The following is a 103,508-nucleotide window of genomic DNA, read 5'->3' on the forward strand; positions in this document are numbered from 1 at the left end:
TCGCTGCCAAGGGCCGTGGATGACGCCAGCCGGCGCACGCTGCCGCCGGTGGCTTCCGCCGGCGCCTTCAGCCGGTTTTCGGTGGAAATGACATCGGCGAATTCCGGTGCGTTGACCGGGCCGACATGGGCGAGCGCCGTCAGGTCGCCATTGGCGACCTGGTAGAGGCCGATCTCGCTGGTCTCGACGCTGCCGAGGAAGACGCCGGGTTCGGATTTATCGAGCTTGACGGTCAGTGTCTTGCCGGACGGGGTGATGATCTGGGAGGGGCCCGGATCGTCGGCCATCGTCTGGCGGCGGATTTCCAGCACCATGCCGCGGCCGTCGGCGGTCAGCCGCTCCTCCTCGAGCTCGGGCTCCTTCATCAGCCAGTGCGCAATGCGCCGGTAGAGCTGGACATGCGGGCCGCCGCCCTCGAAGCCGCGCGCCCACAGCCAGCCCTGGTCGGACAGAAGCATGCCGACGCGGCCTTCGCCCTTGCGGTCGAGCAACAGCAGGGGCCGGTTGTCGGCGCCCTTCATCACCACTTCGCCTTCGGGGTTCTGCACGCCGATGGTGCGGAACCAGCGGCTCCAGTGCGGCGGCTCGGTGGCCGAACCGTCGAGCCCGCGTGTCACCGGGTGGCGCTGGCCGAGTTCGGTGATGCGCGGATAGAAGGCCTTGTCGACCACCTCGCCGGTCGGCATCGCCGGCAGGGCCGCCATCAGCGGCGTGCGCGCGATCGAGCTCTCGCCGGCATATTCGGGGCCGGCCGCAATCAGCAGCGCGCCGCCTTTTTCGACATATTCGGAGATGTAGTCGTAATAGAGGATCGGCAGCACGTCGCGGTGCTGGTAGCGATCGAAGATGATGAGGTCGAAATCCTTGATCTTCTCGACGAACAGCTCGCGGGTCGGGAAGGCGATCAGCGACAATTCGTTGATCGGCGTGCCGTCCTGTTTTTCCGGCGGCCGCAGGATGGTGAAGTGGACGAGATCGACCGAGGCGTCGGATTTCAACAGGTTGCGCCATGTGCGCTCACCGGCGTGCGGCTCGCCGGAGACGAGCAGAACACGCAGGTTTTCGCGGATACCGTCGATGAGCGCGATGGCGCGGTTGTTGGTGTCGGTCAGTTCTCCGGGCTCACGATCGATGGCGAGCTCGACGATGTTGCGGCCGGCGCCCGGTATGGTCACCTGCAGCGGCATGGCCTGGCCGACGGTGGCATGCTCGACCGCGACCTGTTCGCCATTGACCGAGACGCGCACATCGACCGGACCAGTCTCGTTTTCGGTCGAGATGACGCGGTAGGTCATGTCGAGCGGCTTGCCGACAAGGCCAAAGCGCGGCGCATTTTCGAAGCGGATACGGCGATCCTTTTCGTGGTCGTTGCCGGTGATCAAGGCATGCAGCGGGGCGTTGAAATCGGGCGCGCCCGGGGGCGCGTCATGGACCTCGCCATCGGTGATCATGATGGCGCCGCCGATGCGTGACGGCGGCACGTCGCGGAAAGCGCCCTCGAGCGCACCGAACAGCCGTGTCTCGGTGCGCTCCTCGGCAGCCTCGGATTTGCCGGCCTCGACGACGCGCACGTCGAACTGCTTGAAGCGGCCAAGACGCTGCTGCAGCCGGGCCAGCGCCTCGTCGGTCTGCTTGGTGCGGTCGCCGATATCCTGGCTTTGGCTGCGGTCGACAATCAGCGCGACGACGCTTTTCAGCGGCTCGCGCTCCTCGTTGAGAAACACCGGGTTGAACAAGGCGGCGGCGAGCGCCACCAGAGCAATGAAGCGGAAGACCGAGCCGCGCTGGCGAAACCACAGGCCGACCAGCGCCAGCAGCGCCAACGGCACCAGCGCCAAGGCCAGCAAGGGCCAGGAGATCAGCGGTTCGAAGGAGATCGACCAGTTCATCATGACTTACTGCCCCAGCCGTTCGAGCAGTATGGGCACGTGCACCTGGTCGGATTTGTAGTTGCCGGTCAGCATGTACATCATAATGTTGACGCCGGCGCGCAGTGCGTAGATGCGCTGCATCGGGTCCGCCGGCACGGTCGGCAGCAAAGGATCGCCATTCTCGTCAACCGCCCAGGCGCCGGCGAAATCATTGGCGGTGATCATGATCGGCGAAACGCCGTCGCCGGTGCGCACCGGCCGGTTCTCGGCGTTGCTGGCGTCGAGCGATGCCTCGACCCACAGCGGGCTGCCGGCGAAGCGGCCGGGAAATTCGGGCAGGATGAAGAAGGATTTGGTCAGCACGTGATCGGACGGCACCGGCTCCAGCGGCGGCACGTTGAGGTTGCCGAGGATGTCGCGCAGCCGCTCCGTCGCCGGGCTGGTCGAATCGGCGCCGATGCCGTTGGCGAACTGGTCGCGCGTGTCGAACAGCACCGTGCCGCCTTGCTGCATATAGGCGTCGATGCGGGCGATCGCGGCCTGGCTCGGCATCGGCGCGGCCGGATCGATCGGCCAGTAGATCAGCGGATAGAATGACAGCTCGTCCTTCGAGATATCGACGCCGGCCGGCGCGCCCGGTTCGAGTGCCGTCTTCTCGACCAGGAAGCGGGTCAGGCCCTCGAGCCCGGCGCGGCTGATCGAATCGTCGCCCGGTACGCCAGTCAGCACATAGGCGATGCGGGTCTTCGAAATCGCCTCTATTGCCACCTCGTCGCCCGGCTTGGCGTCGTCGGCGCGGGCAAGATCGGCATGGCCGAACAAGGCACCGAGCGCAATCAGGACTGCTGCTGTGGTAGCCACGGCGCCGGCACGGCGCGGCCGGCGTGAAAACAGGCCGCCCATCCAGAACACCGCCAGCGTATCGAGCAGCATCAGCGCCAGGGCAGCCGCGACCAGTGCGCCCTTCAAATTGCGCGATTCGTCAAAGGCATACTGGATCGATGTGACGGGAACAGTGATTTGCGGGCGTGCCAGCGGGGCCAGCGTGCTGTCGGCTTCAAGCAGATTGTGGGCGAAGACGCCCGTCTCAGAGCCATAGAGGCCGGGCGGGTTTTCGAAGGTCACCGGCAGTGCGCCGGGCCCCGGCACCAGCGGCCGCGCGTCCGGCGTCGGCGGCACCAACGTGCCGTCGGCTGCTATCATGCGGTAGGGCGCCAGCGAGGTGGCGGCGGCTTCGGCATTGGCGATCGCCGCGCCCTGGTTGCGTGACAGCTGCACGATACGGCGCAGCATCTCGACGAAGCTGCCCGAGATCGGCAGGTTCGACCAGGTCGCTTCGGGCGTGACGTGGAACAGCACCAGCGTGCCCTTGCCTTTCTTCAGTCCGGTGACCAGCGGCGTGCCGTCGGCAAGGGCCGCCCAGGTGCGCTCGACAATGTCGGGCGTCGGCTCGGCCAGCACCTGCCTGGTGACGGTGACTTCGGTCGGCGGAGCAAGATCGGCGAACGGGCCGGCCTTGGGGAATTCGGTGACCGGCTGCGGGGACGTCCATGACAGCGCGCCGCCGAGCGAACGCTCGCCGGTGCGCAGGCGGACCGGCAGCAGGTCGTCGTCATTGCCGGCGGCGGCCAGCCGCGAACCGGCGAAACGCACCAGCGTGCCGCCATTGTCGACCCAGTCGACCAGTCTCTGCCGGACCTGTGCCGGAATGGTGCCGATGTCGGCCATGATGATCATTGCCGGCTTCTGGTCGAGGATCTGCGGGATGGCGTCGGCGAGGTCGGCGCTGGAGGGTTCGACGAGATCGGCGAAGGGCTGCAGCGCGCGCCTGATGTAGTAGAGCGGCGACAACAGCGGTTGCGCCTGGTCAGCCTCGGCCTGCGACAGCAGCCCGACGCGGCGGCGCTTGGAGCTTTCGTCGAGGACGCGCACCGCGCCGGCCTGGCGCTCGCCGTCGAGCGCGATCGAGGCGAAGTCGTTGCGCAGCTCGAACGGCACCGCCATGGTGCCGGTGGCGGTGGTTTCGCCGGGGGAAAAGGTCAGCGTCGCATCGGCGATGCGGCGGCCCTTGTCGTCGAAGGCGCCGGCGGTGACCTGCGCCGGGGCAGGGTCGCCCGGCGCGCGAATGGCAGTTAGCGCAAAGCCGTCGACCTGGTTGTCGGCGGCGGTCAGGCCGGTCAGCGACAGCCTGTCGGCGGTTGCCCAAACGACACGGGCGGCATTTTTCGACAGAAGCGTGTTGAAGGCGGCCTCGTCGCCTTTTGCCGCCAGGCCGTCGGCAAGCACGGCGACGCTGGCGCCGGGCAAGCTCTCCAGCACGCCGGCGACGCGGGCATAGACGGCGGGCCGGTCGGTCGGGATCGGCCGCGGCTTGGCTGCGCGCAGCCGGTCGAGGGCTGCGGCGGCATCGAACGGGCCAACCTCCGCATTGGCTTTTTCGGCGGTGAAGGCGATGACGACCGGCACGCCGTTGGAGCCGGCATCTTTGATCAGCCGCTCGGCGGTGGCGACGCGCTTGCCCCAGTCGGCGGCACTGGCCCAGTCATTGTCGATGACGAGCGCAAGCGCCGCACCCTCGGCCGGCAACTTTTCGCGCGGGTTGAAGACTGGGTCGGCCAAGGCGGCGACGATGAGCGCCGCCATCAGCAGCCTGAGCAGCGTCAGCCACCACGGGCTCTGCTGCGGCGTCTCTTCGCGCTTCAGCACGCGTGCCAGGATCTTCAGCGGCGGGAAGATTTCGGTCTGCGGCTTGGGCGGCGTCAGCCTGAGCAGCCACCAGATCACCGGCAGCGCCAGCAGGCCCCACAGCACCATGGGGGCGCCAAAGGAGAGCGGCAGCCAGCTCATGCGACGGCCTTTCCGAGGGAGGGGCCATCAGCGGTCATCGCCATGTGCAGGCGCACCAACGCATCGGAAGCCAGCCGATCGGTGTGGTTGACGGTAAAGCTCCAGCCGAGCCGCTTGCACCAGGCGGCCAGTTCGTGGCGGCGGGCGGTGTAGAGCAGGCGATACTCGTCACCCAGCATCTCGGCGCGGCCGGCTGTCAGCTTGTCGCCGGTCTCGGGATCGGTGAATTCGGTGCGGCCGGCATAGGGAAAGGTTTCCTCGGCCGGGTCGGCGACCTCGATCAGATGCGCGCGCACGCCGTGGCGGGCGAGCACGTCGAGCCACGCCATCGTCTCCTCGACGGGATCGAGGAAATCGCTGACGACAACGATGTCGCAGAAGCGCCTGATATCGGACAGGTCGGGTTTTGCCGGCAAATCGCCGGCATGCATCAGCTGAGCGGCAATGCGCTCGGCGCCGTTGCGGGCGGTGAACGGATCGGTGAGGCCGGGCCAGGCGATGCGCTCGCCGCTGCGCGACAACAGCTCGGCCATGGCCAGCGCCAGCACCAGCGCGCGCGATTGCTTGGAAACGCTGGCGCCGGTCGACTTGTAGAGCATCGACGGCGAGGGGTCGGCCCACAGCCAGACCGTATGGGCGGCTTCCCATTCGCGATCGCGCACATAGGTGTGGTCGTCGCGGGCCGAGCGCCGCCAGTCGATGCGTGAGGCATCGCCTTCGACATAGGGCCGGAACTGCCAGAAATTCTCGCCGATGCCGCGCTTGCGGCGGCCATGCCAGCCGGCGATCACCGTGTTGACGATGCGCCGTGCCTCGACCAGCAGGTCGGGAACCAGCGAGGCCCGCAACCGGCCACGGGCGAGCGCGTCGCGCGTCGCTGCCGGTGCTTGGAGCTCGCCAATACGCGCCATCAGATACCTTTGGCCAGTTTCGCCACCACGTCGCGCACGCTGGTGCCTTCGGCGCGAGCAGCAAAGGTCAGCGCCATGCGATGCTGCAGCACCGGCTCGGCCAGCGCACGTACATCGTCGATCGAGGGCGCCAGCCGTCCATCGTAGAGCGCGCGCGCCCTTGTGCACAGCATCAGCGCCTGGCTGGCGCGCGGGCCGGGGCCCCAGGCGACATGCTTGTCGGTCTCGGCATTGCCCTGGCCGGGACGCGCCGAGCGCACCAGCGTGAGGATCGCCTCGACGACGCTTTCGGACACCGGCATGCGGCGGATCAGCGTCTGGATTTCCTTCAGCCGCACCGGCTGCAGCACGTTCTGGGCCTTGGCGTCCTCAATGCCGGTGGTCTCCAGCAGGATGCGGCGCTCGGCTTCGATTTCGGGATAGAGGATGTCGACCTGCATCAGGAAGCGGTCGAGCTGGGCCTCGGGCAGCGGATAGGTGCCTTCCTGCTCCAGCGGGTTCTGCGTTGCCAGCACGTGGAAGGGCGCCGGCAGATCGTAGCGGGCGCCGGCAATGGTGACGTGGTATTCCTGCATCGCCTGCAGCAGCGCCGACTGGGTGCGCGGCGAGGCGCGGTTGATCTCGTCGGCCATCAGAAGCTGGGCGAAGATCGGCCCGGAGATGAAGCGGAAGGAGCGCTTGCCGATCTCATCCTGCTCCATCACTTCGGAGCCAAGGATATCGGACGGCATCAGATCGGGGGTGAACTGGATACGGCGCGAATCGAGGCCGAGCACGATGCCCAGCGTCTCGACCAGCTTGGTCTTGGCGAGGCCCGGCACGCCGACCAGCAGCGCATGGCCGCCGGCCAGCAACGCCACCAGCGTGCGCTCGACGACGCTCTCCTGGCCGAAGATGACCCGGCCGACCCCGTCACGAATTTTGGAAATATCCGCCAGCGCCTTCTCGGCCTCGGCGATCATGTCCTTTTCGCTGATCGGGCTTTCCTTGACCATCACGCTCATGCCGCATCGATCCTCGTGGTTGGAAATACCAGCCTGCAGCATACCATGACTGCCGCGATTCGGCCTCGCCCAGCGTCTGCATTTGAACTTAAATCACAGACTTAGGCTGACAAGCGGAACAACAGTGACTATTTCGTGACCATGACGGGACCCTTGGAACATCGTGAAGAAAGCCTGACGACCGCCACCGAAGCGCGCGGTCTCGAGGCGCTGATCTCGCGCGCCGCCCGCGCCGGCAAGGGCGCAGCACCTGTCGAGCGCTGGAATCCCGACTTCTGCGGCGATCTCGACATGGAGATCAAGGCCGACGGCACCTGGTTCTATCTGGGCACGCCGATCGGGCGAATGCCGCTGGTGCAGCTTTTTTCCTCGGTGCTGCGCAAGGACGAGGACGGCAAGACCTATCTGGTGACGCCGGTGGAGCGAGTCGGCATCCGCGTCGCCGATGCGCCCTTCATCGCCGTCGAGATGGATGTTTCGGGCGACGGTGACGCGCGGATCATCACCTTCCGCACCAATGTCGGCGATGTCGTCGAGGCCGGGCCGGAGCGGCCGCTGCGCTTCGTCGACGAGAACGAGACCGGCGGCCTGAAGCCCTATGTGCTGGTGCGCGGCCGCCTGGAGGCGCTGGTGGCACGGCCGGTGATGTATGAGCTGGTCGGGCATGGCGAGGAGGTCGAGATCGGCGGCAAGACGATGTTTGCCGTGCGCTCGAAGGGCGCGGTGTTCCCGATCATGCCGGCGGACCAGTTGAAGCGGCTGAGCGCGTGATGGACCAGGTGTCGCCGGCGCCGTTTTCATCAGCGGATTTTCGCGCGCGCTTCGCCGCGCAGCCGGATGCGCATGCCAGTGACGACTATGGCGATCATCGCTTCAACCCCGGCCATCCGCGCCTCAACCAGGGCAAGGCGCTGCGCAATGCGGCCGTGTTGATCCCGGTGGTCGATCATGAGGGCGATGCGACGGTTCTTTTGACCAAGCGGGCCGAAAAGCTGCGCAACCATTCGGGGCAGGTGGCCTTTCCCGGCGGCACCATAGACCCGACCGATGCCAGTCCGGAGGCGGCGGCGCTGCGCGAGACCTTCGAGGAGATCGGCCTTGCCCCGGATCGCATCGAGATCATCGGCCGCATGCCTGACTATGTCGCCGGCAGCGGCTACCGCATCGCACCGGTGCTGGGCATCGTGCGGCCAGGGTTCCAGCTGGCGCTCAACGCCGACGAGGTCGATGCCGCCTTCGAAGTGCCGCTGCGCTTCCTGATGGACCCGGCCAACCACAAGCGCGACAGCCGCATGTGGAACGATCTCGAATGGTTCTTCTACGACATGCCTTATGGCGACCGGCGCATCTGGGGCGTCACCGCCGGCATCATCCGTACGCTGTATGAAAGGCTCTATGCGTGAGTGTCTCGATCGCGGGCAGGGCCGACTGGCTCACCGACAAGCATCTGCAGCGCCTGCTGGCCGCACTGACCGGGGGCGGCGAAGAGGCGCGTGTCGCGGGCGGTGCGGTGCGCAACACGCTGATGGGCCAGCCGGTCGCCGACATCGACATCGCCACCACGTGTTTGCCGCAGGAGACCATCCGTCGCGCCGAGGCGGAAGGCTTCAAGGCGGTGCCGACCGGCATCGAGCATGGCACGATCACGGTTGTCGCCGGCGGCAAGCCCTATGAGACCACCACCTTGCGCGCCGACATCGAGACCGACGGGCGGCGCGCCAAGGTGTCGTTCGGGCGCGACTGGAAGCTCGACGCCGAGCGGCGCGACTTCACCATCAACGCGCTCTATGCCGAGGCCGATGGCAGGGTTGTCGACTTGGTCGGCGGCATCGCCGACATCGAAGCACGCCGGCTGCGCTTCATCGGCGATGCGGAAGCGCGCATCCGCGAGGATTACCTGCGTATCCTGCGCTTCTTCCGCTTCTTCGCCTGGTATGGCGATGGCCGACCGGATGCCGAGGGGCTGAAGGCCTGCGCCCGTCTGAAGGAAGGGCTGGCCCAGCTTTCGGCCGAGCGCATCTGGTCGGAACTGAAGAAGCTTCTGTCGGCACCCGATCCCTCGCGGGCGCTGCTCTGGATGCGGCAGGCCAGCGTCCTGACCGCCGCACTGCCGGAAAGCGAGAAATGGGGCATCGACGCCATCCATGGGCTGACCAAGGCCGAGAACGACCTCGGCTGGACGGCTGATCCACTGTTAAGGTTGGAGGCGATCGTGCCACCGGATGCGGCGCGCATGAAGACGCTCGCCGAGCGGCTCAAATTTTCGACTGCTGAAGCGGATCGCCTGCGCCACTGGGCGCTTGCCACCGCCGTCGAGCCGAAGACGACCGAGGGCGAACTGGCGAAAAGGCTCTATCGCGGCGACCGGCAGGGGTTTGTCGACCGTCTGCGGCTGTCGCTTGCGGCAGCCAGGGTGCGCGCTGTCGAGGACAATGAGGCGCTGCTCGAAGCCGGTGGCTTTTCGCGCCTGCTTGCCTTCGCCATCAAATGGGAGAAGCCGTTGTTTCCGCTGAAAGGGGCCGATCTAACCGCGCTCGGCGCAACTCCAGGGCCGAAACTTGGTGAAATCCTTAGGAATCTCGAGGCGGAATGGGTCGAAGCGGGATTCATGCCTGATCGCGGCGCGTTGCTTGAACGCGCCGCGGAAGCGCTTGAAACTTAAAGCGCGGCCTGGTGCCGCATCGAATCCGTCAGGCCGGGATCGATCCCCCGCACTCGAAGCCAGACTGCGCGGTGCCGTTCACTTGATCGATACGGGAGCCAGGGCGCGCGAAAGGCTCGCCTCGCCCTTGCCATAGACCGAGGGGCTATAGCCGATCAGCGTGTCGGTACGGGCCGTATTGAGCAACTGGTTGGTGACCTGGGTCGGCGTTGCCTTGGTGAATTTGCTGCCCACGATCGCGGCGTAACCGGAAATGATCGGCGCGGCGAAGGAGGTGCCGTAAAGGCCTGTCTTGTCCCCCGCGACCCCTACGACCAGGAAATGGCTCTGCACAAGCGGATTGGAGCCGGCGGTGTTGGAGTACCAGGCCATCCCGGTCGGGTTTGACGTCGTACCGTTCCCGTTGAGCGCGCCGACGAAAATCGCGGACGTCTTTCCGATCAAAGCGAGGTCGAGATAGTCCTGCTGGCCGCCGGTGATACCGCCCACGGCAACCGAGTCGTTGCCCGCGGCCTTCGAAACCACCGCCGTTCCCTTGGTGGCATAGGAGATGATGGAGGCTTCCTCGGCACTCCATCCGATCTGGTTCGAGCTGTAGCCCGCTTTGGCGTACATGCCATAGCTCAGATTGAGCACGTTCAGGCCAGGCGCCAGCGTGACCGATGAACTCGTGGAGAAGTCTTTCGACCTTATGGTGGCCAGGGTTGCAATCATGCTGGCTTCCTCGCGGGTCCATTCGCCGTGTCGCTGGTTCTGCACCCCGATGCCAAAGTTGCCATTGAACCGCGATGTGCTGGAGAAGTCGTCGACGATCGTAATCGTGACGCCTTTTCCCCTGTAGCCCGCACGCCAGGCGGCGCCGACATCGGGGCTCATCCAGCTTTGCACAGTCTGCGATGGGGTTGTCGGGAGAGTAGCGCTCAGGCAGATGGAAGCGTTTGATTGACCGCCGACGCAGAGCGCCCCCAGCGGATCGGGCCCCGCAGCCTCTTGCGCCGCCGCCATCGAGGCCGGCAGGAGGGCGAGAGCCGTGGCGATACCGAACTTCCAACGATTGTTTGACATGTTCTTACCCCGGTTCAAACAAGAGATAGGCCGCGCCACCGCGACTTTCCGGCAGCTGCGTGACATTTGATGCACGCCCCCTCGCGATCAGAAGGTAACACGGTAGTTCAGCCAGAGATGCTGCCTCTCCGGTTTAGCGTTAACCAGATATTTCAAGGTTTCCTCAGGCGCCATCTCGCCGGCGGCGAGCCGGCAATTGACGCTGTAGGTGCCCAAATCGCCATAATCGGCCTGGCAGGACTTTTCGGTGAGGTTGCCGCCGATGGTCGTGGTGAGCGACAGGGAAAGAGTGCTGTTGGCACTCGGATGCATCTGAGTGAGGAAACCAAACTTGAGGCTGGGCTCGATCCGATACTTCTCGCCCTCTTCTCCGGTCCCAAATCCCCAAAGGATGCCGGTATCCTCCGTGATCTGTGTCAGCAGGTCCACGTGCATATCGACCCAGCTTGCCCGGTACCATTGGTTGAACGATAGCCGGTTTCCGTTCTGCAGTTCATAACCGCCGTCGCCGAGCCCTCTCGCGCGGTCACTGAGCGGCGAGCCCTGATGGATGTCGACCAGCGATGTGGTCATTTCCTGGGCAATCGCCGGAGACACGCCAAGGAGCGCGCACAACAGGAGCGCGGTCGTGCGGAAACTCACCCGATTGCCGGACTTTTCGCGCATGCGCGAAACACCTCGCCCCACTGTTTCGGACCAGTGCCTGGTGGCGACGGGCTCCTCTTGCAGCCCACTGTAGCCCGGATTGTCGGCCTGACAGTCGCACGGGCTCAGTTACCGCGAGGTTTATTTTAGCTGAGGCAAATGTAATTTTTGGACCCCGCAGGTCCACATTGCCCGCTATGGCTTGAAAATCGCCATAGCGGTTTTTGCGATCAAACGTTCACCGGGATCGTGGCCAACAACGAAATTGGTTTGCCGTTGCCAGCAAGTGCCGAGGCCGGGCAGACCCTAAGCCGCGTCGCGGGTCTTCTCTATGCGCGAGCGGATCGCTTCGATCATCGTCTCGCGGATGACCGCCTCGCCATGCGTCTCGCGCATGTGCTCGACGGCCCGGCGCATCACCTCGGCTTCCTCGTCGGCACGCGTGTGCCAGTCACAGCCTGGCACGAGCGACCCACAATGAAATTCCTTCATGGGATTTCTCCTCTTCCTCCGTGAAGCCCGAGGCTCCGACACTTTTTTGGCTCATGGTTCAGTTCCAGGGTTGGATCTTTTGACCGCGAGCAGGGCTGAACAACATAACACGAAAGCGGCGGTCTGGTTGCATCAAAGCACCGTGCGCCTTGCGCTCACCCGAAGTTTACGGCCAGCGAACCTCGGGCGGCAGGCTGGAGAGGATGGACGCGACATTGCCGCCAGTCTTCAGTCCGAAGATGGTGCCGCGATCGTGAAGCAGGTTGAATTCGACATAGCGGCCGCGGCGAATGAGCTGTTCGTCGCGATCGCCGTCGGTCCAGTTCTCGTTGAAATTGGCGCGCACGAGGTGGCCGTAGACGACGAGAAAAGAGCGGCCGACATCCTGGACGAAGTGGAAATCGGCATTCCAGCCGCCTCTGTCCTCGCCCGAATGCAGCCAGTCGAAAAAGATACCGCCGGTGCCACGCGGCTCGTTGCGGTGCGACAGATAGAAGTACTCGTCGCACCAGGCCTTGTATTTCGGGTAGTCGGCAACCGCGGCGTTCTTCTCGCAGGCGAATTGCATGGCGCGGTGGAAGGCGACCGTGTCGGGGTCGTCCTGGGTGCGGCGGCGGTCGAGCACCGGCGTCAGATCGGCACCGCCGCCGAACCATTGGCTAGATGTGACGACCATGCGCGTGTTCATGTGCACGGCCGGAACGTTGGGGTTCCAGGGATGCGCGATCAGCGAAATGCCAGATGCCCAGAAGCGCGGATCTTCCTCGGCGCCGAGCATCTGCTTCCTGAATTCGGGTGAGAACTCGCCATGGACGGTCGAGGTGTGGACGCCGACCTTCTCGAAGACGCGGCCGTGCATCATCGACATGGTGCCGCCGCCACCCTTGCCCGCGTCACGTTCCCATGGCGTCTTTTCGAAACGGCCCGGCGACCACGAGGCCAGCGGCCCGCCAAGGTCCTGCTCGATCTGCTCGAAGGTGGCGCAGATGCGTTCGCGCAGCGCCTCAAACCATAGGCGCGCCTTCATCTTCTTCTGTTCGATGTCGGCGGGCAGGCCTGCCGGTATTTCGGGTCGTTCCAAGTGCCGTCTCCGGTTGGGGCGGCGAGTCCTACAAATGACTCGTCTTTTGCCGGCGCGATCCCTAATCTCTTAGGGGCAAGGGTCAAGTGTCATTAAGGTGCAAGGGAGTTGTTTCGTGCGCACCCCGGCAAGACCGCCGCTGGATGGCCTCAAGAAAAGGCTCGACCAAAGCCGGGCCGAACGCGCGCGCATGCCGCGCGACGGTTTCCTGCGCGAGACTTTCGTGCTGCCGCGCTCCGATGCGCGGCTCAAGGCCAAGGAATGGTTCGAGCGCTTTCCCAAGCAGGCCTACTGGACCGAGATCGAAAGCTGGTTCGAGCGACCGGGTGACCTGATCGAGTTCACCATCAGGCGGTTGCCGGTGGCGGATTAGGATTTCCTCGCCCCGTTTACGGGGAGAGGATGCCGGCAGGCAGGTGAGGGGCGGCGCGGACCTCTCAATGTTGGCGCCGCCCCTCATCCGCCTTCACTGCGTTCAGGCACCTTCTCCCCGTGAACGGGGAGAAGGAAGAGCAACCAGCCGCCTCGCCCCTGTGCCTTCCCTCGCTAGCCGGTCGCCCTTGTTCCTCAATGGGCATTTGTCGATGGACATGCAGCCGCAGCCGATGCAGTCGGTCAGCCCGTCGCGCAGTTTCTTCAGCTGGGCGATCTTGTGGTCGAGCCCGTCGCGCCAGGCGGTCGACAGCAGGTTCCAGTCATCGCGCGTCGGCGTGCGGCCTTCGGGCAGCGATGCCAGCGCCGTGCCGATTTCGGCCAGCGAGATACCGACCTCTTGCGCCACCTTGATGATCGCCACGCGCCGCAGCACGTCGCGGCCGTAGCGGCGCTGGTTGCCCGACGTGCGGTGGCTGCGGATCAGGCCGCGGGCCTCATAGAAATGCAGCGCCGACACCGCCACCCCACTGCGCATGGCCACCTGGCCGACCGTCAACTCCGTAACCGGTGCCACTCCTGATTTTCCGCCTTCGATTTTTCTGCTTGACCTCAAGTTAAGTTGAGCTTGTAGCGAAGAAATGTTGATTGGGCAAATGCAGGAGAAGGCGATGTGCGCCTGGGTGAGAATGAGTGGAGAAAGCACTGTCGTCGGCGACGGCAAGCACGGTGTTATGGATGGGACGCGGATCCTATCCGAGCTGCCGGATGGCTTCGCCCGCCACCATGGCGACGGAAAGCGCGACGTTGATGCTGCGCGCCGCGCCCTGCATGGGGATGGTCAGCCGCGCATCCGCCGCCTGATGGACAGGATCCGGAACGCCTGCGGATTCGCGGCCGAACAGAAGGATGTCGCCCTCGGCGAAGGTGAAGCCGGTGTAAGCGGTGGTGGCTTTGGTCGACAGCAGCACCAACCGGCGCGCGCCAGTTTTGCGCCAGTCCTCGAAGGCGTGCCAGTCGACATGCAGGGTCAGGGCAGCCATTTCGAGGTAGTCCATGCCGGCTCGCTTGAGCGCTTTGTCGGAGAGCGGAAAGCCGGCCGGTTCGATGATGTCGACGCCGAGCCCGAGGCAAGCGGCGAAGCGCAGGATTGTCCCTGTGTTGCCGGCGATATCCGGCTGGTAGAGCGCGATGCGGAGACGACAGTTCATTTCCGCGTCCTTCTAATAAGTGGCAGATCGGCCACAGCGGGCTCGCGGTTTTGGAAATTGCTGGACCTGCGGGTAGCCATTTTCTGCGAAGTCGGGTATACGGCCAGCATTGTCAACCCGAACCGATGGAGGGGAAATTCATGATGACCATGCACATCCAGCGCCCCTCTCGTGGGCTTACCTGCCTGCTGGCGGTTTCGGTACGACGATTCTCCTGACTCTCTAAGACTTGATCGCACTGATTCCCGCCGAAACGATTTTTCGGCTCTCGAAGGAATCCTGCGATGTTTTTCAAAAAGTCAAAAGGGCTGAACGCCCCACCTGAACCTGCCCGGACCGATGCTTATCGTGTCCGGACCGACGCAATGCGTGTCTCTGGCCGAACGCCGGCGGACGAGATTGCTTCGCCTTTTTATCTCGATTTTCACACGGAGGACGGATCGATGTTCGATCCCTACAGAATACCCGGCTCAAGGAGCCTGCATATCCACCGACTGCCGACCTGGGCGCTGCTGATCGGCGACACCTATTCGTCGGCGGTTCACGCCGAAGTCCGCCGCCGGCCGCATCGCGGCATGCTGCCGGATGTCGATTTCTCGTGCGCGGTTCCCGACCCGAGCCGGCCGTCGCTGGTGCGCCGGATCATCCGTTTGATCCGACCCGGCCCGAAAATCCGGATCGTGAACAGTGCGCCGTCAGGATCGTCAAGCACAGCTGTCGGCGAAAAGCCCGCGAGCCCCTATATTGCGCGAAGCAGGGCCGACGGTCCGGGTGATTCCGGACCGTCGGCCCCCGACGCCAAGGGGTCCGAAGACTTCGTACGCTCCCGTGCCGCATAAGCGGAAAACAGATTTCATGAGCATGACCTATGTTGTTGTTTAGCTGGTTTGAAAGACGGCTCGATCCGTTCCCCGCGGCGGAACCGGTCGAGCCGCCCAAGACGCTGGTTGCCTTCTGCGTGCATTATACGCGCGGCGCGTGGCCCTATATCCTTCTCGACGCGGTGCTGGTGACGGCCATCGCGATCGCGGAAGTGTGGATGTTCGGCTTCCTCGGCCGCATCGTCGACTGGCTGTCGGGGCAGAATCGCGAAACCTTCCTGCAGACGGAAGCCTGGAAGCTCGCCGGCATGGCCTTCATCGTGCTGTTCGCGCTGCCGGGCACGGTGTGGCTGCATTCGCTGCTCAACCAGCAGACGCTGATGGGCAACTATCCCATGCGCATCCGCTGGCAGGTGCACCGCTATTTGCTCAAGCAGTCGATGAGCTTCTACCAGGACGAGTTCGCCGGCCGCATCGCCACCAAGCTGATGCAGACGGCGCTCGCCGTGCGCGAATGCGTCATCAAGCTGATCGATGTCCTGAACTACGTCATCGTCTATTTCCTTGGCATGCTGGTCATCGTCGGTTCGGCCGACTGGCGGCTGGCGGCGCCGCTCGGCGTCTGGCTGGTCGGCTACATCCTGCTGCTGCGCTATTTCATCCCGAAGCTGGGCAAGGTCGGCGAGGAGCAGGCCAATGCGCGCTCGACCATGACCGGCCGCGTCGTCGACAGCTACTCCAACATCCAGACGGTCAAGCTGTTCAGCCACGCACGCCGCGAAGCGTCGTTTGCGCGCGAAGGCATGGCCGGCTTCCTGCAGACGGTCTACCGGTCGATGCGGCTGGTGACGGTGCTTTTCGGCCTGCTCTACATCATGAATTCGCTGCTGCTGTTCTCGGTCACGGCGATGGCGCTGTGGCTGTGGCTCGGCCAGTCGGTGACGATCGGTGCGGTCGCCGTGGTCATCGGGCTGGTGCTCAGGCTGTGGGGCATGTCGCAATGGATCATGTGGGAAATGTCTGGGCTGTTCGAGAATATCGGCACGGTGCAGGACGGCATCGCCTCGATCTCGCTGCCACGCCTGGTCGAGGACCGGCCGGGGGCGAAGGACATCGCCGTTTCCAGGGGTGAGATACGCTTCGAGGACATCCGCTTCCACTATGGCAAGCAGAAAGGGGTGATCGAGAACCTGTCGCTGGCGGTGAGGCCAGGCGAAAAGGTCGGGATCGTCGGCCGCTCCGGCGCCGGCAAGTCGACGCTGGTCAATCTCCTGCTGCGTTTCTACGACCTGGAGAGCGGAAAGATCCTGATCGACGGCCAGGAAATCGCCGACGTCACGCAGGATTCGCTGCGCGCCCAGATCGGCATGGTCACGCAGGACACCTCGCTGCTGCATCGTTCGGTGCGCGAGAACATCCTCTATGGCCGGCCCGACGCCTCGGAAGAGCTGCTTGTCGAGGCAGCGGGGCGCGCCGAGGCGCTGGACTTCATATCGGGGCTTTCGGACGCCAAAGACCGCAAGGGCTTCGATGCCCATGTCGGCGACCGCGGCGTCAAATTGTCCGGCGGCCAGCGGCAACGCATCGCCATTGCTCGCGTTATGTTGAAGGACGCACCGATACTTATCCTTGACGAAGCGACCTCGGCGCTTGATTCCGAAGCCGAGGCGGCGATCCAGGAGAATCTCTACAAGCTCATGCAAGGCAAGACCGTCATCGCCATCGCGCACCGGCTGTCGACCATCGCGGCGATGGACAGGCTGGTGGTGATGGACAAGGGCCGTGTCATCGAAGAAGGTTCGCACGAGGAACTCGTCGCCAAGGGCGGGCTCTACGCGCAGCTCTGGCAGCGCCAGTCGGGCGGGTTCCTGCTTGAGGACGGTCCCGCCGACGCCGCCAATGACGCACTTGCAAAGGGGCAAGCCGCAGAATGATGGCCGCCGCATGATGACAGCCGTCTATCGCTGGTTCGAGAACTGGGTCTATCCGTTCAGGGAGCCGGCGAATCTTCGGCCACCGACCAGCGTCGGCGGCTTTCTCTGGCACTATGTCGGCCAGGCGAAGTTCGCCTTCTTCGCCATGCTGGTCATCGGCGGCATCGCGCCGCTGGTCGAGGCTGGCCTGTTCTACTTTGTCGGGCGGCTGGTCGACATTCTCGACCAGCTTCCCGCCGAGCGCAGCTGGCACGCTTTGTGGAATGCCGCCGGCTCCGAACTGGTGTTCATGATCGCGGTGGTGCTCGTCATCCGCACCATCGTCGTCGGCCTGTCTGCCCTGGTCGACGAACAGACGATCACGCCGGGCTTCTACAATCTGGTGCGCTGGCAGGCGCACCGGCATGTCTCGCGCCAGTCCTACGCCTTCTTCCAGAACGATTTTGCCGGCCGCATCGCCACCAAGGTCTGGCAGGCGGGCCAGGCGACCGGCGACCTGATGGAAAGCTTCATCGAGGTCGTCTGGTTCATGGTCGTCTACACGGTGACGACGCTGGCGCTGGTCGCCGGGCTGGATCTGCGTCTGGCAGTGCTGGTGGTGATCTGGATTTCCGCCTTCGGCTGGCTGGCCAAGCTCTATCTGCCGGCAATCCGCAAGCATGCCGAGGAGACCGCCGAGGCCGGCTCGATGATCACCGGCCGCATCGTCGATTCCTATTCCAACGTGCAGACGCTGAAACTGTTCTCGGCCGACGGCGACGACCGCTACATCAAGAACGGCTTCGACATCTATCTCGACGCGCTGCGCCCGTTCACCCGGCGGCTGACCGGCGTGCGCATGGCGCTGACGACGCTGTCGGGCATCATGATCACGGCGATCGGCTGTTTTGCCGTCTATCTCTGGGTCGAGGGCTCGATCACCGTCGGCGCTGTCGCCTTCACGCTGTCGCTGGTGCTGCGGCTCAACATGCTGCTCGGCCGGCTGATGATGCAGCTCAACAGCATCTTGCGGAATCTCGGCGTGCTGGAAAATTCCAAAGCGCTGATCTCGCAGCCGCTCGGCCTGGTCGATGCACCCGACGCCAAGGAGCTCGTGGTGGCCGGCGGACGCATCGCGGTGAAAAACGTCGAGTTCCATTACGGCAAAGGGTTCGGCGTGCTCAACGGCATCGACCTTGTCGTGCGGCCGGGCGAGAAGGTCGGACTGGTCGGACCGTCGGGCGCCGGCAAGACGACGCTCGCCAATCTGATCCTGCGCCTCTACGATCTGGAAGGCGGGTCCATCACCATCGATGGTCAGAACGTCTCCAAAGTCACGCAGAATTCGCTGCGCGCCAATATCGGCGTGGTCAGCCAGGATACGGCCTTGTTCCACCGTTCGCTGCGCGACAACATCAAGCTCGGCATGCCTGACGCGACCGACGCCGAGGTGATCGCGGCGGCGAAAAAGGCCGAGGCGCACGAGTTCATCCTTGGCTTGCGCGACAACAGGGACCGCGCCGGCTACGAGGCCTTTGTCGGCGAGCGCGGCGTCAAGTTGTCGGGCGGCCAGCGCCAACGCGTGGCGATCGCCCGCGTCTTCCTCAAGGACGCGCCGGTTCTGATCCTCGACGAGGCGACCTCGGCGCTCGATTCCGACATCGAGGCGGCGATCCAGGAGAATCTGACGCGGCTGATGGAAAACAAGACGGTCATCGCCATCGCCCACCGGCTGTCGACGATCGCAGCACTTGACCGGCTGGTGGTGCTCGACGGCGGTCGCATCGTCGAGCAAGGCACGCATGACCAGCTGGTGGCGCTCGACGGGCTTTACGCGCGGCTGTGGAAGCGGCAGTCCGGCGGTTTTCTTTATCACGAGGACAGCGTGCTCGAAGAGACACGCCCGGCGGAGTAGCTCCATGGGTAGGTCGCCAGGGGTTAACCCAGAGGTCAGCTATGTGCTCAAGCGGCTGCGGCCAACCACGCCGGCCTTCGACGCGCTGAAGGAAGAAAGCCGGCTGGAAGGCTACTGGATGCTGGTGCGCCTCGCGGATGGCTGGGCAGGCGGCCGCAACAAGTTCCTGAAGCGCGGCGAGGCGCTCTACGGAGCCTGGCATGGAAGGGAACTCGCCGGCGTATGCGGGCTGAACATCGATCCCTATTTCGAAGGCAGGGACCACGGCCGGGTCCGGCACCTGTTCGTCAGGGTGCGCCACCGTCGCACCGGCCTTGGCCGGATGCTGGTCGAGACCGTTATCGACAGGGCACGTCACCATTTCGCTGTGCTGAACACGCGCGCGCCGCAAGAAGCCTTCGGCTTCTATGAACGGCTTGGCTTTCAGCACGTGGCAGGCGAAGACTTCGTCACACACCGTATGATTTTTGGGAAAGGAGGCTGAAATGTCGCTGCGTCCGCCATCGCATCTCGCCAGCGCCTCGGCTGCCGAAGCCGCCTTCGACGCGCTCGGCCATGAAATTTTGGCGGAGAAGGCGGCCGCACTCGGCCGCGCCGGTCAGCGGGTGGAGGAAACGCTGGCCAGACTGCGCGACAATGCCGACGAGCAACTGCGTCCCCGGCTTCTCAAGGAGGCCGCCGAGGCGGTGCACGGCTACTTCATCCAGCGCGAACTGTGCGGCTTGCGAAAGCATGACGCCGTCATCCGCGAATACAACATCCCGAAGGCGGTTCTGGCCAGGCTCGGCGCGAAATAGCTCTTTTGTTTGACCATGATCTCCAGCGAAAACCGGTTCCCACTTTTCGGGATCATGGTCACTCCAGCCATTCGGTGATGAAACTGCCGTTCTCGTGGATGTCAGTCGTTTCCAGCGGACCCGGGCCGAGATTGGTGAATTTGTGCGGCGTGTTGGCTGGAACGATCAGGATCTGGCCGGCGGACGCCTCGATCTCCTGGTCGCCGACGGTGAACAGGCTGGTGCCCTGGCGGATGATGAAAATCTCCGCGTAGGGATGCGTGTGCAGCCGCGGACCGCCGCCGACGTCAGGCAGATAGTTGAAGATCAGGCAGGAGTTGGACCCGTAGGCGCCGCATTGCAGTTCGCCCTTCCGGCCGTCGGAGCGCACAGCCCATGTATCGCGGTCTATGACGTGTGCCATGATCAGCTAACCCTTCGCCGGTAGCCAGGGATTGAACAGTTTCACGCCGGTGCCTTCAAAATCCTTCGTGTTGCGGGTCACAACCGTCAAATTGTTGACCAGCGCGGTGGCGGCAATATAGGCGTCCCGATCAGGCCGAGGGTCCGGCACGTGGAGCGGTGCGCAGCGCAGCGCTACGGCAAGGTCGACGGGCAGTATACGCTCTGCGATTTCGGCGACCAATCCGTCGATCCAAGCGCGCAGGACGGCCGCTTTTTTCACGTCCTTTCGCGCGGCTCCCAGCGCGCCGATCTGAGCTTCGAGAATACTGACGGCTGAAACATAAAGTTCGGTGGGATTTTTGCTCTGTGCCCAAGTGCGAACGTTCGGCTCGCATCGATCTCTTCGCCTGAGTTCGGAGATGACATTCGTATCGAGCAGATACATCAGTCGAACTCGGGAGGGCGCAGGGACAAGCTCTTGAGTTCGGGGATGTCGAAATCAAAATCCGCTTCGGGCCGATCGTCCGCCAGAACATCCGCAAGGCTTCTGAATTTTTCCGGCCTGCCGCCGCTCTTCAGCTTCTCGTATTCCTCCATTGACATCAGCACATGGGAAGGCTTGCCGCGGTCGGTGATGATAACCGGTCCGTTCCTGGCAGCCCGCTTGGCAAGCGCCGTGTCCTGGTTGAATTCACGGCTCGACATGATGGTGACCGTCTTCGTCGAGATGTTCATTTCAGCACCTCCATCCGGAAGATGTAGACATATTGCTACATTTAGCCAAGCCCGTCAAATTCATCGCTGTGCGGAACGCCCGCGACAATCTGCCCTTGTGCCTTGACCCGTCTGGACAAAAACGGGCTTCACGCATAAACCGAAGTCCAAATGCCGGAGGAATTCGCAAGCCTGTTCGCCATGCGCTGTCGGGTTGGCGTAATTGAGCGGGGAACAAGGCTCAGCCACCGGCACGGAAGAGGCGAAAGGATCAGGCACCCGTGAGCGCAACCGACACCCAAGATCCCAACCGTCGTGATTTTCTCTACGTCGCCACCGGCATGGCCGCAGTGGTCGGCGCGGGTGCCTTCGCATGGCCGTTCATCGACCAGATGCGTCCCGACGCCTCGACGCTGGCGCTCGCCTCCGTCGAGGTCGACGTCGCCTCGCTGACGCCGGGCATGTCGCTGATCGTCAAGTGGCGCGGCAAGCCGGTCGTGGTGCGCAACCGCACCGAACAGGAAATGAAGGACGGCGAGGCGGTCAAGCTGGCCGATCTCAAGGATCCAATCGCGCGCAACGCCAATCTGCCGGCCGACGCACCGGCGACCGACGCCAACCGCACCACGCCCGGCAAGGAAGCCTGGATGGTGATGGTTCAGGTCTGCACGCATCTCGGCTGCATTCCGCTTGGCCAGGAAGGCGATTTCGGCGGCTGGTTCTGCCCGTGCCACGGTTCGCAATACGACACGGCCGGCCGCATCCGCAAAGGCCCGGCGCCCGAGAACATGGCGGTTCCGGTATTCAAGTTCATTTCCGATACCAAGATCCTTATCGGTTGAGGCAGGGGATATTTCGATGAGCGAGGGACACTCGACCTATACGCCCAAGACCGGTATCGAGCGCTGGTTCGACGCCCGCATGCCGCTGCCGCGGCTGATCTATGACAGCTTCGTCGCCTATCCGGTGCCGCGCAACCTCAACTATGCGTGGACCTTCGGCGGCATCCTGTCGATCATGCTGGTGGCGCAGATCCTGACCGGCATCGTGCTGGCCATGCACTACACGGCCGACACCAATCTCGCCTTCGGCTCGGTCGAGAAGATCATGCGCGACGTGAATTCGGGCTGGCTGCTGCGCTACATGCATTCGAACGGCGCCTCGTTCTTCTTCGTTGCCGTCTACATCCACATCTTCCGTGGCCTTTATTACGGCTCCTACAAGGCGCCGCGCGAGCTGCTGTGGATCCTCGGCTGCATCATCTATCTCTTGATGATGGCGACCGGCTTCATGGGCTACGTGCTGCCATGGGGGCAGATGAGCTTCTGGGGCGCCACCGTCATCACCGGCTTCTTCAGCGCCATTCCGCTGGTCGGCGACTGGATCCAGCAGCTGCTGCTCGGCGGCTTTGCCGTCGACAATCCGACGCTGAACCGCTTCTTTGCCCTGCATTACCTGCTGCCGTTCATGATTGCCGGCGTCGTCGTTCTGCACATCTGGGCGCTGCATGTCGTCGGTCAGTCGAACCCGACCGGCATCGAGATCAAGTCGAAGACCGACACCGTCGCCTTCACCCCCTACGCGACCATCAAGGACGCGTTCGGCATGATCGTGTTCCTGTTCTTCTTCGCCTATTTCGTCTTCTACCTGCCGAACTATCTCGGCCACCCCGACAACTACATCGTCGCCAACCCGCTGAAGACGCCGGCTCATATCGTGCCCGAATGGTACTTCCTGCCGTTCTACGCGATCCTGCGCGCCATCACCTTCAATGTCGGGCCGATCAACTCCAAGCTCGGCGGCGTGCTGTGCATGTTCGGCGCCATCGTCATGCTGTTCCTGGTGCCGTGGCTCGACACCTCGAAGGTGCGCTCGGCGGTCTATCGGCCCTGGTACAAGCTGTTCTTCTGGCTGTTCGTGGCCGATGCCATCCTGCTTGGCTGGCTGGGCTCGCAGCCGGCCGAAGGCAGCTATGTATTCATGGCGCAGATGGCGACGCTGGTCTACTTCGCCTTCTTCCTGATCGCGCTGCCGGTGCTCGGCCTCATCGAGACGCCGCGTAGGCTGCCGAACTCGATCACCGAGGCGGTGCTCGAGAAGAACAAGGGCGGCGGCGGACATCCGACAGGCGCCACGGCCGCGCCAGAGACCAAGGGCTGAGCGGTAGAGAATCTAAGGGGATTTGGCATGAAAAAGATTCTCACCTCGCTGGCGCTGCTCGGCCTTGTGGCCGCCGGCATTGGGGCAGCAGGCACTTGGGCGATCGCCGCCGAAGAGGCACACAATGCGGCCGCGCCGACACATTTCCCGATCGACGAGCCGAAGGAAATGAGCTGGAGCTTCACCGGCCCGTTCGGCACCTATGACAAGGCGCAGCTGCAGCGCGGCCTGAAGGTCTACAAGGAAGTCTGCTCGGCCTGCCATTCGATGAACCTGGTGGCGTTCCGCACGCTGTCGGACCTCGGCTATTCCGATGCCCAGATCAAGACGCTGTCGGCCGAGTACACCATCCATGACGGTCCCAACGACGCCGGCGACATGTTCGACCGTCCCGGCAAGCCGTCCGACCATTTCCCGGCACCCTTCGCCAATGACGAAGCGGCTGCTGCCTCCAACGGTGGCGCCGCTCCGCCCGACATGTCGCTGCTGGCCAAGGCACGCGGCGTCGAGCGCGGCTTTCCGCAATTCGTCTTCGACATCTTCACCCAGTATGACGCGGGTGGTCCCGACTATATCCACTCGCTGCTGACCGGTTATGACGAGACACCGCCCGCCGGCATGGTCATCCCGGAAGGCACCCACTACAACCCGTACTTCATGTCGGGCGTGTCGCTGAAAATGCCGAAGCCGCTGTCTGACGGCCAGGTGACCTATGATGACGGCGCGCCGCAGACGGTCGACCAGTATTCCCGCGACGTTGCGACCTTCCTGATGTGGGCGGCCGAGCCGCACATGGAAGACCGCAAGAAGACCGGTTTTCGCGTGCTGGTGTTCCTGCTTTTGTTCGGTGCGCTGGTCTATCTCACCAAGCGCAAGGTGTGGGAAGGCGTGGCGCATTAAGCCACACAGCCAAGTGATCACAAAAGGGCGCCGAGAGGCGCCCTTTTGCATTTCCAAAAGCCGGTCGTGTCACATGGCCGTCACCGCATCCGGCGATCCTGTGCTGCTCTCATCAAAGGATCGCACCCATGAAAAGATATGCATCGCTCGCGGCAGGCCTGCTGCTGCTCATCGTCGGCTCGGCCGCGCAAGCGGAAGACGCCCAGCCCTTCGTCACCAACAAGGATATCGACCTGACGATGATCCTGCCGCCGCCGCCGGCAAATGATTCGGCGCAGACCAAGGCCGAACTCGGCGAGGTGCTGACGCTGCAGGTGACACGCACGCCGGAGATGGTAGCCAGCGCCGTCGCCGACGCCGACGAGAATGTCTGGCGCTTTGCCAACGTCATGGGGCCGAAGTTCAACAAGGAGACGCTGCCGAAATTCAGCGCCTTCTTCGATCGCGTGGTGGCCACCGAAGGCGCCGTCGTCGATCCGGCCAAGGATGTATGGAAGCGCCCGCGTCCGCACCAGCTTAGCGACCTCGTCAAGCCGGTGGTCAAGCTGTCGAGCTCCGGTTCCTGGCCGTCCGGACACGCCACCGTCGGCACCATGATGGGCATCATCCTGTCCGACATGGTCCCGGAAAAGCGCGCCGAGATCATGGCGCGTGCGGCTGAATACGCCCACAATCGAGAGGTCGGCGGTATCCACTATGCGTCCGACGTCGAGATGGGCAAGATTTCCGGCAGCGTCATTGCCGCGGTCCTGCTCAATCGGGACGACTTCAAGGCCGAATATGAAGCGGCCAGGGCTGAGCTTCGTTCCGATCTCGGTATGTAATCTTCGTCAGTCGGATTAGACGAGAGAGGGGCGCTTCGGGCGCCCCTTTTTTGTTTATGGCCAGCTCGGAAAATAGTCCGTTGGCACGGCGACAACAGGTTGATATTCGACTAGATCAGAATGACGTTTAGTTGAATCGTCATCCTGATCTATCTCTTTGTTGAAGCATGATCTCTGGACAAACGGAAACCGTTTGTCCGAGAAAACCGGTTCCCACTTTTCGGGATCATGCTCTAGCGGCGGCGAACGACTGCCCCGGCATGGTGTTTGGAATTCGATGATGCGACTCAGCGACTGTCACAACTTTTCCGATTTCCGCCGCATGGCGCAACGGCGGCTACCGGGGCCGATCTTCAACTACATCGATGGCGCGGCGGACGATGAGGTCACCTATCGCCGCAACACCGAGAGCTTCGAGACCTGCGACCTGGTTCCCAACGTGCTGCGCGGAGTGAGCGAGGTCGACATGTCGGTGACGGTCATGGGCCAGAAGCTGGCGATGCCGTTCTATTGCTCGCCGACCGCCTTGCAGCGCCTGTTCCATCATCAGGGCGAGCGCGCTGTCGCCAAGGCCGCAGCCAAATATGGCACCATGTTCGGCGTCTCCTCGCTTGGCACCGTCAGCCTCGAGGAGGCGCGCAAGATCAGCAGCAGCCCACAGGTCTATCAGTTCTATTTCCACCGGGATCGCGGCCTCAACCGGGCGATGATGCAGCGGGCAAAGGCGGTTGGCGTCGAGGTGATGATGCTGACCGTCGACAGCATCACCGGGGGAAACCGCGAGCGCGACAAACGCACCGGCTTTGCCATTCCCTTCAAGCTCAACCTGGCCGGAATGCTGCAGTTCGCGCTCAAGCCGGCCTGGGCGATCAACTATTTCACCCATGAGGGATTCAAGCTGCCGCAGCTCGACGAGCATGTCGACATGGGCGGCGGCACGATGTCGATCAGCCGCTACTTCACCGAGATGCTCGACCCGTCGATGACATGGGACGACGTCGCCGAGATGGTCAAGCTCTGGTCGGGTCCGTTCTGCCTCAAGGGCGTCATGTCGGTGGAGGATGCCAGACGCGCCGTCGACATCGGCTGCAGCGGCATTGTGCTGTCGAACCATGGCGGCCGGCAACTGGACGGCTCGCGGGCGGCGTTCGACCAGCTTGCCGAGATCGTCGATGCGGTCGGTGACAGAATAGACGTCATCATGGATGGCGGCGTGCAGCGCGGCACGCATGTGCTGAAGGCGCTGTCGCTCGGCGCCAAGGCCGTCGGCGTCGGCCGCTACTATTTGTTCCCGCTCGCGGCTGCCGGCCAGCCCGGCGTCGAACGGGCGCTTGAGCAGATGCGGGTCGAGATCGAACGCGGCATGAAGCTGATGGGCTGCAGTTCGATCGAACAATTGTCGCGCAACAACCTCCGTTTCAGGTAATCTCGAACCATGAAATCCTCCCTGGAAGACACGCTGCTTGCCGCGATCCGCACCATTCCGGACTATCCCAAGCCCGGCATCCTGTTTCGCGACATCACCACGCTGCTCGGCAATGCGCGCGCGTTTCGCCGCGCCATCGACGAGCTTGTGCATCCCTATGCCGGCCAGAAGATCGACAAGATCGCCGGCATCGAGGCGCGCGGTTTCATCCTTGGCGGCGCCGTCGCCCATCAGCTCTCGGCCGGTTTCGTGCCGATCCGCAAGAAGGGCAAGCTGCCTTTCGAAACGGTGCGAGTCGCCTACAGCCTGGAATACGGGCTGGACGAGATGGAGATGCACAAGGACGGCGTTGCTCCGGGCGAGAAGGTGATCCTGGTCGACGATCTGATCGCCACCGGCGGCACCGCGGAAGCGGCGGTCAAGCTGCTGCGCCAGATCGGCGCCGACATCCTCGCCGCCTGCTTCGTCATCGACCTGCCGGATCTCGGCGGCCGCGAGAAGCTTGAAGCGCTTGGGGTGCCGGTCCGGACGTTGATTGGGTTTGAGGGGCATTGAGCCTACTCCCTTCTCCCCTTGTTGGAGAAGGTGGCCGAGCGAAGCTCCGTCGGATGAGGGGTGTTCCAGCGAACACCAACGCCTCATTTCTTCCAATACCCCTCAACCGTCTCGGCGCTGCGCGCCGATCCACCTTCTCCCACAAGGGGAGAAGGGAAAGTGGCGCTACTCCGTCTTCACCAGCACGGCGCTCTCGAACTCCAGCACCTTGTCGCCAGTCGAATCGGAAGCCTCACATCGCAGCGCCAGCAGCCGCCAGCCGGGACGCGAGGCGATCGGGCGGTGCGACAGTGCCGTGCGTGTGAAAGTGATGGTTTGCCCGGCATAGACCGGCTTCAGCCATTTCAGGCTCTTGAAGCCGGGCGAGGGGCCGAATTCCGGCACCGGGCCGGGGCCGCTCCAGGCCGCGACCTCGGCGTCCATGCGGTTTTCCAGATTGAGTTTCATCCAGGTGGCGGCGGTATGCCAGCCGGATGCGCAGAGGCCGCCGAGCACGCTTTTCTTGGCGGCCTCCTCGTCGATATGGAAGATTTGCGGGTCGTATTGGCGGGCGAAGGCCTTGATCGCCTCGGGCTCGAATGTGTGCGAGCCAAGCGTCGCCGTGGTGCCGATGCGGAAGAACTCGTCCAGTGTCATGCTCGGCTCCCCGCGGCGTCGCGCGTGAGGAACATGACGGAATTCTCAAGCTCGAAGACGCTTTCGCCGCGCTGGTTGAACAACTCGCTGCGCATGGTGACGAAGCCGAGTTGCGGCTTCGATTTCGACAGGCGCTTGGCAACAACCAGCAGGGTGCCGGTGAGCTGGTCGCCGGCCAGGACCGGTTTCTTCCATTTGACCTGATCGACGCCGGGTGCCCCCTGGCAGGTGGAGTCCAGCAGGAAGGCATCGCACAGCATGCGCATGAACATGGCGCAGGTGTGCCAGCCCGACGCTGCCAGCCCACCCAGAATGCTGGCCTTGCCGGCTTCTTCGTCGAGATGCATCGGCTGCGGGTCGAATTCTGTGGCGAATTCGACGATCTCGGCGGCGCTCACCAGCTTCGAGCCGAGGTCGATCGATGCGCCCTCGACGAAATCCTCATAGGCCCATGTTTTTATCTTTGCAGTCATGGTCTGAAATCCGGCTCACGAACCTGCGATCCCTATGGATCAGGGTTTCCGGATGCAGGCCGCGGCGCGTTTGGTCAAGAGATTTCTATAGCGCCACGTCGCGGCTGCGTGGCCTTTGGCGGGCGGATCAGAGCCAGCCGCGGCGGCGGAAATACCAGAAGGGCAGGATCGCCGACAGCACCATCATGGCGATAGCGAAGGGATAGCCCAACTCCCATTTGAGCTCGGGGATGACGTCGAAATTCATGCCGTAGATCGAGGCGACCAATGTCGGCGGCAGGAAGATGACGGCGGCGACCGAGAAGATCTTGATGATGGCGTTCTGCTCGATCGAGATCATGCCGAGCGTCGCGTCGAGCAGAAAGGAGATCTTCTGCGACAGAAAGGTGGCGTGGTCGGCGAGCGACAGCACGTCGCGCGACAGCGTCTTGATGCGCGCCTTGGTGTCCTTGCTCATCTTGGTGCGGGTCGAGGCATGGGCGAAAAAGCCGGCCAGGCGCTGCAGCGAGATCAGGCTGTCGCGGATCGAGGAGGCGATGTCCTCCTTGCGGCCGATGGCCTTCAGGAGTTCCTGGAAGTCGCGATTGCGCTTGGAAACCTTGGTCGATCTCGCCTCGAAGATATCGCGCGAAATCGCCTCGATGTCGCGGCCGGCGCGCTCGAGGATATCGGCGAGACGGTCGACGATCGCCTCCAGCAGACCGATCAGGATGGTGTCGCCGCTGGTGCAGCCGGTCGCTACCTTCTCGGCGCGCTGCGGAAAGGTCTTGAAGGCCTTCGGCTCGTGGTAGCGCACGGTGATCAGCCTGGTGCCGGCGAGCACGAAGGTGACCGGCGACATCAGGGGATCGTCGACCTCGGTCTGGGCGGGCAGGGTGGCGGTCATGAAATAGGCGCCGTCCTCGACATAGAGGCGGCTCGAAATCTCGATCTCCTCCATCTCCTCGCGCGTCGGAATGGCAACGCCGAGCCAGCTCTCGATCGTCGCTTCCTCTTCCTTTGTCGGGTTGAGCAGGTCGGCCCAGACGATGGTCTCGCTGTTTGCCAGGAGATCGTCGACGGCGCGCAGGCGGTCATTGTCCACGACGAAAGCTTTGATCATCGCCGGGTCTCCCTTGCTGGGGCCAAAGGGTGCGTTCAGATTGACGCGTCGTGTCGGATTGCATGGAGTGTACGGCCAATGCACCGCCCGTGCATCCGCCGCTTAGACCCGTGACATGACAAAATCAAGACAAGCCCGGATCGGACGGGAGACAGCGCTAGCGGCTTGGAAGCCGCGTCAATGGATCGAATCTAGAGACTGGCGAGAGTGACCTCCAAGTCCTCGTATGCGCCGACGAGGGCATCCGCGCCATGTCGCAACAGACCATCGCCATGAGTGCCGATGCAATGATTGCCAGCGATAAATCCGATCACGCGCATACCCGCTGCCTTGCCCGCCAGGACGCCGTTCACGCTGTCCTCGACCACGATGCACTCCCCTGGATGAGCACCCATCGTAGCCGCCGCGTGCAAGAACAGGTCTGGTTCCGGCTTTCCGTTGACGACCATGTCCGATGAAAAAATATGAGGATTGAAAAGGTCGACAAGGCCTGTGTGTTCGAGTTTCCAACGCAATCGGGCGAGCGGCGTGCTTGACGCAACACATTTCGATGCCGGGAGCCGGCTAATCACATTCCGCGCGTCGGGTAAGGCCGTCAGATCCTTCCGCAAGCGTTCGTTGGTGTAGCCGGCAAGCTGTTCAAAAAAGCGCGGAGAGAGCGGCTTGGCTCGCTCCTGGCCGATTGCTTCGAGCTTCGCCTGCCACATAGCGGGAGATAATCCCATGAAGGCTTGTGTATAGGCGCTCGGTTCGAACGTGATGCCCGCCGTCGTCAGATATTCAAGCTCGGCTGCCTGATATATCTCCTCGCTGTTCACAAGGACGCCGTCACAATCAAATATTATCAGCTTCAAAGGCGACACTTTGGGCCTGATATCTGGTGGTCGGCTCATGTCCGTGGCGCGTCTAGCGGGGATTTGGCAGGATCTGATGCAGCACGATAGCCCAGACGGCGCCGAAGGCGATCGATGAGCCGAGGATGTACTGCACGAGGTCAGGGAGCGTCTTGACGAAGTCCGGAGGCGCCAGCGTGGCAAACAGCGCCATCAGGATCGGCAGGCCGATGACCAGCATGTTCCGCTCGGTCAGAGGCGTGCCGCGCACGACGCGGAAACCGTTCATGGCAATGACGACGCACAGTACGCCGAAAACACCGCCGATGACCGGCCCCGGTATCGAGGCGATGACCGCCGAAAGCTTGCCGATCAGGCCAAACAGAACCAGGAAGATGCCGGCCGCGGCAAAGGCGGCGCGGCTGGCAATGCCGGTGATGGCAATGATGCCGGCATTGGACGAGTAGCCTGTCACCGGCGTGCTGCACAGCAGCGCGCTGACCAGGCAGCCGAGGCCTTCACCGGTGGCGCCCCGGTCGAGCTGCTCATCCGAAAGCGGCTTGTCGATGACGGCGCCGACGGCGAACCAGGTGCCGGTGGTTTCGGCGAGAACGACGATGTAGACGATCAGCATCGTCAGTGTCGCCGACAGCGAGAACGTTACGTCGAGATTGAGGAAGGCGATGCGCGGCATGGAAAACCATGTCGCGTCGGCGACGCCCGCCATGTTCAGCTGGCCCATGAAGGCGGCGGCCACGCTGCCTGCCGCCAGGGCGATGATCACGGACAGCAGGCGCAGCCAGGCGCCCTTCGCGCCAAGCGCCATGCCGGTCAGCATGCAGCCGACGAGGAAGGCCGCGGCGACAAAGGCAAGGACGATGTTGCCGCCGACGGTGGCGGTGCCGTGGACCGCGAACACGCTCTCCTTGAGCGCCACCGGCATCAAGGCGACGCCGACGACGATGATGATCGAGCCGCCGACGATGGGCGGTACGAAGCGGTTGACGAGGCGATGAAAGATCCTTGTCGGCGACCCGAGCAGCATGACCAGTATGGCGCCCGGAATGAGCGCTCCGACCACGGCGGAAAGACCCGCGATGCCGCCGCCCGCGCCGAACGCGATGGCCAGCACCGCGCCGATCGGGACGAAGGACGGCCCCTGGACGACCGGCAGCCGCATCAAAAGCTGCGACTGGATCAGTGTGGCGATGCCCGCCGCCACGAATGCGGACTGGATGAAGGCGCCGGCATCGCCGACGCTGAAGGCCAGCACCGACGCGATGATGAACGGCACGATATAGACGTCCATCGCCAGCACATGCTGGAGGCCGAGCAGTGCGCGGCCTTGCCCCATGGCAACGGATCATCCGGCTGGGCAATCAATGTGATCTCTGGCGCAACGCTTTCCATGTACTGTTCCCCTTCTGGCCCCTCTGGAAATTCCCGCTCGATCATGGGATCAGTCGGGGCCGAAGGACAGCGGCCACAACATTTGCCAACTGTTTTTTTGTAGGCCAAGCAGACTGTTAGCCGAACCGGAGCCGAACATGACGACAGAACCCTTCACGCTGCTCGGCACCGCCTTCCACACGCCCCAACGCGGCAGGCTGGAAGTGCTGAGGGACCATCTATTCAGCGTCGATGCGCAAGGGTGCATCGCGGAGATCCTGACGCCTGGTCATCCGGAGTACGAAGCGAGGCAGAACGCTGCACGCCAGGCCGGCACGCTGGTTGAGCTTGCCGATGGACAGTTCCTGCTGCCCGGCCTGATCGACCTGCACATCCATGCGCCGCAATGGCCGCAGATGGGCAAGGCGCTGGATGTGCCGCTCGAAGTCTGGCTGCAGAAATACACGTTTCCGCTCGAAGCGCGCTTCGCGGATGTGAACTATGCGCGCGAGGTCTATACCGATCTGGTCGACAACCTTTTGGCCAACGGAACCACCACGGCGCTCTATTTCGCCACGGTCCATGTCGACGCGAGCCTGGTGCTTGCCGAGACCTGTCTTGAGAAGGGGCAGCGCGCGCTTGTCGGCAAGGTGGTGATGGACGATCCAGAGCAGTGTCCACCCTTCTACCGCGATGCCGATGCGGCAAGCGCGGTGTCGGACGCCAGGCGGTTCATCGAGGCGGTCAAGGCGCTGGACCCGCGCGACAGGCCGCTCGTCCAGCCGGCGATCACACCGCGCTTCATCCCAAGCTGCACGGATGCGGCGTTGCAAGGACTGGGCGAGCTGGCAACCGAATTCGGCTGCCACGTGCAGACGCATTGCTCAGAAAGCGACTGGGCAAAGCAGTTCGTCGAGACGCGCTTCGGCCGAACCGATGCGGCAAGCCTCGATGGTTTCGGTCTGCTCACCCGGCACACGATCCTGGCGCATTCGAATTTCATCGATGAGCAGGATATGGACCTCATAGAGGAGAAGGGCGCGGGCGTTGCCCATTGCCCGCTCTCCAATTTCTATTTCGCCAATGCCGCCTTTCCGCTGCGCGCGGCACTTGACCGGCACATGCATATCGGGCTCGGAACCGACATTTCGGGAGGCTACAGCCCGTCGTTGTTCGACGGCTGCCGGCATGCGCTGTCGGCGTCAAGGATGCTGCAGAGCGGTGTCCATGCCGGCCTGCCGGCCGAGGTGCGCGGTGCGCCCGGCGAACCCATCACCCATCAGGAGGCGTTCTGGCTGGCCACTGCCGGCGGTGCGGAAGCACTCGATCTGCCGACGGGCAGTTTTCGCGTCGGCTATGAGTTCGACGCGCTGCTGATCGACACCCGGGCCAAGGCCTCGAATATCCACGTCAGCAGAGTCTACGATACATTGGAAGAAATATTCCAGAAGGTCGTGCTCAACGCGGCGCGGGCCAACATCGCCAGTGTCTGGGTGAATGGCCGGAGGGTGGTTGGGCAATAGCCGGTTTCTCGGCCACCCGGAAAGACCGCTGATCACGCCGCCATGGGCGGCGTGATCTTCGTCACATCAGGTGTTGAACTTGAACAGCAGGATGTCGCCGTCCTGGACGACATATTCCTTGCCTTCGTCGCGCGCCTTGCCGGCTTCCTTGGCCGCCACTTCGCCGCCCAGTGTGACGAAGTCGTTGTAGGCGATGGTCTGGGCGCGGATGAAGCCGCGCTCGAAATCGGTGTGGATGACGCCAGCCGCCTGCGGTGCCTTGTCGCCCTTGTGCACGGTCCAGGCGCGCGTCTCCTTCGGCCCTACGGTGAAATAGGTGATGAGGTGCAATAGCTCGTAGCCGGCGCGGATGACCTTGTTCAGGCCGGGCTCGTCGAGGCCGAGCGAGGACAGGAATTCCATCTCTTCCTCGTCCGAGAGCTGGGCGACTTCGGCCTCGATCGCGGCCGAGATGACGACGGTGCTGGCGCCTTGCGCCGCAGCCATCTTCTCCACGGCCTTGGTGTGCTCGTTGCCGGTGGCGGCGTCGGCTTCGGCGACGTTGCAGACGTAGAGGACCGGGTGCGAGGTCAAAAGGTTGAGCCCCTGCAGGATGCGCAGGTCTTCCGCCGAGATGCCGTTGAGCAGGACGCGGGTCGGCTTGCCGGCTTGCAGCAGTTCGAGTGCGGCCTCCATCATCGGCAGCACGGCGGTCGCTTCCTTGTCCTTGCTGCCGGCGCGCTTGCGGAATTGCACGATGCGGCGCTCGAGGCTGTCGAGGTCGGCGAGCATCAGCTCGGTTTCGACCGTCTCGGCGTCGGCAACAGGGTCGATGCGGCCCTCGACATGGGTGATGTCGTCATCCTCGAAGCAGCGCAGCACATGCACGATGGCGTCGACCTCGCGGATGTTGGCAAGGAACTGGTTGCCCAGCCCTTCGCCCTTCGAGGCGCCGCGCACCAGGCCGGCAATGTCGACGAAGGAGATGCGGGTCGGGATGATCTCCTTCGACTTGCCGATCGCCGCGATCTTCTGCAGGCGCGGATCGGGCACCGCGACCTCGCCGGTGTTCGGTTCGATGGTGCAGAACGGATAGTTGGCGGCCTGCGCCGCAGCCGTCCTGGTCAACGCGTTGAAAAGCGTCGACTTGCCGACGTTGGGCAAGCCAACGATGCCGCATTTGAAACCCATTTTGTCCGGTCCTATCGGGAAAATCGAAATTTGATCAGGGCTATGGGCGATAGGGGTGATCAACGTCAAGCCCCTACTGGGCCAGGTGGTCGCGTCGAGGCGAAGCCGGTGGCCGGCGCTCAGCCCGCCAGTTCCCGCAATCTGGCGAGCCGGCCAGGTTCCTGGCCGACAAAGGCGGGATCGTTCTCCAGAGCGGCGAGGGCGCGCCGGGCGCTCCCGCGCGCGCGGTCTCTGTCGCCGATCCCGGCATAGCACTCGGCCAACTCTTCGTGCATGTAAGGCGCCTGATCGCCATCGGCTTCCGCCGCACCGGCTGCCTCTTCGGCGAGGATGCGGGCTTCCTCGAAGCGGCCGAGCGCGCGCAATGTCCTGATGACGGCGTAGCGGGCGATGCGCAACTCTCGTGTCTGGTCGCGCGACCGCCGCACCTCGACCGCTTGCTCGAAGACAGGCAATGCATCCTCGAACCGGCCGGCGTCGAAATGGGACCAGCCGAGATTGTTGAGCAAAGGCCCGCGCCAGCCCTCGGCCTCCCGATGTTCGCCGATATAGGCAAGGGCGGTCGCGGTCCATTCGATGGCGTCGTCGAGCGTTCCGACGATGGCCATCATGTGGGCTGCGTCGACCGCCAGCACGTGGGCGCGCGCCTGTTGCGCCAGCCGCCATGCCTCGTCAAACAGCGGCCGTGCCATATCGTGCTGTCCGGCGGAGTTGTACAAGCGACCGCGCTCGATGGCGCATGTCGCACGACCGATGGGATCGCTGCCGGCGAGACGCATGGCCCGGTCGATCAGCGCATGAGCGGCGGCGAAATCTCCCGCCAATCCAAGTCGCCTGGCTTGCCCGGTCAGATCCGAAGACTCATCCGCCATACCAGTCTCGCTTGCCGCGGGCCGCTTCAGTCCTTGTTGCCGAAGAGTTTCTTCAGCATCGCGGCCATCGGGCCGGTCTCAGGCAGCTTGACCGCCGGCTGCTGCTGACGAGCTTGGCGGACGTGACTTTGCTGTTTTGGGGCCGGCTGCTTCGGCGCCGATTTTTCCGGTTCCGCGCCAGCCTTGCCCTGTACGGCAAGGCTGGCCTTGTTCATGAAGCCGGAGTCGTCACCCTTGACGATCATGGCGGCGTTGTCGGCGATCGCGTCGAGCAGCGGTTCGAGCCATTCGCGGTCGGCCTTGGCGAAATCGCCGAGCACATGATGCTGGACCATTTCCTTGACGCCGGGATGGCCGACGCCGATGCGCACGCGGCGATAGGCGTTGCCGACGTGGCCGTCGATCGAGCGGATGCCGTTGTGGCCACCGGCGCCGCCGCCGGTTTTGATGCGCAGCTTGCCTTCGGCAAGGTCGATCTCGTCATAGAAGACGGTGAGTGCGGAAAGCTCGAGCTTGTAGAAGCGCAGCGCTTCGCCGACCGACTGGCCGGACAGGTTCATGAAGGTCTGCGGCTTGATCAGGACGATCTTTTCGCCGCCGAGCGTGCCTTCTGAAATCAGGCCCTGGAATTTCTTCGACCAGGGCGAAAAGGAATGGCGGCGGGCAATTGCGTCCGCCGCCATGAAACCGACATTGTGGCGATTGTCAGCGTATTTCGCGCCCGGATTGCCGAGGCCTGCAAAGACAAGCATCGTCTGCTCCGGGCGGGAAAGAGTTACTTCTCTTCGGCGGCAGGAGCCGCTTCAGGTGCAGCCACTTCAGCCGTCTCTTCCGTCTCCGGCTTCATTGCCGACGAACCGGCAATGGTCGCGATGGTGAAGTCGCGGTCGGAGATCACAGGCTTCACACCGGCCGGCAGCGTAACCGCCGAGATGTGGATCGAGTCGCCAATGTTGGCGCCGGTGAGATCGACGGTGATGAATTCCGGGATCGCATTGGCCGGGCAGTGGAACTCGACTTCGTGACGCACGATGTTGAGCACGCCGCCGCGCTTGATGCCGGGCGACTTGTCCTCGTTGATGAAGTGGACAGGCACGTCGACATTGACCTGAGTGTCCTTGCCGATGCGCAGGAAGTCGACATGGACAGGGAAATCCTTGACCGGGTCGAGCTGGAAGTCCTTCGGCAGGACCTGGATCTTCTTGCCGTCGACGTCGATCGTGGCGATCGTGGTCAGGAACCCGCCGCCATGGATCTTGTAGTAGATGTCCTTGTAGGTGAGCGCGATAGCCAGGGGAGGCTGCTTGTCACCATAAATTACTGCAGGCACTTTACCGTTGCGGCGAACTGCACGGGCGGACCCCTTACCGACCTGTTCGCGTGCTTCGGCCTTGAGCTCGTAAGTGTCGTGGCTCATGGCATTTCCTTTCGGTTTGTTCTGGAGCGCTCACGGTTGGCAGAGTGCCTGGACCGTAAACGTCGAAAGCCGCCGGGTGAGGCGGCCTTCCGCCGCGTTGCCTCCAAGGGTGTCTACGCGGGTGGCGGCTCTATAGCGGAAGGCGGCCGGAGGTGCAAGCCAAAGGCAGGCCCGCCGGCGCGCAGCCCAGGCGGGTGCTATCCGCGCTTTTCGATGACGGCATAGAGCACGTTGTGGTTCTCGCCAAAGAACACCTGCGCCTCGACGGCGTTGCGGTCGACGCTGGCATTGACGATGTTCCACATGTCGACCTCCGACCGCAGCAGCAACACCCAGTCCATGAACGTCTCCCGGTAGCCGGCGTCAGGATTGCCCTCGGCGTAGTTCGCGAACAGGAATGTCCCGTTCGGCTTCAACATCTGCAGGCAGGTTTTCGTGAGTTTCACGGCGACGTTGTGCTGGAGGTAGTCGTAAAGGCCGGAGGCGTAGATGAAGTCGAACTTGCCCAGTTTGTGGCCCCTCGTGAGCACGGTTCGCACCGAGCCGTCGATGGCCTCGATCGCGGTGCCCTGGAAGTCGCGCGCGATCAATCCAACGCTCTGGGGGTCCTGATCGAGTGCAACCCAACGCTTGAGACGGCCTTCCGCTAGGGCGGCCGAGCGATTGGCCTCCCGCAAATGGCCGGCCGCGATCGCCAGGACCTCGGTTTGCGGTCCGTTCTTGGCCGCAATCTCATCGACATATCGGGTCAAGAGATCGCGTCGTTCCCGTGCAGCGACGCACGACGGGACGTTCTGGGTATGGCTATAGAGTGCCTTGCCGACCTCCGAGGCGTTTGCCACGCTCTCGGCCACATGCGGATCGCAATAGATGTAGTCGAGCAACTCCGCGTCGCCGGAATAACCCCTGGGCTTGCTGAAGGACCACCGCGTGAGCGGATCCTGCAGAAAATACTCCAGGATCGGGTGGTTCTGCGCCACCGGTATCAAGGCTTGCCAAACGTCGGGATGAACCTTGGAACGCAGCGCGTTGAGGTAGGCCAGCAGGCGACGCACGATCTCGGCGGGGTCCTTGCTTTGTTCGACCTGCTGGTGTGTCGCGTGGAGAATGAGCGCCAGCTCCGCGCGAGCGGTTTCGAACGCTTCGCCGTGATGCTCGAGCTTTCCTCGAGGGAGACTGCCGGCGAGCATCTCGGCAGTAATCAAGCTTTTGCCATCAAGAACGGTCTGCACGCCATCACTCCATAGTTAACAGTCAGTTAACTTATTGCGTAGAATGCTCCCTTTGCCAATGTCAGCCCGGCGGCATTTTAGGTTTATGATTAATTTCCCGCAAACCATGTTCGTTGGTTAGACAGCTTCCGAGCCGATTCCGGGTTCGAGTTAACGGAAACTTGTCTTGCGCGATTGCATTTGTTTGCCCGGCGTCGCAATCGCCGTCGCGTCCCAAGGAGCCGGCCCGCGTGGGGGCAGAAGCTGGAAATGAGTTCAGAATACAAAATCCCTTTCAAACGGGGTCTGTGATGAACGAACACCTGTCATCTGCATTGGCCGATACGGCTCATGCGGAACCGTACGAACCGCGCGACGAACTGGGGACCGACGAACTCCGCACCCTTTACCGGACGGAAGCCCAGGCGACGCGAAGAGGGGAAGCCAGGCCAGGGCTTTGGATCGCCGTTGCCATCTATCTGTTGTTTTCGGCAACGGATCTGCTGCTGATCCCAGATGTGGCCGCCTATACGATCACGGCGCGCTTCGCGGTCGGATTGACCGCGCTTTTGACCCTGGAAGTACAGCTTCGCCGAGGGGTTGCAACGGAATGGCTTGACGTAACTTGCGCCGGGGCCATCATCTTTGGCTATGTTGGCTGGTTGTGCCCTGCGGTTTTGGGCGCGGACAAGGAGAGTGTCTCTTACTACATGGTTTTCGGCACCATCTTCATGATGAGCGCCAATCTATTCTTCACGTTCAATTTCAAGGTTTCTATAATAACCTCTGCAATAATTTTGTGTATACTGTATGTTGTAAACTACTTTGTGCCTTCTACGCTAACATACAAAATGGTATTTGGAACTTTCTACGTTTCTTGCTTCACATTCACCTCATATGTGAACTGGAAACTGAATGAGGAGCGCTACAACGTCTTCCTGAACGCTCTGGAAGCCAAAATCCAGCACAATGAGGCGACCGAACGCGGCAAGGCCCTGCTGAGACTGTCGCGGACCGATCCGCTTACGGGTCTGGAGAACCGGCGGGCGATCGACGAGAAGCTGCGGGATTACTGGAGTGACTGGCAAAGGGTTGGCACCAGTTTCGGGGCGATCCTCATCGACGTGGACTTCTTCAAAAAGTTCAACGACTGCTACGGCCATCAGGAAGGCGACCGTTGCCTGATCCATGTCGCCAATGCCCTCAGCGATATGATCAAGCAATACAATGGCTCCATCGGGCGCTACGGCGGTGAAGAGTTCATTGTCCTGGCTCGCATGGAGAAAAAAGAGCAGATCCTGGATATCGCGGAAGCCATTTGCGCCACGGTGGAGAACCTGGCGCTTACCCACGAGCTGCGGCGCGACGGTGTCTCGATCGTGACAGTGAGCGTTGGCGCTGCATTCACCAGGACGCAGACCGGCGCCAAGTTGGAGAAGATCATCCACGAGGCTGATCGCGCGCTCTACCTTGCAAAGGCCGGTGGTCGAAACTGTGCCCGGCTGTTCGATCCAACCGATCCGCAAAGCAGCGACGAGAGTGAGAACATTGCGGCTTTGCTGAAGATCGCTATCGGCCAGAACCTCGTTTCACTCGTCTATCAACCTATCCAGGACGTCAAAACGGACCGGGTTGAAGCCGTAGAGGCTCTGATGCGCCTCAAAATGCTGGACGGCACATCGGTTCCGCCGAGCCTGTTCATTCCTGTCGCGGAACGAACCGGCGCTATCCTGGAACTCGGGCGGTGGGCGATAAGGACAGTGTGCGCCGAGCTCCTGGCGGACGATCACGTCCGTGTCGTCAGTGTCAACGTCTCTCCAATCCAGCTCAAGACACCCGGTTTCGCAACGTCTGTCGCGACCATTCTGGGCGAGACCGGCGTCGCCGGCAGCAGGCTGGCCTTCGAAATCACCGAAGGGCTGGAGATGGAGATGCATTCGGACATCCTTCGCTGCATCAGCGACCTGAAGCTGCTGGGGATCAAGATATGGCTTGATGACTTCGGGACGGGTTTCGCGGGCCTTTCGTGGCTTCGTCTGATCGATTTCGATACGGTGAAGATCGACCGCTCGTTCCTGCACGACTGCAGCGCCCCGAACGGCAAGGCAATGCTCCAGGACATTATTACGCTGGTTCGAAATCGCGGCCACAAAATCCTGGTCGAAGGGGTGGAAACCGACGAACAGATGGCCCTCATGCGCGAATTCGGCATAGACAAGGTCCAGGGCTTTCATGTCGGCCGTCCCGCTCCCGCCGCTAGTTTCCAGGCAAAGCGGACCATGCGCAAACGGTCATTTGCTGTGCTTAAGTCCGCATGATGACGGCCTCTTTCCGACGTTTGGCTTAGCCGCCGTCAAGGCAGTGCCGATTGCCATCAACCCATGACAGGGCCGAGCGGCTACGCAGGGGCTGTGTGGCTACCGGTCGCCGGTCAACGCATTGCGTAGCGCCTGGATCTGTCTGTTCAGCGCATCGAGCTCAGCCAGCGTCATGCCCGAGCGCTCGATCAAGGTCTCGTTAAGGCAGTTGCACTGGACAAGCAGCGCGCGCCCGGCGGGGGTCAGGTCGACCTGCACCTGGCGCTCGTCGGTCTGGCTGCGCTGGCGGGTCACCAGCCCGGCCTGCTCCATTCGCTTCACCAGCGGCGTGACGGTGCTCGATTCCAGAGCGAGCCTGTGGGCGATGGTGCCGATCGACATGCCGTCGGCCTCTCCAAGTGCGTTCAGCACCAGGTATTGCGGATAGGTGATCCCCATCTCGTCCAGCATCGGCTTGTAGGTGCGGTTGATCGCCATGCTGGTGGCGTAGAGCGTGAAACAGAGCTGATTGTCCAACGGGAGAGGCACGACGCATTCCTTTGCCGATTAATCACGGATTATGTACCACGAAAAACGATATCGCGATATATATTTTTTGTAGACAGAGGTTTTGAACTGCGCTAGTCATATTGTTATCGCGATATTGATTGTCGCAAAAACAATAAATGGAGATTGAGATGACCAAGCCCGGCAGCAGCACGATCACCACCAAGGACGGCACCGAGATTTTCTACAAGGATTGGGGAACCGGCCAGCCCATCGTCTTCCATCATGGCTGGCCGTTGAGCAGCGACGACTGGGATGCCCAGATGCTGTTCTTCCTGGCACAAGGCTACCGCGTCATTGCCCATGACCGGCGCGGCCATGGCCGCTCGACCCAGACGGATACCGGGAACGAGATGGACACTTACGCCGCCGATCTGGCGGAACTTGTGGCGCATCTCGACCTCAAGGGCGCCATCCATGTCGGCCATTCGACGGGCGGCGGCGAAGTGGCGCGCTATGTCGCGAAGTATGGCTCCGGCGGCCGTGTCGCCAAGGCGGTGCTGATTGGCGCGGTGCCGCCGATCATGCTCAAGACCGCGGCCAATCCCGGCGGCCTGCCGATCGAGGTGTTCGACGGTTTCCGTTCCGGTGTGGCGGCCAACCGCGCCCAGCTTTACAGGGATGTCCCAGCCGGTCCGTTCTATGGCTTCAATCGTCCGGGCGCGGCAGTGTCGGAAGGCGTCATCGACAATTGGTGGCGCCAGGGCATGATGGGCGGCACCAAGGCGCACTACGATTGCATCAAAGCCTTCTCGGAAACCGACTTCACCGACGATTTGAAGGCAATCGACGTGCCGGTGCTGGTCATGCATGGCGACGACGACCAGATCGTTCCGATCGCCGACTCGGCGCTGCTGTCGGTCAAGCTGCTCAAGAAGGGCGAGCTCAAGGTCTACAAGGGTTTTCCGCATGGCATGGCGACGACCCATGCCGATGTCATCAATGCCGACCTCTTGGCCTTCTTCAAGGCCTAAAATTGTCCAGTTGGATAGACAAAGCACCCGCCGTCAGGCGGGTGCTTTGTGCTTCATCGAAATGTCCACGGGACAGTGCCTATTTGGCGAGAAAACCAGTGATCAGCTTGACGGTGGCGTCGGGGTTTTCCTCCATGATCCAGTGACCGGAGTCGGGCACGATGCCGCCCGTGACGTCGGTGGCAACAAGCCGCAGGATATCGCCCTGCGTGGTGCCGGCGGATTTTTCACCGCCAACTGCCAGCACCGGCATCGTCAGCTTACCGCCGGCGGCGAGCATCGCCTGGTTGTCGATCGCGTCCTGGTCAAAGGCCTTGAACTGCTCGAAAGCGTCATGCATCGCATGCGGACGGGCATAGAGTTTGGCGTAGTGCCTGCGCGTTGCCTCGTCGATCTTCTTGGGGTTGGCCGACAGCTCGTTGTAGAAGCGGTCGAGATAGATGCGCTCGCGACCCGCGACCAGCCGCTCCATGTCCGGGCCGCGGAAGTTGAAGTGCCAAAGCAGCGGGCTTTGCTTGATCTTTTCCCAGTCGCCGATTCCGGGCAGCGGCGCATCGATGATGACCCATTTGGTGATGCGCTTGGGATATTGCGCGGCAAGCGCATAGCCGACCATGTTGCCAATGTCGTGCGTGACCAGGTCAGCCTTGTCGATCTTAAGCGCGTCCATCACCCCGGCGATGTCGACGGCCTGGTTCTTCTTGGTGTAGCCCGCTTCCGGGTGAGCGGACAGACCCATGCCGCGCAGATCCGGTACGACGACGGTATGATCCTTCGCAAGTGCGGCCGCCGCCGCGCCCCACATGTCTCCGGTATCGGCAAAGCCGTGCAGCAGCACGACGGCGGGACCCGTTCCGCCTACGCGCACATAGAGTTTGGTGCCGTTGGTTTCGACGGACTGCGTCTTGAAACCCGGTGGAAAAGCAACGATGCGTGCCGTCGCCGGCAAGGTAACAAGAAGCACACCCAACACGGCCAACACGATCTTGCGCATATCATTCTCCAGAGACATTGAGTAACCAAACCTACGGTCTAAAGCGCGCGGCTGACAAGCCGCCGTCAGGCGGGTGCCTTTGTGCTGTCAGGCGATGCTCAAGCCGCCATCGATCAGCATTTCCGCACCGACCATGAACGGGCATTCGTCGGAGGCGAGAAACACCACCGCATTGGCAATTTCCTCGGCGGTTCCGAAACGGCCGGCAGGTACCAGGCCGACGACGGCTTTCGCGCACGCCTTCGCCGCTTCGGGGTCCAGCCCAAGCTTGTCGTTGAGTGGCGTGTCGATCGGGCCAGGGCTGATCACATTGGCGCGGATGCCGCGCCCGATCAGTTCGCCCGACAGCGTTCGCGCGAGCGAAATCATGCCGGCCTTGGCCAGCGCATAGACGTGTGTTCCAGCCATTCCCATATGCGCGTTGACCGAACCGCTGAGGATGATCGACGACGGGTTCGAAAACAGCGGGACGAGCGCCTTGACCAGGAAATACGGCCCCTTGAGGTCGATATCGATGCTCCTGTCGAACGCCGCTTCGGTCCAATCGCCAAGCGGGCGCAGATCGGCGATGCCGGCGTTGAGGAAGAGAGCGTCGAGCTTGCCGAAGGTTTCCTCGATCCGCCGCGCTATGTCGCTCTGGGCAGCGGCATCTCCAGCGTCGGCGGCAATGACGAGCACATCGCTGCCGAGGACGGCGCGCGCCTCCTCGAGACGGCCCGCATTGGTGCCGGTGATGGCGACGCGCGCGCCTTCCTCGATGAAACGGCGCGCCGTCACCAGGCCGATGCCGCTGGTGCCGCCGGTAATCAATGCGGCCTTGCCTTTCAGTCTGGACATGGCGATTGCCTTCCTGGCGCGGAGCCTTCATTGATCTCCTAACAGGCTTTTCCCAGGCGTATGGTAAAAGAATCAAAGAGGGCGCAGCAAATGCCGCGCCCTCGTATCAATTCCGGAAGATGAGCTGATTTTTAGCTGGTCGCCGCCTGTGCCTTCCTGGCTTCCTTCATGTTCGGCAGGAACACGGTCAGCAGTCCAAGCAGCGGCAGATACGAGCAGATCTGGAAGACATAATCGATGCCCTTCATGTCGGCGACGACGCCGAGCACGGCAGCAGCGATGCCGCCCATGCCGAAGGCGAAGCCGAAGAAGATGCCGGCGATCATGCCGACACGTCCCGGCACCAATTCCTGCGCAAAGACGACGATGTTGGAGAAGGCAGACGACAGGATCAGGCCGATCAGCACCGTCAGCACCATCGTCCATTCGAGGTTGGCGTAGGGCAGGGCCAGGGTGAAGGGCAGCACGCCGACGATGGAGAACCAGATCATCGCCTTCTGTCCGTAGCGGTCGCCGAACGGGCCGCCGAGCAGGATGCCCAGCGCCGAGGCGCCGAGGAACAGGAACAGCATGACTTGGCTCATCTGCACCGAAACCCCGAACTTATGCATGGAATAGAAGGTGTAGTAGCTGGCGAGGCTGGCGATGTAGGCGTTCTTGGTCAGCACCAGCAGCGTCAGCACCCCCAATGCCCACATCACCTTGCGGCGCGGGAAGGGCGAGACGAAGCTTGCCGTCTTGCGGTTGCCCTGCGCGGCACGCAGCCGGCTGTACCAGCCGCCGACCTGCCACAAAACGATGATGCCGATCAGCGAGCCGACGGTGAACCAGGAGATGCTGGTCTGGCCGAACGGCACGACAATGAAGGCCGCCAGCAGCGGTCCCATGGACTGGCCGAAATTGCCGCCGACCTGGAACAGCGACTGCGCCAGGCCGAAGCGGCCGCCGGAGGCGAAGCGGGCGATGCGCGAGGATTCCGGATGGAAGATCGCCGAGCCGATGCCGATCAGCGAGGCGCCGATCAGGAGCAGCGAATAGTGCCCGGCATAGGCGAGCACGACCAGGCCGATCAGCGACGATGCCATGCCGTAGGGCAGCGAATAGGGCATCGGCCGCTTGTCGGTGATCATGCCGATCACCGGCTGCAGCAGCGATGCGGTCACCTGGAAGGTGAAGGTCAGGAGGCCGATCTGCCAGAAATCGAGGCCGTAATTCTCTTTCAACAAGGGATAGATGGCCGATAGCAGCGACTGCATGATGTCGTTGATGCAGTGGCAGAAGCTCACCGCCAGGATGACGGTGAAGGCCGTCGCCTGGGCGGAAGCGTGACTGGCGCTCGCCGGTGGGGCGACGCTGGCGGCTGTCGTATCGGTCAAGGTAAGGCTCCGTGGTCTTTTTGGCGGGCAGGCCCGCAGGGCAAACTGGCGGACGCTGCTGAAGGCCGCCTAAGGGACGGTTGCCTTATAAGCCGCTTGCGGCACGACTTCTTTCGTGGTTTGGTCCAATAGTTTCGCAAGTGGGCCATACAGGATGCCGCACGGCAAAGAAGTCTTTCACGCCGGCAATGCCAATCTCGGTCAGTTGCACGAGAGCCGCTGGCAGTGGCTGGAGCAAGTGGCCGGGCCGGCGGTGGCGCTGCCGACGGAATATCCGGATGGCTACCGTGTGCCGCAACACCGCCACAGCCGCAGCCAGCTGCTGCATGCGCTTGTCGGTGTGGTGCTGGTGACGACGCGCTACGGGCGCTGGATGGTGCCGCCCGATCACGCGATGTGGATTCCAGCCGGCACCGAGCATTCCGTCGAAATGCTGGGCGATGTCTCGATGCGTTCGGTCTATGTCATGCCGCAGGCGATCCCCGGGCTGCCCGAAGGTTTGCGCGTCGTCGGCGTCACCGACCTGATGCACAGCCTGATCGTGGAATCGGAAAAGCTGCCGCAAGGCGGCGAGCTGGAAGGGCGCGGCGGGCTGATCATGAACCTGCTGCTGCACGAAATCCCGACCCTGCCGGAACGGCCGCTCGGGCTGCCATTCCCGTCCGATCCCAGGCTGTCGGCGCTATGCCGGCGTTTCGTCGCGGCACCGTCGCCGCACGCGACGATCGACGAGTGGGCCGATGCCGCCGGCATGAGCCGCCGCTCCTTCACCCGCGCCTTCCAGCGCCAGACCGGCCTGTCGCTGTCGACATGGCGCCAGCAGGCCTGCCTGTTCGCGGCGCTGCCCAGGCTCGCCGACGGCGAGCCGATCACCAGGGTGGCGCTCGATCTCGGCTATGACAGCGTGCCGGCCTTCATCACCATGTTCAAGCGCATGCTGGGCGCCTCGCCGCGCGGCTATATGCGCGGCGCACGCGAAAGCGTGGAAGTCGCCCGTCGCCTGATCGGCCCGGTTCGGTTGGAAAGCCCGGCGCCGTAACGGCAGGCCGGTCTAGTCGAAGAGACTGGACACCGATTCCTCGGTCGCCGTGCGCGAGATGGCTTCGCCCATCAGGTCGGCGATCGAGATGACGCGGATGTTGGGGGCGTCGAGCACGCCCTGGGTCGGCTGGATGGAATCGGTGATCACCAGTTCCTGCAGCTTCGAGCCGCTGATGCGGGCAACCGCGCCGCCCGACAGCACGCCGTGGGTGATATAGGCGGTGACGCTGGTGGCGCCGTTGGCCAGCAGCGCATCGGCGGCATTGCACAGCGTGCCGCCCGAATCGACGATGTCGTCGATCAGCAGGCAATCCTTGCCCGCAACCGCGCCGATGATGTTCATGACTTCCGATTCGCCGGGCCGCTCACGGCGCTTGTCGACGATGGCCAGTTGCGCGTCGAAGCGCTTGGCCAGCGCACGGGCGCGGACCACGCCGCCGATGTCGGGCGACACCACCACGACATTGCCGAGCTGCTTGTATTTGGCCTTCACATCGCGGGCCATGACCGGCACGGAGAACAGATTGTCGGTCGGGATGTCGAAAAAACCTTGGATCTGGCCGGCATGCAGGTCGAGCGTCAGAACGCGGTCGACGCCGGCGCGGGTGATCATGTTGGCGACCAGCTTGGCCGAGATCGGCGTGCGGCCGGAGGCGCGGCGGTCCTGCCTGGCGTAGCCGAAATAGGGGATCACCGCCGTGATGCGCTTGGCCGAGGAGCGCATGAACGCATCGATCATGATGAGCAGTTCCATCAGGTGATCGTTGGTCGGGAACGAGGTCGACTGCAGGATGAAGACATCCTCGCCGCGCACGTTTTCCTGGATTTCGACGAAGATTTCCTGATCGGCGAAGCGCCTGACACTGGCCTTGCCCAGCGGGACGTTGAGGTACCGGGCGACCGCTTCGGCCAGCACCCTGTTGGAATTGCCCGCGAAGAGTTTCATGCACGGTTCCTGGTGGAGGATGGAAAGACCTGACGGACTCGCCTGCGCCCTTTAACCGGGCTTTTAGCGGCCCGCGCCGGTATTGCAAGCGCCGAGATCGGGAATCCGCCGGCTAAACTCAAGAAAGCTCCGCGCCATCACCGGCAGGCAACATTTCAGCCCGCCTTGCCGCCAAGCCAGGCCGCGAATTGGTCGATGGTCTGGTCGGCAATCGCCTGCATGGTGGCCGGCGAGACCGTCTTCCAGCTGTCGCCGCCCCCGCCGGCGCCGGATTTGACCGACGGCGCTTTCTGCTGGCCGTTGATGCGGTGCAGGCGGTTGCCTGAGGGGTCATAGACGTCCCAGACATAGATGACGGTGGTGTCCGTGCCTTCCGACATGGTCGAGAAATAGCCCTTCAGCACATGGGTCGCGGTCTGGTCGGCGCTGCCGGCGAGCGTGATGCCGCGCTGCCTGGCGCGCGTCTGCAGCTCCGCCGTCAGCGGCGTCGCGGCCTCGACCGAAGCGCCGACGATCGGCGCGATCTGCAAGCGGGTCTTCGACAGTATCGCAGCGCTTTGGGCCGATGTGACCGGGGTGGTGGTGGTTGCAGGCGCGCCCGCGATGGTGCCGGCCGGCGCCGGAACCGTGGCCGCCGTGTTGCCTGGCGTGGCGGGCAGCGTCTGGCTCGACGTTGCCGGCGGCGTGATGGCCGACGGTTCGAGAACGTCCTTTGCGTTGGTGCAGGCGGCAAGAGCCAATGCCACAAGCAATGACACGGTCGTCACATGCGATCGTCTCATTTGCCTTCTAACTCCTTGGCGAAGAACGCCTCCCATTATGGATTCACTGTACGATCAAGTCGAGATCATGGCGGGACAGCGGCTTGGGCTGGGATTCGGTGGTCAGGTAGGTGCGGCCAAGCGTCATCGCCGTCTCGGTGTCGGAATCCATGATGATCATGTGGGCGAACAGCGTCATGTTCGGCGCGATCGGTTCCGGGTTGCCCTGGTAGAACATCGGCATGTCCATCCAAGACGGTGTGAAGCGGGCGCCGACCGAGTAGCCGCAGGCGTTCAGCCGGTGCTTGGTCAGGCCGTGCGCCTCCATGGTGCGGGCGTGCGCATCGAACACGTCGCCGAAGCTGTTGCCCGGCATCATCGCCTTCTCGACGGCCAGAAGGGCGGCGCGGGCGGCGTCGAACAGCTCTTGATGGCGCTTCGACACCTTGCCGGTCAGCACCGTGCGCATCATCGGCGCATGGTAGTGGTTGAAGACGCCGGCCCATTCAAGCGTCAGCTGGTCGTTCTTGGTGAGCTTGCGGCGGCCGGCCTTGTAGCGGCACAGCAGCGCATCGATACCGGAGCCGATGATGAACTCGTTGGCCGGATAGTCGCCGCCGCCGGCAAAGACCGCACCTTGCATGGCGGCGAGGATCAGGGCTTCGTCGCCGCCCTGCTTGATCAGCGGCAAGGCCGCGTCGAGCGCATCGTCGGAGAGATTGGCGGCCTTCTCGGCCTTGGCGATTTCGGCCGGGCTCTTGAACAGCCGCAGCCGGCCGACAATGCCGGACGCATCGGCGATCTGGCCGAAGGTCTGCAACTGTTCGTCGAGCCGGCGGCCATTGAAGGCGGTCAGGCCGTGGGTGTCGTATTCGACGCCGATGCGGGCGCCGAGCAGGTCGAGCTCGTTGAGCAGATTGCGCAGGTCGACCGCCGGATTGGCGCCGTTGCGGTCGGTCCACAGAACGATGTTGTCGATGATCGAGGTCTGGCGCGCCTGGCGCAGATCGGCCGAGCGGGTGAGCAACACCATCGAACCGTCGGCCTTCACCACCAGGCACTGGAAGAAGCAGAAGCCGAACGTGTCGTAGCCGGTCAGCCAGTACATGCTTTCCTGCGCGAACAGCAGGATGGCATCGAGCTTCTTCTCGGCCATCTCGATCATCAGCCGGTCGCGCCGCGCGTCAAATTCCGATCGTTCAAAATGCAGCGCCATTATTCCCTCTCCAAAACGATTGCCGAAACCTGCCGGCCGTAATCGGGTTCCTTGCGGTGCGTGGTGCGCCGGTAGGAGTAAAACAGATCTTCCTCGGCATAGGTGCAGCGGCCGAGGCCCTCGGCCGTCACGCCGGCCTTGGCCAGCCGGTCGACCGTGTAGCGGTTGAGGTCGAACGTGGCATGGCCGGCTTTGGCGGAGGGCGCGAAATAGCCGATGTTTTCGGCGTCGGCCTCGACGAAGCGGGCGACGAATTCCGGCCCGACCTCATAGTTATCAGGGCCGATCGAGGGGCCGAGCACGGCGACGATGTTTTCGCGCCGGGCGCCGAGGCTTTCCATGGCGAGGATGGTGTTCTCGAGCACACCGGTGAAAGCGCCTTTCCAGCCGGCATGCGCGGCGCCGATGATGCGCGCCTCAGCATCCGCGAACAGCACCGGACCGCAATCGGCAGTCGAGGCGCCGATGGCGATGCCTGGCCGATCGGTGACGATGGCGTCTGCCTTGGGCCGTTCGCCGGCAAAGGGTTCGCTAGCGATGATGACGTCGGGCGAATGGATCTGCCAGGCAGTCAACAGATGGCTTGCGGGCACGCCCATCCAGGCGGCGACGCGGGCGCGGTTCTCGGCCACCAGCGCCTGGTCGTCGTCCGATCCGGTGCCGATGTTGAGGCCCTGATAGATGCCGCTGGAGACACCGCCGATGCGGGTGAAATAGCCGTGGCGGATGCCTTGTGCCTGCGCTTTGTCCAGCAGCGGCGACCGAACGGGATCCGGTTTGGTCTGATTCAACATGCGGGCGTTGTTGTCCGTGTGGGCGGTTTCGTCAAGAAAAAGTCCGGGTGCAAAATGCAGCGGCGGGTGGCACCGTGCTCTTGCCGGACGGGAGATTGGGAGGGCCGGCAGTGAAAAGTCAATCCGCTGTGGCAAACGGCCGAACGGCCACGCCGCGCGGCAGCATGGCAAGCACCTTGAAAAGATCGCCCATGGCTTGCGGCCCGGCAAGGCGTTCGACGGCCTCAGTGATCTTGTCGCGAGCCGCCTGGTCGGCACCAGCGCCGAGCCGGCCGGCGCGTTCGAGAATGCCCATGCCGAGCAGAAAGTCGCCCTGCGTCGACAGATGGGCGTCGAGGCCATGCGCACGCACGATTGCGGCAAGGGCGGCGAAATCGACATGGGTGGTCAGGTCGGCCTCGCCGGGATTGGCCAGCACATCTTCGTGATTGTGGCTGCGCAAAGCCTGCAGCGTGTCGCCGATACCCGGCTGGAGATGCCCATAATCGAGGAACAGGCCGGCGCCGCCATGCCTGGATATGCGCTCGGCGATGGCGGCCATGAGTGCGGTGCGGGCAGGTGCCACTTCGACGATAGCGCCTTGCGGGGCGTCCGCGGCTTCGGCGGGTAACAGTGTCGGGTCAACCGAGCCGGCGCCGGCGAAGAAGCGCAGCTCGTTGGTGTCATCGAGGCCAACCATACGCTCGCGCCAGCCTGCGCCGGCGCGGATGAACTGGCGGACGGGCACGGCGTCGAACAATTCGTTGCCGATGATGAACAGCGGTTGTTGCGCCAAGGTCTCGATGGTTTCGTGCCAACGAACCGCGAAAGGTGTGACGCCAAGCGTCTGTTGCTGCACCTCTGTCAGGCGCGGGCTGGTCTCGATCATGGCGAAGGTGGCGCCGTTGGTCAGATCAGGATCAAGCCGCGACAGCGTGCGCAGCATGTCCTTCATCAGCGTGCCGCGACCGGGGCCGATCTCGGCGATGGTAACCGGCAGCGGCCGGCCGCTCGCTGCCCAAGCCTGGTAGAGCCACACGGCGACCAGTTCGCCGAACATCTGGCTGATCTCGGGCGCGGTGATGAAGTCGCCGGCCGCACCAAAGGGCTCGCGCGTCGTGTAGTAGCCGTCCTGCGGGTCGAACAGGCACAGCGCCATGTATTCGTTGACGGGAAGCGCCCCCAGTGCCTCGATCAGGTCGACGATGCGGGTTTTCAGCCGTGTCATGCCGGCTGTGGCTGTGCCACCGGCTTGGCGGTCAGCATCGCCCAGATACCGGCCAGCACCATCGGCGACGACAGGATCATGCCCATGGTCAGCCAGTTGGTGCCGAGAAGATAGCCGAGCTGCTGGTCGGGCTCGCGGAAGAACTCGACGAAGATGCGCGACAGGCCATAGCCGCAGATGAAGGCGCCGCCGACGAAGCGCGGCGTCTTCAGCTTGAGGCGCGAATGGGTGAGGAAGCGCAGCACGAGGAACAGCACGACGCCCTCGAGCAGCGCCTCGTAGAGCTGGCTCGGATGACGGGCAAACGGCCCGCCATTGGGGAATTCGAACGCCCAGGGCACGTCGGTTGGCCGGCCCCACAGCTCGGAATTGATGAAATTGGCGACGCGCACCAGGCCAAGGCCGACCGGCACGCCGGCCGCCACGACGTCAAACAGCGACCAGGTGCGGATGCCGCGCTTGATGGAGAACAGCGTCATGGCCAGGATGACGCCGAGCAGGCCGCCATGGAACGACATGCCGCCTTGCCAGACCGCGAAGATGTCGCGCGGGTGCGCGATGTAGCGCGGCAGGTCGTAAAACAGCACATAGCCGGTGCGGCCGCCCAGCACGACGCCGATGGCCGCCCAGACGATGAAATCGTCGAGGTCCTCCGGCTTCATCGGCAGGACGCCGTTCGGCCACAGCCTGGCATTGGCGGCAAGCCGCTTGGCATACCACCAGGCGAACAGGATGCCGACGATGTAGCCGACACCATACCAGTGCACGGCCAGCGGCCCGATCTGGATGAGGATCGGGTTGATGTTGGGGAAGGGCAATGAGGCCAGCGGCAGCAGGAAATATTCGTTCAACGGGGAACTCTCGGTTGCGATCGCGTTTGGGCGCGGACCATGCGGCAGGGTTTTGGCAGGGTCAAGGCAAGGTGGAACGCTCCCGACTTGATGCCGCAGCAGGCTTCAACGTTCTTGCATTCCGCGCGCAGCGCCACTACGTCATCTGAGCAAGCGCGAGGATTTGCCATGTCGACCGGACCGAACCGCATTCTCGATGAATTCGCCAAGCTGATGACCGATGCCGCCGGCGCCGCCCAGGGCGTGCGCCGTGAGGTGGAGACCGCCTTCAAGGGGCAGGCCGAACGCATTCTCAACACCATGGACGTGGTGCAGCGCGAAGAGTTCGAAGCGGCACGCGAGATGGCCGCCAAGGCCCGGGAAGAAAACACCCGCCTTGCCGAGCGTATCGAGGCGCTCGAGGCGAAGCTTGCGGAATTGACCGGGCAGGCCGCACCGGCGGCGGCGGCCAAGCCCCGCGCAAAAAAATAATCGTTAAACTTTTCCACATAGCCCGATCCTGAAAAGCGCTTTGCCGTGAATCGCTTAACGGCATTGCATGAATCTTTGTGACAGCGGCTTTCCACATGCGAATGACGCAGTGCGAAAAATTGGGCTGTTCACGCGACTCCCGATCAATAGACTGAATTTGTTGCATGATTCGGAGCAGGGTCATGCGGCCGGGCGGTGGGGTCCGGTCTGGGGTCTTTGTGTCGAGAAGTCCTGGCCGTCCGAGTTCTAGACAAGATTGTTCGTTGTGTGTGCCCTCCCGCGGAGCGTGTGGCGGCGCTCGTACAGAACGACAGGAAGCATTCCATGGAACTTCTCGAACTCGAATTCTCCCGCGAAATCCATCCGGTGGATGTTATCGAGCAGGTGGCCCACAACAACGACTGGTCCTTTGAGCGGGCCGGCGACGACGAGATTTCGATCTCGGTTGCCGGAAGCTGGACCGACTATCACGTCTCCTTCTCGTGGATGGAGGATTTCGAGGCCCTGCACTTGGCCTGTGCCTTCGACATCAAGGTGCCGGAGACCCGCGCGCTGGAAGTGATGCGGCTCTTGTCGCTGATTAACGAGCAGATGCTGTTCGGTCATTTCGACCTCTGGGAGCAGGAGGGCGCGATCATGTTCCGCCAGTCGCTGCTTCTGGCCGGCGGGGTCGAGCCGTCGAGCCAGCAGGTTGAAGTCTTGCTGTCGTCGGCGCTGGAAGCCTGTGAATGCTATTTCCAGGCCTTCCAATTCGTCGTCTGGTCGGGAACCTCGGCCAAGGACGCACTGGCCGGCGTGCTGTTCGAGACCTACGGCAACGCCTGAGCCAAAGACCAAGATGAGTTCGAGCAGCGAGCGCAAGCCCGAGATCAGTTTTGCCGATTTCGATCGTGTCGACATCCGCGCCGGCACGATCGTCGAAGCTGAACCGTTTCCGCAGGCGCGCAAGCCCGCATTCAAGCTGAAGATCGATTTTGGCGCCGACATTGGCATCAAGAAATCGTCGGCGCAGATCACCAAATACTATGCGCCTGAAACGCTGATCGGCCGGCAAGTGTTCGCGGTGGTCAATTTCCCACCGCGCCAGATCGGCCCGTTCATGTCGGAAGTGCTGACGCTCGGCTTTCCCGACGAGGAGGGCGCCGTGGTGCTCGGCGCCATCGAGCGCAAGGTGCCGGACGGCGGCAGATTGTTTTAGGCCGCCAGCTTCCGCGTCGTTCCCAACGCCTCCTCGACCGTGTCGAGGAACATCTCCGCACAAGCCTTCCAGCTGTAGCGCATGGCGCGCTCTCGTGCCTGCGCGCGGTCGACATTGAGCGCGGCGAGTGAGGCCTCGCGCAGGTCGTTGGAGACCGCGCCGCCAAAGCCGTCGCCGACGATATCGATCGGTCCGGTCACCGGATAGGCGGCGACCGGCGTGCCGCTGGCCAGCGCCTCGATGATGACGTTGCCGAACGTGTCGGTGCGGCTCGGGAAGACGAAGACGTCGGCCGAGGCATAGATCTCGGCCAGTTCGTCATTGGGGCGATGGCCGAGGAAATGCGCCTGCGGGTACTTGGCCTTCAGCCTCGCAAGCTCGGGGCCTTCGCCGACGACCACCTTGCTGCCCGGCAGGTCGAGGTCGAGGAAGGCGGAGAGGTTCTTTTCGATGGCGACGCGGCCGACGCAGAGGAAGACCGGGCCGGGGAAGCCGAGGTCCTTCTTCTTGTCCGGGCGGAAATGGTCGGTGTCGACACCGCGCGTCCATGGCCGCAGCTTGGTGAAGCCGCGCGCCGAAAGGTCGTCGGCAAGCGACTGGGTGGCGACCAGCGTGCCCTGGCCGGAATTGTGGAAATCGCGCAGCCAGCGATAGGCCCAGCTTTCCGGCACGGGCAGGCGGGCGCTGAGATATTCGGGAAAGCGCGTGTGATAGCTGGTGGTGAACGGCCGGCCGGCATTGCGGCAATAGCGCCGCGCCATGATGCCGAGCGGACCCTCGGTGACGATGTGGATGTGGTCCGCCTTGCCGGCTTCGATCAGGCGCGCGACATGGCCGGGCGTGGTCAGCGCCAGCCTTATGTCGGGATAGGTCGGCAAGGGCAGGGTGCGAAAAATGTTGGGCGTCAGGAAATCCACCGCGACATCGAAGGATTTCAGCGTTTCGGTGAGCCGCTCCAGCGTGTGGACGACGCCGTTGACCTGCGGGCGCCAGGCGTCGGTGACCATCAGTATGCGCATGGCGGCCCTTTGCAGGAAAGGTCGACGGTTGCCTTGAGACGATGCCGGAACGGCGACCAGCCTGCTGCTCTCGCTTCGCTCCAGCGCACCCGGGCGGGCACGGGGTCGAAGTGAGGCGGCAAGGCCGAATCAATTGAGGTCGCGCGCTTCATGCGCGCTCTTGATCATGGTTTCATGACGGGCGGATGAAGCCCGTCCTCCGTCGACTAGGCTGGGACTTTGATGATAGCGCGAAGTCCGCCGAGCGGGCTGTCTTCAAGGGTGATGTCGCCGCCATGGCTGCGGGCGATGTCGCGGGCGATCGACAGGCCAAGGCCGGTGCCGCTGGCGTCGAGGTTGCGCGCCTCGTCGAGCCGCACGAAGGGCTTGAACACGTCTTCGCGTCTGTCGGGCGGAATGCCCGGACCATCGTCGTCGATGGTGACCAGAAGCGAGCCGCGGCCATGGGTGGCGTTGACCTCCACCGTCTTGGCATAGCGGAAGGCGTTGCCGATGACGTTGGACATCAGCCGGGCAAAGGCGTTCGGCCGCACATGCACATCGGGGTCGCCGGCAAGCGTCGTCGACAGCTTGCGCTTGCGCAGCCTGGCCTCCTCGTCGAGCTTCTGGAAATAGGCTTCGAGATCGAACCGTCCGGCGTCTTCCGAAGCCTCGCCGCGGGCAAAGGCGAGATAGCCTTCGAGCATCGACTGCATGTCGTCGATGTCCTGGTCGAGCGCCGCCTTGGTCTCGGCCTTGCCGCCGGAAAGCGCAAGCTGCAGCTTGAAGCGGGTGAGGATGGTTCGCAGGTCATGGCTGACGCCGGTCAGCATGGCGGTGCGTTGCTCGATCTGGCGCTCTATGCGCTCGCGCATCTGCATGAAGGCAAAGCCGGCGCGGCGGACCTCCTCGGCGCCGCGCGGCCGGAAATCGCGCGGCATCGGCCGGCCCTTGCCGAAGCTTTCGGCGGCTTCGGCAAGCGTCAGGATCGGCCGGATCTGGTTGCGCAGGAAGGGAATGGCGATCATCAGGAGCACCAGCGAGGTGCCGACCATCCAGATCAGGAAGATGTGGGTGTTCGAGGCATAGGCCTGGCTGCGGCGCACGAAGACGCGCAGCACCTTGTTCTCAAGCTGGACGCGCACCTCGACGATGTTGGAATTGCCGACGGTGTCGATCCAGAACGGGCGGTTGATCTGGCGGGTGATCTCGGATGACAGAACATCATCCAAAATCGAGAAGAAGGGCTTTGGGCCGGGCGCGGGCAGCGGGTCGGGCGGCAAGAGGTCGACCTTCAGCTGCATGCGGTCCTGGGCGATGCGGATGATGTTGGTGTAGTCGGCGTCGCGCGGATAGGTTTCGATCAGGTCGATGATGGCGGCGATGTCGCGCACGGTGGCCTGCGACAGGCGCTGCGTCACGGTTGCCCAATGTCGCTCCATGAAGACAAAGGCGACGACCGATTGCAGCAGGATCATCGGCGCGATGACGATGATCAGCGAGCGGGCATAGAGCCGCTTGGGCATGTAGAGCGAGACGAGACGCCAGAAGCGGTTCCAGGCGCGCGGCACCGCCTTCAGCGTCCGCGTGGCGCGTGCGCTCAAGCCGCCATTGCCCGGCTGTTCCAGTTCCGTGGTTGCCATTCGCTCTTTTCGCTTGCCCGCAGCCGTTCAGCCGGCCGCAGGCGGCATTCTATTCCACGCTGAGCCGATACCCAATACCGCGTACGGTCTGCAGCCAGACCGGATTGGACGGATCGCGCTCGATCTTGCGGCGCAGCCGGTTGATCTGGACGTCGATGGTGCGCTCGCCGACTTCCGAATCGTCGCCGACAAGCTCGTGGCGGGGTATCGTCTCGCCTGCCCGCGCGGCGAAGATCGCCAGGATCTCCTGCTCGCGGTCGGTCAGCTTCAGCGCCTCGCCGCCACGCTTCAATTCGCGCCTGGCGATCTGGAAGGTGTAGGGGCCGAAGACCAGCTGCTCGACCTTGGGCGTGGTCGCCGGGCCACCACGGCGCAGGATGTTGTTGATGCGCAGGATCAGCTCGCGCGGATCGAACGGTTTCGGCAGGTAGTCATCGGCGCCGGCCTCCAGCCCTGAGATGCGGCTGTCGGTCTCCGACAGCGCCGTCAGCATCAGGATCGGTACGTTCTTTTCGGCCCGCAGCGACTTGGTCAGGTCGACGCCCGTCTCGCCGGGCATCATGACGTCCAGCACCAGAAGGTCGAAGTCGAGACCGGCAAGCTTGCGCCTGGCTTCGCCGGCATTGCCGGCGACGGTCACGCGAAAGCCGTTTTCGGTCAGATACTGCTTGAGAAGATTGCGGATGCGGGTGTCGTCGTCGACCACAAGCAGATGTGGCGCGTCGTCGTCCGGTGCGGCCGCGTGATCGACCCGTTCAGTGCTCTCCATGGCTTTTCCCTGACATCTTTGCGGACCCAACGTCGATCTGCGCCCTCAGTTCCGGATTGACCATCGCTTCGAGGAACCGTTCCACCAAAGTCCGTTCGGTTATTCCGGAATCTCCCAATGCAGCATGGATGCGGCGCGACTGTGGCCGCGCCAGCGCCAGCGCCAGCGCACGGCCCTTGGCCGTCGGATAAAGCTCGCGCTGGCGGCGGTCGCGCGGACCTTGCAACTGCACGACATGGTCGGTGTCGATCAATTGCTTGAGCACGCGGGCCAGGCTCTGCTTGGTGATCTTCAGCACGTCGAGCAGTTCGGCAACCGTCAGGCCGGGCCTGCGGTTGACGAAATGCAGCACCCGGTGGTGGGCACGGCCGAAGCCGTAGTCAGCCAGGATCTGATCCGGATCGGAGGTGAAGTCACGATAGGCGAAGAACAGCAGCTCGATGATGGCGAAGTCGATGCCGTCCTCGTCTGATATCGCGGTCCTGATCGGTTTTCCGGCTGCGTGGCTTCGATCCGTCATCATTTCTCCGTGGGAAAGAGAAGATTATGTCAGTACTATTGACGTAATTTCCCTGCAATGGTAATTTTTGACAAGCTTTTGGGCGGATTGCGAACGAAAAGGCAAGGGAAGGCGGTTTTTCCGGAACTTCCTGAGTTTGCCAGAGCGCAATTATCCGCCTACGCTCCAGCATAAAAGCCGCTTTGGGCGGCCGACACGAAACACCAACGATACAACACTATGCGGGCTGCCGCCCGCGGGAGGTTACCATGGCATCCGTTCCCTTCGATCAACTGGATGGCTTCATCTGGATGAACGGCGAATTCGTCCAATGGGGCGACGCCAAGATCCATGTGCTGACCCATGGCCTGCATTACGCCAGCGCCGTCTTCGAGGGCGAGCGCGCCTATGGCGGCGAGATCTTCAAGCTCAACGAACACACCGAGCGCCTGCATGAATCGGCGCGCCTGCTCGGCTTCAAGATTCCCTATTCGGTGGCCGAGCTCAACGACGCCTCCACCACGCTTCTGAAGAAGCAGGGTTTCCAAGACGCCTATGTCCGGCCGATCGCCTGGCGCGGCAGCGAACAGATGGGCGTTTCGGCGCAGAACAACCGCATCAACTGCGCCATCGCCATCTGGCAATGGCCGAGCTATTTCGATCCTGCGCAGAAGCTGAAAGGCATCCGTCTCGATGTGGCGGAATGGCGCCGGCCCGACCCGCGCACCGCGCCTTCCAAGTCGAAGGCCGCAGGCCTCTACATGATCTGCACCATGTCCAAGCATGCCGCCGAGGCCAAGGGCTATGCCGACGCCATGATGCTCGACTGGCGTGGCCAGGTCGCCGAAGCGACCGGCGCCAACATCTTCTTCGTCAAGGACGGCAAGATCCACACGCCCAAGCCCGATTGCTTCCTCGACGGCATCACCCGCCGCACGGTCATTGGGCTTGCCAAGGATCGCGGCCTGGAGGTGATCGAACGCGCCATCCTGCCGGAAGAACTCGAAGGCTTCGAGCAATGCTTCCTGACCGGGACAGCAGCGGAAGTAACGCCGGTTTCGGAGATCGGACCTTACCGATTCGAGGTCGGCGAAATCGCCAAGAACCTTATGAATGACTATTCTGCCGCCGTTCAACCCAAGCACGCGATCGCCGCAGAATAACGAAAGTCACAGCTTTTCGAGCAAGCAGGGGCGGTTTTCGGGCCGCCCCTTTTATTTCAGCGTTTCTGCATTTGACTTTCGTCCAATTCGGCGTCTCATGATGGTGTCGGCCCGGGAGGCTGGCAGCTATGGAGGGACTAATCATATGGACATGAACACGCTTCTTCCGATCATCATACAGGTGATTACTGGCGTCATCGGTGGTCAGGCGATCGGTGCGGCGCTCAAGACGGCGGCGATGGGTCAGCTTCCCAAAATCCTGGGCGGAGCCATTGGCGGCGTCGGCGGTGCGGCGATCCTCGGCAGCCTGCTGGGCGGCGGCGCGGTCGATCCGGCGGCTGCGGCAGCAGCAACGAGCGGTCTCGGCAGCGCGCTGAACCTCAACAACATCGTCGGCGGCGCCGGCGGCGGCGCGATCCTGACCGGCATTCTCGGCGCGGTCATGGGCGCCATGAAGAAGTAAGCGGCCATTCGGTCTTTTCAAATGGGCGGCTTTGGCCGCCCATTTCCGTTTCAGGGCTACTGACTGTTCGTCTTTCGAGGGGTGGACGCCCTTCACCCGCGTCTCTACATCACGGCTGAGATAGCGAAAGGACGATCATGGGTCAGCTCAATGCCGGCATCGTGCCGGTCACACCGTTTCAGCAGAATTGCACCATCCTGTTCGACATGGACGACAAGCACGGTGTCGTCGTCGATCCGGGCGGCGACATCGACAAGGTGCTGGCGGCGCTGAAGGACAATGCGATATCAGCCGGGGCGATCTGGATAACGCATGGCCATATCGACCATGCCGGCGGCGCCATGGAGCTGAAGGAGGCGCTCGGCGTCGAGATCATCGGCCCGCATGAGGCGGACAAATCGCTGCTCGACAATCTGGAAAACCAGGGCAGGCGTTACGGCATCGCCGGCGCGCGCAACTGCGTGCCCGACCGGTTCCTGACCGAAGGCGAGACCGTGTCGTTCGGCGGCCATGTGTTCGAGGTGTTGCATTGCCCCGGCCATGCGCCCGGCCACGTCGTCTACTACAACCGCGCGGCCAAGTTCGCCCATGTCGGCGACGTGCTGTTTCGCGGCTCGGTCGGCCGCACCGACCTGCCGGGCGGCGACCATGCGGCGCTGATCGCCTCGATCAAGGACAAGCTGCTGCCGCTCGGCGACGACATCGGCTTCATCTGCGGCCACGGTCCCGGCGGACGTTTTGGCGAGGAGCGGCGGACCAATCCGTTCCTGGTGTAGGCTGTGCTGATGTTCAGCCGGCCTGCGAATATCGGGCGGCTTCAAAGGCGATCCTGAAAACAAAAAAAACGCTGGCCTTGCGGTCAGCGCTTTTGTTTGGGGCAGGGAAGCCCTTGGTCTTAGTTGGCAGTGCAGAAATGCTGTTCGCCGTCATTGCCGGTGAACGTGCCGGTGCGGGAATTGAAGCTGCGGTAGCGGTCCGAGCAGTATTCGTACCAGTCACGCGTCCACGGCTCGGCATAACGATCGGCGTAGACAACCCTCGGCTCCGCATAGTAGCGGCGGACCGGGGCCGGGCGCACCACGACGTCACGATCGTAGTAACCGTCATCGTAGTAGCGGTCAGCGTAGGGCGGCGGCCGGTCATTGGCCAACGCACCACCGATCAGCGCGCCGGCCGCGAGGCCGAGGACGCCGGCGGCGATCGCATCGCCATTGCCGTGATGGCCGTGACGGCGCCAGTCGCGCGCATTGGCCGCGGGCAAGGTCGCGAGCGTGGTGGCGGCCACGGCAGCGGCCAGGACGGCGGTCTTGAAAATTCGGTTCATGTCGGTCTCCTTCGTGCCGGCCCGTGCAGTTTCGGGGATGCGGTCCGGCTTTACCAAAGACTAATATGCGACCGTGGCTGAACGGGGGCTGAACGGATTTCGACGTGTTTATTCAAAACAGACGTCAAAAATCACACGCTCTCAAGGGGCGAAACGGCCCGCCGCAGCCGGTCTGAAGCCGGCTCAGCCGACCGACAGGTTGACGGCTTTCGGACCCTTGCCACGCTTGTCCGGCTCGGTGTCGAATGACACTTTCTGGCCATCCTCGAGACCGGGAAGACCTGACGCCTGCACGGCCGAAATATGGACGAAAACATCCTTCGCGCCATCATCGGGCGTGATGAAGCCGAAGCCCTTGGCATGGTTGAAGAATTTGACGGTGCCGGTCTGCGGCATGGGAAGCTCCTTTGTCCCATAAACTCCAGTCTCGGGCCGGCAAATGCCCGAGTGGAAATTTGTCCTTTATTTTAGCGTCATCGGCAAGAGAAAGTTTTGCGGGCACCTGAAGCGCGTTGCGACTCGCTTTAAGTCCTTGTTTTCATGCATATCGTTCGCCCAAAACGGGGACCACTTTCGGGCGACATGCATTGGTCTGCTTTTTCGGTACGAAAAAGGCGCGACGAAGATCGCCGCGCCTTTCAAAAATTCAGATCCCTCTCCAAGCCAGGTTCAGGCATTGGAGCCTCCGTCGCGCGTCCGAGAGACGTGCGGCGTGCCGATGGCTCAGGCAGCGCGGAGGTTGACGGCCTTGGGGCCCTTGCCCATGCGGTCCGGCTCGACGTCGAAGGTGACCTTCTGGCCGTCGACGAGCGTGCGCAGGCCCGAAGCCTCGATCGCGGAAATATGGACGAACACGTCCTTGGCGCCACCATCGGGCGTGATGAAACCGAAGCCTTTGGTCGCGTTGAAGAATTTAACGGTGCCGGTCTGGGCCATTGGGGAAACTCCTTCACCCGTTCAGTCTTTGGTGGTCCTGCCCGCCGCCTGGCGCAAAGGGCAGTTCCCGGTGGTTGCTTCGGCAGTCATGCATTGGCGCATGGTCAAACCCCCCGCCGAAAACGGGGCCGTCAGAGATTCACAGTATCGGGGAAAGGTCGTCCAAAACGTTCCGCTCTCCGGGTCGCAAATGCCCGAACACGGAATTTATCGCACGGAAACGTGATGGTTGCAAGATAGCGCCGCGGGCCGCCGCATTGGCGCATCCCGACGCATGGATCGACTGACCTGAGCATCGATCGGCCCGGCATAGGCTTGCTTACCGGCCGGGTCATCGGCCAGAGCCGGGCCACGAATAGGCCAGATGTCGAGGTGGCCGAGGAGGCTGACGCCGACCATGGCCCCAGGCGCCGTTTCCGGCTGAAAAGGGCTGCAAACGGGGGTTGCAATTGGCAAGGGAATGGCGAGGATCGGCAATCGGGGACGCGATCGTGGGAGATCATCATGAAATTTCTGGCGGCAATCTTTTCGCGACAGGGTTTTGCCATCCTGTTGCTGTCGGCAATTCTTGCCGCCTGCACCGTCGTGGTCGATGAGGGACCAGGGCCGCGCCCGCGTCCGCCACGGCCCGAACCGCAATATTGCAGCAAGCAGTACGAGCCGGTCTGTGCCCGGCGCGGCGGCGACCGCCAGACCTTCGCCAATGCCTGCCTTGCCGACCGGGCCGGCTATCGCATCGTGCGCGACGGTCCGTGCCGCGACGGCGGCGGTGGCGGTGGCGGCGAAGAGCAGACGTTCTGCACACGCGAATATGCGCCGGTGTGCGCTCGTCGGCACGGCGAGATGCGTACCTTCCCCAATTCCTGCGAAGCCCGCGCCGCGGACTATCGCGTCGTTGACGACGGGCCGTGCTGAGAAGGCTGGGTTGCTTGCCTTCTCCCACACGAAGGTAGAAGGCAAGTGCCACCTGCAGACTTCATCAGACAGTGTTCTGTTTGCCTTTAAGCCGGCAGTTTCACCTGGCGACAGTAGGCGATGAACTCGGACGCAGGCATGGGTCTGGCGAACAGCCAGCCCTGGCCGTAGTCGACGTCGCGCTCCACGAGGTAATCCGCCTGTGCCTGGGTCTCAACGCCTTCGGCAACGATCTTCAGCTTCAGCGTCTTGGCCATGTCGATGATGTGCGGGGTGACGGAACTGGTGGCGGAATTCGTGCTGATGGTGTCGATGAACGATTTGTCGATCTTGAGCGCATCGAGCGGCAGCCCTTCGAGATAGGACAGGCTGGAATAGCCGGTGCCGAAGTCGTCGATTGCCACTGCGTGGCCAAGTTCGCGGGCGCGAACGAGCGTCGAACGCGCCGAGTTGATATCGACAAACCCGCGCTCCGTCGCCTCGAGCCAGATCTGCCGGGGCTGGATCCCGGTGTGCTGCAACGCCTTTTCGAGAATGGGCAGGACCCGCGCCGTGGTGACATCGGTTGCGCTGAGATTGATGGCGATGTGAAGCGAGCGATCGGCGACCAGAAGCCTGTTCAGGTCGAACACAACCATCGCGATGACCTGATCGGTGATCGCCGTGATCAGGCCGCTCTCTTCCGCCAGCGGAATGAAAAGATCGGGCCGGACCAGGGAACCGTTCGGTCGCTTCCAGCGCACCAGCGCTTCCGCCCCGATGCAATTGCCGGTCCTGAGTTCGACGATCGGCTGGTAGTGAACGATGAATTCGTGCTTGCGCACGGCGATCTGCAATTCTCCGAGCGGTGAAAGCCGCCTTCGCGACAACCAGACCACCATGCCGATGATGAAGGCGGCCATGAAGGCGCCGAGCGGGAGCAGCAGCCGCTGCTGCCGGCGAACGCTGTCCAGGATCTGGCTTGTCGGTTCGGTGGCGACAGCGATCCAGCCCGTGCCGCGCGCGGTGGCAAACAGGAGATCGTCATCGATGCCTTCGCCGGGGCCGGCGATGATCTTCTCGATGCGGGCGGGATCCGGGCCGTTCAGCGCGCCAAGCAGGATGCCCGTTTGCGTCGTCAAAGCGAGCTGGACACCGGGATCGACGATGACGTCGACAAAGCGTACCGGATCGACAAGGACGTTGTGGTCCCTGTATTGCAGCGCCATCAGCGAATGGCCCTCGCTCATCACCGGCTGTATGCGGGTGGTGACGGCAATGCCGTCCCTAGTGGTGAAGTCCGGGGTGGATTGCGCAACGCGCCCTTCGGTCAGTCCCCAGGAAGAGCATTTGAGCAGACCGTTTTCGAAATAGCCCATCTCTTCGATCGGGCGTGTGTTGATGGTGAGTTGCCGCATGCGGGCTATGTGGTCCGCCGAACAGCGGATGCCGGTGAACTGGTCGATCTGCCGCAAGGCGGCGGTCGCATCGTTGAGCGAGATGTCGGCCCTGGCGATGGCGCGGCTGGCGAACAGTTGCAGCCGTTCGTGTTCCTTTTGGACGGCCTGGGTCCATGAAAGATGAAACATCGCCGCGATGGGCACGATGGCGCCCAGCATGGCCAACACCACCGCCGTCACGATGATGCGCGACCTGTCCATGCGCCTCCTGCCTTCGGATACGAGCGGCGATCGTTGGGCGGTCGCCCGCAATGTCTCGGGCCACCAATCGCGGCAGCGGCCCGGTTCAGGCGGATCTTAGGGCGTCGATCTTACACGAACTTTAATGGAGCCGTGCGGCAAGCACCGCTGCTCTAAACCGGATAGGCGCCGTCGGCCGGGCCGGCATAAAGCTCGCTGCCATTGTCGTCGCAAATGCGCAGGCGATCGGGGATTTGCGGCATGGCCAGCGTGTGGAACAGCGCGGTGGCGCCCTGCAGCGCGGCGCGCAGGTTCGGCGCTTCCAGCGACACCTTGTCGAGCGTGGCTTCGTCGGCGTCGCGCGACCGGTAGAACTCGATGACGAAGTTCAAGCGCGCCTCCGTGGCAGGGCATTGCGCGGGCCTTTTCAGTCAATTCGCCGCCTCACACATGGACGACGGAGAGGGCGCGCGAGGCGCGCCCTCCAATTTGTCAGCCCTTCGACTTCGGCTTCAGGCTGCTCTCGGCCTGCTTGACCGACGAGCCGAACGGGGAGGCGGGCTTGGCCACGACCTTGTCCTTCTTTGGCTTACGTGTCTCGCGGTTGCTTCGCTGTTGGCCCTTGGACATGGTGTGCTCCTGCTGCGTGTTGGCTTGGCGTGGGGTCTCAGACGGCCGGGTTGCTGGCAGCAACCGGGCTGTCGGTAACAACCGGGTCGTTGGCCGGTTCGAGATTGTCTTCGGTGGTGACCCGCTCATGGGTCTCCTGCTCGCTGCGGATGCGGTATTGCGGCGAGCCATCCTTGACCGGCAGCCTGCTCTTGATCTGGAACAGTTCGGCGGTCTTCTGGACGAGGCCGGTGCGGCTCTTCATGCGCACGGTCTGACCAATCGCAAACTGGTGCGCGGGCGTGTCGGTGCGCGGGCGCGCATTCTGCTGGAAACGGATCATGCTGCATTCTCCCTGTCGCGCCTCAGCGCTGTTTCGAGTTCGAGGTAATCGATGGCGACAAGCTGGCTGGTGGGCGGGTTTTTCACTGCCCTTGCCGGTAGATGGATGAAGGTGGCGACGCGGCGCCAGGCAAGCCGGGACATGCCCTCGATCACCTCTTCGTCGTGATCGATGTCGTAGTCGCCGGCCGGCAGCTGCCCTTCCAGTCCGCCGAGCACGAAAGGTGCCGCGAAATGCGCGATGGAGTGGGTGGTGCGGTCCGGCATTGTCTTACCTGTGCAAAGCAGCGGTCCTGAAAGCAAAAAAGCGGGGACAAGCCCCGCTTTCCTATTTCCGGCAGTCGCTGGAAATAAGCCGCTTTCGAGAGCTGCCAGTACATCCGTGGTCAGCGTTCATCGAATTCGGCCGGATCAGATCAATTGCAAATTGGCGGCCGACTCGCGGCCCTTGGTGTCACGCTCCAACTCGAACTGCAGCTTCTGGCCTTCGGCGAGGCCGGGGAAGCCGGCGCGCTCCAGCGCGCTGACATGGACGAAAACGTCCTTGCCGCCATCGGTCGGCTGAATGAAGCCGAAGCCTTTCTGGCCATTGTAGAACTTCACGGTTCCGGTGTTCATGTGGGTCTTTCGAAGAATGAGACATGGCCGCGGAGCGAATATGCCGCGCGCCCGGTATCGAAGATTTGGAATGAGATTGGCGGGTCGAGAACCTCTGACGCCGCGAGATGCCAATTCTGGCCCAAAGCGATCTCGTCTATATAGGCTGATAGGAATAATTGTTCAAGAAGATTCATGAAAAACTGGGACGACGGCAAAAAAATAGATCGCTGTAATTATTTGAAAAATCCTGATATGGCTCAGTGGCTTTCAAAAAATTGCTTAAACTTACGCTGGGCCGATTTTCCCGGCACTTGCATTTTATTTATTCCTGGAAGGAAAAAGCCATGATTTCCGTCAGAACCCCGAGAGGCATGACCGTAGCGATCAACCCGATCATCAAGCCAACCATCATGCACGCCATTGCCGCCGGCCCGACCGGCAAGCCGATGATCGCCAAGTCGGCACGGCTGACCATCAGAAGCGATGAGGCGGCAAGGCGAACGATCGCCGATACTGATGGCACCGTGAGGCGGGCCAGACAGGTCGCCGAGACCAACCGCCTGATCTGACCTTCGCCGCCGATGGCAAGGGCGAGATATCAAGCGAAGCCTTGAACCTGCCGCGCCGATGGCCTAAATCGCCACAGGCGGACAAAACACGGCAGGTTTCCCATCAACAGAGATCAGAGACGAGCGGCGGGTGCGGCAACCAGATCTGGCGCTGGAGGACAGCCACCGCTGGGGCTCGACCAGCGTGTGCAGCAGGCGCTGCAATTGCATCAGGCCGGGCGCCGGCAAGAGGCTGAGACGATCTACCGGCAGGTGTTGGCGCGTCAGCCCAAGCACGCGGCCGCTGCACATTTCCTGGGACTGCTGCTGCACCAGACCGGGCGTAGCGAAGAAGGACTGGATCTCATCGAACGGTCGGTGAGCATGCAGCCGACGAATCCCGATTTCCTCAACAATTTCGGCACGGTGATGCGCGACCTCGGCCGCCCCGCCGCGGCCATCGACTTCTTCCGCGGCGCGGTGGATCTGCGGCCGGACCAGCTCGCGGCGCGCGACAATCTCGGCTCGTCGCTGAAGCAGGTCGGCCAGTTCGAAGAGGCCGAAGAGATTTATCGCGGCACGGTTGCTCGCAACCCATTTCATGTGCGCGCCCGCATCGGGCTTGCTGAAACCCTGCAGGAAGCCGGGCGGCTGGACGAGGCGCTGGCTGCCTTCCGCGAAGCGCTGGCGATACGCCCCAAGGATGCCGACCTGCTGCACGGGCTCGGCGTCGGGTTGATGGAAAAGGGCAAGCTCGACGAGGCGGCAGATCTGTTCCGGCAGGCGTTGGCGATCAACCCCGCCATGGCCACAGCCTGGCTGATGCTGACGCAGGTCAAGCGCCAGCAGGAGCGTGACAGCGAACTGACCAGCATGGAGGCTCAGCATGCCAAGGCGCCGCAGAACAGCCTGTCGCGCATGCAGCTGTCCTTCGGCCTCGGCAAGGCCAATGACGATCTGAAGGATTATGGCCGGGCCTTCGACTATTTCGCCGAGGGCAATGCGATCCGCCGCAAGGGCATCGATTACGACCAGGCCAAGACGCGGGCCGAGTTCGAGGCGATGAAGGCAACCTTCGATGCCGGCTTCTTCGAGAAACACAAGCCCAGCTCAATCAGCGACGATACGCCGATCTTCGTCGTCGGCATGCCGCGTTCGGGCACGACGCTGGTCGAGCAGATCATTGCCAGCCATCCGCAGGTCTATGGCGCAGGCGAGCTCAGCATCTTGAAGAAGGCGGTCGGCAAGCAGTTCCCGGCGACCATGCCGGGTGGCTTCCCCCGGGGTGTATCGGATACGGGCGATTCGGATTTTGCCGAGGCAGGCCAAGCCTATCTCGACATGCTGCATGCCCGCTATCCGAACATGCGCCACGTCACCGACAAAATGCCGGGCAACTTCCTGCTTGTCGGCTTCATCCACATGCTGATGCCGAAGGCCAGGATCATCCACTGCACGCGCGATGCGGCAGCCACCTGCCTGTCGATCTACAAGGTGCATTTCCGCGGCGACAGCCACCGCTACGGCTACGACCTCGGCGAACTCGCCGACTTCCACAATCTCTATACCGACATCATGGCGCATTGGCACACGGTGCTGCCAGGCGTCGTGCATGATGTGCGCTACGAGGATTTCGTCGCCGACCAGGAAGGCCAGACGCGGGCGCTGATCGCCCATCTCGGCCTGCCCTGGGACGACAAGGTGCTGTCGTTCCACGAGACCGACCGGCCGGTGCGCACCGCATCCGCCGCGCAGGTGCGCCAGCCGATGTATCAGGGTTCGGTCGATCTGTGGAAGCGCTATGGAGACCGGCTCAAGCCGCTGCTGGATAGGCTAGATTAGCCACGCTGGTTACAGATTGGCCGAAGCCCCCAAGCTTCGTCATCCACGGGCGGAGCAGCCGCGAAGCGGCGTCGCGGAGACCCGAGGATCCATTCCGTGACCTCGATCGAAGGATGCAACGGGGCAGAATTCGTCACCGTTGCAACGCCTTTGGGTCACGGCATGGATCCTATGGTCTGCGCCGCGTCGCTTCGCTCCCTGCTCCGCCATAGGATGACGAAGCGATGGGGGCTCAGCTACTCAAAGCTCCATGAACGGCTGGAAGCCGCCGAAGATCATTCGCTTCATATCGAAGGGCATGGGACCCCAATCGGGTGTCAAACGCGGGTCGGCCATCACCTTGGGCACCACCGTGTCGCGGCTCTGCCGGGATTCATAGACCACCCAGGCGAAGACGACGATCTCGTCGTCTTTTGCCAGAACGGCACGCGGAAACGAGGTCAACTCGCCATAGGGCACGTCGTCGCCGATACATTCGACATAGGCGAGCGCGCCGTGTTCCATCCATATAGGGCCTGTGAGGTTGGCCAGCCTCTTGTAGTCATCGAGCTTCGCCTTGGGCACCGCGAGTACAAAACCATCGACATAGGACATGTGGGTCTCCTCCTGGAAGTTCGCAGGGCCTCACCGACGCCAGCCGGTGAGGGACTTGGCCATTGGCGATAGATCAGGCTTTCTTCACCGGCGCGTTCATCGCCCACTCGACGCCGAACGGGTCGCGCATATTGCCCCACTGGTCGCCCCAGAACATCACCTGGAGTGGCACGGCGACTTCGCAGCCGGCATCGACGGCGCGCTTCCACCAGGCGTCGATTTCATCGGCGCCGAGATGGAGCTGCATTGTGTAGCCCTGCGGCTTGACGGCGGGCATCCCGTTTTCGGGATAGAAATCGGAGAGCATCAGCGTCGAGCCGTTGATGTGGAGATGGATGTGCATGGTGCGGCCCTGGTCATCGGGCGGATAGAAGAACACCTGCTCGGCGCCGAAGGCTTTTTTGTAGAATTCGGCGGCCTTGAAGGCGCCGTCCAGTTGCAGATAGGGGGTCAATCCACCGAGAACTTTCGCGGCCGGCTGAACGGGGGTCTGGTCGGTCATGTCTTGCTCCTCTTTGCGTTGGTCTGGGCGCTTGGTCTGGCCTTGCGAACCCTAGGACGAACGAAGCGGCGGCAATCCTACATGGCCGATGCGATTTTTTTGGCGTGAAACGAACTTGCGTCGGCGGCCCCCAATCAGAGCGCAATCCTCGCAGCCCGCAGGCTAGAAAAGGGGGCTGCTCCTTCAATCCCCGAGACGACAATGATCCTCTATTATCAGACCCACTCACCCTTCGCGCGCAAGGCGCTCGTTTTCGCCCACGAGGTCGGCATTGCCGATCAGCTCGAGGTCATTCATCACGAGACCAGTCCGACTTTGCGCAATGCTCGCGTCTACGCCGAAAATCCCCTCGGCAAAGTGCCGGTGCTGTTGCGGCCCGACGCGTCGCCGATCTTCGATTCCGATGTCATCTGCGCCTATCTCGACACGCTGCATGACGGCCGCAAGCTGCTGCCGCGGGACGGCGAGGCGCGCTGGCAGGCGTTGCGGTTGCAGGCGGTCGCCCAAGGCCTGGCGCAGACGGGCATAGCGTTGCGCTGGGAGACAGAAAGGAGACCCGAACAGCTGCGTTATAGTGTTCTCGCCGACGGATACCGGGAGAAGATCGAGGCGAGCTACGACTGGATCGAAAGCACGCTGGACGACGAGGCGCCACTCCATGTCGGCCATATAGCCTTGGCCACCACGCTGTCCTGGATGGCGTTCCGTCAGCTTCCGCCTTTTCGCTCACGGGCGCGGCTGACGCGCTGGTTCGAGGCTTTCGAAAAACGCGTATCGATGCAGGCGACACCGCTTTCGGGCGATACGCATGACTGACTGGCGGTCGCCAGGTGGCGGCCGGCATCGATGGCATAGCTTCCCTTCTGCATAGGTCAGGGAGCCCGGCAGATCCGGGGGCCATTTTGCGCGTCGGTCACGATTTCCGGCCAGCCGATGTACTTGCGCAATTCGATCGGCAGCGAAAGCAGAGCGCGCTCGCGGCGATGGCGGGCGCGAGCTTGCATGTAACGGGTGGTGATGCGGCCTATGGATGACAGGGTGAACATGATGCTTTGTCCTCGGTTGAAGCCGGCATCATTGTGTCGGCATCCCAAGGACGTGGCAGATTCAGGCGATCCGACAGATCACTGAAAATTTTGTCGCAGACACTACAGGCGGCTCGATGCGAACTGCTGTGGAGCAGCTTGTATCAAGCAGCAGTTTCTAATCGCTCGATCGTTTCAAGGTCGGCTTTCTTGGCCTCTCCCTCCACGGCAAGGTCGTAGCTCGCCTGCATGTTCATCCAGAACTGCGGCGTGGTTCCGAAGAACTTCGCAAGGCGTAGCGCCGTGTCGGGCGTCACCGGTGTCGTCTCGCTGGCGAGGCGCTCGATGCGTGTGCGCGGCACATGCAGCTTTTTGGCCAGCGTATAAGGCTTCAGATTGAGCGGAACTAGATATTCCTCGCGAAGGATCTCACCTGGGTGGATCGGGGGGAAGATGCTGGCAGCCATCTTTTTTGTCCTTTGTGGGTGTGGGCTATGCCCTAATGGTAGCCGGTGATCTCTACATCCTCTGCTTGTCCATCTACCCACCGAAAGCAGACGCGGAATTGATCGTTGATGCGGATCGAATGCTGACCGGCACGGTTGCCTTTCAGCGGCTCAAGCCTGTTGCCGGGAGGTGTCTTCAGGTCTGACAACTCGGTCGCGTTGTCGATCATGAACAGTTTCCGCTGGGCTGATCGGACAAGGTTCGACGGGAAACCCTTTGGAGCCTTGCCGTTCGAAACTGCCTCGCTGGTCTTGTCCTTGTACGAACGTATCATCAGCTGTATCCAGTTTGCGTACCATAGCATGATACGTTTCGGGAGTCAACGAGACGTCTCATGAAATGATACGAAACTCCGACCTACCGACGGCAGGCCGGAATTCTGTCTCGCCGCTCAACCGGTGCCTTCAGCCACCTCGCGGAAAAAGTCCTCCGGATCCTCGACTTCGGTCAGCTTCCGCCTCTCGATCAGCCAGAAGCGGTTGCCGATGGCGCGGATGAAGGAGCGGTCGTGCGAGGCGAGCACGCAGCTTGCCTGATGCGCCAGCACTTCGGCTTCCAGCGCTTCCTGGCCGTCGATGTCGAGATGGTTGGTCGGCTCGTCGAGCAGATAGAAGTTGGGATTGGCGAGCCTCAGCGCCAGCATCATCAGCCGCGCCTTCTGGCCGCCGGACAGCACGCCGATCTTTTTCTCTTGCATCTCGATGACCACACCGGCGCCGGCGAGCAGCGAGCGGGCGCGCTGCTCGCCGACATCGTAGCGGCGCGAGACCATCGCCAGCGGCGTGTCGTCGCCACTGATGCCCGACAGCGCCTGGTCGCTGTAGCCGAGCACCGTCGACGGCGTCACCTTCACATTCTGCACCGTGTCCGGTTCGATGATGGCATTGCGGATCAAAGTGACGAAGCGCGACTTGCCGACGCCGTTGCGGCCGAGCAGGACGATGCGGTCGCCCTGGCAGATGTGGCGCTTGCCGGTCCTGAACAGCAGCGTGCCGTCGGGCGTTTCGATAGCCGCGTCGTCGAGCGTGATCAGCACCTTGGCGTGGGTGCCGCGATTGGCCAGTCTTATGGCACCCGCCGACTTTTCGCGGTGCGCCGGAGCTGCCGCCTCTTCCAGTCTTTCCGCGCGCTGGTTGAGCTGCTTGGTCTTGACCGTCAGCAGATCGCTGCCCGAATTGATGCCGATGTTGTTGAGTTTTGCCGCCTGCCGGCGCAATTGCTGCGCCACCTTCATGTCGCGCTGGAATTTGCGCTCGGTCGAGGCGTCGACGTCGTCGAGCGACTGCCTGGCGCGGGAGTAGGGCAGGGCAAACACCGGCGACTGCTCCGGGCGCAGGAACAGCGTCCGGTTGGTGGTGGCGTCGAGGAAGGCGCGGTCGTGGCTGGCGATGACGACGGGCACCTCGCGCGGCAGCGTGTTCAGCCAGGTCTCCAACTGGCTGATGCGGGCAAGGTCGAGATGGTTGGTCGGCTCGTCGAGCAGCAGCACGTCCGGATCGGTGACCCAGACGCGGGCGATCAGCGCCAGCCTCTGCCAGCCGCCGCTCAGCGCCTGCATTGGCCGCTCGCGCATCGGCTCCGGCACATCGAGCGAATCGAGAACCACGTCGACACGCCACCGCTCGCTGTCGGCCTGCTCGGCCGGCAAGGCATCCGCCACCACCTGGTGGAACGTACGGCTGAGAAGCGCCGGGGCAACGGACTGCTCGACATGGCCGACGCGCAGGCCGCGCGTGCGGGTGACGTCACCGGAGGTCGGCTCCATCTCGCCGGTCAGGCATTTGAGCAAGGTCGACTTGCCGCGGCCATTGGCGGCAACGATGCCGAGCCGGTCGCCGGTGCCGATGTTGAGGTCGAGATTGGAGAACAGCGGCGCACTCATGGTGACGCCGAGGGATTTGAGGCTGATCAGGGCCATTTTGATTTCTCTGGTCTGTCCGGAGGAAAAGTCCGGTTCAATGCACTTTGACGGTGCGCAGGCTGGCCATCAGGCTCGGCGTTGCGGCACCACGAAGGGCAGACCAAAAAATCGAAGCGGGAAAACCCCGGACCGTCCCTGGTCAGCCCTGCAAGCAAGCTCGCAGGGCAGAAATCGGGCCACGCTGACGATGGTGACGATGAAACGTAAACACGTGAGCCCTCCTTTCAAGACGTTCGAGTATGCGGAGCGATTACACCAAAGGCGGGGTGGGTGGCAAGGGAGTACCTATTGCACGATATCTTAGCCTTGGCACACCACCGCAATGAACGTAAAGCGATAATGGATTTGATCCGCTCCAATGGTTCAGAGGTATCCGCAAACAGAACTTTAGGGATATCGCTTCTTGCATATCTTCCCTTTGACACTCTTGCTTCCTCTCTCCAAGCTGGGTGGGGTCTAGGGAGGCATACAACGTGGTCATGATGCGGATCCTTTTTGTTGCGGCAGCATTGCTGGCTTCGCAATTCGCCAACGCCGCAGAGGAGTTGCCTTTTCCGGATTTGAACACGGAAGGCTATTGCACGGCTTCAGTGTCGAGAATGCTCGACAAGACGGAGCAGCAGGTCGAGAAAGACAAGTGCCTCGCGTTTGAAAAAACAAGGAGGGCCACAATTCGACCCTACTGGTATCTTGTTGAACGACGCGAAAGCGATCGATTGAAGAAGTATATAGCAGAGGTGCAGTATCAAACGTATGGTACGGTTAGCTCTTTCGTCGCATCCGCCTTAGGGAAGGCTTGCCTCGACGGTCGCGTATTTTGCAGCCCCGGTGAGCCAACTGTGGATGCTGCTTTTTCAGCCCTCAAAAGTGACTATTATTGTTTTTTGAAAAATCCAGATGTGAAATCGGAGAGCCTTCGCAATTGTTTTGAAGAGGAAGAAACAAGAAAGTTGCAATTGGCCAAGTACTGGGCAAAGTTGCCAAAAGGAAAAACAGATTGGTGCATTGGCAACGCTTTCGGTCGGAAATTCCCTCCCTTCCAAGTGTTGTCCAACTGCGTCGCCGACGACATCGGGACCCAATGCTTCGAGCAGACGCGTCAATGTCGGCCTGGTTAGGGTGACGTCGGAGGCTATGCCCCTCGGCCTACCGACCCGGCCGCCCCGTCTTTCCTGGCCGGCGCTTTTCGCGGCGGGCGTCGGCGGGGTCTTCGTAGGAACCAATGCCGGTGCGCTGGCGGACAATTGGCTTGGCGGAATCGTCGCGTTCCTTCGCGCCCCCCTCTGCCCTGCCGGGCATCTCCCCCACTTGGGGGGAGATTGGCTGGGGCTTTGCCGGCACTTTTCCTTCTACGGGCTTCTCAGTCCGACGTACGGTCATTTCATCAAGCGAATTCTTCTTGAACAGCGGCTTGGTGGCGTCGCCGGGAATGCCGAAGTCGGAGCCGTGCGCCTCTTCGGCCGACTGTTTCTTGAACAGCGAGCGCGACACCGCGCCGGCCGGCGTCGGCATGTCGGTGCCCGGCCCCATGGCGTCGAGCGAGGGTTTGGCGAACAGCGGCTTCTTCACCGGCACGGCGCCATCGGCGCCCATCTCGTCAAGCGCCGGCTTGCGGAAGAGGTTGGGCCGGGCTGCCTCTTCGGCGGCACGTGCCTCGTCGAGCTTGCGGAAACGCTCCTGTTCCTCTGATGTACGATGTTTGGCCACGCCCTTGTTGTGCTTGCCCTTTTCACGGCCCGAGACCGGGCTTTCCATGTCGGCGTATTTGGCCAGCGGATCTTCGGAGATGGACAGTTCCATCTCGCGCAGCCGCTTGATCTCGTCGCGGATGCGGGCTGCCTTCTCGAAATCGAGATTGGCGGCGGCGTCGCGCATCTGCTTGTCCATGGCGTCGAGATGGGCCTTCAGATTGTTGCCCATCATGGCGCCGGCGCTGTCGGTGAACTGCGAGATGTCGGCGCGGACATGGTCCTTCTCGTAGACCGAATCCAGAATGTCGGAGATGCGCGACTTGACCGATTCCGGGGTGATGCCGTTGGCCTCGTTCCACTCCACCTGCTTTTCGCGGCGGCGGTTGGTCTCGGCCATCGCCCGCTCCATTGAGCCTGTGACCTGGTCGGCATAGAGGATGACCTTGCCGTCGACGTTTCGGGCGGCGCGGCCGATGGTTTGGATCAGCGAGGTTTCCGAGCGCAGAAAGCCTTCCTTGTCGGCATCGAGAATGGCGACGAAGCCGCATTCGGGAATGTCGAGGCCTTCGCGCAGCAGGTTGATGCCGACCAGCACGTCGAAGGCGCCGAGCCGCAAATCGCGCAGGATCTCGATGCGCTCCAGCGTGTCGATGTCGGAGTGCATGTAGCGGACGCGGATGCCTTGCTCGTGCAGATACTCGGTCAGGTCCTCGGCCATGCGCTTGGTCAGCACGGTGACCAGCGTGCGGTAGCCGGCCTTGGTGGTGTCGCGGATCTCGCCGACGACATCGTCGACCTGGTTCTTGGCCGGGCGCACTTCGACCGGCGGGTCGATCAGCCCGGTCGGGCGGATGACCTGCTCGGCGAAGACGCCGCCGGCCTGTTCCATTTCCCAGCCACCCGGCGTCGCCGAGACGGCAACGGAGAGCGGGCGCATGGCGTCCCATTCCTCGAAGCGCAGCGGCCTGTTGTCCATGCAGGACGGCAGCCGGAAGCCGTATTCGGCCAGTGTCGCCTTACGGCGAAAGTCGCCTCGATACATGCCGCCGATCTGCGGCACGGTGACGTGGCTTTCGTCGATGAAGACCAGTGCATTGTCGGGAATGTACTCGAACAGTGTCGGCGGCGGATCGCCCGGCTGACGGCCGGTGAGATAGCGCGAATAGTTCTCGATGCCGGCGCAGGAGCCGGTGGCCTCCAGCATCTCGAGGTCGAAACGGGTGCGTTGCTCCAGCCGCTGCGCCTCCAGCAGGCGGCCGGCCCGTTCCAGTTCCACCAGCCGGTGCTTGAGCTCTTCCTTGATCGACTTGATCGCCTGGTTGAGGGTCGGACGCGGCGTCACATAGTGCGAATTGGCGTAGATCTTGACGCTTTTCAGCTCGCCGGTCTTCTGGCCGGTCAGCGGATCGAACTCGGTGATCTGCTCGATTTCGTCGCCAAACATCGAGATGCGCCAGGCGCGATCTTCCAAGTGGGCCGGGAAGATCTCGATCGTGTCGCCGCGCACGCGAAACGATCCGCGGACGAAGTTGATGTCCTGGCGCTTGTACTGCTGGGCGACGAGATCGGCGAGCAAAGCGCGCTGGTCGAGCCGGTCGCCGATCTGCATCTGGAAGGTCATCGCCGTATAGGTCTCGACCGAGCCGATACCGTAGATGCAGGACACCGAGGCGACGATGATGACGTCGTCGCGCTCGAGCAGCGAACGCGTCGCCGAATGGCGCATGCGGTCGATCTGCTCGTTGATCGAGGATTCCTTCTCGATGAAGGTGTCGGTGCGCGGGACGTAGGCTTCCGGCTGGTAATAGTCGTAATAGGAGACGAAATACTCGACGGCGTTTTCCGGGAAGAATTTCTTGAACTCGGAATAGAGCTGTGCCGCCAGCGTCTTGTTCGGCGCCAGGATCAAAGCAGGGCGCTGCGTCTCCTCGATCACCTTGGCCATGGTGAAGGTTTTTCCGGAGCCGGTGACGCCGAGCAGCACTTGGGTGCGGTCGTTGTTGTCGACGCCTTCGACCAGATCCTTGATCGCCGTCGGCTGGTCGCCGGCCGGCTCGAAGTCCGACACCATCTTGATGGTAATGCCGCCTTCGGATTTTTCGGGGCGGGCAGGGCGGTGCGGCGTCCACAGCACACCGTCCTTGTGCAGCGGATTGCCGGATTCAATCAGCGCCGACAAAGCGGCCACCGTCGCGGTGACGCTGCCCGAGGCCATGGTCTCGGCGTCTTCCAGCGAGATGTCGAGGCCGGCGACCGGATTGAGGCCGGCTGCCGTACGCTCCCTGGCCGTTGCCGCGCCACCCATCGAGGTGCCACGCGAGCTGCGCCCCGGCGAGCTTGAGCGCTCGGGTATCTTTTTCGACGGCTTCGGCGATTTGCTGGCGTCGCCCTTGCCGGCAAGGCGCCCTTCTTTTTCGGCTTCCTGCTCGATCTGCTCGGCCCAGTCCGCGATCGAACCGGTCAGCGGTGTGCCCGAGAGCTCTGGCTGCGGCATCTCGGCGAAGCCGCCTCTGTGCAGCGGCTCCGAGGCGTCGAGGAAATCGGTCAGCGGACTGCGCCGCTTCGGCGCGGCGCGGTCGTCATTCGCCGTCGGCGGCGCTTTCTTATCGGGAGACTTGGCCATGTCCCGAATATGGGATTTCCTGGCCAAAATGGAAAGAGTGGGATGAGGTGAGGCGCCTCGCCGGATGCGGCTCCTGACAGAAGGCTGTCAGGAGGAGATGGTTGTTGCGTGCCTGCCCAGAAGGATCAGGCGCCGCGTGCGTTGTCCGCCGCCACGCGGGTCGGCGATCCGTTCAGGCGCGGCACCACCACGAGGCGTTTGATTTTGCCCTTCTTGAAGGCGGCGAGGAAGCGCGCATAGTCCTTGAAGGCGACGCAACCGCTCGACTGGGCGTAGCGGCCCCGAAGCAGGTAGGTATGGGCCAGCAGGCCGTCGCGATTGTATTTGTTGCGGCCATCGACCGGTGTCAGGCGCAAGGCCTCCACACCATGAAAGCGCGACTCGCGCAGCGACAGATTGTAGGTGTTGGGCGGTGTCGGTCCGCGGTTCTTCTGGTCGGCATAGCGCGGCTGGTCCGCCATGGCGCCGATGCCCGAATGCGCCTCGAGCCTTGAGCCGTCAGGCATGTAGACGGTCCCGGCGCTGATGTCGTAAACGGCGACGCCATTGCTGGCTCCGCTTCTGGACCCTGGCGAATTGAACAGGTTCCTGAATGCCTTGCCAAGGCCACCCGAAGGCGTGTCCGGCTTGGCATAGGCCAGCACGTCGCCGCCATCGGCCGGCCGGCCCTGACGCCCCGGCTTTGCCGGCTGGGCCTGTTGAACCGTCTCACGCGCCGGCTTCGGCTGCTGGATGGGCTTGGACTGCTGCTGCACGATTTTGGGCTGCTGCGGCGCGTCGAACTGCGGGCGGCGGGTCGGCAACGGCACGTCGTCGGTCAGCGCGTCCGGCAGCGAGGCTGCATCGCCGGGTTGGTCCTGCCGGGTTTCGACAGGCGACACCGCGACATCAGCCGACGATTCCTCGATCGGCAGCGGCGAGGCGAACGCCTCGTCGTCGACCGGCAGCGACTCCACGAGGGCAAGCGCCAGCTGCGAATTGTCCGGCGTCTCCGACTGGGCAAAGCCCCTCGGCGCTGGCGCTGTCTGGACGACGACGGATCCGGTATTCAGCCGAGCGAAGCGTTCCGCCGCCGGAGCCGGCATGTCATCCGACAGGCTGGCCATGACCTGGACGGACGGCACCAGCGACGCCTCGGTAATTTGCGGTGCGACACTGGAAATGACCGGAAGTGCGGGGGAAATGACCGGAAGTGCGGGTGTGTTGGCTGCCAGGGCAGGCTTGCCGGCACTCGCGAAGACAGCGGCGAGCTTCATCGGCGACAGCGACGCTTCCATGCGTTCGAAGCGTTCCTGCGATTTCGACTTTGCAACGGGGGGGACGGGCTTTGCCTGCGCCACAAGGCGCGCGGATTTCTCCGCCAGAGGGCTCAACTCAGCCAGTTTGAAGCAGCTGGCGCCGCATTGCACGGCATGGTCATGCAGCGCCTGAGCGCCGCCATGGGCATTGGCCAGCACGAAGGGCGCTTTCAAGAAATGCTGTTTCAGCGGATCGACAAGGGCGAGCGATCCCGACATCGACAGCGTCTGCGGCAGGCCACCCGAGGTCGCCGACAGCGAGGCGCCGACGGAGCTGAGGCCAGCCATGGTGCCGATCAGCCAAAGGCCGATGGCGGTGCTGGCGCAAGGCAATGCGACCCAGCGGAGGATCCGGCCAGTGTTGAAGGAGGAGGAACGCGGCGCATCGACGAAGTCGCCGCCTTCACGCTGTTCCCAGATTATTTTTTGTTTATTCGACAACGCCATGCAACCAATCTTGCTCCAATCGGTTTTCCCCGTACGTGGCCTTGTGAGCCGCGACGACCATTCTGTGAGTGATCCCAGGTGGTCCCCGACGCGTTTGCCGCGTCTGTCGTTGGTTGCCGATTGCTTCAAAATATGGACAAAGTTGGTTAATCAATCCCTCTCAAAACCAACGACGAGATGTGGATTTGGGCCAAATCAGGCTTCGTCCACGGCCAGGAAAGTGGTGTTGTCGCCCTTCCGACCCAGTTTTGCTGCCTGTTTTTGACGGCCGAGTCAAGCAAAACAGCCCTTGCTAATTTTTTTCGCAGTGCCCTGCAATGGTACCTGCAGCCCAGCGACTGCCGGCAGGAATTGCCTAAAAGGGCGCCTGGCACCCGCAAAAACTGTTGCTCGCCTGCCACAATTTCCCCGCCCGGACGGCCGCCTCTTGACGGCCATTGACTCGTTTTGGGAGGCGGTGCAATCCGGTCAAGTGCTGGGTTTTGGGGTGGCAAAGGCCACCTTTGGAGGCTTTTCCATGAAGCGTCGGGACTTCTTGGCGCTGTCGGCGGGTGCGGCGGCGTTTTCCATTCTTCCGGGCGCCGTCAGGGCTGCCCTGCCAGTGCCCTACGACCGGAACGCCGAGGTGCCGGTGAACGACAAGAAGGCGTTCATCGAGTGGATGGTGGCCAATCGCGGCGAGGATCCGAAGTTTTTGGCTGAGCGGTTCGATCGCTTCCAGATCATGGTCTACAACAAGGACGTGCTGGACGACCGCAACAAGCGCGCCTTCCTTTCCACACCGCGTGAAGAGTTCGTGCTGCCGCAGAATCTGGGGCGCGCCTATGATCACGCCTTCCTCGATATCGGCTATGGCGTGACCATTTCCGGTCCGCATCTGGTCGGGCGTATGACGACGGTCATCGACGTGCAGTTCGGCGAAGCCGTGCTCGAGATCGGCACCGGCTCGGGCTACCAGTCGGCCTATCTGGCCAATCTCACCGACAAGGTGCACACGATCGAGATCATCAACCCGCTGGCGCAGCGCACCCGCCGCACCTATGACGCGCTGATCGATCGCGGCTACAGCGTGTTCGGCTCGGTCACCAGCCGCAATGCCGACGGCTATTATGGCTGGGAAAGCGTCGGCCCGTTCGACAAGATCATCGTCACCTGCGGCATTGACCACATTCCGCCGTCGCTCCTGCAGCAGCTCAAGCCCAATGGCGTGATGGTCATTCCGGTCGGCCCGCCGGGCGCGCAGCATGTGCTCAAGGTGATCAAGCAGCAGCTTGCCGACGGTACGTTCAACATCGTCCGCTCGGACATCTACAATGGCAAGGTGGTGCCTTTCGTGCCCTTTACCAAGATGGAAGGCGACCAGATCGTCGGTACGCATAACAGCTGATTTGGCTATGCCGTGACGGCCTTTGTTTGTTGCAGGTTCTTATCGCAAAACCGCGGGATACTTTTGCGGAACCTGCTGAGCTGAACCACCCATCAAGGGGCCTCATGGCAGTCGTCGCATCGACCTCTCGACCAAGCATCGCCTCGCTGGAGGCGCCACGGCTCGCGCACTACCTTGCGGTCGGGTTGATCGCCGGCGCCATCATCGCGCTGCAGATATCGGTCATGCGGGTGTTCGCCGTCGGCAGCTGGTCGCATTTCGGCTCGCTGGTGGTCAGCCTCGCCATGCTCGGCTTCTCGCTGTCCAGCGTCGTCATCTTCGCCGGCAAGGACTGGTTCGACAAGCACTGGCAAGGGGCCGCCACATCAGCCCTGCTGCTGATCGGCCCGCTTGCCGTCGGCTCCAACCTCATCGCCCAGACGGTGCCGTTCAACGCCATCTTCCTGGTGTCGGACCCCGAGCAGAAATGGCGGCTGCTGGCCAATTTCCTGCTCTACCTCCTGCCGTTCCTGGCCGGTGCGTTCTTCCTCGGCATCGTCTTCCTGAAAAGCCGCACGGCGTTCGGCCGCGTCTATTTCGCCGACCTCACCGGCTCGGGGCTCGCAGGCCTCGTCGTTCTGGTGTCGATGTATCTGTTCGCGCCGGAAACCATCATCGTCGTGCCGCTGCTGTTGTGGGCCGCCGGTTCGCTGCTGTGGTTCTCCGCCTTCAGCGCCTGGAAGAGCGTTGTCGCCGGCGCGGCCGTGGCAGCCTTGTCGATCGCTGGCTATCTCATACTGCCCGGCCTGCTCGGCATACCCGACATCGCCGTTTCGCAGTACAAGGGCGTCGCCTATGCCCGCAACTTCCCGGATGGCAAGCGCATCTACCGCAGCGTCTCGCCGTTCGGCGATTTGCAGGTCTATGCCAGCTCGTACATGCATTTCGCGCCGGGTCTGAGCGACAATGCCGCCTTCGGCATGCCCGAGGTTCCGGCCAACACCTATGTCGGCATGTATCGCGACGGCGACGGGCCGGAAGGCATCATGCGCAATCTGGCGCCGGCCGAGCAGGTCTATTTCCGCTATCTGCCGATGCACTACCCGTATGTCATCAAGGCTAGACCCAAGACCTTCGTCGTGCAGTTCGGCGGCGGCATCTCCACGCAGGCCGCGCTCGATGCGGGCTCGACCTCGGTGACTGTCGCCGAAAGCAACCCGATGACCTTGCGGGCCTTCCGCGACCCCATCCTGAAGGACGTCACCGGCGACATCCTGGCCGAGCCGCGCCTCAAGGTGATCGACTATGACGGGCGTCTTTTCCTGGCCAACACGACAGAGCGCTACGACGTCATCGACCTCAGCCTTGCCGACAGCGTCGGCCTGTCCAATCCGGGCGGCTTCGCCATCTCGGAGAAGTATGCCTACACGCACGAGGCGATGCTGAGCTACATGCATGCGCTGGCCGATGGCGGCGTGCTGTCGGTGACCTTGTGGAACAAGGAAGAGCCGCCGAAATCGGTGCTGAAGCTTTACTCGACCATCGCCGAGGCGGCCCGAACGTTCGACAGCCAGGGTGCTGCCAACGACATCTTTGCCGTGTCGAGCTATCTGTCGACGACGACGGTGCTGTTCAAGCGCGGCGGTTTCACCGAGGCGGAAATCAAGACGCTGCGCGACTACACCAGGTCGATGTCGTGGGAGGAGGTCTACTATCCCGGCATGGCCTATGACGGCTCGACGGCGCAAAAGATCCTCGACGACTATCGCGCCTCGATCTTCGGCAGCGGCGAAGACGCGACGCTGACCCAGCCCGCCGCCGACGCGACGGCGCCGGCAAACCCCGACTGCGATCCCACTGCGCCCGCCGATCCGACGCTCGATACCTGCGCAGGTGCCGGCGGCGATGCCGGTCCGCAGGTGCTGCCGGCGACGGCGCTGGAGCGCATGGCCTGGCACGCGCTGCTGACCGGCGGCTGGGAGCGGCTCGCCAGCGACTATGTCTTCGACGCACATGCGCTGAGCAACGACCAGCCGTATTTCGCCGCCTATGTGAAGGTCGCAGACCTGCCACGGACGCTGGACAGGCTCGACCTGTTCCAGGACGACTGGGGCTATCTGCTGATCTGGGCGACGCTCGGCATCGCCTGCATCACGGCGGCGTCGCTGGTCCTGCTGCCGGTCCTTTTCGGTTGGCGCATCGTGTTTTCGCGTTCGCGCGGCAAGCTCGGCACCATCCTTTATTTCGCTTGCCTCGGCCTTGGCTACATCATGGTCGAGGTCGGGCTGATCAGCCGCTTCACCGTGGCGCTGGCCAATCCGACCGTATCAGCTTCGGTGCTGATCTCGTCGATGTTGGTGTTTTCCGGCCTCGGCAGCCTGTTTGCCGAGCGCATCTTCGACCGCGCCAGGACGCTGCTGCCGGTGGTGCTCCTGGCAATCTGCGTGCTGCTGCTGGCGTACGGCTTCACTCTGTCGCTGGTGCTCGACTGGATCGGCGCCTATCCCTATGCTGTCCGTCTGCTGCTCTGCTTCCTCCTGGTGTCGCCGCCGGCCTTCCTGATGGGCATGCCGATGGCCACCGCCATGACCTGGCTGGCGCGGCTGGGCAAGGAACATCTGTTCGTCTGGGCCTGGGGCATCAATGGCTGCTTCTCGGTCATCGGGTCTGCCGCAGTGCCGATCGTCGCCACCAGCTTCGGCCTCAGCGCCGTGCTGCAATGGGCGGCGATCGCCTATCTCGTCGCGATCCCGGCCTTCTTTGCGGTGCTGCTGCCGTCGAAGGCGCCGGCCGTTCGGCTGGTGACGGCCTGATGCCCGACCGGCGCGCCATCGTCACTGGCTTGCTGGCCACGGCGGCGTTTCCGATGGCGAGCCAGGGGGCGCGCTTGCGCAAGGCAATATCGACGATCGTGCCTTTCAAGACATCACCCTTTCCGTACCGGGGAAAGCTGCCAGACGGTTCCGGGCCGTTTCTCGACGTGACGGCCAACGGTCGGCGCGGCCACACCTCGCCGCGCGGCGGCATCTACTGGGAGGACGAGACCTATTCCGACCGCAGCACCTTGCTGGCGGTGCCTCGAGGCTTCGATCCCGCCAGGCCGGCGGTCATCGTGGTGTTCTTCCACGGCAATGGCGCGACCTTGCAGCGCGATGTGGTCGACCGTCAGCGGGTTGTCGCCCAGGTCGAGGCGTCCGGTCTCAACGCCGTGCTGGTGGCGCCGCAATTCGCCAGCAATGCGCAGGATTCCAGCGCCGGCAATTTCTGGACGCCGGGCTATTTTGCCAGGTTCATGACTGAAGCGGCACAAGGCCTGGCCAAACTGACGGGCGCCAAAGCGGCGAAATTCGACGCCATGCCGGTGGTGCTGGTCGCCTACAGCGGCGGCTACAACCCGGCCGCCTCCGTGCTCAGGAATGGCGACGTCAGCGGCCGCCTGCTTGGCGTCATCCTGCTCGACGCCGTGTTCGACGAGGCCGACATTTTCGCCGACTGGATCGCGCGCCACAGGAAGAGTTTTTTCGTCAGCGCCTACGGCCAGCCATCGGCCTCCGGCAATGCCGAGATTCGGCAGTTGCTGACAAGCCAGGGCATCGACGCCAGTTCGGATCCGCCGCGCCGCCTCGAAGCCGGCACCGTCGCCCTCCTCACCTCGGATGCCGCCCACGACAGCTTCGTCACCCGCGCCTTCCTCGGCAATCCATTGCAATGGCTACTCGGCCGCTTGCACGGATTCGCGCGCTAATCCTGGGAGGACTCACGCGGGCAGCGCGCCATCAATGCCGCTGTCGGCGATAGCAGCCAGTTCGGTGGCGACGGCGGCGGCGCGGCGTGCCTTCGCACCGTGTTCGGGCCAGACGAGGCGGCGCCTGATCGTCAATGCCGGCACGTCGCGAGCGATTTCGACGAGATGGCCGGGGTCGAGATGGCGCCGCAGCACCAGTTCGCTGGCCAGCAGGGCGCCCATGCCGGCAATCGCCGCCTGGGCGGCGACGATCGTCAGCCCGAAACGTGGACCCTGGTCGATGCCTTTTGGTTGCCGGCCGGCGGCAGCGAACCAGTCGCGCCATGAGGGATAGACGTCGTCGCCCATTGTCGGATCGATGTGCAGCAGCGGCATCCTGTCCAGCACTTCGGCTGCATCCGGCCTGACCTGGCCGCGAACCAGCGCTGGCGCGCAGGCCGGGATCACCCGTTCGGTGAACAGGTCGAGCGATGTGAGATCCAGTGCTGTGCCCTTGCGATAGCTGATGGCGAGGTCGACGCCTTCTTCCAGCATGGCGTCGAGCGTGACGGAGGCGACGATGCGGACTTCGAGCTTGCCCAGCGCCGCCCGCACTCTGTTGAGCCGGGGCGCCAGCCAGAGCGAAGCGAAGGATGGATCGGCTGAGATGGTGAAGGTTTCGGCCCGACGTTTAAAGCGCAGCCGCCGCATGCCGGAGGCCAGTGCATCGAAACCGCGATCGATATCGGGCAGGGCGGCCTCGGCGGCGCGGGTCAGCGCAATGCCGTTGCCTTCGCGCCGCACCAGCTTTACGCCGAGCCGCTCCTCCAACTGCCGGATCTGGTGGCCGATGGCGCCTGGCGTGACGCCCAATTCCTCGGCGGCGCGCGTCAGGCTGCCGGCTCTGGCAGCGGCCACCAGCGCCCGCAAACCGGATAATGGCAAATCCCTCAGCGTCGTCATGTTTTGAATTTACCTCAAATCATGACGAAAGGAACTCATTTGAAACATGGTTTTTCCACACGTAGCCTTGTCGAAGGAATTCAATCGCGGGGGGGACGCCAGGTGCTCGACACGCCAAACCATGCCAGCCGGCAAAGCCACGCCGCTTCACCAACGTCGATCCGTGCCATGCGGGCCGAGGGCGAGCACATCGCGGTTGAGCTGGCGGACGGCAGGACCGGAACGATCTCGACGCGCTGGCTGCGGCTGGCCTGCGAATGCGAGCAATGCGGCGACACTGCCTCCGGCAAGCGATGGCTGACGCCGGCCGATGTCGGCAAGGCAATCCATGCCGAGAGCTTCGATGTCTCCACGCCCGCTCAGGTCACCGTCATATGGCAGAATGGACATGTGTCGCACTACGATCCGGCCTTCCTCACGAACCATGTTGGCGGTTCAGGCCCGGTCCGGTTCCAGCCACAGCAGTGGAGCAACGACCTGTCCGCGCGGCTCGGTCGTTTCGCTTTCGATGCTGTGGTCGCGGACGACGAAGCGCTGTTTCAATCGCTGCGGGCGCTGCGCGATCACGGCATCGCCATGCTGACCGGGGCTCCGGCCGAGATCGAAGCAACGGCACGGGTCGCCGGCCGCTATGGGCCGATCCGCGAGACCAGCTACGGCAAGGTGTTCGACCTGATTTCGCGGCCGGATGCGCGTGTGGCGGGCGAGACGGCGCGGGCGCAGATCCCGCATACGGACGAGCCGTTCCGCTATGCGCCGCCGGGTTTCATCTTCTTTCACGCCATTCGCTCGGGTGGGGGCACCGGCGGCACCTCGCTGATGGTCGACGGCTTTCATGTCGCCGAACTGATGCGGACGCGTACTCCGGAGCTGTTCGATCGGTTGACGCGGCATGGAGTGACCTTCCACCGCGAACATGCCGACGAAGTGTTCTTCAGCGCCGAGGTGCATGTCATCAGCCTTGATGCCACCGGGGTTGTTACCGGCATCCGCTACAATGATCGCTGCCTGGCGCCGCAATGGGCGCCAGAAAACCAGATTGACGGGCTGATCGAGGCGCTGGCCGAACTGACGCGGCTGATCTGCGATCCGCAGAACCAGTTCCAGCACCAGCTGCAGCCGGGCGAAGTGCTGGTCTTCGACAACCAGCGCGTCCTGCACGGCCGCAGCGCCTTCGATCCGACGCTGGCGGTGCGCCACCTCAGAAGCTGCAACATCGACCGCGACGGCGTGCACAGCGCGTTTCGCACGCTGGCCCGCCGGTTTGCGCCGGAGGAGGCGGAGGCGGTGCTGTATCAGGGGGCGATTTCCTAGGGCTCACAGGACGGGGGTTCCTCGCCCCCGTATTGCGGGGGCGAGGAACCCAAGTTCTGATAGGCCGCTCAGTTAAACCAAAGCGCAAACGTCAGAAACCCGCTGCCGCCGAACTGGCGCTGGATCTGGTCGAAATCGTCGCTGGTCACGATCTCGCCGCTTTCGAGATAGGGCGCGATGGCCGGGCCGGTGATCGACAGCACCAGGTCGAAGTTTTTTGGTTCGTCGAAGAAACGCTTCATGTTGATGCCCAGGCCGGTGTTGCCGGTGATGCGGAAATGCGGCAGCAGCTTGCGGCCTTCCAGGAGATCCTCGGCCATGCTCAGGGCGGCGAGCCAGGCTTGCACCTGCTCCTCGCCGACTTCGAGGCCGGTGAGCAGGTTTTCGCCCTTCTGCTGCGGTCCGGGCAGCCATTCGCGGTCATTGTCGGTCTCGGCGCGGATCGCCTTCCAGTCCTCGCGCGACAGGCGGATCATTTCCAGCAGATGGCGGCGCGCCGCTTGCCTCCGCTCCGGTTCGACCACCGGCCAGTTGACGAGATGCACCATCGAGATGAAATCGGCGATGCGCCATTCCGACGAGAAGATGCTGCTGCCCATGTCGCCGGCCGGCGGCACGAGAATATCCTGCAACGGCAGCTTGGCGCGCGGGAACAGCATGTGGAACGAGCCGTCGAAGGTGCTCCTGAAATCATGTGCCAGCCAGAAATCAGCCTGCGCCATCAGGAACTCGGCATAGCCTTGTAGCCAGAAACCGTCGGCGCGGTCGAAGCGGAATGTCAGCGTGGGAGCGGCGTCGTCCGACGAGATGCCGCCGCGTGACAACGAGGCGATGATCGCCGCCATGCTTTCATCCGGCGCGATGGTGCCATCCTCGTTGAGGTCGATGCCGGTATGGGTGAGGTCGATGACCATGCCGATATCGGCGTTAGCCGGCACCGACGCAAACGTGGCAGCGGATTTTTCCAGCCGGTCGCGAAAGCCGACCAGGATGGCGCGGAACTGCTCATAGGTCAGCGGCTCGGGATTGGGGTTGTCCGGCACCGGCAGCCGCATCAGCGGCAGCATGAAGGATTGCGGGCTTTCGAAACCATGGCGGTGCAGGCCGCTGGCCAGGATCTCCAGTGCGGTGAAGAACTCGCCGGCGCCGGCGGCATAGGCTGATGCCGGGTCCTTTGGCGCTGCGGCCTCCAGCGTCGAGAGAGCGGTGTCGCGCGCGACCACGGTCTTCGCCTCGAACAGAGCGGTGGCCGCTTCGGGCATTGCCGCCGAGGCGGAAGACAGCGGCACAATCAGCATGAAAGCGGATGTCAGCAGGCCTGCCAGTCGTGTCATCTCTTCCCCCAATATTTGTCGCGCAGAGCAAATATACACCATTTGCAGCGTCGCGCTTCAACCCGCCCCGAGGACGGTCTACACAGGGCAAACAATTGGGCGCCGCGTGTCGAATTATCCATTTTCCTACAAGCTGTCCTGGCTGCCGCGTTTCGTGAAGCCGTCGCTCGTCGGCGACGCGCAAGACTTCGCGCCGATGGCGGGAACGCTGATGGATCCGCCGCCGAAGCAGACGGTGCGGCTTGCCTTCGTCGGCGACATTTCGGCGGTCGCCAACCGCAGCGCGCCGGACTGCGATCCGGCGATCAAGGCGTTGCTCGGCGCTGCCGATCTGGTGATCGGCAATTGCGAAAGCCCTGTTGTGGACAGACCAAGCGCGGCACTGGGCACGAGGCTCGGCACGCATCATGCGATGAGCGAGCGCTTTCTTGATGGGGCGTTGGCGGCGGTCGGCATCGCGCGTGAAAAACTCGTGCTGTCGCTGGCCAACAACCATGTGCTCGACCAGGGCGTCGCCGGTTTCGACGAGACGGTCGCGGCGTTGCAGCGGCTCGGCATCCGCATGGTGGGCCTGGCCGCCGACGGTCCGGTGGTGCCTGTCCAGGTCGGACCGCTTGATATCGGCTTTGCCGCCTTCACGCTGTGGCGCAACGCCGACGAAAGCCTGTTCACGGGGCGCGTGTCAATGGACAGCGATGCGGCGCGCTGGCCGCGCGATGGTGTCGATCTTCTTTACGCCGTGCCGCACTGGGACTGGGAGTTCCGGCATTTTCCGCGTTCTGAAACACGCGCGCTGGCAAAGCAGCTGGCCGGGCAGGGCGTCGGGCTGATTGCTGGCCATCACGCCCATGTCGTGCAGCCGGTGGAAAAGATCGACAGGACGATCGTCGCCTATGGACTTGGCGATTTCCTCGGTACCGCCTTTGCCCGCCAGCCGTGGCCGGGTCGTATTGGCGGAATATTCGTCGTCGATGTCAGTACCGATGCCGGCTCCCGAGGCGCCATTGCGTCTTACCGGCTGCATCCTTTCATGCGGCTGCGGGGCGGCGACCACGAGCGGCTGCTGCTGGTGGAGGCGCTGAAGGGCCGAATGCGCGGCAAGGTCGAAGCTCGGCTGAGGACGGTCTTTCCTTCCTCTTCAAGCGAAGAGGGCGTCACCGCTTAACCGTCTGGCGGCCCCTGCAAAACCGACTATCATGCGACGGCAGAGGCAGGCTTGCGGGGGTGGCGGTGGAAACAGCGGATTTCATGCCTGGCGAGGCTGACATCGCCGGTATCCGGAGAGACATTGAAACCTATGAGGCGGCGAGGGCCTCGGCGGTCCGGCAGGTGCGCTGGCGGGTGCCGGTGTTCGTCGGACTGGTGCTGGTGGCCGTGGTGCTGGTCGCCTGGCTGTTCAACAAAGTCGCCGACCCCAACGAGCAATGGTTCTCGACGCCGCATGTGTTTCTCTATGGCATCGGCTTGGTGGCTTCGAGCTTGCTCTACTTCCAGGCCATGAAACCGGCGACGCGGCTGCAGCAATCGTTCCGCGAGACGCTGCTGCCAATCATCTTCGGCTTCATCGCGGATATGCGTTACCAGCATGGAGGGAGGCCGAACTCTTTCGACCGGCTGCCGCGCGAGGCGGTCGGCGCCTTCAACCGGCAGTCGTTCGACGATGTCGTTTCGGGCCGCTACGAAGAGTTTCCGTTCGAGCTTTACGAAGCAGAACTGCGAGTAGGGTCGGGCAAGGATTCATCGACAACCTTCAAGGGTGTCATCGTCGCTTTCGAAGCGATCGAGCCGTTCCCGGGAGTGTTGGTGGCGACGCGCCGGACCAATGCGGTCGTCGGCTTCTTCCGCGGCATGTTCGCCAGCAAGATGCAGGACTTGTCGTCCGGTGTGCCCGAACTCGACGCCGCCTATGAATTCCGCACCGACAACGCCGAGGCGGCGCGGCCGCTGGTGACAGGCCGGCTGGCGCAGGCGCTGAAATGGCTTGGCGAAACCTGGCCGGACGATCCGGCCCGCGTTGCGCTCAACGGCAGCGATGGGTTCCTGCTGCTGCCGCAGACGAAGAACTTCTTCGAATTGCCGGATATTTCGGTGCCGCTCGACTACAGCACGCATGTCGCGCCGATGATATCAGACATGGGCGCGATGCTGGCGACGGCGGCGCTGGTGCGCAAGATCGGCGCGAAGGATGGGGAGGGTTGATCGGACCGAGCCGTCAGCAGTCGAAGCCGTATTGGTCGCGCATGGTGTCCGCCTCCTCTTTCGACATCTTGTTGAACATGACGCAGACGGTGAAGCTGCCGACCTGACGCCCGCCGCGTGTGTATCCCCAGTCGGAAATATCGTCCCTGGTGAATTCTATATTCTGGCCGAGGACGACGTTGTGCACTTCCTCCGGCTGGTTGGCCAATATGCCGACAAATCCGGTCTCGGTGCGGCGGAACGGTATGACCCAGAAGTGTTCGGTGACGTTCCCGTCCCGCACCTTGACCTTCAATTTGAACCTGTCTGTGTCGGAGGGAGGAGCCTCGGACAGCGCCAGGAAGTCGTCCAGGCTGGCGAGCGCCTGCGCGGTCGCCGCCGCCATCTCTGGATCGTCGGGAGTAAAGATAATCGTTTTGTCGTCGCCCGGATCCGCGCCTTGTGCGCCGGCCGATCCCGGAGCAAGCGCCAGCATCAGGGATATCATGGCCCGGACTGCAAGCTTCATGGAAGGCCCCCCTTCATCGTAACGGCGCACCATCCTGCATCCGTTCCCGGTTTGCAACCGGGGCGCGAGTTTGATCCGCTTTGGAATGGCGGTTTTGAACCGATCCATGAAACAAAATGTGTATCGATGACCGGTCGGCAGTTGTTTCGTGATGCTGCTCGAGACGAATTGCGGCGGTTGCGCCGTGATCGAAACCGCCCGCCACAATCCGGCTAAACGACTCTTTTCGCGGACAGAAGTGGGCTCATCGGGGGAGCCGAAGCGGCCTGAAATGATCTCGGTCGCAGACAATGTGTCGGAATTAAGCCTATGATATTGTTTGCGAAAATTCACCCAACGTGATTTGCGCAGCGAGCGCTTTCCGTTCCAGTTTCAGGCCGTCCGGTGCTGTCGCTTGCCAAGGCGGCGGTCCGGAAAAGTGAAACAGCACGGAGTGCTACCCATGAAGAAGACCCTCGCAACCACCGCCGCTCTGCTCGCCTTCCTCGGCACGGCCTATGCCGCGACCGTTCAGGGCACCATCCAGGCCGTCGACCCGACGACCAAGTCGATCACCCTGGACGACGGCAAGATCTACCAGTTGTCGCCGGAAGCGACGATCGGGAAACTGAAGGTCGGCGCCAAGGTGGCGGTGACTGTCGATGACAAGACCGGCATCGTGACGTCGATCAAGAAGGCTTCGTAAGGCATGAGCGTCGTGCGTCAGCAGACCTGCTGATCGAAGTTTCAGACCCTGTTCCACTTGTGGCCGATCCCTTTGGGGATCGGCCATTTTCATGCTTCGCCCCTCGATGCCAGGCGAGCTGGATGCGGTCTCCCGGCTGGATGCCCCAAGGACGGCTGGCGGAACGCTGCCCCGGTAGCATCGCTATGGTTTTTGCCAAACAGCCGCGCTATCCCTTGGCCAACGGGGGATATTCATGGCTGACGAACAAAAAGGGTTTCGCCTGTCGCGCAGGCTGCTGCTGGGTGCGGCTGTCGTCGGCGGCGCGGTGCTGTGGGGCGGCACCACGGTGGCGCGGCTGGCGCGCGGACCTTCGGGACCAAAGAACGCCGGACGGATTGCCGATATTGACGGCATCGCGCTGCCGTTGAAGCCGCTGGAGAATGCGCCGGCCTTCGATCCTTCGCTGCCATGGTCGGCAAAAGGCGGCGACATCAACGATGCCAGCGGCCTGTCGAGGACGCCGGTCTATGGCGTCGTCGAGATCAGCGAGGACGACCACATCGCCAAGGCGCTTGCCTTCGCGCGCGCCAACGGCTTGAAAGTCTCGCTGGCCGCCATCCGCCATTCGATGGGTGGGCATGCCTTCAACGACAATGCGCTGGTGCTCGACCTCAGGAAGTTCAACAAGGTCACCGTCGACGCGGCGGCGAAGACCATGACGCTGCAGCCGGGCGCGCGCTGGCACGACATCCAGAACCTTCTGCATCCGCACTTCGCGGTGAAGGCAATGCAGTCCACCGACATCTTCTCGGTCGGCGGTTCGCTGTCGGTCAATGCGCATGGCATGGACCATCAGGCGGGTTCGGTGGCGAGCTCGATCCGCTCGATGCGGGTGATGCTTGCCGACGGTTCGGTGACGGCCTGTTCGCCCACCGAGAACACCGACCTGTTCCGCCACGTCGTCGGCGGCTACGGCCTGTTCGGCGTGGTGCTGGAGGCGACGCTCGATATTGTCGACAACGCCGTCTACCGGACTTCGCGCGAAATCATCAAATCGGACGATTTTCCGAAATTCTTCGCCGAGGTGCTGGAGCCGAACAAGGATATCGGCCTGTTCTACGGCCATCTGTCGACGGCGCCGGGCAATTTCCTCGAGGACATGATCGTCTACCGTTACGACAAGGTGGCCGAGCAGCCGCCGGCCGACCAGCCAGCGATTGGCGAGCCGGGATCGGTCGGGCTGAAGCGTGTGATCATCAACCTGGCGAAATGGGGCAGTCTGTTCCAGGAGCTGAAGTGGTTCACGGAAAAGACGCTGGAGCCGAAATTCGAAAGCTGCACAGTGGCGCGCACCTCGGCCATGGCCGAAGGCGAGGCCTGCCTCGTCACCCGCAACAACCCGATGCACGATTCGGTGCCCTATCTCTTCAACGATCAGATGGATGAGACCGACATCCTGCACGAATATTTTATTCCACGCACTGCCTATGTCGAATTCATTGCGGAAGCCCGCGAGATTCTGCGCAATCAAGACCTGCCGGTGCTCAACGCCTCGGTGCGCATCGTCCACAAGGAGGATGTCGCGCTGACCTACGCGCCGGAGCCGGCCTATTCGCTGGTGCTCTACATCAACCAGCCGACCGATGCCGACGGCAATGCCAGGATGCGGGCGCTGACCCGGGCGCTGATCGACGTGACGATCAAGCGTGGCGGCCGGTTCTTCCTGCCCTACCAGCTGCATTATACGGCCAAGGAGTTGCTGGCCTCCTATCCCGAGTTGCCGGCCTTCCTGGCGGCGAAGCGGCAATATGACCCAACGGAACTGTTTTCCTCGACCTTCTACCGTGCCATCAAGGCGCTGAGCGGGGTGGCATAAAAAGCAGGAGAACAACCCATGCGGATGGTTTCAGCGGCGGCACTCACCCTCATCGCGCTGTGCGCTGGACCGGCCGGGGCCGAGGATCTCAAGGCTTTCAAGCTGACGATCGACGGCGTGACGGTCGATATCGATCCCGGTGAAAGCACAAACGTGACGCTGCCCGGCGGCAAGCAGAGCAAGGTGACGCTCGAGCGCAACGACTTCGCCACCTTCTCCGGCAGCGTTTTCTCCTTTGTCCATCCGAGCAATATTTCGGTGACCAAGACCGATCTCGGCGAGAACATCACGCAATATCTGATGGCATCAGCGCTGGGCACCATCGTCGTCGTGCAGGAATATGGCAAGATGAATCCGGTGTCGCTCAACCAGCTGATGCTGCAGGAGATGACCAAGGAATCGGTGCAAGCCGGTGCCACGCTGACGCAGGAGCCGACGACGCGCAAGCTCGCCGACGGCAAGGAATTGACCGGCATCCGCGCTGAGGTGAAGACACGCACCGACACGGCCTATTTCGAGATCGTCGGCTTCGGCCTGGCCGATCAGGGGCTGCTGTTCATCACCCGCATTGCCGGCGAGGATGCGGCCACCGAAAAGCCGCTGATCGACAAGTTCTGGCAGAGCCTGAAGGTGAAATTGTAGGAGACCAGGGTCGTGTCTCAGTTTGGATTTCGGCTGGGGTCCACACTTTTGCGTAACGGCGGCCCAAGTTATTCTGACGATCCGGGGTTGGAGGTCTTACAGCATGGCGAAGCTCATTTTCAGAATGAACCAGTCCCTCGACGGCTATGTCGACCACCTGAAAATGCCGTCAGGCCCCACGATCTTTCGTCACTGGATAGAGCAAGTGCGCAACGTGACCGGCAGTGTGTATGGTCGCGGCATGTACGAGGTCATGCGTTATTGGGACGAAGACAGTCCTGAGTGGAGCGCGGAGGCGCACGAATTCGCGGCGGCGTGGCGGAGCCAACCGAAGTGGGTTGTGTCGCGCTCGCTGAAGTCGGTCGGCCCCAACGCCACACTTGTCGAGAATGACGTCGAGGCGGTGATACGTGGGCTGAAGGCTGAGCTCGTTGGGGAGATTTCAGTTTCTGGACCAGATCTGGCACGAAGCCTGACCGACCTTGGTCTTATCGATGCGTACCAACTCTACCTCCATCCGTTCGTGCTTGGTCATGGCAAGCCATTCTTCGCCGGCCCCCGACCGCCGCTTCGCTTCGTGGCCAGCGATCTGATCGGCGACGACGTGATCAGGTTGACCTACGTTCCGGCCTGATCACGCGGTCGTCAAACTGAGACGCCGGCGGGACTAAAGCCCCTTCGGCATCAGTCCCGCCAGCCAGTTCACGGAGCGTTTCGCGGCGTCGGCGGTCGCCGAGGCGGCACGGCCAAGATCGGTCTTGACCACGGCGTAGCCATTCTTGGTGCGATAGAGCACGCCGGTTCCGCCATCGACCACTTGTTCATAGGCGACGGGCCGGGCGGCGTCGGCTTCCATGGCTGTCGTCGGCGAACCGACCGAGACGCTCGGCCGGTGGCTCAATTCAGGCGGCAACGGGCTTTCGGTTCTAACCACCCGGCTGGCGGGCTTCAATTCCGGGCGCGATGCGGTCGCGGCCAGTTGCGAGGAGGACGACGAGCCCTTCGTGCGGCAGATACCGGAGACGAGCGGATAGTTGAAGTTGCGCGCGTGCAGCATCTGGCCTTTCATCGCCGCTTCGCACTCGGCGATGGTCGACCACTTGGCCGGCGTCTCGCCGATATATTCGCACAGCTTGGCGTCGCAGTCGCAGCCGACAATGGTCATGGCGACAAGGGCGGTCTTGATCACGGTCTTGTCCCTTCGAGATGCCCCCCGGCAGCCCATCCATTCCTTCGCGCGCGAACAAGGCGGGATTGGGCCGCGATTGTGAAATGAGCGTGGCGGAGCGCCAAACAGCCGGCCTATCGCGTGGCCGGCAAGGTCCGTTTGAGGAAATTCGCGATCAGCCGCACCACGTCGTGCGGGCGTTCAACCTGCGGGATGTGGTTGACGCCATCGAGAACCGCCAGTTCGGCGTGCGCAAACAGCGAGGCAATCTCCTCACCCTGTTCGAGGGGCGTGGTCGCATCCTCTCGCCCCCAGATGACGAGAACAGGCGGTGTGAAGGCGCGGTAGTTCGCCTTGTTGGCGGCAAGCGATTTTCGTTCGTCGTTGAACAGACCGCTGAACAGCCAATGGCCGACTGCATTGGTCGTGCCTTCTACGTTGAACGGACGTGCATAAATCGCGATGCGCTCAGGGGTCACCACGGCGTCGTTCCCGATGAAGGAGCGCAGACCCGGTCCGACCATGAGCGGATTGGTGAAGGTCGAAGCGGTCAGCAGCTGGCGTGGCCAGGCCATGTTTAGGAAGGATGCGAACGGCAAAGCCGGCGCCTCGGTCCGGCCGAGGCCAAGTGCCACGTCGAGCAGGATCAGCGAGTCGATGCGAGCCGGGGCGGAGAAGGCGGCTTCGATGACGCCACCGCCGCCATAGGAGTGGACACCGACGCTGAAATGACGAAGGCCAAGCGCGTCGGCGAAACCGAGGACGCGTTTGGCGTGGGCGGCGCGCGAATAGTCCTGATCGGCCGGTCTCTCGGAATAGCCAAAGGGAGGCATGTCAGGGGCGATGACGCGAAAGCCCTGTTCTCCCAGTGGCGCGGCGATATCGCGGTATGTTTCGGCCCAGGAGGCCGTGCCGTGGAACAGGAGCAGCGGCGGCCCATCCGGAGGACCCCAGATCTGATAGTGCATCTTCAGGCCGTCGACCGTTACGAACAGCGCTCCCGCAGGGGCTGCTTGCTCGGGTGACAGGCTCTCACGCAACGCTGCCGCGCCGCGAAAGCCGACAAGCACAACGGCAACGAGCACAACCAGCGTGAGCGTCAGCCAGCCGACGATGCGGATCAACCGTCGCATTGCCGGGCTATCGTCTCAATAGTCATAGACGTGTTCGAGTCTGGCGCCTGACTTGATCAGCGCCGGCAGCACGAGATGCAGCTTGCGCACGGCGACAGTCAGCCCGGTGCGGCGGGTCGACGGATCGGCCGGTAGCGGATAGCTGAACAGGATGCGCATGCCTTCGGGCACGGCGATCGTGTCGGTGGACAGCATGGTGACCATGATCTCGTCATTGCCGCCGATCTCGACGAAGGACACGCCCTTGTCGATCAGGCGCGGGATCATTTCGGTGAACACCTGATAGCGCTTGGTGACGAAGATGGTGCCGTCCGCACCCATGTCGCGTTCGAGCAAGGTGTCGGGCTCGTTGCGGGTGGCTTCGCCGACCGGACCCTTGGCCCAGACATGGATGTCGAGGAAGGCCGGGTTCATCGTGGCGGCGAGTGCCTGCTTGATCAGGTCGGCATAGCCCTGCTTGATGGTGTCGGCGAGGCCGAAGGCGAGCTTGCGTTCGCTGGTGCGGACGGAACTGTCGCCCGGCGTCGGCTGCACGGCAAACAGGCCGGCGCGCTTTTCGGCATAGGGAAACTGGTACCACGGCACCTGGTCGAGAAACCCGGCATAGTCGGCCGCCACCTTGGCCTGATAGATGTCGGCGGCGGTGCGCTTGCCAGATGTCGCCTCGGTGATGCGGCCGACCGTGTTCTCATAGGCCCACTGCAGGATATGCTCGATCGAGTGGCTGGTGCCGATGATGACCAGCATCTGATGGTTGGCGTAGTTGAACTTGTAGGGAGAGCTGGCGCGGATCACCATGGCGTAATCCTGCCAGAAGCGGCCGACATAAGACCAGTAGGGAAAGCCGCTCGGCTGGTCCTTGTCGACGAAGGCGGCATATTCGCGCGCGGCGTAGACGATCGCCCATTCCGGATAGGTGAGGAAGGTCGATTCCTCCGGCCGCTGGTAGAAGGGGATCTCAGCGCGGACCTTGTCGGCCAGCGCCTTGGGCGGCGCGCCGTCGGCAATGCCGGGCAACGGCGTCTTGTCGAGCGACGACGTCGTCAGGAAGCCGTAGCTCAGCCCGATGATCGGGATGAGGATGACGATGACGATCAGCCAGAGGATCGTCTTGATGATGCGCTTCAGCCAGCGAAACAGGAACATGCCCGATCAGGCCGTGGCGAAGTGGTCGTGTACGCGCTTGGCCAACCAGAAGCCGACATAGACGGCGAAGCCGCCAATGACGATGTGCGGCAGGTTGGCGAAGAAGCGGGCCGGGAATTCGATATCGTTGAGGGAGCGGAAGCCGTTGATGAAGATGCCGGCATCGAGGCAGCCGGAACCGGTGATCAGCCCGAGCACGCCGTCGAACAGGTAGACCGAACCGAACAGCTTGAAATAGAACACCGCCTGGCGGTGCGAGATGAAGGCGGCGGCCAGCGCCCAGACGCCGGAGAAGGCGTGCAGCAGGTCGTCATACCATTGCAGCGAGAACAGGCCGAACAGATTGCCGTTGGCATCGTTGAACGCCGGTATGTAGCCGATGGCGACAACACCGAAAAACAGGAAGGCATAGGCAACGGCAAGCTTCTGGATCAGCGTCATGAAGTATCCCCCTCCTGCGAATCCGTATGCAGACGGACTCTGACGACGCAGCGATACTAACCGATTTTAGCGCGCGGTGAAGCGGCGCTCGCAAGATCGCCGGCAAAGGGCATCGAGGGGGGAAAAAACAGTCGGCGCCGGGATTTCTCCCAGCGCCTCCCTGTCAGATCAGGACACGGTCGCGGCAGCAACTTCCGTAAAGTCGTCGCGCCTTGCCGGCCTTGATTTTGACGGTCCTGCCAGTCCGCCACCCGAAAGCAGCGTCCGTTCGGGACCACGCCGGTCTCCACCCTTGCGGGCTTTGCCCTGCGCACCATCGAAGGTTTTTGCCGTCCTTCATGGCAGCATCGGTCCGCCGTCGGCGTTGGCACGCTTTCCGCGGCCCCGTAGGTCTCGGCATCCGTCCCTCAACCAGGCAAGCCTGCTCTCGATCCGGGCCGTACGGGCCTCAGGAAATCCGCCTTTCACTTCGCCTTTCGGCTGGGCGATCGGTAGCCGCCTGAGATGGGTTTAACGTACGCCGGGTAAGCGTCGTAGGGAATGGCCATGGGCCTGTGGATAACGGGATTATCGGGGATCAACCAGGGTAGCGGGATTTATCCGTCCGTCATGATGGGCGGCAGCGGCGGACATTCGGCCCTTGCCCTGCCGACCGGTGCGGGCTTCAATACCGGCAAAGGATTCGAGGTGCCGAGCGTTTCGATGTCCTTGCGGGAGGATGTGCTTGAAAGTCGGGGTGGTTCTCAATCCGATTGCCGGTGGCGGCCGGCTCAAACGGCATTGGCCTGATGTCGCCGCGTCGCTGAAGACGCATTTCGGCGAATTCGAACTGCGCGAGACGCAGGCCGAAGGTGATGCCGAAAGGCTGGCAATCGATCTCGCGGTGAGCGGCTTCGATCTGGTGATCGCGGCCGGCGGTGACGGCACCGCCAGCGAAGTTGCCGACGGGCTGCTGCAGGCGACCGAGGAGAGCGGCCGGACCACTGAACTTGGTCTGTTGCCGTGCGGCACCGGCATCGATTTCGCGCGCGGGCTCGGCCTGCCCAAAGAGGTGGACGCGACGTTGAAGCGGATCGCCGAGGCCAAGGGGCGCAAGGTCGATGCCGGGCGCATCTGCTACATCGACGATCACGGCGCGCTGGCCAGCCGGCATTTCATCAACATCGCCAGCCTGGGGCTGTCCGGCGCCACCGACCGCGCCGTCAATGCCGACAAGCGCAAGGGCAGGATGTCGGCCAAGGCGCTGTTCCTGTGGCGCACCGTGGTCGAGTTCATCCGCTACCGTTTCCAGGACGTCAGGATCACCGTCGATGACGGTGCCCCCGTCGAAGCGCGCATGGCGCTGGTGGCGGTGGCCAATGGAAAGTTCTTCGGCGGCGGCATGATGATCGCGCCGGATGCCGAACTGACCGACGGGCAGTTCGACATCGTCATCCTGCGCGCCGCCGGCAAGCTGAAGCTGATCTGGGACATCCGGCTGCTCTATGGCGGCCGGCACCGCAACCATCCGGCGATCACCATCCTGCGCGGCAGGAAAGTGGTGGTCGAACCGCTCGGCGATGTCGAGAAGAATGGCGCGCTGGTCGACATAGACGGCGAGTCGCCGGGACGCATACCAGCGACCTTCGAGATCTTGCCGGGTGCATTGACGCTCAGATACTGAATCAAGCCGTTGACAGATTGATTCAGATGGATCCGCCGATCCATACAACGCCCTGAAATCGCTTGATATATAGTTGGCGTCAGAGTTCGAGTTTGGCCGGGAAACCGGGCGCGCGCAGGTCGGTGCCGACGGTATCTTCCAGCAACTTGACGATCTGGGTCGACCAGGCGCTGCCGCCATAAGCGGCCTTGCCTTGCTCGAAAATCGCGTTGACGCGCGATGCGAGGTCAAGCGGTACGCCTGACTGTTCGCCCATGGCGAGCGCGAAGCCGAGGTCCTTCAGCGCCAGGTCCATGGTGAAGCCGATGTCGTAGGAGCCATTGAGAACGAGCTGGCTTTCGGTCTCGTGTACGAAGCTGTTGCCGGAGGAGGCAACGATGGCGTGGTAGGATTGGGCGAGGTCGAGCCCGCCCTGTTTGGCCAGCATCAGCGCTTCGCCGGCGGCGACGAGATGGATGAAGGCGAGCATGTTGGTGATGACCTTGATCACCGCCGCCGAGCCGACCGGACCCATCAGGAACGACTTCGCGCACATCGCTTCGATGGTTGGACGATGGCGCTTGTAGAGCGCTGGATCGCCGCCGACCAGCGCGGTGATCTTGCCGGCCGCGGCCAGATGCACGCCGCCGGTGACCGGGCATTCCAGTGTCTCGACGCCCTGGGCCGAGGCGAGGGCTGCCAGACGCACGATCTCGTTGCGGCCATTGGTCGACATCTCGATCCAGGTGCCGCCTTGGGGCAGGCCCTCCAGCAAGCCACCGGGGCCGGCCAGCACCGCTTCGCTGACCTTGGGCGAGGGCAGGCAAGAGATGGCGTTGCCGGCCCGCGCGGCGGCCTCGGCGGGGCTGTTCGCAGCGGTGGCACCGAGCGCCACCAGGCGCTCGATGGCGGTGGGGTCACGGTCGAAGACGGTGACGGCAAAGCCGTTGCGGATCAGGCTGGCGGCAAGGTTGCCGCCGAGATGGCCAAGACCGATGAAGGCGTAGCTTTGCCGGTCGCTCATGACTTGTCCTCGGCTAATGTGCGGTCCGGTAAGCGTGCGCCAAAGGCCCCCTCATCCGACCGCTTCGCGGCCACCTTCTCCCCGCTGGGGAGAAGAGGCAAGCTCGGCGCCGACAGTCTCCTCTCCCCTCGGGGAGAGGTCAGCCGAGCAAAGCGGAGGCTGGGTGAGGGGGCTTCTGCAGACGGTATTGCCAAGAAGTCTTCACGCCTCACGGCATCAGCGGCGTCTGCATCATCTGCAGATGCAAATCCTTGCCCGTATAGGGATGGGCGTCGCAGACGGCTTCGTTCAACTCGACGCCGAGGCCAGGCTCTTTCGACGGGATGACGTTGCCGTCCTGCCACTCGATCTTCTTCTTCAGCAGCGTGGCGTGAAAACCGTCCCACTGCTTCAGCGATTCCAGGATGAGGAAGTTGGGCAGCGTCACCGCCAGCTGAATGTTGGCCGCACCGACGATCGGCCCGCAATAGCAATGCGGTGCGATCTGGATGTGATACGCCTCGGCCATGGCGGCGATCTTCTTGGTTTCGAGAATACCGCCGGAGCGGCCGAGGTCGGGCTGCAGGATGGTCGCTGCGCGGTTTTCGATGGCGCGGGCGAACTCGAACTTGGTCGTCAGCCGCTCGCCGGTGGCGATCGGGATCGACGTGCCGCGGGCGACCTGCGCCATCACTTCCGGCATGTCAGGCGGCACCGGCTCCTCGAACCACAGCGGATCATAGGGTTCGATGGCGCGCGCCATGCGCAGCGCGCCGGAAGCCGTGAACTGGCCGTGCGTGCCGAACAGGATGTCGGCGCGAGTGCCGACCGCCTCGCGGATCGCCTTGATCATGCGGGTGGAGACATCGATGTCGACGAGGCGCGGCTGATGGCCGTCGAAAGCGGTGTAGGGGCCGGCCGGGTCGAGCTTGACCGCATTGAAGCCCTGCTCGACATATTCGAGCGCGCAGGCGGCGGCGAGATCGGGGTCGTTGTAGACGTTCTTGCCATCGGGCGCGTCCTCGGAATGGACGCTGCCGGTGTGCGGGTAGAGGTAGGTGTAGGAGCGCAGCGTCTCGTGCACCTGGCCGCCCAGCAATTTGTAGACCGGCTTGTTGGCCTCCTTGCCGATGATGTCCCAGCAGGCCATTTCCAGTGCCGAGAAGCAGCCCATGCCGGACACATCGGGGCGCTGGGTGAAGCCGGACGAATAGGCGCGGCGGAAGAAGTTCTCGATGTCGTGCGGATCGCGGCCGACGAGATAGCGCTCGGCCATGTCCTCGACCATCTTCGCCGTGACATGGGCGGAGAAGGTGGCGTTGTAGGCCTCGCCATAGCCGACGACGCCGCCGTCGGTGGTCAGCTTGACGAAGATGAAATACTTGCCGCCGATGCCGGGCGGCGGGTTGCCGACAACCCAGGTCTTGACGTCGGTGATCTTCATTTTTGGTCCTCCAGAACCAGTTCGGCGCCCTTCCAACCGGTCATGATCGAGGCGGCGTTGGTGTTGCCGGTGATGTTGTCGGGAAAGATCGAGGCGTCGATGACGCGCAAGCCGTCGATGCCGTGCACCTTGAGACGCGGATCGACGACGGCGCGCGAGGGATCAGGGCCCATGCGGCAGGTCGAGACCGGGTGATAGACGGTGCCCGAGCGTTTGCGGAAATCCTGGATAAGATCGGCGTCGGAGGTGATCGACGGACCGGGCAAAACCTCTTCCTCGATGATCTCGGCCATTGCAGGCATCGAGGCGATCTTGCGCACGAACTTCACCGCGTCGAGCATCTCGGCGACATCGGCCGCGGTCGAATAGGCGTTGGCTGTTATTTTGGGGTAGTCGCGCGGGTTAGCCGAGCGGATCATGATCTCGCCGCGGCTCGACGGGCGGCAGTTGGACAGGCCGATGGAAAAGCCGGGCCAAGGATCCGGCGTCAGGATCGGGCGCTCGCCGCTTTTGGGAATGACGGTCGAGAAGGCCTGGAAATAGAGCTGCATGTTGGGCCGTGTCGCCGCCGGGTCGGTGCGGAAGAAGCCGCCGGCATTGTTCATCGACAGCGACAGCGGGCCGGAACGGGTCAGGATGTATTGCATGCCGACCAGCAGCTTGCCCCACCAGGGACGCAGCGTCTGGTTGAGCGTCGGCAGCCTGCCCTTGAAGGTGTAATTGATGCCGACATGGTCCTGCAGATGCGCACCGACATTTTCGTCGGCATGGACGATGGGAATACCCAGACTCCCAAGCAGGGCGGACGGCCCGACGCCGGACAGCTGCAGCAATTGCGGCGAGTTGACCGAGCCGCCCGACAGAATGACCTCGCGGCCGGCACGCGCCGTCTTCGTCTCGCCGTTCTGCTGATACTCGACGCCGACAGCGCGCTTGCCCTCGAACAGCACCCTGGTGGCGAGCGCCTTCATCTCGACGCGGACGTTGGCACGCTTCATCGCCGGGCGCAGGAAGGCGCGCGCGGCCGACATTCGGCGGCCGTTGCGGGTCGAGATCTGGTAAATGCCGACACCTTCCTGGGCGGCACCGTTGAAATCCGGATTGAGCGGCAGACCGGCCTGCTGGCCGGCGGCGAGATAGCGCCGGGTCAGCGGATGGACGGCGTTTGAACAGTCGGTGACATGCAGCGGGCCGCCAACACCGCGCCATTTGTCGGCGCCGGCCTGATTGTCCTCGAGCGCCTTGAAGGCGGGCAAGAGGTCGTCAAAGCCCCAGCCGGGATTGCCGGCGGCCGCCCAGGCATCGAAATCCTCGCGCGCGCCCCTGATCCAGACCATGGCGTTGATCGAGCTCGAACCGCCGAGCAGCTTGCCGCGCGGCCAGTGGTCGGCATTGCCGGCGAGGCCTGGGTCCGGCTCGGCCTTGTAGTTCCAGTTGACCGTGGGATCGAAGAAGGTCTTGCCGTAGCCGAGCGGCATCTGCACGTAGAAGCGGCGGTCGGTGCCGCCGGCCTCCAGCACCAGCACCGAGAAGCGCCCTGAGGCCGACAGTTTGTCGGCCAGGACCGAGCCGGCCGAGCCGGAGCCGACGATGATGAAATCATAGGTCTGCATGATGGGTCTGGGCGGCTCCGGAAATCTGGCTGCAGCCTAGACGCGACGGGTTGACCGCGTCGCCGCGCCATCCGGCATCAGTTGTGAAAAAAGCGACCGTTAAACTGGTCGGGTTTGCGGGGATTCCCGACAATCGCGCTTGATATGCACCGGCTCGACAGCTTATGCGATGGCATTATTTTGGCGCATGATTTTTTCCGAAAAGTCTGCAACTTTTCGGAATCATGCTCTGGCCACTCTGCGGAAGGCAGGTAAATCATATGCGTGTCCTGTCGGATGCTTTCATCCCCGAACTGCCGGGCCATTACAGCGGCAAGGTTCGCGAAAACTACGACCTTGCGGATGGCAGGCGCATCATCATCGCCACCGACCGCCTCAGTGCCTTCGACACCATCCTGACCTCGATCCCGTACAAGGGAGAGATCCTCACCCAGACGGCGCGGTACTGGTTCGAGGAAACAGCCGACATCTGCCCGAACCATGTTCTCGAATACCCCGACCCGAACGTCGTCGTCGGCACCAGGCTCGACATCCTGCCGGTCGAGATCGTCGTGCGCGGCTATCTGGCGGGAACCACGAGCACCTCGATCCTGACCCGGTACCGGCGCGGTGATCGGGACATGTACGGGATGCGACTGCCGGACGGCCTGCGCGACAATGAAAAGCTGGCGGAGCCGATCATCACGCCGACGAGCAAGGCTCTGCACGGGGGGCACGACGAGCCGCTGTCCAAAGCCGAGATCCTCGAACAGAGCCTGCTCACGCAGGCGCAGTGGGAGACAGTGTCGGACTATGCCTTGCGGCTGTTCGCCCGCGGCCAGCGGCGCGCCGCCGAACGCGGCCTCATCCTCGCCGATACCAAATACGAATTCGGCACCGACAAGAACGGAACCATCATTCTTGCCGACGAAATCCACACGCCGGACAGCAGCCGGTACTGGATCGCGGCGAGCTACGAACAGGCCGTCGCCAGCGGCAGCCGGCCGGAGAGCTTCGACAAGGATTTCATCCGGTCGTGGGTCTCGGCCAGATGCGATCCTTACAAGGATCCAATTCCGAAGATTCCCGACGAGATCGTCGAACAGGCCTCCAAGGTCTATGCACAGGCCTACGAGGCGATCACCGGTAAGGCATTCGTCCCTGACCCTTCCGGAAAGACCGTTTTGGATCGTATTCGTTCGAACCTGGCGCGCTACTTCTAACGGTACTGCGAAGTCCTTCGCAGGGCGTGTCCACCCATAGCTTCACACCGAAATTGAGATCGGTCGCCAAAATGTCGTCCCGAAATCGAAGCGAATGGGCGTGTCGCTTAGTAGAAACCGTTTTCTAACTGCTCTGCCCGCATATTTCTAAATACCTGAAAAAATTTGTAAGTGGCAATGCGGTTGCAGGAATTCCTTTTTGGATTTTTGAAAAGCCTTCTTGTTTCAGGAGGCATACTTTTATTTGTTTGGACGTTGGCCGCCGGCATGATGTCCGGCGAGGCGTTTATGATCCTCAGTCCGTTTATCATAGGCCCGATGATAATCGGATTTTGGGTGATTATCGTCCCAATAATTGTCCTTTTGACGTTCGCCACCATCGATCGCTCCAGCGCGGAAGTATTCGGTGCTCTAGCGGTATACCCCGTACTGGTAGCTGCCTTCTTTGGTTTTCGCACAGTTCATTCCTCTCTTGAGAAGGAACGCGTGCAAACCGCTATCGAAGCCGCGCGCGCGGCT

At 63.0% G+C, this 103,508-nt stretch carries 108 protein-coding genes; 44 read left to right on the forward strand and 64 right to left on the reverse strand.

Annotated elements, in window-relative coordinates; all coding sequences use genetic code 11:
* From FCU66_RS31250 to FCU66_RS31265, 4 genes are all read right to left on the reverse strand, one after another.
* A partial coding sequence (locus tag FCU66_RS31250) for a hypothetical protein (RefSeq protein WP_136625465.1) occupies window positions 1-1,889 on the reverse strand: 1,889 nt, incomplete at its 3' end.
* Between the two features lie 6 nt (window positions 1,890-1,895).
* Window positions 1,896-4,718, reverse strand: a complete 2,823-nt coding sequence (locus tag FCU66_RS31255) for a DUF4159 domain-containing protein (protein ID WP_136615923.1) — start codon at window positions 4,716-4,718, stop codon at window positions 1,896-1,898.
* The gene (locus tag FCU66_RS31260) at window positions 4,715-5,629 is read right to left on the reverse strand and encodes a DUF58 domain-containing protein (RefSeq protein ID WP_136615924.1); all 915 of its coding nucleotides are present in this window, start codon (window positions 5,627-5,629) and stop codon (window positions 4,715-4,717) included. The genes FCU66_RS31255 and FCU66_RS31260 overlap by 4 nt, the downstream gene beginning before the upstream one ends.
* A complete protein-coding gene (locus FCU66_RS31265; protein WP_136615925.1) occupies window positions 5,629-6,633 on the reverse strand; it encodes an AAA family ATPase in 1,005 nt (334 codons plus the stop codon). Before FCU66_RS31265 ends, FCU66_RS31260 begins: the two co-directional genes overlap by 1 nt.
* Before the next feature lie 141 nt (window positions 6,634-6,774).
* Between FCU66_RS31265 and FCU66_RS31270 the strand changes: the two genes are divergently transcribed.
* Genes FCU66_RS31270 through FCU66_RS31280 form a run of 3 tightly spaced genes read left to right on the forward strand, consistent with a single transcriptional unit; the run spans window position 6,775 to window position 9,295 of the window.
* Window positions 6,775-7,404 carry a DUF1285 domain-containing protein gene (locus FCU66_RS31270; protein ID WP_136615926.1) on the forward strand — a complete coding sequence of 210 codons (630 nt, stop codon included), beginning with the start codon at window positions 6,775-6,777 and terminating at the stop codon, window positions 7,402-7,404.
* Window positions 7,404-8,036 carry a CoA pyrophosphatase gene (locus tag FCU66_RS31275; protein WP_136615927.1) on the forward strand — a complete coding sequence of 211 codons (633 nt, stop codon included), beginning with the start codon at window positions 7,404-7,406 and terminating at the stop codon, window positions 8,034-8,036. Before FCU66_RS31270 ends, FCU66_RS31275 begins: the two co-directional genes overlap by 1 nt.
* Window positions 8,033-9,295 carry a CCA tRNA nucleotidyltransferase gene (locus tag FCU66_RS31280; protein WP_136615928.1) on the forward strand — a complete coding sequence of 421 codons (1,263 nt, stop codon included), beginning with the start codon at window positions 8,033-8,035 and terminating at the stop codon, window positions 9,293-9,295. Before FCU66_RS31275 ends, FCU66_RS31280 begins: the two co-directional genes overlap by 4 nt.
* Window positions 9,296-9,373: 78 nt before the next feature.
* On the opposite strand, the gene FCU66_RS41595 is transcribed toward FCU66_RS31280, so the two are convergent.
* The 4 genes from FCU66_RS41595 to hemF all read right to left on the reverse strand — a co-directional run bounded on the left by FCU66_RS41595 (window position 9,374) and on the right by hemF (window position 12,578).
* Entirely contained in the window at window positions 9,374-10,399 is a 1,026-nt protein-coding gene (locus tag FCU66_RS41595) for a S8 family serine peptidase (RefSeq protein ID WP_246094109.1), read from the reverse strand.
* Window positions 10,400-10,447: 48 nt separating this feature from the next.
* Window positions 10,448-11,026, reverse strand: coding sequence for a hypothetical protein (locus FCU66_RS31290; protein ID WP_136615929.1), 579 nt, complete (start codon window positions 11,024-11,026; stop codon window positions 10,448-10,450).
* Window positions 11,027-11,311: 285 nt separating this feature from the next.
* Window positions 11,312-11,497, reverse strand: a complete 186-nt coding sequence (locus tag FCU66_RS31295) for a DUF1059 domain-containing protein (protein ID WP_136615930.1) — start codon at window positions 11,495-11,497, stop codon at window positions 11,312-11,314.
* Window positions 11,498-11,663: 166 nt separating this feature from the next.
* A complete protein-coding gene (gene hemF / locus FCU66_RS31300) occupies window positions 11,664-12,578 on the reverse strand; it encodes an oxygen-dependent coproporphyrinogen oxidase (protein WP_136615931.1) in 915 nt (304 codons plus the stop codon).
* A 115-nt stretch (window positions 12,579-12,693) separates the two neighbouring features.
* Here hemF and FCU66_RS31305 point away from each other — a divergent pair, with 115 nt between their 5' ends.
* Complete coding sequence (locus FCU66_RS31305) at window positions 12,694-12,951, forward strand: hypothetical protein (RefSeq protein WP_027030665.1); 258 nt, start codon at window positions 12,694-12,696, stop codon at window positions 12,949-12,951.
* Window positions 12,952-13,053: 102 nt separating this feature from the next.
* Here the strand turns inward: FCU66_RS31305 and soxR are convergent, their stop codons facing one another.
* On the reverse strand, window positions 13,054-13,527 hold the full coding sequence (gene soxR / locus FCU66_RS31310) for a redox-sensitive transcriptional activator SoxR (protein ID WP_136615932.1): 474 nt from the start codon (window positions 13,525-13,527) through the stop codon (window positions 13,054-13,056).
* Window positions 13,528-13,702: 175 nt separating this feature from the next.
* Window positions 13,703-14,161 (reverse strand): tRNA (cytidine(34)-2'-O)-methyltransferase, encoded by a 459-nt coding sequence (locus FCU66_RS31315; RefSeq protein WP_136615933.1) that lies wholly within the window; start codon window positions 14,159-14,161, stop codon window positions 13,703-13,705.
* A 443-nt stretch (window positions 14,162-14,604) separates the two neighbouring features.
* Between FCU66_RS31315 and FCU66_RS31320 the strand changes: the two genes are divergently transcribed.
* The 5 genes from FCU66_RS31320 to FCU66_RS31340 are packed head-to-tail and all read left to right on the forward strand — an operon-like array spanning window position 14,605 to window position 19,607.
* On the forward strand, window positions 14,605-15,000 hold the full coding sequence (locus FCU66_RS31320) for a hypothetical protein (protein ID WP_136615934.1): 396 nt from the start codon (window positions 14,605-14,607) through the stop codon (window positions 14,998-15,000).
* Between the two features lie 29 nt (window positions 15,001-15,029).
* Window positions 15,030-16,916 (forward strand): ABC transporter ATP-binding protein, encoded by a 1,887-nt coding sequence (locus FCU66_RS31325; protein ID WP_136615935.1) that lies wholly within the window; start codon window positions 15,030-15,032, stop codon window positions 16,914-16,916.
* Window positions 16,917-16,926: 10 nt separating this feature from the next.
* Entirely contained in the window at window positions 16,927-18,810 is a 1,884-nt protein-coding gene (locus FCU66_RS31330) for an ABC transporter ATP-binding protein (RefSeq protein ID WP_136616025.1), read from the forward strand.
* 4 nt (window positions 18,811-18,814) lie between these two features.
* A complete protein-coding gene (locus FCU66_RS31335; protein WP_136615936.1) occupies window positions 18,815-19,294 on the forward strand; it encodes a GNAT family N-acetyltransferase in 480 nt (159 codons plus the stop codon).
* Window position 19,295: 1 nt separating this feature from the next.
* Complete coding sequence (locus FCU66_RS31340) at window positions 19,296-19,607, forward strand: DUF6665 family protein (protein ID WP_136615937.1); 312 nt, start codon at window positions 19,296-19,298, stop codon at window positions 19,605-19,607.
* A gap of 58 nt (window positions 19,608-19,665) precedes the next feature.
* Here the strand turns inward: FCU66_RS31340 and FCU66_RS31345 are convergent, their stop codons facing one another.
* From FCU66_RS31345 to FCU66_RS31355, 3 genes are read right to left on the reverse strand one after another with little or no spacing between them, the layout of a single operon-like run.
* Window positions 19,666-20,010, reverse strand: a complete 345-nt coding sequence (locus FCU66_RS31345; protein ID WP_136615938.1) for a cupin domain-containing protein — start codon at window positions 20,008-20,010, stop codon at window positions 19,666-19,668.
* A 6-nt stretch (window positions 20,011-20,016) separates the two neighbouring features.
* Complete coding sequence (locus FCU66_RS31350; protein WP_136615939.1) at window positions 20,017-20,436, reverse strand: type II toxin-antitoxin system VapC family toxin; 420 nt, start codon at window positions 20,434-20,436, stop codon at window positions 20,017-20,019.
* Window positions 20,436-20,726, reverse strand: coding sequence for a type II toxin-antitoxin system Phd/YefM family antitoxin (locus FCU66_RS31355; RefSeq protein WP_136615940.1), 291 nt, complete (start codon window positions 20,724-20,726; stop codon window positions 20,436-20,438). Before FCU66_RS31355 ends, FCU66_RS31350 begins: the two co-directional genes overlap by 1 nt.
* A 260-nt stretch (window positions 20,727-20,986) precedes the next feature.
* On the opposite strand from FCU66_RS31355, the gene petA reads away from it, so the two are divergent.
* From petA to FCU66_RS31385, 6 genes are all read left to right on the forward strand, one after another.
* On the forward strand, window positions 20,987-21,547 hold the full coding sequence (gene petA / locus FCU66_RS31360; protein ID WP_013529984.1) for a ubiquinol-cytochrome c reductase iron-sulfur subunit: 561 nt from the start codon (window positions 20,987-20,989) through the stop codon (window positions 21,545-21,547).
* A gap of 16 nt (window positions 21,548-21,563) precedes the next feature.
* Window positions 21,564-22,865: a cytochrome b gene (locus FCU66_RS31365; protein ID WP_136615941.1), complete on the forward strand. Its 1,302-nt coding sequence runs from the start codon at window positions 21,564-21,566 to the stop codon at window positions 22,863-22,865.
* 27 nt (window positions 22,866-22,892) lie between these two features.
* Window positions 22,893-23,765: a cytochrome c1 gene (locus tag FCU66_RS31370; RefSeq protein WP_136615942.1), complete on the forward strand. Its 873-nt coding sequence runs from the start codon at window positions 22,893-22,895 to the stop codon at window positions 23,763-23,765.
* Window positions 23,766-23,893: 128 nt separating this feature from the next.
* Window positions 23,894-24,589 (forward strand): acid phosphatase, encoded by a 696-nt coding sequence (locus tag FCU66_RS31375; protein ID WP_136615943.1) that lies wholly within the window; start codon window positions 23,894-23,896, stop codon window positions 24,587-24,589.
* 280 nt (window positions 24,590-24,869) lie between these two features.
* The gene (locus FCU66_RS31380) at window positions 24,870-26,015 is read left to right on the forward strand and encodes an alpha-hydroxy acid oxidase (RefSeq protein WP_168991698.1); all 1,146 of its coding nucleotides are present in this window, start codon (window positions 24,870-24,872) and stop codon (window positions 26,013-26,015) included.
* A gap of 9 nt (window positions 26,016-26,024) precedes the next feature.
* Entirely contained in the window at window positions 26,025-26,570 is a 546-nt protein-coding gene (locus tag FCU66_RS31385) for an adenine phosphoribosyltransferase (RefSeq protein ID WP_136615945.1), read from the forward strand.
* Window positions 26,571-26,735: 165 nt separating this feature from the next.
* Here the strand turns inward: FCU66_RS31385 and FCU66_RS31390 are convergent, their stop codons facing one another.
* The 5 genes from FCU66_RS31390 to FCU66_RS31410 form a co-directional block, all read right to left on the reverse strand.
* The gene (locus FCU66_RS31390; RefSeq protein ID WP_136615946.1) at window positions 26,736-27,206 is read right to left on the reverse strand and encodes a MaoC family dehydratase; all 471 of its coding nucleotides are present in this window, start codon (window positions 27,204-27,206) and stop codon (window positions 26,736-26,738) included.
* The gene (locus FCU66_RS31395; protein WP_136615947.1) at window positions 27,203-27,679 is read right to left on the reverse strand and encodes a MaoC family dehydratase; all 477 of its coding nucleotides are present in this window, start codon (window positions 27,677-27,679) and stop codon (window positions 27,203-27,205) included. Before FCU66_RS31395 ends, FCU66_RS31390 begins: the two co-directional genes overlap by 4 nt.
* Before the next feature lie 127 nt (window positions 27,680-27,806).
* Window positions 27,807-28,781, reverse strand: coding sequence for a magnesium/cobalt transporter CorA (gene corA, locus FCU66_RS31400; RefSeq protein ID WP_136615948.1), 975 nt, complete (start codon window positions 28,779-28,781; stop codon window positions 27,807-27,809).
* Window positions 28,782-28,972: 191 nt separating this feature from the next.
* Window positions 28,973-29,674, reverse strand: coding sequence for an HAD family hydrolase (locus tag FCU66_RS31405; RefSeq protein WP_246094110.1), 702 nt, complete (start codon window positions 29,672-29,674; stop codon window positions 28,973-28,975).
* Window positions 29,675-29,687: 13 nt separating this feature from the next.
* Entirely contained in the window at window positions 29,688-30,968 is a 1,281-nt protein-coding gene (locus FCU66_RS31410) for a solute carrier family 23 protein (protein WP_136615949.1), read from the reverse strand.
* Window positions 30,969-31,161: 193 nt separating this feature from the next.
* Here FCU66_RS31410 and guaD point away from each other — a divergent pair, with 193 nt between their 5' ends.
* Window positions 31,162-32,526 (forward strand): guanine deaminase, encoded by a 1,365-nt coding sequence (gene guaD, locus FCU66_RS31415; RefSeq protein WP_136615950.1) that lies wholly within the window; start codon window positions 31,162-31,164, stop codon window positions 32,524-32,526.
* 66 nt (window positions 32,527-32,592) lie between these two features.
* Here the strand turns inward: guaD and ychF are convergent, their stop codons facing one another.
* The 5 genes from ychF to FCU66_RS31440 all read right to left on the reverse strand — a co-directional run bounded on the left by ychF (window position 32,593) and on the right by FCU66_RS31440 (window position 37,217).
* On the reverse strand, window positions 32,593-33,696 hold the full coding sequence (gene ychF / locus FCU66_RS31420) for a redox-regulated ATPase YchF (RefSeq protein ID WP_136615951.1): 1,104 nt from the start codon (window positions 33,694-33,696) through the stop codon (window positions 32,593-32,595).
* Between the two features lie 119 nt (window positions 33,697-33,815).
* On the reverse strand, window positions 33,816-34,568 hold the full coding sequence (locus tag FCU66_RS31425) for a tetratricopeptide repeat protein (protein ID WP_136615952.1): 753 nt from the start codon (window positions 34,566-34,568) through the stop codon (window positions 33,816-33,818).
* A 26-nt stretch (window positions 34,569-34,594) separates the two neighbouring features.
* On the reverse strand, window positions 34,595-35,320 hold the full coding sequence (gene pth, locus FCU66_RS31430) for an aminoacyl-tRNA hydrolase (protein WP_136615953.1): 726 nt from the start codon (window positions 35,318-35,320) through the stop codon (window positions 34,595-34,597).
* 23 nt (window positions 35,321-35,343) lie between these two features.
* Complete coding sequence (locus FCU66_RS31435) at window positions 35,344-35,985, reverse strand: 50S ribosomal protein L25/general stress protein Ctc (RefSeq protein WP_056595667.1); 642 nt, start codon at window positions 35,983-35,985, stop codon at window positions 35,344-35,346.
* A gap of 197 nt (window positions 35,986-36,182) precedes the next feature.
* Window positions 36,183-37,217, reverse strand: a complete 1,035-nt coding sequence (locus FCU66_RS31440; protein ID WP_136615954.1) for a class I SAM-dependent methyltransferase — start codon at window positions 37,215-37,217, stop codon at window positions 36,183-36,185.
* 290 nt (window positions 37,218-37,507) lie between these two features.
* Here FCU66_RS31440 and FCU66_RS31445 point away from each other — a divergent pair, with 290 nt between their 5' ends.
* Entirely contained in the window at window positions 37,508-39,514 is a 2,007-nt protein-coding gene (locus FCU66_RS31445) for a putative bifunctional diguanylate cyclase/phosphodiesterase (protein ID WP_136615955.1), read from the forward strand.
* Window positions 39,515-39,613: 99 nt separating this feature from the next.
* Here the strand turns inward: FCU66_RS31445 and FCU66_RS31450 are convergent, their stop codons facing one another.
* The gene (locus FCU66_RS31450; protein WP_136615956.1) at window positions 39,614-40,042 is read right to left on the reverse strand and encodes a MarR family winged helix-turn-helix transcriptional regulator; all 429 of its coding nucleotides are present in this window, start codon (window positions 40,040-40,042) and stop codon (window positions 39,614-39,616) included.
* Between the two features lie 149 nt (window positions 40,043-40,191).
* Between FCU66_RS31450 and FCU66_RS31455 the strand changes: the two genes are divergently transcribed.
* Entirely contained in the window at window positions 40,192-41,034 is an 843-nt protein-coding gene (locus FCU66_RS31455) for an alpha/beta fold hydrolase (RefSeq protein ID WP_136615957.1), read from the forward strand.
* Window positions 41,035-41,113: 79 nt separating this feature from the next.
* On the opposite strand, the gene FCU66_RS31460 is transcribed toward FCU66_RS31455, so the two are convergent.
* From FCU66_RS31460 to FCU66_RS31470, 3 genes are all read right to left on the reverse strand, one after another.
* On the reverse strand, window positions 41,114-42,028 hold the full coding sequence (locus FCU66_RS31460) for an alpha/beta fold hydrolase (RefSeq protein WP_136615958.1): 915 nt from the start codon (window positions 42,026-42,028) through the stop codon (window positions 41,114-41,116).
* A gap of 87 nt (window positions 42,029-42,115) precedes the next feature.
* On the reverse strand, window positions 42,116-42,865 hold the full coding sequence (locus FCU66_RS31465) for an SDR family oxidoreductase (protein WP_136615959.1): 750 nt from the start codon (window positions 42,863-42,865) through the stop codon (window positions 42,116-42,118).
* Window positions 42,866-42,996: 131 nt separating this feature from the next.
* On the reverse strand, window positions 42,997-44,241 hold the full coding sequence (locus tag FCU66_RS31470; RefSeq protein WP_136615960.1) for an MFS transporter: 1,245 nt from the start codon (window positions 44,239-44,241) through the stop codon (window positions 42,997-42,999).
* 154 nt (window positions 44,242-44,395) lie between these two features.
* Here FCU66_RS31470 and FCU66_RS31475 point away from each other — a divergent pair, with 154 nt between their 5' ends.
* Complete coding sequence (locus tag FCU66_RS31475; protein ID WP_109659781.1) at window positions 44,396-45,280, forward strand: AraC family transcriptional regulator; 885 nt, start codon at window positions 44,396-44,398, stop codon at window positions 45,278-45,280.
* 12 nt (window positions 45,281-45,292) lie between these two features.
* Here FCU66_RS31475 and FCU66_RS31480 read toward each other — a convergent pair whose 3' ends face one another.
* The 6 genes from FCU66_RS31480 to lgt all read right to left on the reverse strand — a co-directional run bounded on the left by FCU66_RS31480 (window position 45,293) and on the right by lgt (window position 51,057).
* Entirely contained in the window at window positions 45,293-46,228 is a 936-nt protein-coding gene (locus tag FCU66_RS31480) for a ribose-phosphate pyrophosphokinase (protein WP_015316090.1), read from the reverse strand.
* A gap of 155 nt (window positions 46,229-46,383) precedes the next feature.
* Window positions 46,384-47,010 (reverse strand): hypothetical protein, encoded by a 627-nt coding sequence (locus FCU66_RS31485; RefSeq protein WP_136615961.1) that lies wholly within the window; start codon window positions 47,008-47,010, stop codon window positions 46,384-46,386.
* 43 nt (window positions 47,011-47,053) lie between these two features.
* The gene (locus FCU66_RS31490; protein ID WP_136615962.1) at window positions 47,054-48,205 is read right to left on the reverse strand and encodes a M24 family metallopeptidase; all 1,152 of its coding nucleotides are present in this window, start codon (window positions 48,203-48,205) and stop codon (window positions 47,054-47,056) included.
* Window positions 48,205-48,999: a peptidoglycan editing factor PgeF gene (gene pgeF, locus FCU66_RS31495; RefSeq protein WP_136615963.1), complete on the reverse strand. Its 795-nt coding sequence runs from the start codon at window positions 48,997-48,999 to the stop codon at window positions 48,205-48,207. Before pgeF ends, FCU66_RS31490 begins: the two co-directional genes overlap by 1 nt.
* A gap of 118 nt (window positions 49,000-49,117) precedes the next feature.
* Entirely contained in the window at window positions 49,118-50,206 is a 1,089-nt protein-coding gene (locus FCU66_RS31500; protein ID WP_136615964.1) for a class I SAM-dependent methyltransferase, read from the reverse strand.
* Window positions 50,203-51,057, reverse strand: a complete 855-nt coding sequence (gene lgt / locus FCU66_RS31505; protein ID WP_136615965.1) for a prolipoprotein diacylglyceryl transferase — start codon at window positions 51,055-51,057, stop codon at window positions 50,203-50,205. Before lgt ends, FCU66_RS31500 begins: the two co-directional genes overlap by 4 nt.
* 168 nt (window positions 51,058-51,225) lie before the next feature.
* Here lgt and FCU66_RS31510 point away from each other — a divergent pair, with 168 nt between their 5' ends.
* The 3 genes from FCU66_RS31510 (at window position 51,226) to FCU66_RS31520 (ending at window position 52,726) form a co-directional block, all read left to right on the forward strand.
* Window positions 51,226-51,528, forward strand: a complete 303-nt coding sequence (locus FCU66_RS31510; protein ID WP_095090869.1) for an accessory factor UbiK family protein — start codon at window positions 51,226-51,228, stop codon at window positions 51,526-51,528.
* 324 nt (window positions 51,529-51,852) lie between these two features.
* A complete protein-coding gene (locus tag FCU66_RS31515) occupies window positions 51,853-52,353 on the forward strand; it encodes a type III secretion system chaperone family protein (RefSeq protein WP_013893499.1) in 501 nt (166 codons plus the stop codon).
* A gap of 13 nt (window positions 52,354-52,366) precedes the next feature.
* The gene (locus tag FCU66_RS31520; RefSeq protein ID WP_136615966.1) at window positions 52,367-52,726 is read left to right on the forward strand and encodes a tRNA-binding protein; all 360 of its coding nucleotides are present in this window, start codon (window positions 52,367-52,369) and stop codon (window positions 52,724-52,726) included.
* Here the strand turns inward: FCU66_RS31520 and FCU66_RS31525 are convergent.
* From FCU66_RS31525 to FCU66_RS31540, 4 genes are all read right to left on the reverse strand, one after another.
* Window positions 52,723-53,745 carry a glycosyltransferase family 4 protein gene (locus FCU66_RS31525; RefSeq protein WP_136615967.1) on the reverse strand — a complete coding sequence of 341 codons (1,023 nt, stop codon included), beginning with the start codon at window positions 53,743-53,745 and terminating at the stop codon, window positions 52,723-52,725. The two genes, FCU66_RS31520 and FCU66_RS31525, sit on opposite strands and share 4 nt — an antisense overlap.
* Window positions 53,746-53,951: 206 nt before the next feature.
* The gene (locus FCU66_RS31530; protein ID WP_136615968.1) at window positions 53,952-55,367 is read right to left on the reverse strand and encodes an ATP-binding protein; all 1,416 of its coding nucleotides are present in this window, start codon (window positions 55,365-55,367) and stop codon (window positions 53,952-53,954) included.
* Window positions 55,368-55,416: 49 nt separating this feature from the next.
* On the reverse strand, window positions 55,417-56,136 hold the full coding sequence (locus FCU66_RS31535) for a response regulator (protein WP_013530014.1): 720 nt from the start codon (window positions 56,134-56,136) through the stop codon (window positions 55,417-55,419).
* Window positions 56,123-56,656, reverse strand: coding sequence for a MarR family winged helix-turn-helix transcriptional regulator (locus FCU66_RS31540; protein WP_136615969.1), 534 nt, complete (start codon window positions 56,654-56,656; stop codon window positions 56,123-56,125). The genes FCU66_RS31535 and FCU66_RS31540 overlap by 14 nt, the downstream gene beginning before the upstream one ends.
* Window positions 56,657-56,904: 248 nt before the next feature.
* On the opposite strand from FCU66_RS31540, the gene FCU66_RS31545 reads away from it, so the two are divergent.
* The 3 genes from FCU66_RS31545 to FCU66_RS31555 all read left to right on the forward strand — a co-directional run bounded on the left by FCU66_RS31545 (window position 56,905) and on the right by FCU66_RS31555 (window position 59,037).
* Window positions 56,905-57,798: a branched-chain amino acid aminotransferase gene (locus FCU66_RS31545; RefSeq protein ID WP_109659803.1), complete on the forward strand. Its 894-nt coding sequence runs from the start codon at window positions 56,905-56,907 to the stop codon at window positions 57,796-57,798.
* Between the two features lie 145 nt (window positions 57,799-57,943).
* On the forward strand, window positions 57,944-58,261 hold the full coding sequence (locus FCU66_RS31550) for a hypothetical protein (protein ID WP_136616027.1): 318 nt from the start codon (window positions 57,944-57,946) through the stop codon (window positions 58,259-58,261).
* 137 nt (window positions 58,262-58,398) lie between these two features.
* Window positions 58,399-59,037 (forward strand): MBL fold metallo-hydrolase, encoded by a 639-nt coding sequence (locus FCU66_RS31555; RefSeq protein WP_109659807.1) that lies wholly within the window; start codon window positions 58,399-58,401, stop codon window positions 59,035-59,037.
* Between the two features lie 119 nt (window positions 59,038-59,156).
* Here the strand turns inward: FCU66_RS31555 and FCU66_RS31560 are convergent, their stop codons facing one another.
* The 3 genes from FCU66_RS31560 to FCU66_RS31575 form a co-directional block, all read right to left on the reverse strand.
* Window positions 59,157-59,585: a BA14K family protein gene (locus FCU66_RS31560; protein ID WP_136615970.1), complete on the reverse strand. Its 429-nt coding sequence runs from the start codon at window positions 59,583-59,585 to the stop codon at window positions 59,157-59,159.
* A gap of 183 nt (window positions 59,586-59,768) precedes the next feature.
* Window positions 59,769-59,981: a cold-shock protein gene (locus FCU66_RS31565; RefSeq protein WP_013530020.1), complete on the reverse strand. Its 213-nt coding sequence runs from the start codon at window positions 59,979-59,981 to the stop codon at window positions 59,769-59,771.
* A gap of 327 nt (window positions 59,982-60,308) precedes the next feature.
* Complete coding sequence (locus FCU66_RS31575) at window positions 60,309-60,521, reverse strand: cold-shock protein (RefSeq protein WP_006202520.1); 213 nt, start codon at window positions 60,519-60,521, stop codon at window positions 60,309-60,311.
* Between the two features lie 504 nt (window positions 60,522-61,025).
* Between FCU66_RS31575 and FCU66_RS31580 the strand changes: the two genes are divergently transcribed.
* The gene (locus tag FCU66_RS31580; RefSeq protein ID WP_136615972.1) at window positions 61,026-61,436 is read left to right on the forward strand and encodes a Kazal-type serine protease inhibitor family protein; all 411 of its coding nucleotides are present in this window, start codon (window positions 61,026-61,028) and stop codon (window positions 61,434-61,436) included.
* An 86-nt stretch (window positions 61,437-61,522) separates the two neighbouring features.
* Here FCU66_RS31580 and FCU66_RS31585 read toward each other — a convergent pair whose 3' ends face one another.
* The 6 genes from FCU66_RS31585 to FCU66_RS31605 form a co-directional block, all read right to left on the reverse strand.
* A complete protein-coding gene (locus FCU66_RS31585; protein ID WP_136615973.1) occupies window positions 61,523-63,076 on the reverse strand; it encodes an EAL domain-containing protein in 1,554 nt (517 codons plus the stop codon).
* A 152-nt stretch (window positions 63,077-63,228) separates the two neighbouring features.
* Window positions 63,229-63,447, reverse strand: a complete 219-nt coding sequence (locus FCU66_RS31590; RefSeq protein WP_136615974.1) for a hypothetical protein — start codon at window positions 63,445-63,447, stop codon at window positions 63,229-63,231.
* Between the two features lie 100 nt (window positions 63,448-63,547).
* Window positions 63,548-63,685, reverse strand: coding sequence for a hypothetical protein (locus FCU66_RS41395; RefSeq protein ID WP_164482279.1), 138 nt, complete (start codon window positions 63,683-63,685; stop codon window positions 63,548-63,550).
* Window positions 63,686-63,722: 37 nt separating this feature from the next.
* Entirely contained in the window at window positions 63,723-64,007 is a 285-nt protein-coding gene (locus FCU66_RS31595) for a hypothetical protein (protein WP_136615975.1), read from the reverse strand.
* Window positions 64,004-64,273, reverse strand: a complete 270-nt coding sequence (locus FCU66_RS31600; RefSeq protein ID WP_136615976.1) for a hypothetical protein — start codon at window positions 64,271-64,273, stop codon at window positions 64,004-64,006. Before FCU66_RS31600 ends, FCU66_RS31595 begins: the two co-directional genes overlap by 4 nt.
* A gap of 144 nt (window positions 64,274-64,417) precedes the next feature.
* Window positions 64,418-64,624, reverse strand: a complete 207-nt coding sequence (locus tag FCU66_RS31605; RefSeq protein ID WP_023809797.1) for a cold-shock protein — start codon at window positions 64,622-64,624, stop codon at window positions 64,418-64,420.
* 174 nt (window positions 64,625-64,798) lie between these two features.
* On the opposite strand from FCU66_RS31605, the gene FCU66_RS41400 reads away from it, so the two are divergent.
* From FCU66_RS41400 to FCU66_RS31615, 3 genes are all read left to right on the forward strand, one after another.
* On the forward strand, window positions 64,799-64,954 hold the full coding sequence (locus tag FCU66_RS41400) for a hypothetical protein (protein WP_168991699.1): 156 nt from the start codon (window positions 64,799-64,801) through the stop codon (window positions 64,952-64,954).
* Window positions 64,951-65,175 (forward strand): hypothetical protein, encoded by a 225-nt coding sequence (locus FCU66_RS31610; RefSeq protein WP_136615977.1) that lies wholly within the window; start codon window positions 64,951-64,953, stop codon window positions 65,173-65,175. The genes FCU66_RS41400 and FCU66_RS31610 overlap by 4 nt, the downstream gene beginning before the upstream one ends.
* Window positions 65,176-65,361: 186 nt before the next feature.
* Window positions 65,362-66,996 carry a tetratricopeptide repeat-containing sulfotransferase family protein gene (locus FCU66_RS31615; protein ID WP_136615978.1) on the forward strand — a complete coding sequence of 545 codons (1,635 nt, stop codon included), beginning with the start codon at window positions 65,362-65,364 and terminating at the stop codon, window positions 66,994-66,996.
* Between the two features lie 240 nt (window positions 66,997-67,236).
* Here the strand turns inward: FCU66_RS31615 and FCU66_RS31620 are convergent, their stop codons facing one another.
* Window positions 67,237-67,590, reverse strand: a complete 354-nt coding sequence (locus FCU66_RS31620; protein WP_136615979.1) for a DUF1428 domain-containing protein — start codon at window positions 67,588-67,590, stop codon at window positions 67,237-67,239.
* 73 nt (window positions 67,591-67,663) lie between these two features.
* Window positions 67,664-68,092, reverse strand: a complete 429-nt coding sequence (locus FCU66_RS31625) for a VOC family protein (protein ID WP_136615980.1) — start codon at window positions 68,090-68,092, stop codon at window positions 67,664-67,666.
* A 201-nt stretch (window positions 68,093-68,293) separates the two neighbouring features.
* On the opposite strand from FCU66_RS31625, the gene FCU66_RS31630 reads away from it, so the two are divergent.
* Complete coding sequence (locus FCU66_RS31630) at window positions 68,294-68,908, forward strand: glutathione S-transferase family protein (RefSeq protein ID WP_136615981.1); 615 nt, start codon at window positions 68,294-68,296, stop codon at window positions 68,906-68,908.
* Window positions 68,909-68,964: 56 nt separating this feature from the next.
* Here the strand turns inward: FCU66_RS31630 and FCU66_RS41405 are convergent, their stop codons facing one another.
* The 4 genes from FCU66_RS41405 to FCU66_RS31645 form a co-directional block, all read right to left on the reverse strand.
* Window positions 68,965-69,138 (reverse strand): hypothetical protein, encoded by a 174-nt coding sequence (locus FCU66_RS41405; RefSeq protein WP_168991700.1) that lies wholly within the window; start codon window positions 69,136-69,138, stop codon window positions 68,965-68,967.
* A 143-nt stretch (window positions 69,139-69,281) separates the two neighbouring features.
* Window positions 69,282-69,584: a HigA family addiction module antitoxin gene (locus tag FCU66_RS31635; protein ID WP_136615982.1), complete on the reverse strand. Its 303-nt coding sequence runs from the start codon at window positions 69,582-69,584 to the stop codon at window positions 69,282-69,284.
* A 32-nt stretch (window positions 69,585-69,616) separates the two neighbouring features.
* Entirely contained in the window at window positions 69,617-69,898 is a 282-nt protein-coding gene (locus FCU66_RS31640; RefSeq protein ID WP_136615983.1) for a type II toxin-antitoxin system RelE/ParE family toxin, read from the reverse strand.
* A 117-nt stretch (window positions 69,899-70,015) separates the two neighbouring features.
* On the reverse strand, window positions 70,016-71,542 hold the full coding sequence (locus FCU66_RS31645; RefSeq protein WP_136615984.1) for an ABC-F family ATP-binding cassette domain-containing protein: 1,527 nt from the start codon (window positions 71,540-71,542) through the stop codon (window positions 70,016-70,018).
* Window positions 71,543-72,018: 476 nt separating this feature from the next.
* On the opposite strand from FCU66_RS31645, the gene FCU66_RS31650 reads away from it, so the two are divergent.
* Entirely contained in the window at window positions 72,019-72,663 is a 645-nt protein-coding gene (locus tag FCU66_RS31650; protein WP_136615985.1) for a hypothetical protein, read from the forward strand.
* A 28-nt stretch (window positions 72,664-72,691) separates the two neighbouring features.
* Here FCU66_RS31650 and uvrB read toward each other — a convergent pair whose 3' ends face one another.
* On the reverse strand, window positions 72,692-75,859 hold the full coding sequence (gene uvrB, locus FCU66_RS31655; protein WP_136615986.1) for an excinuclease ABC subunit UvrB: 3,168 nt from the start codon (window positions 75,857-75,859) through the stop codon (window positions 72,692-72,694).
* Between the two features lie 125 nt (window positions 75,860-75,984).
* Window positions 75,985-77,604 (reverse strand): DUF2778 domain-containing protein, encoded by a 1,620-nt coding sequence (locus FCU66_RS31660; RefSeq protein WP_136615987.1) that lies wholly within the window; start codon window positions 77,602-77,604, stop codon window positions 75,985-75,987.
* A gap of 517 nt (window positions 77,605-78,121) precedes the next feature.
* Between FCU66_RS31660 and FCU66_RS31665 the strand changes: the two genes are divergently transcribed.
* From FCU66_RS31665 to FCU66_RS31675, 3 genes are all read left to right on the forward strand, one after another.
* Window positions 78,122-78,991: a protein-L-isoaspartate O-methyltransferase family protein gene (locus FCU66_RS31665; RefSeq protein WP_136615988.1), complete on the forward strand. Its 870-nt coding sequence runs from the start codon at window positions 78,122-78,124 to the stop codon at window positions 78,989-78,991.
* Between the two features lie 104 nt (window positions 78,992-79,095).
* The gene (locus FCU66_RS31670) at window positions 79,096-81,783 is read left to right on the forward strand and encodes a hypothetical protein (protein WP_136615989.1); all 2,688 of its coding nucleotides are present in this window, start codon (window positions 79,096-79,098) and stop codon (window positions 81,781-81,783) included.
* Window positions 81,783-82,715, forward strand: coding sequence for a hypothetical protein (locus FCU66_RS31675; RefSeq protein ID WP_136615990.1), 933 nt, complete (start codon window positions 81,783-81,785; stop codon window positions 82,713-82,715). The genes FCU66_RS31670 and FCU66_RS31675 overlap by 1 nt, the downstream gene beginning before the upstream one ends.
* Window positions 82,716-82,727: 12 nt before the next feature.
* On the opposite strand, the gene FCU66_RS31680 is transcribed toward FCU66_RS31675, so the two are convergent.
* Complete coding sequence (locus tag FCU66_RS31680; RefSeq protein ID WP_136615991.1) at window positions 82,728-83,657, reverse strand: LysR substrate-binding domain-containing protein; 930 nt, start codon at window positions 83,655-83,657, stop codon at window positions 82,728-82,730.
* A gap of 102 nt (window positions 83,658-83,759) precedes the next feature.
* On the opposite strand from FCU66_RS31680, the gene FCU66_RS31685 reads away from it, so the two are divergent.
* Window positions 83,760-84,971, forward strand: coding sequence for a TauD/TfdA family dioxygenase (locus FCU66_RS31685; RefSeq protein ID WP_168991702.1), 1,212 nt, complete (start codon window positions 83,760-83,762; stop codon window positions 84,969-84,971).
* Between the two features lie 68 nt (window positions 84,972-85,039).
* On the opposite strand, the gene FCU66_RS31690 is transcribed toward FCU66_RS31685, so the two are convergent.
* On the reverse strand, window positions 85,040-86,305 hold the full coding sequence (locus FCU66_RS31690; protein ID WP_136615993.1) for a hypothetical protein: 1,266 nt from the start codon (window positions 86,303-86,305) through the stop codon (window positions 85,040-85,042).
* Between the two features lie 106 nt (window positions 86,306-86,411).
* On the opposite strand from FCU66_RS31690, the gene FCU66_RS31695 reads away from it, so the two are divergent.
* Together FCU66_RS31695 and FCU66_RS31700 are read left to right on the forward strand one after the other, a co-directional pair.
* Window positions 86,412-87,470 (forward strand): CapA family protein, encoded by a 1,059-nt coding sequence (locus tag FCU66_RS31695; protein WP_136615994.1) that lies wholly within the window; start codon window positions 86,412-86,414, stop codon window positions 87,468-87,470.
* A gap of 83 nt (window positions 87,471-87,553) precedes the next feature.
* The gene (locus FCU66_RS31700) at window positions 87,554-88,504 is read left to right on the forward strand and encodes a DUF3137 domain-containing protein (protein ID WP_168991708.1); all 951 of its coding nucleotides are present in this window, start codon (window positions 87,554-87,556) and stop codon (window positions 88,502-88,504) included.
* Between the two features lie 13 nt (window positions 88,505-88,517).
* On the opposite strand, the gene FCU66_RS42270 is transcribed toward FCU66_RS31700, so the two are convergent.
* Window positions 88,518-89,345, reverse strand: coding sequence for a YegJ family protein (locus tag FCU66_RS42270; RefSeq protein WP_246094111.1), 828 nt, complete (start codon window positions 89,343-89,345; stop codon window positions 88,518-88,520).
* A gap of 109 nt (window positions 89,346-89,454) precedes the next feature.
* Here FCU66_RS42270 and FCU66_RS31710 point away from each other — a divergent pair, with 109 nt between their 5' ends.
* The 4 genes from FCU66_RS31710 (at window position 89,455) to FCU66_RS31725 (ending at window position 92,831) form a co-directional block, all read left to right on the forward strand.
* Window positions 89,455-89,697, forward strand: a complete 243-nt coding sequence (locus FCU66_RS31710) for a DUF1344 domain-containing protein (protein ID WP_013530037.1) — start codon at window positions 89,455-89,457, stop codon at window positions 89,695-89,697.
* 235 nt (window positions 89,698-89,932) lie between these two features.
* Complete coding sequence (locus tag FCU66_RS31715; protein ID WP_136615996.1) at window positions 89,933-91,555, forward strand: FAD-binding oxidoreductase; 1,623 nt, start codon at window positions 89,933-89,935, stop codon at window positions 91,553-91,555.
* Between the two features lie 18 nt (window positions 91,556-91,573).
* Window positions 91,574-92,197, forward strand: coding sequence for a hypothetical protein (locus tag FCU66_RS31720; protein WP_136615997.1), 624 nt, complete (start codon window positions 91,574-91,576; stop codon window positions 92,195-92,197).
* 103 nt (window positions 92,198-92,300) lie between these two features.
* A complete protein-coding gene (locus FCU66_RS31725; RefSeq protein ID WP_136615998.1) occupies window positions 92,301-92,831 on the forward strand; it encodes a dihydrofolate reductase family protein in 531 nt (176 codons plus the stop codon).
* A gap of 33 nt (window positions 92,832-92,864) precedes the next feature.
* Here the strand turns inward: FCU66_RS31725 and FCU66_RS31730 are convergent, their stop codons facing one another.
* The 4 genes from FCU66_RS31730 to FCU66_RS31745 form a co-directional block, all read right to left on the reverse strand.
* A complete protein-coding gene (locus FCU66_RS31730) occupies window positions 92,865-93,386 on the reverse strand; it encodes a hypothetical protein (RefSeq protein ID WP_136615999.1) in 522 nt (173 codons plus the stop codon).
* 113 nt (window positions 93,387-93,499) lie between these two features.
* A complete protein-coding gene (locus FCU66_RS31735) occupies window positions 93,500-94,498 on the reverse strand; it encodes an alpha/beta fold hydrolase (protein WP_136616000.1) in 999 nt (332 codons plus the stop codon).
* Between the two features lie 15 nt (window positions 94,499-94,513).
* The gene (locus FCU66_RS31740) at window positions 94,514-95,644 is read right to left on the reverse strand and encodes a hypothetical protein (protein WP_136616001.1); all 1,131 of its coding nucleotides are present in this window, start codon (window positions 95,642-95,644) and stop codon (window positions 94,514-94,516) included.
* A gap of 6 nt (window positions 95,645-95,650) precedes the next feature.
* A complete protein-coding gene (locus FCU66_RS31745; protein ID WP_136616002.1) occupies window positions 95,651-96,085 on the reverse strand; it encodes a DUF4383 domain-containing protein in 435 nt (144 codons plus the stop codon).
* 724 nt (window positions 96,086-96,809) lie between these two features.
* Here FCU66_RS31745 and FCU66_RS31750 point away from each other — a divergent pair.
* On the forward strand, window positions 96,810-97,748 hold the full coding sequence (locus tag FCU66_RS31750) for a diacylglycerol/lipid kinase family protein (RefSeq protein ID WP_136616003.1): 939 nt from the start codon (window positions 96,810-96,812) through the stop codon (window positions 97,746-97,748).
* A 79-nt stretch (window positions 97,749-97,827) separates the two neighbouring features.
* Here the strand turns inward: FCU66_RS31750 and FCU66_RS31755 are convergent, their stop codons facing one another.
* From FCU66_RS31755 to FCU66_RS31765, 3 genes are all read right to left on the reverse strand, one after another.
* On the reverse strand, window positions 97,828-98,751 hold the full coding sequence (locus FCU66_RS31755) for an NAD(P)-dependent oxidoreductase (RefSeq protein WP_136616004.1): 924 nt from the start codon (window positions 98,749-98,751) through the stop codon (window positions 97,828-97,830).
* A gap of 208 nt (window positions 98,752-98,959) precedes the next feature.
* The gene (locus FCU66_RS31760) at window positions 98,960-100,174 is read right to left on the reverse strand and encodes a mandelate racemase/muconate lactonizing enzyme family protein (protein ID WP_136616005.1); all 1,215 of its coding nucleotides are present in this window, start codon (window positions 100,172-100,174) and stop codon (window positions 98,960-98,962) included.
* The gene (locus tag FCU66_RS31765; protein ID WP_136616006.1) at window positions 100,171-101,787 is read right to left on the reverse strand and encodes a GMC family oxidoreductase; all 1,617 of its coding nucleotides are present in this window, start codon (window positions 101,785-101,787) and stop codon (window positions 100,171-100,173) included. The genes FCU66_RS31760 and FCU66_RS31765 overlap by 4 nt, the downstream gene beginning before the upstream one ends.
* Window positions 101,788-102,047: 260 nt before the next feature.
* Here FCU66_RS31765 and FCU66_RS31770 point away from each other — a divergent pair, with 260 nt between their 5' ends.
* Both FCU66_RS31770 and FCU66_RS31775 read left to right on the forward strand, forming a co-directional pair.
* Window positions 102,048-102,989: a phosphoribosylaminoimidazolesuccinocarboxamide synthase gene (locus FCU66_RS31770; RefSeq protein WP_136616007.1), complete on the forward strand. Its 942-nt coding sequence runs from the start codon at window positions 102,048-102,050 to the stop codon at window positions 102,987-102,989.
* A gap of 183 nt (window positions 102,990-103,172) precedes the next feature.
* On the forward strand, window positions 103,173-103,508 hold a 336-nt coding region (locus FCU66_RS31775), incomplete at its 3' end, for a hypothetical protein (RefSeq protein WP_136625467.1).

This window comes from Mesorhizobium norvegicum (genome assembly GCF_004919685.1).
Classification (GTDB): Bacteria; Pseudomonadota; Alphaproteobacteria; order Rhizobiales; family Rhizobiaceae; genus Mesorhizobium; species Mesorhizobium norvegicum.

Bases quoted from the DNA above. Each gene is read 5' to 3' on its own strand.
- FCU66_RS31560 (WP_136615970.1), bottom strand. From the start codon at position 59,585: ATGAACCGAATTTTCAAGACCGCCGTCCTGGCCGCTGCCGTGGCCGCC.
- FCU66_RS31485 (WP_136615961.1), bottom strand. From the start codon at position 47,010: ATGAGACGATCGCATGTGACGACCGTGTCATTGCTTGTGGCATTGGCT.
- FCU66_RS31630 (WP_136615981.1), top strand. From the start codon at position 68,294: ATGATCCTCTATTATCAGACCCACTCACCCTTCGCGCGCAAGGCGCTC.
- FCU66_RS31680 (WP_136615991.1), bottom strand. From the start codon at position 83,657: ATGACGACGCTGAGGGATTTGCCATTATCCGGTTTGCGGGCGCTGGTG.
- FCU66_RS31665 (WP_136615988.1), top strand. From the start codon at position 78,122: ATGAAGCGTCGGGACTTCTTGGCGCTGTCGGCGGGTGCGGCGGCGTTT.
- FCU66_RS31355 (WP_136615940.1), bottom strand. From the start codon at position 20,726: ATGAACATCTCGACGAAGACGGTCACCATCATGTCGAGCCGTGAATTC.
- FCU66_RS31370 (WP_136615942.1), top strand. From the start codon at position 22,893: ATGAAAAAGATTCTCACCTCGCTGGCGCTGCTCGGCCTTGTGGCCGCC.
- FCU66_RS31265 (WP_136615925.1), bottom strand. From the start codon at position 6,633: ATGAGCGTGATGGTCAAGGAAAGCCCGATCAGCGAAAAGGACATGATC.
- FCU66_RS31315 (WP_136615933.1), bottom strand. From the start codon at position 14,161: ATGAACTGTCGTCTCCGCATCGCGCTCTACCAGCCGGATATCGCCGGC.
- FCU66_RS31410 (WP_136615949.1), bottom strand. From the start codon at position 30,968: ATGGGGCAAGGCCGCGCACTGCTCGGCCTCCAGCATGTGCTGGCGATG.
- FCU66_RS31525 (WP_136615967.1), bottom strand. From the start codon at position 53,745: ATGCGCATACTGATGGTCACCGACGCCTGGCGCCCGCAGGTCAACGGC.
- FCU66_RS31725 (WP_136615998.1), top strand. From the start codon at position 92,301: ATGGCGAAGCTCATTTTCAGAATGAACCAGTCCCTCGACGGCTATGTC.
- FCU66_RS31295 (WP_136615930.1), bottom strand. From the start codon at position 11,497: ATGAAGGAATTTCATTGTGGGTCGCTCGTGCCAGGCTGTGACTGGCAC.
- FCU66_RS31380 (WP_168991698.1), top strand. From the start codon at position 24,870: ATGCGACTCAGCGACTGTCACAACTTTTCCGATTTCCGCCGCATGGCG.
- FCU66_RS31565 (WP_013530020.1), bottom strand. From the start codon at position 59,981: ATGCCGCAGACCGGCACCGTCAAATTCTTCAACCATGCCAAGGGCTTC.
- FCU66_RS31445 (WP_136615955.1), top strand. From the start codon at position 37,508: ATGAACGAACACCTGTCATCTGCATTGGCCGATACGGCTCATGCGGAA.
- FCU66_RS31610 (WP_136615977.1), top strand. From the start codon at position 64,951: ATGATTTCCGTCAGAACCCCGAGAGGCATGACCGTAGCGATCAACCCG.
- FCU66_RS31530 (WP_136615968.1), bottom strand. From the start codon at position 55,367: ATGGCAACCACGGAACTGGAACAGCCGGGCAATGGCGGCTTGAGCGCA.
- FCU66_RS31320 (WP_136615934.1), top strand. From the start codon at position 14,605: ATGTTCGATCCCTACAGAATACCCGGCTCAAGGAGCCTGCATATCCAC.
- pgeF (WP_136615963.1), bottom strand. From the start codon at position 48,999: ATGTTGAATCAGACCAAACCGGATCCCGTTCGGTCGCCGCTGCTGGAC.
- FCU66_RS31375 (WP_136615943.1), top strand. From the start codon at position 23,894: ATGAAAAGATATGCATCGCTCGCGGCAGGCCTGCTGCTGCTCATCGTC.
- FCU66_RS31325 (WP_136615935.1), top strand. From the start codon at position 15,030: ATGTTGTTGTTTAGCTGGTTTGAAAGACGGCTCGATCCGTTCCCCGCG.
- FCU66_RS31460 (WP_136615958.1), bottom strand. From the start codon at position 42,028: ATGCGCAAGATCGTGTTGGCCGTGTTGGGTGTGCTTCTTGTTACCTTG.
- FCU66_RS31425 (WP_136615952.1), bottom strand. From the start codon at position 34,568: ATGGCGGATGAGTCTTCGGATCTGACCGGGCAAGCCAGGCGACTTGGA.
- FCU66_RS31690 (WP_136615993.1), bottom strand. From the start codon at position 86,305: ATGACACGACTGGCAGGCCTGCTGACATCCGCTTTCATGCTGATTGTG.
- FCU66_RS31455 (WP_136615957.1), top strand. From the start codon at position 40,192: ATGACCAAGCCCGGCAGCAGCACGATCACCACCAAGGACGGCACCGAG.
- FCU66_RS31735 (WP_136616000.1), bottom strand. From the start codon at position 94,498: ATGCGACGGTTGATCCGCATCGTCGGCTGGCTGACGCTCACGCTGGTT.
- FCU66_RS31585 (WP_136615973.1), bottom strand. From the start codon at position 63,076: ATGGACAGGTCGCGCATCATCGTGACGGCGGTGGTGTTGGCCATGCTG.
- FCU66_RS31635 (WP_136615982.1), bottom strand. From the start codon at position 69,584: ATGGCTGCCAGCATCTTCCCCCCGATCCACCCAGGTGAGATCCTTCGC.
- FCU66_RS31535 (WP_013530014.1), bottom strand. From the start codon at position 56,136: ATGGAGAGCACTGAACGGGTCGATCACGCGGCCGCACCGGACGACGAC.
- FCU66_RS31395 (WP_136615947.1), bottom strand. From the start codon at position 27,679: ATGACTGCAAAGATAAAAACATGGGCCTATGAGGATTTCGTCGAGGGC.
- FCU66_RS41400 (WP_168991699.1), top strand. From the start codon at position 64,799: ATGAAAAACTGGGACGACGGCAAAAAAATAGATCGCTGTAATTATTTG.
- FCU66_RS41405 (WP_168991700.1), bottom strand. From the start codon at position 69,138: ATGTTCACCCTGTCATCCATAGGCCGCATCACCACCCGTTACATGCAA.
- FCU66_RS31465 (WP_136615959.1), bottom strand. From the start codon at position 42,865: ATGTCCAGACTGAAAGGCAAGGCCGCATTGATTACCGGCGGCACCAGC.
- FCU66_RS31290 (WP_136615929.1), bottom strand. From the start codon at position 11,026: ATGCGCGAAAAGTCCGGCAATCGGGTGAGTTTCCGCACGACCGCGCTC.
- FCU66_RS31670 (WP_136615989.1), top strand. From the start codon at position 79,096: ATGGCAGTCGTCGCATCGACCTCTCGACCAAGCATCGCCTCGCTGGAG.
- FCU66_RS31545 (WP_109659803.1), top strand. From the start codon at position 56,905: ATGGCATCCGTTCCCTTCGATCAACTGGATGGCTTCATCTGGATGAAC.
- FCU66_RS31270 (WP_136615926.1), top strand. From the start codon at position 6,775: ATGACGGGACCCTTGGAACATCGTGAAGAAAGCCTGACGACCGCCACC.
- FCU66_RS31755 (WP_136616004.1), bottom strand. From the start codon at position 98,751: ATGAGCGACCGGCAAAGCTACGCCTTCATCGGTCTTGGCCATCTCGGC.
- FCU66_RS31335 (WP_136615936.1), top strand. From the start codon at position 18,815: ATGGGTAGGTCGCCAGGGGTTAACCCAGAGGTCAGCTATGTGCTCAAG.
- FCU66_RS31390 (WP_136615946.1), bottom strand. From the start codon at position 27,206: ATGACACTGGACGAGTTCTTCCGCATCGGCACCACGGCGACGCTTGGC.
- corA (WP_136615948.1), bottom strand. From the start codon at position 28,781: ATGATCAAAGCTTTCGTCGTGGACAATGACCGCCTGCGCGCCGTCGAC.
- FCU66_RS31475 (WP_109659781.1), top strand. From the start codon at position 44,396: ATGCCGCACGGCAAAGAAGTCTTTCACGCCGGCAATGCCAATCTCGGT.
- FCU66_RS31605 (WP_023809797.1), bottom strand. From the start codon at position 64,624: ATGAACACCGGAACCGTGAAGTTCTACAATGGCCAGAAAGGCTTCGGC.
- FCU66_RS31620 (WP_136615979.1), bottom strand. From the start codon at position 67,590: ATGTCCTATGTCGATGGTTTTGTACTCGCGGTGCCCAAGGCGAAGCTC.
- FCU66_RS31770 (WP_136616007.1), top strand. From the start codon at position 102,048: ATGCGTGTCCTGTCGGATGCTTTCATCCCCGAACTGCCGGGCCATTAC.
- FCU66_RS31720 (WP_136615997.1), top strand. From the start codon at position 91,574: ATGCGGATGGTTTCAGCGGCGGCACTCACCCTCATCGCGCTGTGCGCT.
- FCU66_RS31405 (WP_246094110.1), bottom strand. From the start codon at position 29,674: ATGAGCCGACCACCAGATATCAGGCCCAAAGTGTCGCCTTTGAAGCTG.
- FCU66_RS31345 (WP_136615938.1), bottom strand. From the start codon at position 20,010: ATGGCACACGTCATAGACCGCGATACATGGGCTGTGCGCTCCGACGGC.
- FCU66_RS31625 (WP_136615980.1), bottom strand. From the start codon at position 68,092: ATGACCGACCAGACCCCCGTTCAGCCGGCCGCGAAAGTTCTCGGTGGA.
- FCU66_RS31600 (WP_136615976.1), bottom strand. From the start codon at position 64,273: ATGCCGGACCGCACCACCCACTCCATCGCGCATTTCGCGGCACCTTTC.
- FCU66_RS31575 (WP_006202520.1), bottom strand. From the start codon at position 60,521: ATGGCCCAGACCGGCACCGTTAAATTCTTCAACGCGACCAAAGGCTTC.
- pth (WP_136615953.1), bottom strand. From the start codon at position 35,320: ATGCTTGTCTTTGCAGGCCTCGGCAATCCGGGCGCGAAATACGCTGAC.
- uvrB (WP_136615986.1), bottom strand. From the start codon at position 75,859: ATGGCCAAGTCTCCCGATAAGAAAGCGCCGCCGACGGCGAATGACGAC.
- FCU66_RS31745 (WP_136616002.1), bottom strand. From the start codon at position 96,085: ATGACGCTGATCCAGAAGCTTGCCGTTGCCTATGCCTTCCTGTTTTTC.
- ychF (WP_136615951.1), bottom strand. From the start codon at position 33,696: ATGGGTTTCAAATGCGGCATCGTTGGCTTGCCCAACGTCGGCAAGTCG.
- FCU66_RS31350 (WP_136615939.1), bottom strand. From the start codon at position 20,436: ATGTATCTGCTCGATACGAATGTCATCTCCGAACTCAGGCGAAGAGAT.
- FCU66_RS31660 (WP_136615987.1), bottom strand. From the start codon at position 77,604: ATGGCGTTGTCGAATAAACAAAAAATAATCTGGGAACAGCGTGAAGGC.
- FCU66_RS31675 (WP_136615990.1), top strand. From the start codon at position 81,783: ATGCCCGACCGGCGCGCCATCGTCACTGGCTTGCTGGCCACGGCGGCG.
- FCU66_RS31510 (WP_095090869.1), top strand. From the start codon at position 51,226: ATGTCGACCGGACCGAACCGCATTCTCGATGAATTCGCCAAGCTGATG.
- FCU66_RS31715 (WP_136615996.1), top strand. From the start codon at position 89,933: ATGGCTGACGAACAAAAAGGGTTTCGCCTGTCGCGCAGGCTGCTGCTG.
- FCU66_RS31520 (WP_136615966.1), top strand. From the start codon at position 52,367: ATGAGTTCGAGCAGCGAGCGCAAGCCCGAGATCAGTTTTGCCGATTTC.
- FCU66_RS31540 (WP_136615969.1), bottom strand. From the start codon at position 56,656: ATGACGGATCGAAGCCACGCAGCCGGAAAACCGATCAGGACCGCGATA.
- FCU66_RS31435 (WP_056595667.1), bottom strand. From the start codon at position 35,985: ATGAGCCACGACACTTACGAGCTCAAGGCCGAAGCACGCGAACAGGTC.
- FCU66_RS31340 (WP_136615937.1), top strand. From the start codon at position 19,296: ATGTCGCTGCGTCCGCCATCGCATCTCGCCAGCGCCTCGGCTGCCGAA.
- FCU66_RS31330 (WP_136616025.1), top strand. From the start codon at position 16,927: ATGATGACAGCCGTCTATCGCTGGTTCGAGAACTGGGTCTATCCGTTC.
- FCU66_RS31365 (WP_136615941.1), top strand. From the start codon at position 21,564: ATGAGCGAGGGACACTCGACCTATACGCCCAAGACCGGTATCGAGCGC.
- FCU66_RS31515 (WP_013893499.1), top strand. From the start codon at position 51,853: ATGGAACTTCTCGAACTCGAATTCTCCCGCGAAATCCATCCGGTGGAT.
- FCU66_RS31385 (WP_136615945.1), top strand. From the start codon at position 26,025: ATGAAATCCTCCCTGGAAGACACGCTGCTTGCCGCGATCCGCACCATT.
- FCU66_RS31640 (WP_136615983.1), bottom strand. From the start codon at position 69,898: ATGATACGTTCGTACAAGGACAAGACCAGCGAGGCAGTTTCGAACGGC.
- FCU66_RS31740 (WP_136616001.1), bottom strand. From the start codon at position 95,644: ATGTTCCTGTTTCGCTGGCTGAAGCGCATCATCAAGACGATCCTCTGG.
- FCU66_RS31490 (WP_136615962.1), bottom strand. From the start codon at position 48,205: ATGGCGCTGCATTTTGAACGATCGGAATTTGACGCGCGGCGCGACCGG.
- FCU66_RS31275 (WP_136615927.1), top strand. From the start codon at position 7,404: ATGGACCAGGTGTCGCCGGCGCCGTTTTCATCAGCGGATTTTCGCGCG.
- FCU66_RS31580 (WP_136615972.1), top strand. From the start codon at position 61,026: ATGAAATTTCTGGCGGCAATCTTTTCGCGACAGGGTTTTGCCATCCTG.
- FCU66_RS31765 (WP_136616006.1), bottom strand. From the start codon at position 101,787: ATGCAGACCTATGATTTCATCATCGTCGGCTCCGGCTCGGCCGGCTCG.
- FCU66_RS31500 (WP_136615964.1), bottom strand. From the start codon at position 50,206: ATGACACGGCTGAAAACCCGCATCGTCGACCTGATCGAGGCACTGGGG.
- FCU66_RS31710 (WP_013530037.1), top strand. From the start codon at position 89,455: ATGAAGAAGACCCTCGCAACCACCGCCGCTCTGCTCGCCTTCCTCGGC.
- FCU66_RS41395 (WP_164482279.1), bottom strand. From the start codon at position 63,685: ATGTCCAAGGGCCAACAGCGAAGCAACCGCGAGACACGTAAGCCAAAG.
- FCU66_RS31700 (WP_168991708.1), top strand. From the start codon at position 87,554: ATGCCTGGCGAGGCTGACATCGCCGGTATCCGGAGAGACATTGAAACC.
- FCU66_RS31555 (WP_109659807.1), top strand. From the start codon at position 58,399: ATGGGTCAGCTCAATGCCGGCATCGTGCCGGTCACACCGTTTCAGCAG.
- guaD (WP_136615950.1), top strand. From the start codon at position 31,162: ATGACGACAGAACCCTTCACGCTGCTCGGCACCGCCTTCCACACGCCC.
- FCU66_RS31480 (WP_015316090.1), bottom strand. From the start codon at position 46,228: ATGAAACTCTTCGCGGGCAATTCCAACAGGGTGCTGGCCGAAGCGGTC.
- FCU66_RS31550 (WP_136616027.1), top strand. From the start codon at position 57,944: ATGGACATGAACACGCTTCTTCCGATCATCATACAGGTGATTACTGGC.
- FCU66_RS31645 (WP_136615984.1), bottom strand. From the start codon at position 71,542: ATGGCCCTGATCAGCCTCAAATCCCTCGGCGTCACCATGAGTGCGCCG.
- FCU66_RS31595 (WP_136615975.1), bottom strand. From the start codon at position 64,007: ATGATCCGTTTCCAGCAGAATGCGCGCCCGCGCACCGACACGCCCGCG.
- FCU66_RS31260 (WP_136615924.1), bottom strand. From the start codon at position 5,629: ATGGCGCGTATTGGCGAGCTCCAAGCACCGGCAGCGACGCGCGACGCG.
- FCU66_RS31255 (WP_136615923.1), bottom strand. From the start codon at position 4,718: ATGAGCTGGCTGCCGCTCTCCTTTGGCGCCCCCATGGTGCTGTGGGGC.
- FCU66_RS31760 (WP_136616005.1), bottom strand. From the start codon at position 100,174: ATGAAGATCACCGACGTCAAGACCTGGGTTGTCGGCAACCCGCCGCCC.